Below are 115,343 nucleotides of genomic sequence, written 5' to 3'. Positions count from 1 at the left end.
CTGGGCGGACAGGGGCGCGTCGGCCGTGCGCAGCACCGACCGGACGCGGTCGGCGGTCGCCGTCGAGTGCCCCTTGGGCAGCTCCGCTTGGCCGGCGCCGGCGGACCCCAGGGCCCCGAAGATCCGGTCGACCTCGGACTGTTCGGCCTGGCCACCGCCCTCGAAGGCGCGGTGGAGCGCCGCGTAGGCCTCCAGCTTCGAGCGCAGTCCGGCGAACGTGAACGGCTTGACCAGGTACTGCAGCGCGCCCTGGCGCATGGCCGCCTGAACGGTCGCGATGTCGCGGGCCGCCGTCACCATGATCACGTCGGTCTGCATGCCGCGCTGCCGCAACCGGGATACGAGCTGGAGGCCGGTCTCGTCGGGGAGGTAGTGGTCCAGGAGCACGAGGTCGACGGGGAGCGTCTCCAGGGCGGCCAGCGCCTCGGCGGCGGAGTGGGCGAGGCGGCCGACCCGGAAGCCCGGGACCTTCGCGACGTACGCGGCGTTGATCTCGGCGACCCGGATGTCGTCGTCCACGACCAGTACGTCGATCATTGGCCGGCTCCTGTGTCTTGTGTGGCTCCGGTGGCTCCGGTGGCTCCCGCGTCTCCCAAGCCCCCGGTGGTTTTCGGAACGTCGGTGGCTTCCGGGACGTTGGACAGGGCGTCGGACAGCGCGTCCGGGAGAGTCACGGTGAACTCCGCGCCGCCTCCCGGGCGGTCGCCCACCTGGGCGGTGCCCCCGTACCGCTCGGCGAGGCGGCGGACGAGCGCGAGACCGATGCCACGCTGCCCGTGGGCCGGGGGCTCCTTGGTCGTCCAGCCCTCGGTGAAGATCTCCGCACGCCGGGGCCCGGGTACGCCAGGACCGTTGTCGCGGACCCGGACCACGGCGGTGCGCCCCTCGGCACGGATCTCCACCTCGACGCGCGCCTCTGGCCGGCCCGCGGTGGCGTCCAGGGCGTTGTCGACCAGATTGCCCAGGACGGTGACCAGGCCGTGCGGGTCGACCACGCGGTCCGGCAGGTGACTGTCGGGCGCGATGGCCAGCGAGACGCCGCGCTCGGTGGCCACCGTCACCTTGCCGACCAGGAGGGAGGCCAGCAGCGGGTCGTGCACCCGCTCGGTGACCTGCTCGGCGGTCGCCCGGTGCACACCCACGGCCTGGGTCACGAACTCCACGGCCTCCTCGTGCAGCCCCAGTTCCAGGAGTCCGAGCAGCGTGTGGAGGCGGTTGGCGTGCTCGTGGTCCTGGGCGCGGAGCGCGTCGATGAGGCCGCGGGTACCGTCCAGCTCGCGGCCCAGCCGTTCCAGCTCGGTGCGGTCGCGCAGCGTCACCACGGCGCCGCCGTCGTCGGTCGGCATCCGGTTGGCCACCAGCACCCGCTGGCCGCTGACGGTGAGCAGGTCGGCGCCGCTCACCCGGCCGGACAGGACCTCGGCGGTACGGCCGGGCGGCAGCGCTTCCGCCAGCGGCCGGCCGGTGTCCTCGGTACGCAGGTCGAGCAGACGCTGCGCCTCGTCGTTCAGGAGCCGGATGCGGCCGTGCCGGTCGAGCGCGACGAAGCCCTCCCGGATGCCGTGCAGCATCGCCTCGCGCTCGGCGAGCAGGGCGGAGATGTCGGAGAAGGCCAGGTCATGGGTACGGCGCTGGAGTCGCCGGGCGACCAGGTAGGCGGCCAGCGCGCCGACGGCGAGCGCCCCGCCCGCGTACGCGAGCAGCTGCGGCACGGTGGCCAGCAGCAGTTGCTGCACGTTCTCATAGGCGATGCCGACCGAGACGGCGCCGACGATGCGCCCTTGCTCGTCCCGCAGCGGGACCTTGCCGCGCGCGGAGCGGCCGAGCGTGCCCTCGTCGATCTCCATGACCTCGCGGCCCGCCAGGGCGCCGCTGGGGTCGGTGGAGACGTGCCGCCCGATCTCGTCCGGGTCGGTGTGGGACCAGCGCACTCCGCGTACGTCCATGATCACCACGTACTCCGCCCCGGTCGCCCGGCGGATCCGCTCCGCCTCGTTCTGCACGGGCCCGGCGCGCCCCGGGCGGGAGCTCTTCAGCGCGTCGTCGAGGCGGGACTCGGCGGCGGTGGTCTGGGCGATGGCCAGGGCGCGGCGCATCGCCTGGTCGTCGAGCTGCGCGCCGAGCGGAGCGAGGAAGAGACCGGTGGCGAGCGCGGTGACGCCGGTGGCGATGGCCAGCTGCATCAGCAGCACCTGCGCGAAGACACGGCGCGGCCAGCCCAGACGACGGCGCAGACGCGACAGCGCGCCCCGGACCCCGCCGTCGGCGGCCCGGTCCGCGCCCGGCTGCGCGTTGATCTCGCCCTTTGCGCCCATACGGACGAACAGTAGGCGAAGGCGGTGAGCGGTCAGGCGGCCAGCCTGGCCGGAGCTGGGTGAGTGCGGATGGGAGGCCTTGGCAAGGCCTGTGGATAAGTGGCGCGACGGTTTTCCACAGGGGTTTTGGGGGCTGTGCGTGGCTGGTTAGTCTCGGAGGGTGATGGCGAGGGTGTGGGCGGAAGGGGAATTTGAGAGAGGGTGGTCCAGGAGTGTTCTAGAGGGGCTGTTCGGGAGGGGGCGGTTGATGGGGGGTTGGACTGGTGGGCCGGTGGGCCCCGGTGGGGCAGTGGGTGGGCGGGGCGGTGGACCTGTCATACCCGGTGATGGCCGGTGGTCCGGGGTGCGAGGGCCGTGCCTAGGCTGTGGTCATGCTGTTGATCTACGGCGGGGAAGCCGTGGCCGAGGAACCCGTACTGCGTACCGGTGGAGTTCCGCTCGTACCGGAGGGATTCGTCTGGCCGGAGTGGCGCGAGTGTGAAGGAGCCATGCAGTTCCTGGCTCATCTTCCGCTTGAGTGCGGGGCGGTCGCGGTGTTCCTGTGTCAGAACGATCCCGGCATGTGCGGCGACTGGGACGCCGCTGGCGGCGCCAACCGGGCCTTCCTGTTCACCGGGAGGCTCGCGGCGGCGACGGTCCCGGCCGAGGGGGAAACGCTGCTCGGAGCGGTCACCGCGTTGCGTACCCACCCTGACGGCACTTCCACCGACGAGCCGGTCCTCGGGCGGCTGGGCGGTGAACCCGACTGGCTCCAGCACGACGAGACCCCTGACTGCCCGACCTGCGCCGCCCGTATGAGCTTCACGGCCGAGCTGGAAGAGGGATACGACTCCGCGACCGCGGCCAACTTCGGTGGAATGGGCCGGGGTTACGTGTTCCACTGTCGGCCCTGTGGCGAGGCTGCGTTCCTGTGGCAGTGCTGAGTGCTGGAGGCCGGCCTGTGTGACGGTCTGCTGTCGGCGGTGCGGTGCGGTGCCGTGCGCTCAGGACGGGATGGGACGGGATGGGCCGGGTTGGGGCAGGTCAGGGCGGGTCAGCGGGGGGGGGAGGGGAGGGGAGGGGGTGTACGGACAGGACGGTCATGCGGGCGGGGCGTCCCAGCCGGGATCCGCAGCTGGCCGGAGCGGGGGTGCCGTCGGCGCGTTGCTCGATCATGACCTGCCAGGATCGGCCGTCGCGGTGGACGACCGTGACGGTCCACGCCGGGGCGGGTGCGCTGTGGGGGCCGGACGCCGTGCTGTCTCGGCCCATGTCCTTGCGGTTCGGGCCCCTCGGTGTCGCGCTCGTCTCCGCTCCGTCGGTGTCGGGCGGCGGTACGGCTACGGTGTGCACGACGTCGAGCGCGTCCGCCCGGTCCTCGTGTATCAGTTCCCGTACGGCGAGGTCGGCGGCCTGCGCCGGGCGCTCCCAGGCGGAGCGGCCCCGGCAGTGGTCCAGCAGGATGCGGCCCGAACGCGCCGCCTCCACGGCGTCCTTGACCAGTGGCGCGGAGGCCCGACCATAGGAGTAGCCGTACGGGAGAACGAAGAGGGTGGGGGAGAAGCGGTGGCCGCCGATGTGGGTGACCTCCCATGCCTCGGTTCCGCTCACGGCCAGTTCGGCGGCCAGCGGACGGCCGAGGAGGGCGCAGCAGCGGTCGCGCTTGCCGTTGGTGCAGACGAAGACCAGGGGATCGCCGGTGTAGGGGGACCAGAGTCCGTCGTGCTCACCGGCTCCCAGGCGTGCGAAGTCGAGGTGCAGCAGCGCGTCCGGGTCGGTGATGGCGGCGGTGCGTATCCAGGAGCGGCCCGGTGCGGTGTGCGCGACGAAGACGCGGCGGGCGGTGGAGCCGTGGCAGTCCGCGTGACGGCCCGGTCGGCGGATCAGGGCGACGCGTACGCCTGTTCCGTGCGCGGCCGCTTCCAGGGCGCGCCCGGTGCGGGGATCGAGGTGGCTCTCGGTCAGCGCCTCGGTGCCCCACGGGCCGGTCTGCTCGACGAGCAGCCAGGTCCGGGCGGTTGCCGAAGTGCCCGCGACGGGCTCGGCGGCATCGCGGGAAGCGGTTGCGCACGTGCTCACGTAGGTAACCCTAACCTGTCGCGGAGCGACCGGAATCCAGGGCCGAAGCCGGTGCGATCCGGGCCTGGTTGCGTGGAGTTGCTCTCTCGCCGGTAGATCCCCGGGCTTCTGCGTCCGTCTCTCCCGGGCTTCCGCATCCGCCTCTCCCCGGGCCTGCCGCCTTCGCCGCTCCCGGACCCGCGCCCGCCCCTCTCCGGCCCGCGCGCCCGCCTCTCAAGCCTGATTCACGGCACCGCTTGAGGTGGCCGCTCACGGCACCGCCTGGGGTGGCCGTGGCCCCTGGTAGTGCCCGCTCGGGCGGATGCGTAGCGGGTACTCCTCGTACTCCTCCAGTGCGTGGGCGATCCAGCCGGCCGTGCGGGCCACCGCGAAGACCGTCTCGCCGGCTTCGGGGGGCATACCGTACGAGACGGTCAGTACGGCCAGAGCGAGATCGACGTTGGCGTGCAGGGCGGTGTGGCGGGCGGTGGTGGCGGCGATTTCGCGGGCCGCGCGGAGCGCCGGTTCGGCCTGTGGCATGTCCTCCAGGAGGCGGAACAGCGTGCGGGCGCGCGGGTCCTCCCCCTGGTAGAGGCGGTGACCGAGGCCGGGCACCCGGCGGCCGGCGCGCAGGTGGTCCGCGACCACGGCCGCCGCGCTGCCACGCTCCAGCACCTCCAGCAGCATGCGGTGCGCGAGGCCGCTGGCGGCGCCGTGCAAGGGCCCGTCCAGCGCGCCGAAACCGGCCGACACGACGGCGTACGGATGGGCTCGCGCTGAAGCGGCCACCCGGGCGGCCAGGGTGGAGGCGGCGAGGTCGTGGTCGATGAGGAGGACGAGGGCGGCGTCCAGGGCGCGGAGTGACGGTCCGTCAGGCGGTTCCGGGGTGAGGCGCGACCACAGGCGGCGGGGGAGCGGCGCTGAGGCGTGGTCGTCCGGGGTGCCCGAGAGGGGCAGGGAGTCCACGAGGACGGGGATCAGTGCGCGCGCCGTGCCCAGGACGGCGCCTTCGGACAGGTCGAAGCGCAGCGGATCGGCGGCAGCAGCCGCCACCACCGCGACGCGCAGCCGGTCCATCGGGCTGCTGTGCGCGGGCAGCGCGCCGACGGCCCGGCGCGCGGCGGCCAGCGCGTCCTCCGGCGAGGTGAAGCGGGCGCCTGGGCGCAGCACGCCTGTCCAGAGCCAGTCGGCGACCTCTTCGTAGCCGTAGTGGGCGGCCAGCTCGGACGTGTCCACGCCGCGGAAGTAGCAGCGGTCCCCGTCGATGAGGGTGATGCCGGTACGGATCGCCAGGTCGCCGCCTTGGGCGGGCGGTTCGCGCCGGGCGCTGCGCCGGGCGAGCGCCTCGACTTCCGCGGCGTCGAAGGTGCTGCCGCGTCCCCCGGGGGCTCGTCGGCTGGTCAGTTGGCCGCGGCTGACGTACGCGTAGACCGTCTCCGGCTTCACGCCGAGCCGTTCGGCCGTCTCCCGAGTGCTCAGCCGCCGCTCGCCGCCGTCGCTTCCGCCGTCCGTTTCGTGATCCGCCATGGGGCCCACCGTATCGATTCGCTCTAGCTATGTATTGATTCAATCAATATTGACAGTGAATGAGTACAGCATGGACAGTCGAATCAACATCGGAGGCCGCTGAAGGCCGCCGGAGACCACCGGATCCTGCGGCAGACCCGCCAGCCACCCCCGAAGCCTCCACCCATCCCCGAAACCCCCACCCACCACCCGCACCGGACCGCCACCCCCGACAGCCCGACCAGAAAGGCACCCCCACGATGTCGATCGCCAACTCAGAGACGACCGTCGACGTCCCCCGCGGACTCGCGGGCGTGATCGTCACCGAGACCGAACTGGGGGACGTCCGGGGCCAGGAGGGCTTCTACCACTACCGCCAGTACTCCGCCGTGGAGCTTGCGCAGAGCCGTACCTTCGAGGACGTCTGGCACCTGATGCTCCGCGGCTCCCTGCCGGACGCGTCGCAGCGCGCCGCCTTCGCCGCGGAGACCGCGGCCCTGCGCCGCCTGCCCGACGCCGTACGGGACGCGCTGCCCGGCATCGCCCGTGCGAGCGCCCGCGGCGGCCCGCTCGCCGGTCTGCGCACCGCGCTCTCCCTGCTCGGCGCCGCCGCGGGCTTCCGGCCCCTGTACGACATCGACCCCCGGCAGCGCGGCGCCGACGCGCTCACCGCGAGCGCCGCGGTGCCCACGATCCTCACCGCACTCCACCGCCTCGGCCGGGGCCTCGCGCCGGTCGAGCCGCGGGACGACCTTCCGTACGCCGCCAACTACCTCTACATGCTCACCGGTGAGGAGCCGGACCCCGCACGCGCCAGTGCCATCGAGCGCTATCTGATCTCCACTGTCGACCACGGCTTCAACGCGTCCACCTTCACCGCCCGTGTGATCGCCTCCACCGGGGCCGACCTCGCGGCCTGCCTGACCGGTGCGGTCGGCGCGCTCTCCGGGCCGCTGCACGGCGGCGCGCCCAGCAGGGCCCTGGACGCCCTCGACGCCATCGGCAGCCCGGACCGCATCGACGCCTGGATCCGGGAACGGGTCCGGTCGGGCGAGCGGATCATGGGCTTCGGGCATCCGGTCTACCGCACCGAGGACCCGCGCTCGCGGATGCTGCGGGACATCGCGCGGGGCTTCGGCGGGCCGCTCGTGGACTTCGCGGTGCAGGTGGAGGAGCGGGTCGAGGCGCTGCTCGCCGAACTGAAGCCCGGCCGTGAGCTGCACACCAACGTGGAGTTCTACGCGGGCGTGGTGATGGAGCTGTGCGGTCTGCCGCGGGAGATGTTCACCCCCACGTTCTGCGCGGCGCGGGTGATCGGGTGGAGCGCCAATATCCTGGAGCAGGCGGACGACTCCAAGATCATCCGTCCGGCGGCCCGCTATGTGGGTCCGCCCCCGCCGCAGCCGGTGCCCGCCGCGCTGACCTGACGGTGTGCCGGACCGACGGCGCGCCGCCGCACCGACGTACGACGATGGAGGCGCCCCCTTGGCCCCGCAGGCCCCGCGACAGATCCCGGTCATCGTGCTCGCCGGATTCCTCGGTTCCGGCAAGACCACCCTGCTCAACCACCTGCTGAGCCGCAGCGGCGGCAGCCGCGTCGGAGCGGTGGTCAACGACTTCGGCAGCATCGAGATCGACGCCATGACGCTGGCCGGGCAGGTCGACTCGATGGTCTCGCTGGGCAACGGCTGCCTGTGCTGCGCGGTGGACACCAGCGAACTGGACGAGTACCTGGAGCGCCTGGTCCGCCCGGCGGCCCGCATCGACGTCATCGTCATCGAGGCCAGCGGGCTGGCCGAGCCCCAGGAACTCATCCGCATGATCCTGGCCAGCGAGAACGACCGGATCGTCTACGGCGGGCTCACCGAGGTCGTCGACGCCGCCGAGTTCGCGGCCACCCGGGCCCGGCATCCGGAGATCGACCGGCACGTGGCCGTCGCCGATCTCGTGGTCCTGAACAAGGCCGACCGGATCGGAGCGGCGGAGCAGCGCGCCCTCCTGGCCACCCTCGCCGAGCTGAGCCCGGGAACGCCGGTCGTCCCGGCGGCGTACGGGCGGATCGACCCGGAGCTGTTCTTCGACCGCAAGCCGCGGGACGAGGCGGACGAGGCGGTCCGCCAGCTGTCCTTCGAGGACCTGGTCCGGGCGGAGGCGGACGCGGAGGCCGCGGCGGGCGGGGAGGCGTCGGGGGAGCACGTGTGCGACGGACCGGGGTGCCACGGCCACGGGCACGGCGGTCATCTCCACGCGGCCTACGAAAGCGTGGAGTTCGTCTCGGACGAGCCGATGAATCCGCGCCGGCTGATGGCGTTCCTGGACAGCCGGCCCGCCGGGCTCTACCGGATCAAGGGCTTCGTCCACTTCGACGTCCCGGAGAACCGGCAGAAGTTCGCCGTGCACGCGGTCGGCGACTTCCTGCGGTTCTACCCGTCGCCGTGGCAGCCGGACGAGGAGCGGCGCACCCAGCTCGTCATGATCGGCAGCGGGGTCGACGCGGCGGCGCTGCGCAAGGAACTGGCGGACTGCCGGGAGACGGGGCCGGAGCGCGCCGAGCCGGACAGCATGTGGGGCGTGCTGCGGTACGTACCGTCCATGGGCGAGCCCGGGGAGGCCGGTGAGCCCGGGGACTTCGCTCCGGGGGAGCCCGGCGAACCCGCGGCTTTCGCTCCCGGCGAGCCCGGGGACTTCGCTCCGGCAGAACCCGGCGAACCCACTCCCTTCGCCCCCGGCGAACCCGAGGACCCCACCGAGCCCTAGACCGAACGAGCCAGCGCCCGCCGGCCCAGCCCCCAAGGCCCAGCGCCCCCACCGCCCAGCCCCAAAGGCCCAGCGCCCCCACCGCCCAGCCCCCGGCCCAAGCCCCCGGTCCGGCCGCAGCCGCCCGGGGGCCTGCCCATGTCGGCGTGCCCGTTACACCGGCCCCGCCAGCGCCGTGACCGGCTTCTGCAGCGGTACGCCCGAGCCGTCGCGCCGCGGGTCCGGGTCCGGCAGGGGCACCGGCGAGCCCTTGGCGTCCGCGGCTCGTACCGGCGCGGCACCGGCCCAGGCCAGGGTCAGGCAGTCCTCGCCCTTCAGGAACCGCTGGCAGCGCACACCGCCGGTTGCCCGGCCCTTGCGCGGGTACTGGTCGAAGGGCGTGAGCTTGGCCGTCGAGACCGAGTCGTCGAGCGTGCCGTGCGAGCCGGAGGCGGTGAAGACCATGGCGTCGGTGGCCGGGTCGACCGCGGAGAAGAAGATGACCTTCGCGTCCGGGCCCAGCTTGATGCCGGTCATGCCGCCGGCCGGCCGGCCCTGCGGGCGCACCTGCCCCGCCGGGTAGCGCAGCAGCTGTGCCTCGTCGGTGATGAAGACCAGGTCCTCCTCACCCGTACGCAGCTCCGCCGCGCCCACGATGCGGTCGCCCTCCTTGAGGGTGATGACCTCCAGCTCTTCCTTGTTCGACGGATAGTCCGGCACCACCCGCTTGACGATGCCCTGCCGGGTGCCGAGCGCCAGCCCCGGGGAGGACTCGTCGAGCGTCATCAGGCAGATCAGCTCCTCGTCCTCCTGGAGGGAGAGGAACTCCGCCACCGGCGCGCCGCCGGACAGGTTCGGCGCCGCGGCCGTGTCCGGGAGCTGCGGCAGATCGACCACCTGGAGCCGCAGCAGCCGGCCGGCGGACGTCACCGCGCCCACCTCGCCGCGCGTGGTGGCCGGCACCGCCGAGACGATCACGTCGTGCTTGACGCGCTTGGCCTCCGCGTCGAAGCTCACCTCTCCGTTGGCCGTACGGGCCAGCAGACCGGTCGAGGACAGCAGCACCCGGCACGGGTCGTCGGCGACCTCCAGCGGCACCGCGGACACCGGGGCGCCCGCCGACTCCAGCAGGACCGTACGCCGGTCGGTGCCGTACTTCTTGGCCACCGCGGCCAGCTCGTTGGAGACGAGCTTGCGCAGCTCGGCGTCCGATTCCAGGATCGCGGTCAGCTTCTCGATCTCGGCCTTGAGGGTGTCGCGCTCGGACTCCAGCTCGATGCGGTCGAACTTGGTCAGCCGGCGCAGCGGGGTGTCGAGGATGTACTGCGTCTGGATGTCGCTGAGCGCGAAGCGGTCCATCAGCCGCTCCTTGGCCTGCGCGCTGTTCTCGCTGGAGCGGATCAGACGGATGACCTCGTCGATGTCGACCAGGGCCGTCAGCAGGCCCTCGACCAGGTGGAGGCGGTCCTGCTTCTTGCGGCGCCGGAACTCGCTGCGCCGGCGCACCACGTCGAAGCGGTGGTCGACGTAGACCTCCAGCAGCTCCTTGAGACCCAGCGTCAGCGGCTGGCCGTCGACCAGCGCGACGTTGTTGATCCCGAAGGACTCCTCCATGGCCGTGAGCTTGTACAGCTGCTCCAGGACGGCCTCCGGGTTGAAGCCGTTCTTGATCTCGATGACCAGGCGCAGGCCGTGCTCGCGGTCGGTGAGGTCCTTCACGTCCGCGATGCCCTGGAGCTTCTTCGCGCCCACCAGGTCCTTGATCTTGGAGATGACCTTCTCGGGACCGACGGCGAACGGGAGTTCGGTGACGACCAGGCCCTTGCGGCGGGCGGTCACGTTCTCGATCGAGACGGTGGCGCGGATCTTGAAGGTGCCGCGGCCGGTCTCGTACGCGTCCCGGATGCCGCCCAGGCCCACGATCCGGCCGCCGGTCGGCAGGTCGGGGCCCGGCACGAAACGCATCAGCGTTTCGAGGTCCGCGTTCGGGTGCTTGATCAGGTGGCGGGCGGCGGCGATCACCTCGCCGAGGTTGTGCGGCGGCATGTTCGTCGCCATGCCGACCGCGATCCCGGACGCGCCGTTGACGAGCAGGTTCGGGTAGGCGGCGGGCAGGGCGACCGGCTCCTGCTCCTGGCCGTCGTAGTTCGGGGTGAAGTCGACCGTGTCCTCGTCGATCGACTCCGTCATCAGGGACGTGGCCGAGGCCATCCGGCACTCGGTGTACCGCATGGCCGCGGGCGGGTCGTCGTTGCCGAGCGAGCCGAAGTTGCCGTGGCCGTCCACCAGGGGGACCCGCATGGAGAAGGACTGCGCCATCCGCACCAGGGCGTCGTAGATGGACGCGTCGCCGTGCGGGTGGAGCTTACCCATGACCTCGCCGACCACGCGGGCGCACTTGACGTACCCGCGCTCGGGGCGCAGCCCCATCTCGTTCATCTGGTAGAGGATGCGGCGGTGCACGGGCTTGAGGCCGTCGCGGGCGTCCGGGAGGGCGCGGGAGTAGATGACCGAGTACGCGTACTCAAGGAAGGAGCCCTGCATCTCGTCGACGACGTCGATGTCGAGGATCCTCTCCTCGAAGTCGTCCGGCGGCGGGGTCTTCGTGCTACGGCGGGCCATCGCGGCTGCGGCTCCTTCGCTTGCGTCCTGCTGCTTGCCGATGCTGGATCACGTTCGGGTCTTTCGCGGACCATTGTGGCCCGCCCCACTGACAACGCCGACCGCGACCCTCCCCGGGCCGCCGGACGGGCGGACGGCGAAGACCGCTCGTACGAGGCAGCCCGGACGGGAACTTCGCCATAGCCCGGCGCGCTTGCATACAGTGACAGAACTTCCTCGCAAGCGGATCGAAGGGACGTACATGCCCATGGGTCACACGGCCACAGAACAAGCCGGCTCCGGCGGCCTGACAGCGACCGAGCACCGGCTGGCCAACGGCCTGCGCGTGGTGCTCTCCGAAGATCACCTGACCCCGGTCGCCGCGGTCTGCCTCTGGTACGACGTCGGCTCGCGCCACGAGGTCAAGGGCCGTACCGGTCTGGCCCACCTCTTCGAGCACCTCATGTTCCAGGGATCCGCCCAGGTCACGGGCAACGGCCACTTCGAACTGGTACAGGGCGCCGGCGGCTCCCTGAACGGCACGACCAGCTTCGAGCGGACCAATTACTTCGAGACCATGCCCGCCCACCAGCTGGAGCTCGCGCTGTGGCTGGAGGCCGACCGCATGGGCTCCCTGCTCACGGCGCTGGACGAGGAGTCCCTGGAGAACCAGCGCGACGTCGTCAAGAACGAGCGCCGCCAGCGCTACGACAACGTCCCGTACGGCACGGCCTTCGAGAAGCTGACGGCCATGGCGTACCCCGAGGGCCACCCGTATCACCACACCCCCATCGGCTCGATGGCCGATCTGGACGCCGCCTCCCTGGAGGACGCGCGGGCCTTCTTCCGTACGTACTACGCGCCCAACAACGCGGTGCTGGCGGTCGTCGGCGACATCGACCCCGAGCAGACCCTCGCCTGGGTGGAGAAGTACTTCGGCTCCATCCCCGGCCACGGGGGCAAGCAGCCGCCGCGCGACGGCTCCCTCCCGGACATCATCGGCAAGGAGCTGCGCGAGGTCGTCGAGGAGGACGTGCCCTCCCGCGCCCTGATGGCCGCCTACCGCCTCCCGCAGGACGGCACCCGCGAGGCCGACGCCGCCGACCTGGCGCTGACGGTGCTCGGCGGCGGCGAGTCCTCGCGCCTGTACAACCGGCTGGTGCGCCGCGACCGTACGGCCGTGGCCGCGGGCTTCGGCCTGCTGCGGCTGGCCGGCGCGCCCTCGCTGGGCTGGCTGGACGTGAAGACCTCCGGCGGCGTCGAGGTGCCGGAGATCGAGAGCGCCGTCGACGAGGAGCTGGCCCGCTTCGCGGCCGAGGGGCCCACCCCCGAGGAGATGGAGCGCGCGCAGGCCCAGTTGGAGCGCGAGTGGCTGGACCGGCTCGCGACCGCCAGCGGCCGCGCCGACGAACTGTGCCGCTTCGCCGTGCTGTTCGGCGACCCGCAGCTCGCCCTGACCGCCGTGCAGCGCGTCCTGGACATCACCCCGCAGGAGGTGCAGGAGGTCGCCCAGGCCCGGCTGCGCCCCGACAACCGCGCGGTGCTCGTGTACGAGCCGACCGAGCCGACCGCCGCCGAGGACAACGACGAGGAGGCGGCCCAGTGAGCGACGCCGTCAGCACCACGATGACCTTCCACCCGCAGCCGGCCGGCGGCGAGCCCAAGCCGTGGGCTTTCCCCGCCCCCGAGCGCGGGCGGCTGCCCAACGGCCTGACGGTCCTGCGCAGCCACCGGCCCGGCCAGCAGGTCGTGGCCGTCGAGATCGACATCGTCGCGCCCCTGGAGACCGAGCCCGCGGGCCTGGACGGCGTCGCGACCATCATGGCGCGTGCCCTGTCCGAGGGCACCGACAAGCACGACGCCGAGCAGTTCGCCGCCGAGCTGGAGCGCTGCGGCGCCACCCTGGACGCGCACGCCGACCACCCCGGCGTCCGCGTCTCCCTGGAGGTCCCGGCCTCCCGCCTGGACAAGGCGCTCGGGCTGCTCGCCGACGCCCTGCGCGCCCCGGCCTTCCCGGACGGCGAGGTCGAGCGCCTGGTGCGCAACCGCCTCGACGAGATCCCGCACGAGCTCGCCAACCCGGCGCGCCGCGCCGCGATGGCCCTGTCCAAGGAGCTGTTCCCGGCCGACTCCCGGATGTCCCGGCCGCGCCAGGGCACCGAGGAGACCGTCTCGCGGATCGACGCGGCGGCCGTCCGCGCCTTCTACGAGGCCCATGTGCGCCCCGCCACGGCCACCGCCGTCATCGTCGGCGACTTCACCGGCGTCGATCTGGACACGGCCCTCGCGGAGACCCTCGGCGCCTGGACGGGGTCGCCCGCCGAACCGGTGAAGGCCAGCCCGATCACCGCCGACGACACCGGCCGGGTGGTGATCGTCGACCGCCCCGGCGCCGTACAGACCCAGCTGCTCATCGGCCGCATCGGCCCGGACCGGCACGACCGCGCCTGGCCCGCCCAGGTGCTCGGCACGTACTGCCTGGGCGGCACCCTCACCTCCCGCCTGGACCGGGTGCTGCGCGAGGAGAAGGGCTACACCTACGGGGTGCGCGCCTTCGGGCAGGTGCTGCGCTCCTCGGCCGACGGCGACGGCGCCGCGATGCTCGCCATCAGCGGCTCGGTGGACACCGCCTCCACCGGCCCGGCCCTGGCCGACCTGTGGCAGGTGCTGCGCACCCTCGCCGCGGAGGGCCTGACGGACGCCGAGCGGGACGTGGCCGTGCAGAACCTGGTCGGCGTCGCGCCCCTGAAGTACGAGACCGCGGCGGCCGTCGCGGGCACCCTCGCCGACCAGGTCGAGCAGCAGCTCCCGGACGACTACCAGGCGCAGCTGTACGTGCGGCTCGCGCAGACCGGCACGGTCGAGGCCACCGCGGCGGCCGTCAGCGCCTTCCCGGTGGACCGGCTGGTGACCGTCCTGGTGGGCGACGCCGCCGAGATCGAGGAGCCCGTCAAGGCGCTCGGCATCGGCGAGGTGACGGTGGTCAAGGGCTGACGGCACGTCACGGGTACGGCCCCGGCGGCCGACGGCCCGTCACCGGGCGGGCCGGGCCGTCCGCGGCGGACGGACCATGACCCGCCGGGGTGATGGGACGTCACGAAGAGGATCCAGTGGTGCGCCAGTGCCGCTGGATCTTCTTTATGTCCCAATTGATGGGGATGGTTGCCTGATGCCTGTGTGGCGTACGGCACAAAACCGGGGTTCTGTTTGCCGATCGAAAGTGGCCCCGTTTAGCGTCGATCCGGCTGTCCGCGGGATCACCGCCGCAACCGCGGCACGGACAGTCATCGCCGAGTCCCCGTACGGCGCGAGCCAGGGGAGCCGGGGACCCACGTCCCCTGGGGTGAATCGGGCGCCTTCCCGGAGGGGCCCGTAGGAGACCTTCCTGCTCCGAACCCGTCAGCTAACCCGGTAGGCGAGAGGGAAGGAAAGGACACAGCCACCCCATGGCGTTCACCCGTGGCACCGGGAAGCACCGTGGTCCGAGCCGCAGCGCGCGGACGACCCGCAACCTCGCCGGCATAGCCACGCTCGCCGCGTCCGGCGTCATCGCCTCCGTCGCCTCCCCGGCGCTGGCGGCCGGCAACACGGACGACGCGAGCACCCACGACACCGGCCTCCACCAGGCCGTCGTCCTCGGCGACGAGCTGGCCGAGCAGGTCGAGGCGCAGGCCGACGCGCAGCAGGAGGCCGCCGATGCCGCCGCCGCGCAGGCCAGGGCCGAGGCCGAGGCGCGTCAGCAGGCCGAGGAGGCCAAGCGCAAGGCCGACGCGGAGGCGAAGAAGAAGCGGGAGGCCGAGGAGCGCGCCGCCCGGGAGGCCGAGCGCAAGCGCCTCATGACGTACGTCGCCCCCGTCGACGGCTCCTACGTCTCCACGAGCTACAAGGCGTCCAGCGGCCTGTGGTCCTCCGGCAGCCACACCGGCGTCGACTTCCACGCGGCCTCCGGGACCACCGTGCACGCCGTGGGCTCGGGCACCGTCGTCGAGGCCGGCTGGGGCGGCGCGTACGGGAACAACGTCGTCATCAAGATGAACGACGGCACCTACACCCAGTACGGCCACCTGTCGTCCATCAGCGTCTCGGTGGGCCAGACCGTCACCCCGGGCCAGCAGATCGCCCTGTCGGGCAACACCGGCAACACCACCGGGCCGCACCTGCACTTCGAGGCCCGCACCTCCGCCGAGTACGGCTCCGACATCGACCCGGTCGCCTACCTGCGCTCGCACGGCGTCAACGTCTGACGCGCATCCCCGTCCCCACCCGGTGCCCCGGCCCCCGCGGCCGGGGCACCGGCGTATGCGTATGCGCCCGGCAGTGCTGGCCAAAAAATATCCATGAATGCGCCAGAGCCGTCGGAAATCCCGTTCCTGTCGAATAGAGTCACGTCGAATGCCGCCGCCCGGCGGCAATTGCGGACGTTTCCCGGGGATTACGGCGGAGGCACGGCAGATGCGAGGCCACATTTCCGCGCATGCGGTGTGCACGGCGATCCGCGACGACATCGTGTCCGGCGTCCTCCCGCCGGGCAGCCGGCTGATCGAGGAACTGCTGGCCGGCCGGTACGGGGTCTCCCGCGTCCCCGTGCGCGAGGCGCTGCGCACGCTCCAGTCCGAGGGTTTCGTCACCATCCGGCACCACGCGGGCGCCTGCGTGGCCGCGCCCACCGAGCGGGAGGCGGCCGACCTCCTGGACATCCGCGGCCTGCTGGAGCCGCTGGGCGCCGCCCGCGCCGCCGCCCGCCGCACCGCCGCGCACCTGAAGGTGCTGCGCGGCATCGTCCGGCTGGGCCGGGAGCGCGCCCGGCAGGGGCGGCGGGCCGAGCTGCGCCAACTGGACGGCTGGTTCCACGAGACGCTCGCCCAGGCGTCCGGCAGTGCCAGTCTGGCGGCGCTCCTCACCCAGCTCCGGCGCAAGATCGACTGGATGTACGCGGTCGAGGCCCCGGCCCGCGACGAGCGGTCCTGGGAGGAGCACGGGGCGGTGCTGGACGCGGTGAGCCGCGGTGACGCGGAGCGGGCGCGCGCCCTGATGGCGGCGCACGTCGAGCGGTCGCGCGGGGCGTACAGCCTGCGCGCCGGCGCTCCGGACCCGGCCGTGAGCACTCCGAAACAGCCCGTAAACACGGCGCGCGACCGGAATTAACAGAGCCGCCGTATACAAGCGGTACGCGGATTCTCCGAAAAGGTGCGGGCGGGGGAGTGGCGCCGGAATTGCGGCCCCGGGAAATCGGCGTACGGAATTCCTCGGCCCGGCCTGCCCGATTTCGTCTGCGCGGCGCGCGCGGTAAAGGTGGAGCGGGGCGGCCGCCGCCCCGTATCAAGGCGCACGGGAAGCGCCCCGTATCAGGGAGTACGGGAAGCACTCCGTATCAGGGCGTACGGGACGGCGGACGACAAGCGGCCCCGCCCGGCGCCGGGAGATTCCGGCCGCCGCGGCGGGGCCGCGTGCACAGTGATCCGCGAAGCGGTTCAGACGGTCTCCGGGAGCTCCTCAAGGCCCTCGGCGACCAGCTTCGCGAGACGGTCGAGCGCGGCGTCGGCGCCCTCGGCGTCCGAGGCCAGCACGATCTCCTCGCCACCCTGGGCGCCCAGGCCCAGCACGGCCAGCATGGAGGCCGCGTTGACCGGGTTGCCGTCGGCCTTGGCGATCGTCACCGGAACCCCGGAGGCGGTGGCAGCACGAACGAAGATCGAGGCGGGGCGGGCGTGCAGGCCCTCGGCCCAACCGACATTGACGCGGCGCTCAGCCATGGTGTTGCCCTTCAAGTCGTTGAGGTTGTCTAGACCAGTGTCTCATGGTGCCGGGGGTGCTCCGGCAGGCCGCGGCGGCGTACCCCGCGGGCCGTCGGCACGCTACCGGCAGGTCGCGGGCGCGCGGCCGGACCGTCCGCCATCCGGGACCCGCCGGTCCGTCCGCATCCGGGGACCCGCCGGTCCGTCCCAGCCTGCCCGGGCCCCGGCGGCCGCGCATGCCGAGCCGGTTGTCGGTGCCGGGCCGTACGCTGTCCCCCATGCAGAGCCCGTCGGACAGCGTCTACCCGGCCCACTGGGAGGCCGATGTCGTGCTGCGCGACGGCGGCACCGCGCGCATCCGCCCCATCACCCCCGACGACGCCCAGCGCCTGGTCTCCTTCTACGAACAGGTCTCGGACGAGTCGAAGTACTACCGCTTCTTCGCGCCCTACCCGCGCCTGTCCGACCGCGACGTGCACCGCTTCACCCACCACGACTACGTCGACCGGGTCGGCCTGGCGGCCACCGTCGGCGGCGAGTTCATCGCCACCGTCCGCTACGACCGCATCGACGAGCGCGGCCGGCCCGCCAAGGAGCCCGGCGCCGACCAGGCCGAGGTCGCCTTCCTGGTCCAGGACGCCCACCAGGGCCGCGGGGTGGCCTCCGCGCTCCTGGAGCACATCGCCGCGGTCGCCCGCGAGCGCGGCATCCGCCGGTTCGCCGCCGAGGTGCTGCCCGCCAACTCCAAGATGATCAAGGTCTTCACCGACGCCGGGTACACCCAGCAGCGCACCTTCGAGGACGGCGTCGTGCGGCTGGAGTTCGACCTGGAGCCCACCGAGCAGTCCATGGCCGTCATGCGCGGCCGGGAGCAGCGCGCCGAGGCCCGCTCCGTGCAGCGCCTGCTCGCCCCCGGCGCGGTCGCCGTCATCGGCACCGGCCGCGCCCCCGGCGGCGTCGGCCGCTCGGTCCTGCGCAACCTCCTCGGCTCCGGCTACCCGGGCCGGGTGTACGCGGTCAACCACGCCTTCCCCGAGGGCGGCACCCGCCTCGCCCCCGAGGGCGTGCCGGGACACCGTTCGGTGCCCGAGATCCCCGAGCCCGTCGACCTCGCGGTGATCGCGGTGCCCGCCGCCCAGGTCCCCGGCGTGGTCCGGGACTGCGGCGAGCACGGCGTGCGCGGCCTGGTGATCCTCTCCTCCGGATACGCCGAGTCCGGCCCCGAGGGCCGCGAGCGCCAGCGCGCCCTGCTCCACCAGGCCCGGTCGTACGGCATGCGCCTCATCGGCCCGAACGCCTTCGGCCTGATCAACACCGCCCCCGAGGCCCGGCTGAACGCCTCGCTCGCCCCCCAGATGCCCGGCGCCGGACGCATCGGCCTGTTCACCCAGTCCGGGGCGATCGGCATCGCCCTGCTCAGCGGCCTGCACCGGTACGGCCCCGGCGACGGCTCGATCGCCGGCATCTCCACCTTCCTGTCGGCCGGCAACCGCGCCGACCTCTCCGGCAACGACCTGCTCCAGTACTGGTACGACGACCCCGCCACCGACGTGGCGCTGCTCTACCTGGAGTCGATCGGCGACCCCCGCAAGTTCATGCGCCTCGCGCGCCGGACGTCCGCCGTCAAACCCGTGGTCGTGGCCAAGGGCGCCCGCCACACCGGCACCGCGCCGCTCGGCCACACCGTCCCCACGGTCCGCATCCCCGACAGCACGGTCTCCGCCCTGATGCGCCAGGCCGGCGTGATCCGCGTGGACACGGTCACGGAACTGATCGACGCCGGGCTGCTGCTGGCCTCCCAGCCGCTGCCGGGCGGCCCGCGCGTCGCCATCCTCGGCAATTCCGAGGCCCTCGCCCTGCTGACGTACGACGCCTGTCTCACCGAGGGGCTGCGCCCGCTGCGCCCCCATGTGCTCGCCGCCGCGGCCACCCCGGCGGACTTCTGTACGGCCCTGTCCGCCGCCCTGGCCAACGGGCTCTGCGACGCCGTCGTCGTCACCGCCATCCCGTGGGTGGGGGAGGAGGGTGCCGCCTCCCCGGGCGAGGGCGCCGACCTCGCCGCGGCGCTGCGCGAGGCCGCCTCGTCCGCCGCGCCCGCGAAGCCGGTCACGGTCGTCCACCTGGCCATGGACGCCCTCGCCGACGCCCTCGCGGCTCCGCCGCCGTCCGCCGGTCCCGCACCCGCCCCGGACGGCCCGGCGGCCCCCACGGACGCCGCACAAGCCCCGCGGACCCCTTCCGACACGCCCGGCCCCCCGCCCGCCCCGCTGATACCGGTCTACCCCGCCGCCGAGCGCGCCGTCCGGTCGCTCGCCCAGGCGGTGCGGTACGCGAAATGGCGCCGGGACGCCGCCGACCCCGGCCGCGTGCCCGAGTACGAGGACATCGAGGAGGCCGCCGCCGGCGCCGACATCGACCGGCTCCTCGACGGACTCGCCCGGCACGCCGACATCACCCGCTCCGTCCCGCTGCCCGCCGAGGACGCCCACGCCCTCCTGGCCCGCTACGGCATCCACGTCCGCCCCGCCCACCCGGCCCCCGACCCGGACACCGCCGTCCGCGCCGCCGCCCGCCTGGGCTACCCGGTCGCCCTGAAGACCACCGCCCCCCACCTGCGGCACCGCCCCGACCTCGGCGGCGTCCGCCTCGACCTGACCGGCGAGGCGGAGCTGCGCCGCGCCTACGCCGAGCTGACCGACTTCCTCGGCAAGCCCGAGGAGCTGCGCCCGGTCGTCCAGCCGATGGTGCCGCGCGGCGTGGACACGGTCATCCGCGCCGCCATCGACCCGGCCGCCGGCGCCGTCCTCTCCTTCGGCCTGGCCGGCGCCCCCTCGCAGCTGCTCGGCGACACGGCGCACCGCCTCATCCCGGCCACCGACCGCGACGTCGCCGAGCAGATCCGCTCCATCCGCACGGCCCCGCTGCTGTTCGGCTGGCGCGGCAGCCAGCCGGTGGACACCGCCGCCCTGGAGGACCTGCTGCTGCGGGTCTCCCGGCTGGTCGACGACCATCCCGAGGTCGTCGGCGTGGACCTGGAGCCCGTCGTCGTCGCCCCGCACGGCCTCGCCGTGCTGGACGCCACGGTCCGGCTGGCCCGCCCGCCGGCCACCACCGACCTCGGCCCCCGCCGCATGTCCGTCTACTGAGCGTGCGGTGCCCGGCCGGTGGCGGACAGCGGCTCGCGGACCCGCCCCGGCCGGTACGCCCCGTAAGATGGGCCGCATGGCTAAGACCGGTACGACGACCCAAGGGCTGCGCGCGGCGATCGAGCGCAGCGGCTATTACCCGGCCCTGGTGGCCGAGGCGGTGCAGGCCGCGGTCGGCGGCGAGCCGGTGGTCTCGTACTTGGTCCACCAGGAGACGACCTTCGACGCCAACGAGGTCCGCCGCCACGTCACGGTCCTGGTCCTGACGGGCACCCGCTTCATCGTCAGCCACACCGACGAGCAGTCCGCCGACGACACCTCCCCCTCGCCGTACGCGACCACCTCCACCGAGTCGGTCAAGCTCGGCCGGATCTCGTCCGTCGTGCTCAGCCGGGTGGTCGCCAACCCCGAGTCGTACACCCCGGGCCGGCTGCCCCGCGAGGTTGTGCTGACCATCGGCTGGGGCGCCGTCGCCCGGCTGGACCTGGAGCCCGCCACCTGCGGCGACCCCAACTGCGAGGCGGACCACGGCTACACCGGCTCCTCGACCGCCGACGACCTGTCGCTGCGGGTCAGCGAGGCCGGCGACGGCCCGGACACCGTCCGGCAGACGCTCGCCTTCGCCCAGGCCCTGTCCGAGGCCACCGCGGCCACCACCCGCTGATGGCGCACGCCGCCCCCGCCTGGCCGGAACCGGAACCGCTCGACCTGGCCGGCGCGCCGGTGCCCCGCTACGGCACCGGCTCGCTCGCCGACCTGCTGCCCACCATCACCGCCGGCCAGGGCCTGACCCTGCCCGGCATCCCGGAGGCGGGCGCGCCGGGCATGGACCTCGCCCCCGCCGACCGCGTCTGCGTCTTCCTCATCGACGGCCTCGGCTGGCAGCTGCTGCGGGACCACCCGGACGAGGCGCCGTTCCTGACGTCCCTTCTGGACAGTTCGTTCAACCGCACCGGCCGCCCGATCACCGCCGGCTTCCCGGCCACCACCGCCGCCTCGCTCGCCTCGGTCGGCACCGGCCTGCCGCCCGGCGCGCACGGCCTGGCCGGCTACACCTGTCTGAACCCGGACAGCGGCGAGCTGATGAACCAGCTGCGCTGGCAGCCGTGGACCGACCCGCACGCCTGGCAGCCGTACCCGACCGTCTTCCAGCAGGCGCACGCCGCCGGCATCCACACCTGCCAGGTCTCCTCGCCGAACTTCGCACGCACCCCGCTCACCGAGATCGCGCTCAGCGGCGGCACGTTCCACGGCCGGCTGGCCGGCGAGGAGCGGATGGACCTGGCGGCCGAACAGCTCGCCGCCGCCGACCGCTCGCTGGTCTACACGTACTACGCGGAGGTGGACGGCGCCGGGCACCGCTACGGCATCGACTCCGACGCCTGGCGCGGCCAGCTGATGTACGTCGACCGGCTCGCCCAGCGGCTGGCCGAACAACTGCCGCCGCGCTCCGCCCTGTACGTCACCGCCGACCACGGCATGATCGACATCCCGTTCGACCCGGAGTCCCGTATCGACTTCGACGAGGACTGGGAACTGCGTGCCGGTGTGCGGCTGCTGGGCGGCGAGGGGCGTGCGCGGCATGTGTACGCCCACCCCGGGGCGGCCGGTGACGTGCTCGCGGTGTGGCGCGAAGTGGTCGGGGAACATATGTGGGTGGCGGGCCGTGACGAGGCCATCGCCGCCGGCTGGTTCGGCCCCCGGGTCGACGACCGGGTCCGGGCCCGTATCGGCGACGTCGTCGCCGCCGCGCACGCCGACATGGTGATCGTGGCGCGCCGGACCGAGCCGCGCGAGTCCGAGATGGTCGGCATGCACGGCTCGATGACCCCGGCCGAACAACTCGTCCCGCTCCTCGAAGTCCGTACCTGAGCCCCACGCGCCCGCCCCGCCCCGCCGCACGGCGGGCGCACGTCCGCGTGCCCCGCCCGCCCCGCCCGATACGAGCCCGAAAGGCCCGCGTTCTCCCATGCCCGAGCTGGTGTTCTTCTCCGGAACGATGGACTGCGGAAAGAGCACCCTCGCTCTGCAGATCGAGCACAACCGCTCGGCCCGCGGCCTGCAAGGGATGATCTACGCGCGCGACGACCGGGCCGGCCGCGGCAAGCTCTCCTCCCGCCTCGGGCTGGTCACCGAGGCCGTCGAGGCCACCGACGAGATGGACTTCTACGCCCACATCGTCAGCACGCTCAGCTCCGGCGGCCGGGTCGACTACGTCATCGCCGACGAGGCGCAGTTCCTCACCCCGGACCAGGTCGACCAGCTCGCCCGCGTCGTCGACGACCTGGAGCTGGACGTCTTCGCCTTCGGCATCAGCACCGACTTCCGCAGCAAGCTCTTCCCCGGCTCCCAGCGCCTGGTGGAACTGGCCGACCGGATAGAGGTCCTCCAGGTGGAGGCCCTGTGCTGGTGCGGCGCGCGCGCCACGCACAACGCCCGTACCCTCGACGGCCAGATGGTCGTCGAGGGCGCGCAGGTCGTCATCGGCGACGTCCACAGCGCCCCCGCGGAGGTCGGCTACGAGGTGCTCTGCCGCCGCCACCACCGGCGCCGCCAGACCGCCGCCGCCGCCCACGCGGCGGCACTCTCCCCGGATGTGCTCCCGGTGGACACGGCAAAGTAGCGCGCGCCGCGGCTGTGGGGACGCGCCGAGGCACGCCCCCGCGCCCAGCCGCTCAGCCCTGCTGCTGGAGAAGGGCGAACACCGCGCCCTCCGGGTCGGCCACCATCGCCACCCGCCCGTACCCGGTGTCCCGGGCCGCCCGTACCTCCTGGCCGCCCAGTTCCACCACCCGCCGCACCGCGGCATCGGCGTCCGCGACGGCGAAGTACGTCACCCAGTGCGGCCCCGGCTCGCGCGGCAGCGCCTCGCCCGCGCCGTGGATGCCCGCCACCGCCCGGCCCTTCAGATGCAGCGTCAGGTAGCCGGGACCGGCCGCCGTCTCCGGGCGGGTCTCGTAGCCGAACACCGCCTCGTAGAAGGAGGCGACGTCCGTCTCCCGGGTCACCAGCTCGTTCCACACCGGCGCGCCGGGCACCCCGACCAGCGCCGCGCCCACCATCTCCTTGCCCTGCCACAGCCCGAAGACCGCGCCCTGCGGGTCGGAGGCGATGGCCATCCGCCCGGCCTCGTCGTCCGCGTCCAGCGGCCCGACCGCGACCGTGCCGCCGCAGCAGCGGATCTGCTCGGCCGCGGTGTCCGCGTCGTCACTCGCGAGATACGTGGTCCAGGCGACGCGAAGCTGACGTTCGGGCGCCAGTTCCCCGATCCCGGCCACCTCCCGCCCGTGGAGATACGCCCGGACGTACGGACCGAAGTGCTGCGGTCCCGGTTTGAACTCCCAGCCGAACAGCGCACCGTAGAACCGCTCGGTCGCGGCCAGGTCGTGCACCATGAGACTCACCCAGCAAGGCGCGCCGGGCGTCCGCCGAGTCGTTGCCTCGGTCGTCATCGTCACTCTCTCCTCGGACCATCGGGGTGGTGGCCGTGCGGGGACCGGGCGCGAGTGCGCCGTCCCGTGCAGATGCTCGCACCCCCTCATCCGGTGCGCGCCCCGGCCGCGCCGTCTTCGGCGCGTTCCCGTGGGAACATGCCCGATTTGATGTTTCGCATCCGTTTCCCGGGCGTTGCCGTACGGGAACGCCCGGGAAACGGCACGTACCGACCCGGCCGTGGCCGCGGCTGATCCGTACGCCGCCTTCAGCGCGGGGCCGTCCCTGCGCGAGGATGACCCCCATGAATCCCCTCATCACCGCGGCCGAGCTGGCGGACGAACTGGCCTCCGGGACACCGCCGGTCCTCCTCGACATCCGCTACCGGCTCGGCGGCCCGCCCGGCCGCCCCGAGTACGAGGCCGGGCACGTACCCGGCGCGGTCTACGTGGACATGGACACCGAGCTGGCGGGCCCGGCGGGCCCGGCCGGCCGCCACCCGCTCCCGGACCTCGACGCCTTCGCGGAGACCATGCGCCGCGCCGGGGTCTCCGTGGACCGCCCGGTCGTCGTCTACGACGGGGGGCTGGGGGCACCTCCCGGGCGAAGCTCTGGGGGAGGCTGGTCGGCGGCGCGCGCCTGGTGGATGCTGCGCTACACCGGGCACCCCTCGGTACGCGTCCTGGACGGCGGCCTGGCCGCCTGGACCGCGTCCGGCGGAGCGCTCAGCACCGACGTGCCGTCCCCGGAGACCGGCGACTTCGCCGCGGCGCCCGGCGCGCTGCCGCTGCTGACGGCGGACGAGGCGGCGGCCCTGGCCCGGCGCGGTGTCCTCCTGGACGCGCGGGCCGGAGAGCGCTACCGGGGCGAGGTGGAGCCCATCGACCGCGTCGCCGGGCACATCCCGGGCGCGCTGTCCGCGCCGACGACCGAGAACCTCACCGCCGACGGCACGTTCCTGCCGCCCGCCGAGCTGGCCGACCGCTTCGCCGTCCTCGGAGCCACCCGGGACGCCGAGGTCGGGGTCTACTGCGGTTCGGGCGTCTCCGCCGCGCAGGAGGTGCTGGCCCTCGCCGTCGCGGGCGTCCCGGCGGCGCTGTACGTGGGCTCGTGGAGCGAATGGTCCGCCGACCCGACGCGCCCGGTGGCCACGGGAGACCAGCCGGGCTGACGGCTGCTCGAGGCCGCTCGGGCGTCCGCGTGGTGGGGCGGGCGCCCGGGAGCGGGCCGGGCCATCCGGGGTGCCCTGGGGTGTCTTCGGGCCTGCCCGGCCGGGCAGGTATCGCCAGGCGTACGTGGCCCGTCGCGTCAGGTGTCAGCGGCCCGCGGCAGCCGGGCAGCGGTGGCCGCTCGGTGGCAGCGGCGGCCGGTCGGTGACGGCCGGTCCGCAGGGCGGTGCCCCCGACCGGCCCGTCCTCACTCCGGTTTCTTGCGCCGCGTCCCGAAGACGATCTCGTCCCAGCTCGGCACGGCGGCCCGCCGGCCCGGCCGGACACCGTCGGCCTCGGCCTGCCGGTCGGTGGTGCCCGTCAGACGGTCGCGGTGGCCGGCCACCGCCCGTGGCATGAGCACGTCGGCGTAGGCCGAGCCCGCGCCCGCGCTCGCCGCCGGGGCGGCCGGCTCCTCCAGCTCCTCGTCCTCGGCGGACTCCTCCTGCGGCACCTTCGCCGTCTCCGGGACGACCATGTCGCCGCGGAAGCTGGGCACCGCCTCCAGGAGGCTGGTGAGGGAGTCGCGCTCGCCGGAACCGTCCTCGGCGCGCGCCTGCTCGTCGTCCTCGCCGCCCGTACGGTCACGGTCGCGGTCCGGGGACGTCTGGCGGTCCAGGGCACGGTCCAGCGGCCGGTCGCGCGGCAGCCGGGCGATCCGCGGCACGAACGGGAAGCTGGGCTCCGGGGTGTCGTCGGTCTCGCCGATCAGCGCCCGCGCCTCGTCGTCCACGGCCTGCACGAGCCGCCGCGGCGGGTCGTACGTCCAGCTCGCCGAGTGCGGCTCGGCCGCGACGCGGTAGACCAGCAGGACTTCCCAGGTGCCGTCGTCGCGCCGCCAGGAGTCCCACTGCACGGAGTCCTTGTCGGCGCCGCGCAGCAGCAGCCGCTCCGCGACGGCCTCGCCGAGCTGTGGGCCGGTGTTCTCCCCGGGGCGGCGCACGGGCGTCTTACGGGCCCGCTCGGCCATGAAGGCGCGCTCGGCGAGCACCGGGCCCTCGAAGCGGCGCACCCGGTCGACCGGGATGCCGGCGAGCTGGGCGACCTCCTCGGCGGAGGCACCGGCCCGTATACGCGCCTGGATGTCCCGCGGGCGCAGGTGGCTCTCGACCTCGATCTCGATCTGGCCGAGCCGTGCGCGGTCGTTGCGGACCGCGGCGCGCAGCCGTTCGTCGATCGGAAGCGTGTACTCGGTGCTGTCCGCAGCTTTGAGCACCAGCCGTGTGCCGTCGTTGGAGACGGCCACGACACGCAGTTCGGGCATGGGGACCTCCCGGGTGGTGCCTGCCGACGTCACGTGCGTCGCTGCTTCCGCTAGTCGAGTGTGGCCTGCCCGGGTGCAGCCTGCCACAACATTGCCGAGTTACCCGGCGTGTCGAGGCTTGGCCCAGAAACGCCGTTATGACACGGTTACCTGTTCGCAACGCTCAGTGACCATGTCCTGTTCCTGCTTCCAGTCACCCGTGCCCGGTGGCGGCACCCGGGGGTGAGTGCCACCTGCCGGCCCCTTCCCGTGTATCCGGGCAGCCGGACGGGATTCCGGGGCCAGGGCTCGCCACAGTACTCCATTCGGGCCACTGAGGTGGACCGCCGCGCCGCCGAAGTTCACCGGCGCCAAGGGAGTTGGTCGCCTTGTCGATCTCTCTACACCGCGTGACGGGTGGCGAGGTTCACAGAATCCGCAGAATCGGAACTGCCGGCTTCGCCCATAGGTCACTTGTCCGTGCAAGATGGATCGAAGGGGCGATCAAAGGCTGGAGATGGACAACAAAAGCGATACCGACACGAAAAACAAGGAGAAACGGCTCGACCTGAGCGTCGCTCAGGTCGCGGGCAGTGCCCTCGCGGCAGCGGTCGCCGCGTTTCTCGCCGGGCAGCTCGGCGTGTACGGGACCATCATCGGCGCGGGTGTGGTGAGTGTCGTGGCCACCACCGGTGGCTCGATCTTCCAGCACCTCTTCCGGCGCACCGGCGAGCAGCTCAAGGAGGCCGCGACGGTCGGCACCCGGCCGAAACCGCGCCGCTCACCGCTGTCCCGCAGACCGCCGGGGGACAAGGCGGGCACCGGCCTGGTGCTGCCCACCTTCGACCGGCAGGGCGCGGAGGACGAGATCACCTCCGTCGCGGCCAAGGACACGCGCGGGGCCGACGGCACCGACCGTACGCAACTGCTGCCGCAGGCCGACGCGTCGCGGGCCGGCGGGCCGGACGCGGACGCCACCCAGGTCCTCGGGCAGGCCGGGACCGGTACGGGCGGGCGGCCCACCGACAAGACGCAGATGGTGCCGCGGCTGGACGACCGGACCGTGGCGCTGGGGCAGGCGCGCCCCGGCCACCGGCCGGCCGGCGCCACCGCGGTGCCGCGGTCCGGTGAGGTCAGCACCGCCACGTACGGCACCCGGCTGCGCGGCTGGAAGCGCCCGGCCCTGGCCGCGCTGGCGATCTTCGTGCTGTCGATGGGCGCCGTCACCGGCGTCGAGCTGCTCACCGGGCACGACGCGTCCGGTGGCCCGGGCACCTCCGTGGGCAACGTCTTCCGCGGCGGCGGGCAGAAGTCCGAGGACCACACGCCGTCCGTCCCGGACTCGCCGTCACCCGGCACCTCGCACGGGAACGACTCCACGGGCGGTACCGGCGGCACCCCGTCGCCCGGTCCCAGCGGTTCCACCGGAACCGGTACCGGCGACGGCGGCACCACCGGTGGCACGGGCAAGTCGTCGCCCTCCCCGAGCCCGGACGCGAGCCGGAGCGGCAAGCCCACGCCGCCGCCCAGCCCGCAGCCGTCGAAGCCCGGCGACACCGGTGGCGACACCGGCAAGGGCGGTGACGACTCCAAGGGTGATCCGGCCGACCGGAACAAGCAGGAGCCCGGCGGCGGGCAGGCACCGGACCCGAAATCCTCGTGAACGCGGTACGGAAATCCGTGCCCGCGCGGGACTAAATGCCGCCCTGCGGCGAGGCCCCAATCCTCTTCGGCGCCCTCTTGGGCGCGAGTGGGGCACGGGGACGGAATTCCGTACCCCGGCGGGACCGAATCCCTTTGGGCCCGAGAACGGAACCGGCCGCCCCGCACGGGCGGCGGCCGGCCGGCCCGGACCCGGCAGCGCGCCGGGTCCGGGCCGGTGTGCTGCCGGGCCGGGGAACGGCCGGGCCGTTCATCCGTCCAGGACATTAGGCCGGCTGGGCGTTTCAGCCGTCCGGGCTACCGCGCGGACCGGCCTCCGCGTCAGTCGCCCAGGACGCGCCGCAGGTAGGCGTTGGTGAACAGGCGCTGCGGGTCCAGCCGGTCGCGCAGCGCGGTGAACTCCGCGAATTGCGGATAGACGCCGGCCAGGTACGCGGCGTCGCGGCTGTGCAGCTTCCCCCAGTGCGGCCGGCCGCCGTGCGCCGTCATGATCCGCTCGGCCGCGCTGAAGTACGCCCGGTACGGCGTCCCCCGGTACATGTGTACGGCGAGGTAGGCGGTGTCCCGGCCGGAGGCGGTGGACAGCGGGATGTCGTCGGCCGGCGCGGTGCGCACCTCCACCGGGAAGCTCACCCGGAAGTCCGCGCGCTCCACCAGCGCCCGCAGCTCGCGCAGCGCCGCGACGGCGGCCTCCCGCGGCAGCGCGTACTCCATCTCCATGAAGCGCACCCGGCGGGGGCTGGTGAAGACCTTGTACGGGATGTCGGTGTACGTCCGCGCGGACAGCGCGCGGCTGGAGAGGCGGGCGATGCCCGGAACGGTGGCCGGCACCGCCCGGCCGACGGCGCACGCGGCGCGGAAGACCCCGTTGGAGAGCAGCTCGTCGTCGACCCAGCCGCTGATCCGGCCGAGCGGGGCGGCCGGGCCCAGGCTGCGGTTGTTGCGCTTGGTGTTGCAGTTGTCGGTGTGTGGGAACCAGTAGAACTCGAAGTGCTCGTTCTCGGCGACGAGCCGGTCGAACTCGGCCGTCACCCGCGCGAACGACATCGGCTCCTCGCGGGCCGTCAGCCAGAACTGCGGCTGTACGGCGAAGGTCACCGAGCTGATCACGCCCAGCGCGCCCAGGCCCACCCGGGCCGCCGCGAAGACCTCCGGGTTCTCGGTGGCGGAACAGGTGCGCACCGAGCCGTCGGCGGTGACCAGTTCCAGCGCGGTGATCTGCGCGGCGATGGACGCCGAGTCGCGGCCGGTGCCGTGCGTCCCGGTGCTCGCCGCGCCGGACACCGTCTGCTCCATGATGTCGCCCATGTTGGCCAGCGACAGGCCGTGCGAGGCGAGGGTCTGGTTGAGGTGCTTGAGGGTGGTGCCCGCCGCCACGGTCACCGTGCCGGCGGCGGGGTCCACCTTCTGTATGCCGGTCAGGCGCTCGGGCCGTATGAGAAGCCCGTCGGTGGCGGCGGCCGCGGTGAAGGAGTGGCCGGTGCCGGCCGCCTTGACCGGCAGTCCGTCGGCCGCCGCCGCGCGGACCGCGGCGGCCAGTTCGTCGGTGGAGGCCGGTGCGACGCTCCGCGCCGGCCGTACGGTGACGTTGCCCGCCCAGTTACGCCAGGCGGGCCGGGGCCTGTTCCCCCGTGCCGTCCGGGCCCGGCCCGTCCGTGGCCCCGTGCTGGTCCTGCCGGTCGTGCTGTGTGCCTCGGCCATCTGCGACCGTCCCCTCACGCTGCGGCGCCGGCCGCAGCCGTCGGTATCCGAGGAACGCCACCGCCGCCGCGAGCGCCCCCGCCACGGCCGGCACCAGGTAACCGCGGCCGGCCCCGGCCGCGTCCACCACCCAGCCGGCGGCCGACGAGCCGAGCGCCACCCCGACCGCGAGCCCGGTACTGGTCCAGGTCATGCCCTCGGTCAGGTTCGCGCGCGGTACGTGCTGCTCGACGAGGGCCATGGTGGTCACCATCGTCGGTGCGATGGCCAGCCCCGCGAAGAAGAGCGCCACGGCCAGGAACGGCAGGTTCCCGACCAGTTGGAGCGGGATCATACTCACGGCCATCGCACACACGCCCACCAGCCACCGGCGGGCGGCCGGACCCTTGAAGTGCAGCATGCCGAAGACCACGCCGGCGGTGCACGAGCCGAGCGCGTAGGTCGCCAGCACCAGGCTGGCGGCGCCCCGGTGGCCCTCCGCCTCGGCGAACGCCAGCGTCACCACGTCGATCGCCCCGAAGATCGCGCCGGTCGCCACGAACGTGATCACCAGCACCTGGAGGCCGCGCGAGCGCAACGCCGAGCCCGTGCTGTGCTGTTCGCGCGGGTGCGGCGGCGGCTCGGTCCCGCGCAGCGCCGTCAGCCAGAAGACCCCGGCCACCAGGAAGACCGTCGCGAGCAGCGGGCCCGCCTCGGGGAACCAGGAGGTGGACAGGCCGATCGAGAGGATCGGCCCGATGATGAAGCACGTCTCGTCGACGATCGACTCCCAGGAGTACGCGGCGTGCAGCATGCGCGGCGCGTCCTGGTGGACGGTCGCCCAGCGGGCCCGGACCATCGCGCCGACGCTCGGTACGCAGCCCGCGCAGGCGGTGAAGACGAACAGCGTCCAGTCCGGCCAGCCCTGCTGCGCGCTCACCAGCAGGCCCGCCATGGCGGCCGCCGAGATCAGGGTGACCGGGCGCAGCACCCGGCGCTGGCCGTGCCGGTCCACCAGGCGGGAGACCTGCGGGCTGAGCACCGCCGAGGCCATCGCGACGGTCGCCGCCAGCGCGCCCGCGAGGCCGTACCGGCCGGTGATCAGGGAGACCATCGTGACGATGCCGATGCTCGTCATCGACAGCGTCATGCGCCCCAGGAAGCCGGCCGCGGTGAACGACCTGGTGCCGGGGGTGCGGAAGAGCGCGCGGTAGGGGCTGGGCAAAAGGGAACTCCGCCGGGGTGAGGGCCGATGGCCGGTGCGTCCGGGTATCGGTAAGGCATGTCGGGGGCCGACACAGCTTACGCGTGCTGCCCGCGTGGCCGCCTCCGGTTTTCCGGCTGTCAGTGGCTGGTGGCAGGATCGAAGCCATGCCCGAACAGTGCGATGCGCCCCTTTCACCCGCCGTGGGGAGTCCCGCTCCCTACGACGCCCTGTTGCTGCTGTCCTTCGGAGGCCCCGAAGGCCCGGACGACGTCGTCCCCTTCCTGGAGAACGTCACCCGCGGCCGCGGCATCCCCCGCGAGCGCCTGAAGGAGGTGGGGCAGCACTACTTCCTGTTCGGCGGCGTCAGTCCGATCAACACGCAGAACCGCGAGCTGCTGGACGCCCTGCGCAAGGACTTCGCCGAACACGGCCTGGACCTGCCGGTCTACTGGGGCAACCGCAACTGGGCGCCCTACCTGGTCGACACGCTGCGCGAGATGGTCCGCGACGGCCGCCGCCGGATCGCCGTCCTCGCCACCAGCGCCTATGCCTCGTATTCGGGCTGCCGCCAGTACCGGGAGAACCTGGCCGACGCGCTGACCACTCTCCAGGCCGACGGCCTGCCCGTGCCGCAGGTCGACAAGCTGCGCCACTACTTCAACCACCCCGGCTTCGTACGCCCCATGGTCGACGGCGTGCTCGCCTCGCTCGCCGAACTGCCCGCGGACGTCCGCGACGGCGCGCACATCGCCTTCACCACCCACTCCATCCCCACCGCCGCGGCCGACACCTCCGGCACCCCGGCGGACCACACCGAGGACGGCGACGGCGGCGCGTACGTCGCCCAGCACCTGGACGTGGCCCGGGTGATCGCGGCGGCGGTCCGCGAGGAGACCGGTGTGGACCACCCGTGGCGGCTGGTCTACCAGTCCCGCAGCGGCGCCCCGCACATCCCCTGGCTGGAGCCGGACATCTGCGACCACCTCGAAGAGGTGCACCGCGCCGGCGTCCCCGCGGTCGTCATGGCCCCGATCGGCTTCGTCTCGGACCACATGGAGGTCAAGTACGACCTCGACACCGAAGCCACCGCCAAGGCCGCCGAACTGGGCCTGCCCGTCACCCGTTCCGCCACCGTCGGCGCCGACCCGCGCTTCGCCGCGGCCGTCCGCGACCTGGTGCTGGAGCGCGCCGCCGCCGAGCAGGGCGGCTCCCCGGCGCGCTGCGCCCTCGGCGAGCTGGGCCCGAGCCACGACGTGTGCCCGATCGGCTGCTGCCCGGCCCGCGCCCCGCGCCCGGCCGCCGCGGGCGCCGACTGGTCCGGGCCGGCCACGGAGGCGCGGGGGTAGCGGGCACGCGTACCGGGACCACAGACGACGGCGGCGGCGCGCCGCCGGACACGGCCGCCCGCCGCGGCCCGTACGAGCAAGGAGCACCGTGACCGATCCGCTGCACGCCGAACTTCTCGACCTGGCCCTGGAGGCCGCCCGCCGCGCGGGCGAGCTGCTGCGCGACGGCCGCCCCGCCGACCTGGGCGTGGCCGCCACGAAGAGCAGCCCCATCGACGTCGTCACCGAGATGGACATCGCCAGCGAGAAGCTGATCACCGGCTTCCTCGCCGAGCGGCGCCCCGCCGACGGCTTCCTGGGGGAGGAGGGCGCCAGCGTCACCGGCAGCAGCGGGGTGCGCTGGGTCATCGACCCCGTCGACGGCACGGTCAACTACCTGTACGGGCTGCCGTCCTGGGCGGTGTCCATCGCCGCCGAGCAGGACGGCGAGACCGTCGCCGGTGTCGTGGCGGCGCCGATGCGCGGCGAGACGTACCACGCGGTCCTGGACGGCGGCGCGTTCCGCAACGGCGAGCCGGTCCGCTGCCGCCCCGCGCCGCCGCTGTCCCAGGCCCTGATCGGTACGGGCTTCGCCTACGTCGGCGAGCGCCGCGCCGCCCAGGCCGAGGTGCTGCGCACCCTGCTGCCGCAGGTCAGGGACATCCGGCGGGGCGGCTCGGCCGCGATCGACCTGTGCGACGTGGCCTGCGGCCGGCTCGACGGCTACTACGAGCGCGGGCTGAACGCGTGGGACATGGCGGCCGGCGCCCTGATCGCGCGCGAGGCCGGCGCGCTGACCGGCGGCCGGCCCGGCGAGCCCGCCTCGAACGACCTGGCCGTGGCCGCCTCGCCGGAGGTGTTCGCCACGCTCCAGCCGCTGCTGGAGGAGCTGGGCGCCTGGCACGACTGAGCGGCGCCGCACCCCGGGCCGTGGGGTGCCGGCCGAGGCCCGCGCCCCGGAGCCCGGACGCGCCCGTGCCCCGGTGCCGGCCCAACGACAGCGCCCCGCTGCCCACGCATGACAGCGCCCCGGTCCCTTCGCGGGGCCGGGGCGCTGCCGTCGTGTGCGGCCGGGAGGTGCTCAGGCGGTGGCTGCGGTGACCTGCACGCCGTGCTCGCTGGCAAGGCGCTGCAGATCCTCCAGCTCGGCCTGCTCCACCTCGACGAGGAAGTCGTCGCCCGACTCGCGGGCCCGGTCCAGGTCGGCCTCGGTGTTCCGTATGCGCTGCAGAATGCCTGCGGTGAACGCGTCCATGGTGCGCCCCCTCGTCGTGGGTCGGTGGCACGGGGGTGTGCCGACGGGCGGGACGATCACGGCGTGGTCCCTGCGAATGGATCGAGCGCGGCATGGCGCCGAACAGGGCGTGATCGCGGGTGTGCAGTCGTCCTCCCCAAGGGCAACCTCACGGAAACCTCAAGCGGCACGGGAATTCCGGAAACGGCCCCAGGACGTCGTTCCGGGGCCGGAGTCCGGCGCTCCGGGCAGCGGGCGAGTGCCCCGTACCCCGCCACCCACCCCCCTTACTGCCGGTTTACAGCTGTTCGGGGCAGGATGGAGGGGCTCCGATTTTGCCGTGCCCCGGTACGCCCAGGGCTGTGAGGAAGGACTAGCGACGTGCGTGTTCTCGTCGTCGAGGACGAGCAGCTGCTCGCCGATGCGGTGGCCACCGGGCTGCGCCGGGAGGCCATGGCCGTCGACGTGGTGTACGACGGCGCGGCCGCCCAGGAACGCATCGAGATCAACGACTACGACGTGGTGGTGCTGGACCGGGACCTTCCGCTGGTGCACGGCGACGACGTCTGCCGCAAGATCGTCGAGCTGGGCCTGCCCACCCGGGTGCTGATGCTCACCGCCTCCGGTGACGTCAGCGACCGTGTCGAGGGGCTGGAGATCGGCGCGGACGACTACCTCCCCAAGCCGTTCGCCTTCACCGAGCTGACCGCCCGGGTGCGGGCCCTGGGCCGCCGTACGACGGTCGCCCTGCCGCCCGTGCTGGAGCGGGCCGGCATCAAGCTGGACCCGAACCGCCGCGAGGTCTTCCGCGACGGCAAGGAGGTCCAGCTCGCGCCGAAGGAGTTCGCGGTGCTGGAGGTGCTGATGCGCAGCGAGGGCACGGTCGTCTCGGCCGAGCAGCTGCTGGAGAAGGCGTGGGACGAGAACACCGACCCGTTCACGAACGTCGTCCGGGTCACGGTCATGACCCTGCGCCGCAAGCTGGGCGAACCCGCGGTCATCGTCACGGTGCCGGGCTCGGGCTACCGGATCTGACCGGCGATGCCGAGCTCCTCCAAGGCGTCCACCCCGCCGCCCACCGCCCCGCCCATGCCCACCTGGGACCCGAAGCCGGTCGGCGTCCGGCCCTTCCCCTGGCTCCGCCCGACCATCCGGATACGGCTCACGCTGCTGTACGGCGGCATGTTCCTGATGGCCGGCATCGTGCTGCTCACGATCATCTACATGCTGGCCGCCAACGCGCTGCAAGAGGGCAGCGAGCTGCCCGTCAAGATCCTCCGCGGCAACTTCGCGGCCACCAGCAACGTCTGCAACCTGCCCAACGAGAGCTCGGGTGAGATCTTCACCCAGGCGATCCAGAGCTGCCTCCAGCACCAGCGGGCGCAGGCCCTGAACACCCTGCTCAACCGTTCGCTGCTGGCGTTGCTGGGGCTGACCGTGGTCGCGTTCGCCTTCGGGTACGCGATGGCGGGCCGGGTGCTGTCGCCGTTGGGCCGGATCACCCGTACCGCGCAGCGGGTGGCGGGTTCGGATCTGCACCGCCGTATCGAGCTGGGCGGTCCGGACGATGAGCTCAAGGAGCTGGCGGACACCTTCGACGAGATGCTGGACCGGCTGGACCGGGCGTTCGAGTCGCAGCGCCGTTTCGTGGCCAATGCCTCGCATGAGCTGCGGACGCCGCTGGCGATCAACCGGACGCTGCTGGAGGTGCAGCTGGCCGATCCGGATGCGTCGCCGGAGCTGGCGCAGCTGGGCAAGACGCTGCTGGCGACCAATGAGCGCAGTGAGCAGCTGGTGGAGGGGTTGCTGCTGCTGGCCCGCAGCGAGAACAAGATCGTGGACAAGAAGCCGGTGGATCTGGCCGAGGTCGCTTCCCGGGCGCTGGATCAGGCGCGGGCCGAGGCGCAGGTCAAGGGGGTGGAGATCCGGGGGGTGCGTCAGCAGGCGTTCGTGCAGGGCAATGGGGTTCTGCTGGAGCGGATCGCGCTGAATCTGGTGCAGAACGCGGTGCGCTACAACGTGCCGCAGCGTGCGGTGTCCTCGGAGGAGGACGGCGGGGGCGAGGCGGGGTGGGTGGAGGTCACCACCGAGCCGCAGCCCGGCTGTGCGGTGCTGGTGGTCACCAATACCGGTCCGGCGGTGCCGGCCTATGAGGTGGAGAACCTCTTCGAGCCCTTCCGGCGCCTGCGGACCGAGCGCACCGGCAGCGACAAGGGCGTCGGTCTGGGCCTGTCCATCGTGCGGAGCGTGGTGCGCGCCCACGACGGCAGCATCACGGCGACGCCCCGCGAGGGCGGCGGCCTGGAGATGCGCGTCGTCCTGCCGCTGTGAGGGCGGGGCGCCGGGCCACCGGCGCCCCCGTCCGCGACCGCGACGGGCCGGCTGTCCGTTTTGACCCGGGACCCCACCTCTTGGCACCCTGGGTCGCCCTCCGTACGCCGACCACCCCGGCTTGACGGGACGGCGGGCGGCCATGGATCCTTCGCCGAGTTCGCTTTGCGCTGAATTCCTACGGTCCGCCCGACGGCCCGTCCGTGTGTGATCCCTCACAGACGCGAGATTCGGGCCATCCACTCTCCGTGATCGCCGTGACCGCCGGAAGGCCGGGAAAATCCGGGTTTCCCAGGCCCTTGATCACGGGAAGTACACGTGATGGCGTGCGCGAGGTGCGACATTCGGACCGTGTACGGTCCTGATCGCCATCCAAACCGATCACCTCTTCAGGGGTGCGGTTGGGTGTCGATTGAGTAACAGACCTTGATGTGAGGCAAAATCTCCGCCTCAGGTCGGGCACAAGTCCGGCCTCTCACGCGTTACGTGCGCTGGAGACACCGCAGACACCCAGAGGGGGAGAGCGACATGGCTACGGATTACGACACCCCACGCAAGACCGATGACGACCTCAACGAGGACAGCATCGAGGAACTGAAGTCGCGGCGGAACGACAAGTCCGCCTCGGCCGTCGACGTCGACGAGTTCGAGCAGGCCGAGGGCCTGGAACTGCCCGGCGCCGACCTGTCCAACGAGGAACTCGCCGTCCGGGTGCTGCCCAAGCAGCAGGACGAGTTCACGTGCATGAGCTGCTTCCTGGTCCACCACCGCAGCCAGCTGGCCGCGGAGGACAAGAACGGTCAGCCGATCTGCCGCGACTGCGCGGCCTGAGGACCGGACTACGCCGTGGCAGGCGTGAACCCGTTCCGTAAGGGACGCAAGGGCGACGAAGGCCCGGCGGCCGGCGCACGATCACGCGACGAAACAGCGCCCGTGCCCGCCGACCCGACCGCCCTCCCCGCGGACCGGACGACCGGTGCACTGGAGGAGCGAGGCCGTGCGGCCTCGCTCGCGGCGGCTGTGGGCCGCGGTGCCAGGAAGGGCCGCACGGGCGCCCGCAAGGGCCTGACGGCCGTTGCCGAGCGCATCATCGACAGCGCCCCGCGGATCCCGGTCCGCGACCTGGCGACGCTGCGCCGCCAGTTCCCCGGCCTGACCCCCGAGGAACTGGCCGACAAACTCGTCCTCGGAGCCACCCGGGGCACCGCCGCCGTCGGCGCCGGAGTGGGCGCGGCGGCGATGCTGCCGGTGCCGCCCGCGATGCCGGCCGAGCTGGCCGCCGAGATCGTTGGCGTGGCCTCCGTGGAGATCAAGCTCATCGCCGAGCTCCATGAGGTCTACGGCCTGCGCCCGCCCGGCAACCTGCGGCAGCGCTCCACCGCCTACCTGACGGCGTGGACCGAGGAGCGCGGCATCGACGTCACCAAGCCCACGACGGTCAACGCGGCGCTCGGCGGCCAGATGAAGCGCGAACTGCGCCAGCAGATCATGAAGCGCACGCTGCGCAACCTGCCGAACCTGACGCCGTTCATGGTCGGCGCCGCGGTCGGCGCGTTCATGAACCGGCGGGACACGAAGAAGCTCGCGGACAAGATCCGCGCCGACCTGCGTACTCAGCAGGTGCCCTGGGACGCCCTGCCGGACGCCGGGGCGACCTCGCTGCCGGACACCGGGACGACGGCCCTGCCGCCCCGCGAAACCGGCTGAGGCGGCCCGTGACCCCCGCGGGGAGCCACCCGCGGCTTTCACCGAGGCCCTCCCCGCGACGTCGCCGGCCCGACCGCCCTTCCCCGTCGGCTGACGGTTCCAACGGGCCCGCCGCAACCCCCTCCGGTGTGCCCGGAAAGGCCGCTGTGCCGCCCGTGGTGCCCCGCCCGCCGTGACCGGCTCCCCGGGGGCGGTTCAGGCCCGTACGGCCGCCAGTGCGGCCACCAGACGCTCCGGCTCGCGGGTCGAGAGGTAGACGTACGGAGTCGGGTCCGCCGGGTCGGTGACCTCGATCCGCACGGCGGTCCGCACATAGCTGCGCAGCAGCATGAAGGCGCGGGTGTCGGCCTTGTGCGTACGCCAGGCCATCGCCTCCTCCGCGTCCAGCGCCCGCGCCTCGCCCAGCGCCGAGACCGGGATCCGGGCGTCGCCCGCGATCAGCGAGTCGCCCACCACGCGGATCCGCACCGAGCCGTACGAGCTGACCGCCACCGCGGACAGCGCCGCACCGCCGATCAGCCCGCCGAGCATCGGCAGCGTCCCCAGGGGGAGCAGCATCAGGGCGCAGGCCACGCCGATCAGGCCGGCGATCACCCACCAGGAGCGGGGCGCGGTGAGGCGTTCTTCGTACGACTGCATGGCTCCAGCTTGGCACGGCGGCGCGGGCCGGTTACGCGCGCGGGTAGGGTCTGCACTCGTGAGTGGAACCGACAAGGCCCCGACGCGGCTGACGCCACCGGCCGACGCCGTCGCCCCGGTGCGGCACCCCGACGCCCCCGCGCCCGGGGAGCTCCTCGGCGCGCACTACGGCCACTGCTTCGGATGCGGTGCGGCGCAGCCCCACGGGCTGCAGCTCCAGGCCCGCGCCGAGGACGGCGTACGGGTGACCGCCGAGTTCACGGTCAAGGAGGCCCACCAGGGAGCGCCGGGTCTGGCGCACGGCGGCGTACTGGCCACCGCCCTGGACGAGACGCTGGGCTCGCTGAACTGGCTGCTGCGGGTGATCGCGGTGACCGGCCGTCTGGAGACCGACTTCCGGCGGCCCGTACCGGTCGGTACGGTGCTGCACCTGGACGCGGAGATAACCGCCGTCCACGGCCGGAAGATCTACTCCACGGCGGTGGGCCGCATCGGCGGGCCGGACGGCCCGGTCGCGGTGCGCGCGGACGCCGTGTTCATCGAGGTGAAGGTCGACCACTTCATCGACAACGGACGGCCGGCCGAGATCCAGGCCGCGATGGCCGATCCGGACCAGGTCAGGCGAGCTCGTGCTTTTGAGGTGAACCCGTGAGTCAGGTACGCAATCCGGTGGATGTGCTGATCCGTCGTCTGGACCCGGACGTACCCCTGCCCGCCTACGGGCACCCCGGTGACGCGGGTGCCGACCTGGTGACCACCGAGGCGGCGGAACTCGCGCCGGGCGAGCGGGCGGTGCTCCCCACCGGAGTGTCCATCGCCCTCCCCGACGGGTACGCGGCGTTCGTGCACCCCCGCTCGGGCCTGGCCGCCCGCTGCGGAGTGGCGCTCGTGAATGCCCCCGGGACGGTGGATGCCGGGTACCGTGGGGAAATCAAGGTGATCGTGGTCAATCTGGACCCGCGCGACAGTGTGCGGTTCGAGAGGTTCGACCGGATCGCCCAACTGGTCGTCCAGCAGGTCGAGAAGGTGCGCTTCCACGAGGTGGCGGAACTTCCCGGCTCGGCGCGGGCCGAGGGGGGATTCGGTTCCACCGGTGGTCATGCGGCGGTGGACGGCTCCACGGGTGGGAATGGATACGCATCGGTCGGTGCCGACCGGGAAGGACAGTGACGTGTTCGGACGTCGCAAGAAGAACGAGGCTCCCGCAGAGTCGGCCCGCGCGGCGGAAACCGACGAGACGGCCTCGGCCTCCGAGGATGAGGCAGCCGGGACCGCCGAGGAGGAGCGGCGGGTGAACCTGCCGCCCGCCCCGCGGCCCGACGGGCCGTGGGACCTCTCCGAGGTCTCCGACCCCGCCGAGGGACGGGTCGACCTGGGCGGCCTGTTCGTGCCCGGCGTGGAAGGCATGGAACTGCGCGTGGAGGTCGCGGGCGACGCGATCGTCGCCGCGACCGTGGTGCTCCAGGACAGCGCCGTACAGCTCCAGGCGTTCGCCGCGCCCAAGAAGGAGGGCATCTGGGGCGAGGTCCGCGAGGAGATCGGCGCCGGCATCACCCAGCAGGGTGGCGTCGTCGACGAGGTCGAGGGCCCGCTGGGCTGGGAACTGCGCGCCCAGGTCCCCGTCCAGCTCCCGGACGGCACCAACGGCGTCCAGGTCGTGCGCTTCGTCGGCGTCGACGGCCCGCGCTGGTTCCTGCGCGGCGTCATCTCCGGCCAGGGCGCGGTCCAGCCCGAGGCCGCCGGCATTCTGGAGCACATCTTCAAGGACACCGTCGTCGTCCGCGGCGAGGCCCCCATGGCCCCCCGCGACCCCATCGTCCTCAAGCTCCCCGAGGACGCCCAGATGGTCCCCGACGGCGTCCAGCAGGACCCCTCCGAAACCTCCCGCTTCGGCGGCGGCGTCGAACGCCTGGAACGGGGCCCGGAGATCACCGAGATCCGCTGACGCGCGGCGCCCGCCCGGGCGTCCCGTGTGGCTCGAAACGTGCGTCGCCGGTGGGCCGTACTCCCTTGTGGGGGGTGCGGCCCATCGGTGTTTTTGCAGGTCAGGGCAGGAAGCGTATGGGAATCGTCAATGCAATGCTCATGGCCGTAAGGGAGGCGTCAACGGTGGTCGGAAAGGGTCAGGTTGGGGGTTTGCTCTAGGGGTCAGTTCCACCGATCCCACTAGGAGCACACGATGGCCGACGTGGCCTTCGTCGTCACCACGCTCGCGGTCTTCGCGCTGGTGGCCCTCGTCGCCAAGGGGGTGACGAAGCTGTGACCATCGAGAACGTCGTCGGCCTGATCGTCGCCGTCGCCCTGCTCGGCTACCTGGTCCTCGCCCTCGTCTTCCCGGAGAGGTTCTGAGCGTCCTTATGAGCCCCATCCTGGCCGGCGTGCTCCAGCTCATCGCGCTCGTGGCCGCGCTCGCCCTGGCGTACCGCCCGCTCGGCGACTACATGGCCGCCGTGTACAGCTCCCGCAAGCACCTGCGCGTCGAGAAGATCATCTACCGTTGCATCGGCGCCCACCCGGACACGCAGATGCGCTGGCCCGCGTACCTGCGCGGCGTCCTCGCGTTCTCCTTGGCCGGCGTGCTCTTCCTCTACCTGCTCCAGCGCGTCCAGGGCGCCCTGCCGCTGTCGTACGGCTTCACGTCCATCAGCCCGGACCAGGCGTTCAACACCGCCGCGTCGTTCGTGGCCAACACCAACTGGCAGTCGTACAGCGGTGAACAGGCCATGGGCCACGTCGTGCAGACGGCCGGCCTGGCGGTGCAGAACTTCGTCTCGGCCGCGACCGGCATGGCCGTCGCCATCGCCCTCGTACGCGGCTTCTCCCGCACCCGTACCGGCGACCTGGGCAACTTCTGGACGGACCTGGTGCGCGGCACCGTACGGGTGCTCATACCGATCGCGGTCATCGGTGCGCTCGTGCTGGTCGCGTGCGGTGCGATCCAGAACTTCTCCGGCATCCACGAGGTCGGGCAGTTCATGGGCGGCACCCAGCAGACCGGCGGCGGCGCGGTCGCGTCCCAGGAGGTCATCAAGGAGCTGGGCACCAACGGCGGCGGCTACTTCAACGCCAACTCCGCCCACCCCTTCGAGAACCCCGACGGCTTCACCAACCTCTTCGAGGTCTTCCTCATCCTGGTCATCCCGTTCTCGCTGACCCGTACCTTCGGCCGGCTGGTCGGCAACGTACGGCAGGGGTACGCGGTCCTGGCCACGATGGGCGTCATCTGGCTCGGCTTCACCGCCCTGATGATGTGGACCGAGTTCGCGCACGGCGGCCCGGCGCTCCAGGCGGCCGGCGCCGCGATGGAGGGCAAGGAGAACCGCTTCGGCATCGGCGGTTCGTCGATCTTCTCGGTCGCCACCACCCTCACCTCGACCGGCGCGGTGGACTCCTTCCACGACTCCTTCACGGCCTTCGGCGGCGGCATCCAGCTGCTGGGCATGATGCTCGGCGAGATCGCGCCCGGCGGCGTCGGCTCCGGCCTGTACGGCATGCTCGTGATGGCCGTGATCGCGGTGTTCATCGCCGGTCTGATGGTGGGCCGTACCCCCGAATACCTGGGCAAGAAGATCGGCACCCGCGAGATCAAGCTCGCGGCCTGCTACATCCTCATCACCCCGACGCTGGTGCTCGGCTTCACCGCCGCCTCGATGGTGCTGCCGGACGCGCTCGGCTCGATGCTCAACACCAAGGCGCTGGGCGCCGGTCCGCACGGCTTCTCCGAGGTGCTCTACGCGTTCACCTCCGGCGCCAACAACAACGGCTCGGCCTTCGGCGGCCTGAACGCCAACACGCCCTGGTACAACACCACGATCGGGCTGGCGATGCTGCTCGGCCGCTTCCTGCCGATGGTGTTCGTGCTGGCCCTGGCCGGCTCGCTGGCCGGGCAGAAGCCGGTCCCGGAGACCGCCGGCACGCTGCGTACCGAGAAGCCGCTCTTCGCCGGGCTGCTGGTCGGCACGATCCTCATCATCACCGGTCTGACGTACTTCCCGGCGCTGGCCCTCGGCCCGATCGCGGAGGGGTTGTCATGACCACCGACGTAAACGACGTACAGCAAGAGGAGCACCGCTCCATGACCACCGCAACACCGACCCGCGCGCCCCACCAGGACGTGCCCGGCGGACACCAGCCGGACGGCGACGGCCGTGTCGGCGGCGGTCTCTTCGACCCGAAGCAACTGGTCAGGTCGCTGCCGGACGCGGTGCGCAAGCTGGACCCCCGGGTGCTGGTCAAGTCCCCGGTGATGTTCGTGGTCGAGGTCGGCTCGGTGCTGACCACGGTCTTCGCGCTGATGTCGCCGGGGGACTGGTTCGGCTGGGCCATCGCCGCCTGGCTCTGGCTCACGGTGCTCTTCGCCAACCTCGCGGAGGCGGTGGCCGAGGGCCGCGGCAAGGCGCAGGCGGACACGCTGCGCAAGGCCAAGACGGACACCGTGGCCCGCCGGCTGAACGGCGGCACCGAGGAGCTGGTGCCCGGCACCGACCTGCGCATCGGCGACCTCGTCGTCTGCGAGGCCGGCGACATCATCCCCGGTGACGGCGATGTCGTCGAAGGCGTCGCGTCGGTCGACGAGTCGGCCATCACGGGCGAGTCGGCGCCGGTCATCCGCGAGTCCGGCGGCGACCGGTCCGCGGTCACCGGCGGTACGAAGGTGCTCTCCGACCGCATCGTCGTCAAGATCACCACCAAGCCCGGCGAGACCTTCATCGACCGGATGATCAACCTCGTCGAGGGCGCCGCCCGGCAGAAGACGCCGAACGAGATCGCGCTGAACATCCTGCTCGCCTCGCTCACCGTCGTCTTCCTGCTGGCCGTCGTCACGCTCCAGCCGTTCGCGGTCTACGCGGGCGCCGAGCAGCCCATGATCGTCCTGCTGGCGCTGCTGGTCTGCCTGATCCCCACCACGATCGGCGCGCTGCTGTCGGCCATCGGCATCGCGGGCATGGACCGCCTGGTCCAGCGCAATGTGCTGGCGATGTCCGGGCGCGCGGTCGAGGCCGCCGGCGACGTCTCCACGCTGCTGCTCGACAAGACCGGCACCATCACCCTCGGCAACCGCCAGGCAGCCGAGTTCGTGCCGGTCAAGGGCGTCACGGAGGCCGAGGTCGCGGACGCGGCCCAGCTCTCCTCGCTCGCCGACGAGACGCCCGAGGGCCGCTCCATCGTCGTCCTGGCCAAGGAGAAGTACGGGCTGCGCGAGCGCCACCAGGGCGAGCTGGTCGACGCCACGTGGGTGCCCTTCACCGCCCAGACCCGCATGTCGGGCGTGGACGTCACCGAGCACGGCGCCGTACGCCGGGTCCGCAAGGGCGCGAGCGGATCGGTCATCGCGTGGGTGCGCGAGCGGGGCGGCACCGTCGCCGACGACGCCGACCGGCTGGCGAACGGCATCTCCGAGGCGGGCGGCACGCCGCTGCTGGTCGCCCTGGAGGACGAGCGGGGCGCCCGCGTCCTGGGCGTCATCCACCTCAAGGACGTCGTCAAGGACGGCATGCGCGAACGCTTCGCCGAGCTGCGCAAGATGGGCATCAAGACCGTCATGATCACGGGCGACAACCCGCTGACGGCCAAGGCCATCGCCGACGAGGCGGGCGTGGACGACTTCCTCGCCGAGGCCACGCCCGAGGACAAGATGGCGCTCATCAAGCGCGAGCAGTCCGGCGGCAAGCTGGTCGCGATGACCGGCGACGGCACCAACGACGCGCCGGCCCTGGCCCAGGCGGACGTGGGGGTCGCCATGAACACCGGCACCTCGGCCGCCAAGGAGGCCGGGAACATGGTGGACCTGGACTCCAACCCGACCAAGCTCATCGAGATCGTCGAGATCGGCAAGCAGCTGCTGATCACCCGGGGCGCGCTGACCACCTTCTCGATCGCCAACGACGTCGCGAAGTACTTCGCGATCATCCCGGCGATGTTCGCGGTGGCCTACCCGGGCCTGGACACCCTCAACATCATGCGGCTGCACAGCTCGCAGACCGCGATCCTGTCCGCGATCATCTTCAATGCGCTGATCATCGTGGCGCTGGTCCCGCTGGCCCTCAAGGGCGTGCGCTACCGCCCGGTGAGCGCGGACCGGATGCTCCGCCGCAACCTCGGCATCTACGGACTGGGCGGCCTGATCGCCCCGTTCGTCGGCATCAAACTCATCGACCTGCTCATCTCGCTGATCCCCGGGATCGGGTGACTCCCTCATGAACAACGCGGTACGCAACAGCGGCCGGCTCCTCGGCGCCGGCCTGCGCGCCCTGCTCGTCCTCACCGTGGTCTGCGGCGTGCTCTACCCGCTGGTCGTCACCGGCATCGCCCAGGCCGCCTTCAACAGCAAGGCCAACGGCTCCGAGGTGACGCAGAACGGCAAGGCCGTCGGCTCCGAACTCCTCGGCCAGCGCTACGACAAGGGCCGGGACGGCAAGGGCGACCCGATCCCGGACCTGCGCTACTTCCAGCCGCGCCCGTCCGCGGGACTCGGCAGCAACAAGACCAACGGCGTCAACACCCAGTACGACCTCCAGGTCTCCGGCGCCACCAACCAGGGCGCGACCAACACCGACCTGATAGCCGCCGTCAAGGAACGCAAGAAGTGGGTCGCCGGCACCTACGGCGTCCCCCAGTCCGAGGTCCCGGCCGACGCCGTCACCTCCTCCGGCTCCGGCCTCGACCCCGACATCTCCCCGGCCTACGCGAAACTCCAGGTCAACCGGGTGGCAAAGGAGAACCACCTGGACCGCACCAAGGTGGAACGCCTGGTCGAGGACACCACCGAGGGCCGGGTACTGGGCTTCATGGGGGAGCCGAGGGTGAATGTGCTGAAGCTGAACGTGGGGCTCAGGGAGCTGACCGGGACCAAGTAGCCGTAAGGCGCTCCCGTACGGCCGGCGGACACCACCGGCCCGCCCCAGGTCCGCAGGCCCGACCGTGCACGCACGGACGGGCCTGCCGCCGGTCCGACCGCCTCACCACACGTCCCCACTCCGCCAGTCGCAGGCCAGGTCGCCCGCCAGATCCAAGGGCACCGCCCCCGGCAGAACGTGGATGCCGTCGTCCTCCTCCTCGGTGCGCTTCAGGCCGGACGGGGAGAGGACGTACGAGGCCCCCTGCCAGGGCCGCCAACCGCGGGCCGCGTATAAGGTGGCGGCTCCGTCGGAGGCACTGAGGGCCCCGAAATCGTACGCATCCCGCACGACCCGCTCCAGAGCCGACATCATCGCCGCCCCGTGCCCCCGCCCGCGCCGGTCCGCGCGCACGCCGACCCCTTCCACGTACCCGCAGCGCAGGGACCGCCCATCATGCAGCATCTGACGCTGCACAACGGAGGCATGCCCGATCAACTCGCCCCCCTCCCACACGAGAGCATGCACCCCGCCCAGCGCGTGATCCCAGTCCTCCTCGGTCATATCGCCCTCGAAGACGTCATGGAGAAGAGCTCTCGCCGCGGCGCGAGTACGCGCGTCGAGTTCCGCGGTGCGTGCGAGATGGGTGTGTACGTCGGTCATGGCTGCCATGGTCGCGGAGTCGGTGAGCGACAAGCACGCAGGCGCGGGGATCTACCGCCACCATGAGGACGGGGCGGCCCACAACCGGCCACAGGAGCATGCCCAGGCGCGGCGGTCCCCTGGGCGGTGCGCCTCAGCGGCGTGACCAAGTCGCACGGCAGTGGGAAAGCCGCTGTCGTGGTGCTCGACGACGTCACGGCGGAGTTGCCCTACGGAACGTTCGCCGCTGTCATGGGCCCGTCCGGATCGGGCAAGAGCACGTTCTTGCACTGTGCCTCCGGACTTGAACGTGCGGGCCGGGGAACGGGGAGATCGCGGGCCAGGACCTGGCTTCCGTATCAGAGTCCCGTAAAGACCCACTCCCCATCCCCCACCTGCGCCTTTTGTGGCGTTCTGTGGTCGGTAGGGTCGGCTCAGGGTCAGCCCGGTGGGGGCGGCTTCGACGTAAGACAATGGGGCCATGGCACGCGGCAAGCTTCGGATCTACCTCGGCGCGGCACCGGGCGTCGGCAAGACGTACTCGATGCTGTCCGAGGCGCACCGGCGGGTGGAGCGCGGGACGGACGCCGTGGTGGCGTTCGTCGAGCACCACGACCGGCCCCGTACGGAGGTCATGCTGCACGGGCTGGAGCAGATCGAGCGCGTGGAGCTGGAGTACCGCGGTTCCGCCTTCACCGAGATGGACGTGGACGCGGTGCTGCGGCGCAAGCCGGCCGTCGCGCTCGTGGACGAGCTCGCGCACACGAACGTGCCCGGCTCCCGTAACGCCAAGCGCTGGCAGGACGTCGAGGAGCTGCTGGAGGCCGGGATCGACGTGATCTCGACGGTCAACATCCAGCACCTCGAATCGCTGGGCGACGTGGTCGAGTCGATAACGGGTGTGCGGCAGCGCGAGACCGTGCCGGACGAGATCGTCCGGCGGGCCGACCAGATCGAGCTGGTCGACATGTCGCCCGAGGCGATCCGGCGCCGGATGGCGCACGGCAACATCTACAAGCCCGACAAGGTGGACGCCGCCCTGTCGAACTACTTCCGGCCGGGCAATCTGACCGCTCTGCGGGAGCTCGCGCTGCTGTGGGTGGCCGACCGGGTCGACGAATATCTCCAGCAGTACCGTTCCGAGCACAGTGTGTCCAAGATCTGGGCGGGGCGCGAGCGCATCGTCGTCGGCCTCACCGGCGGCCCGGAAGGGCGTACGCTCATCCGCCGCGCGTCCCGGATGGCGGCCAAGGGCTCGGGCAGCGAGGTGCTCGCCGTCTACATAGCGCGCAGCGACGGGCTGACCTCCGCCTCGCCCAAGGAACTCGCCGTGCAGCGCACTCTCGTCGAGGACCTCGGCGGGACGTTCCACCATGTCATAGGGGACGACATACCGAACGCGTTGCTGGAGTTCGCGCGCGGGGTCAACGCCACGCAGATCGTGCTGGGCTCCAGCCGCCGCAAGACGTGGCAGTACGTCTTCGGGCCGGGCGTCGGCGCCACCGTCGCCCGGGATTCCGGCCCCGACCTGGACGTCCACATCGTCACCCACGACGAGGTCGCCAAGGGGCGCGGCCTGCCCGTCGCGCGCGGCGCCCGGCTGGGCCGGGCCCGGATCATCGCCGGCTGGCTGCTCGGCGTGGTGGCACCGGTCCTGCTCTCACTGGTGCTCACCGCCATCGACAACGGCCCCGGGCTGGCCAACGACGTCCTGCTCTTCCTGTTCCTGACCGTCGCCGCCGCGCTGGTCGGCGGGCTGCTGCCGGCGCTGGCGGCTGCCGCCGTCGGCTCGCTGCTGCTGAACTTCTACTTCACCCCGCCCACCCACTCGGTCACCATCGCCGACCCCAAGAACATCGTCGCGATCGTGATCTTCTTCGCGGTCGGCGTCTCGGTCGCCTCCGTGGTCGACCTGGCCGCCCGCCGCACCCACCAGGCGGCCCGGTTGCGCGCCGAGTCGGAGATCCTCTCCTTCCTGGCGGGCAGCGTGCTGCGCGGCGAGACGACGCTGGACGCGCTCCTGGAACGGGTGCGGGAGACCTTCGGCATGGAGTCGGTCGCGCTGCTGGAGCGGGCCGGGGACGTCGAACCGTGGACCTGCGCGGGCCGGGTGGGCGGTGCTCCGGACGGCGACCGGGAGGCCAAGCCGCTGCTGCGCCCCGAGGACGCCGACGTGGACATGCCGGTCGGCGACCACATGGCGCTGGCGCTCACCGGCCGGGTGCTGCCCGCCGAGGACCGCCGGGTGCTGGCCGCGTTCGCCGCCCAGGCCGCCGTCGTCCTGGACCGCCAGCGGCTGGTCGGCGAGGCGGAGCGGGCCCGCGAGCTGGCCGAGGGCAACCGCATCCGTACGGCGCTGCTGGCCGCCGTCAGCCACGATCTGCGCACCCCGCTGGCCAGCATCAAGGCATCGGTGACCTCGCTGCGCTCCGATGACGTGGCCTGGTCCGAGGACGACGAGGCGGAGCTGCTGGCGGGCATCGAGGCGGGCGCCGACCGGCTGGACCACCTGGTGGGCAACCTGCTGGACATGTCCCGCCTGCAGACCGGCACCGTCACCCCGCTGATCCGCGAGATCGACCTCGACGAGGTGGTGCCGATGGCCCTCGGCGGCGTCCCCGAGGGCAGCGTCACCCTCGACATCCCCGAGGAACTGCCGATCGTCGCCGTCGACCCGGGCCTGCTGGAGCGCTCCGTGGCCAATCTCGTGGAGAACGGCGTCAAGTACAGCCCGGACGGCGAGCGGGTGCTGGTCTCCGCGAGCGCCCTCGGCGACCGCGTCGAGCTGCGTATCGCCGACCGCGGCCCCGGCGTGCCGGACAGCGCCAAGGACCGGATCTTCGAGCCGTTCCAGCGGTACGGGGACGCGCCGCGCGGCGCGGGCGTGGGTCTGGGCCTGGCCGTCGCCCGCGGTTTCGCGGAGGCGATGGGCGGCACGCTCGCCGCCGAGGACACCCCCGGCGGCGGTATGACCATGGTCCTCACCCTGCGTGCCGCGCCCGGCCGTCCGCCGGTGCGGCCCGACCTCCCGGCCCAGGCGACGACGTGAGCGCGCGCCCGGCCCGCCATGGAGCGGCCCCGCACGAGACGCCTCCCGGCCCCCTGGAGCCGCCTTCCAGCCGACACCCCGCGGGCACGGCCCGGCGGGTTTCCCCACCACGAGGAGAACGACAGTGAACCGGGTGCTTGTGGTCGATGACGAGCCGCAGATCGTACGGGCCCTCGTGATCAACCTGAAGGCGCGCAAGTACGAGGTCGACGCCGCCCCCGACGGGGCCACCGCCCTCAAGCTGGCCGCCGCCCGCCACCCCGACGTCATCGTCCTGGACCTGGGCCTGCCCGACATGGACGGCGTGGAGGTGATCAAGGGGCTGCGGGGCTGGACCCGGGTACCGATCCTGGTGCTCTCCGCCCGGCAGACCTCCGACGAGAAGGTCGAGGCGCTGGACGCCGGGGCGGACGACTACGTCACCAAGCCGTTCGGGATGGACGAGCTGCTGGCCCGGCTGCGGGCCGCGGTGCGCCGGGCCGAGCCGACCGGGCCGGCCGAGGACGCGGTGATCGTGGAGACCGACGGGTTCACCGTCGATCTCGCCGCCAAGAAGGTCAACCGCGGCGGCCGGGACGTCCGCCTTACGCCGACCGAGTGGCATCTCCTGGAGGTCCTGGTCCGCAATACGGGACGTCTCGTCAGCCAGAAGCAGCTCCTCCAGGAGGTCTGGGGGCCCTCGTACGGCACCGAGACCAACTACCTGCGGGTCTACATGGCCCAGCTGCGCCGGAAGCTGGAGAGCGATCCCTCGCACCCGCGGCACTTCGTCACCGAGCCGGGCATGGGCTACCGCTTCGAGCAGTGACCGGGCGCGGGCGCCGGGAGTGTACGGCGGGCCGCAGGGGCGCGCACGCCCGGACCGCGCGCCGCGCTCCGCAGCCGTGATCCCGGGGCCCGCGCACCGGTACGCTGGCCTCATGAGTGCTGGGACCCGATCCGAGAAGCCGGCAGGCCGGTTCCGCCGGATGCTCGACAGGCTCTCCTCCTCCGAGGAGGAGCTGGAGTCCGCCGAGCTCCAGCAGGACGCCGAGAACACCGGCTGCACGCGCATCTGCGACTGCGACGACCGGCAGATCGTCAAGGTCACCGGCACCCTGCGGCATGTGACCCTGCGGCCGCGCGCCGGTGTGCCCGCCCTGGAGGCGGAGCTGTTCGACGGCTCCGCCGCGCTGGACGTGGTGTGGCTGGGCCGGCGTGCCATCACCGGCATAGAGCCCGGCCGCAAGCTCATCGCCTCGGGCCGGATCTCCATGAGCCACGGACGCCGGGTGCTGTTCAATCCGAAGTACGAACTCCGACCACTCGGACAGGAGTAGCCGGTGACGTCTGACGACCGATCCACGCGAACCACCGGACCGGCCGACGGGCCGGCCCGGGAGCCGGACGGCGCCCCCGACGGCAGAGCCGTCACCGAGGCGGCCCTCTTCGAAGCCTTCGGCGGCGTACGCGGCATGGTGGAGACCGTCCTGCCCGGCCTGCTGTTCGTCACGATCTACACGGTCAACAAGGACCTGCACCTCTCCGCGATCGCCGCGCTGGCCGTCTCGCTGGTGCTGGCCGCCGCCCGCCTGGTCCGCAAGGACACCGTCAAGCACGCCTTCAGCGGCGTCTTCGGGGTGGCCTTCGGCGTGGTCTTCGCGATGATGACCGGCAACGCCAAGGACTTCTACCTGCCCGGCATGCTCTACACGCTGGGCCTGGGCGTCGCCTACATCGTCACCACGCTGGCCGGGGCGCCGCTGATCGGCCTGATCCTGGGGCCGGTGTTCAAGGAGAACCTCTCCTGGCGCACCCGCAACCCGGGCCGCAAGAAGGCGTACGCCAAGGCCAGCTGGGCCTGGGGCCTGATCCTGCTGGCCAAGTGCGCGATCCTCTTCCCGCTGTACTGGTGGGCGGACACCACCCACCTCGGCTGGGTGCTGATCGCGCTGAAGATCCCGCCGTTCCTGCTGGCGGTCTGGCTGACCTGGCTGTTCCTGGCCAAGGCACCGGCGCCGATCGACGTCTTCGCCGAGATGGAGGCCAAGGAGAAGGCCGAGGAGGAGGCGAAGGCGGCGCGCGAGCGCGCGACGCTGGAGGACCGCATCCTGGACGGGGTGGCCGACGACCTCGCCAAGGACATCACGCCGCAGGCGCTGGCCGCGGAGCAGCCGGGCCGGACGCCCCGGCACCGCCGCTGACGCCGGGCCGCACGGACGCGGCAGGGCCGGGAACCACACGGTTCCCGGCCCTGTTGCGTCCGCCGCTCGGCGGCCCGCCCGCGATCACGCCTCGCGGCGTACCGACAGCAGGTCCTCCAGCTGCTCCTCGCGCGACTGGGCCGCGACGAACAGCAGCTCGTCGCCCGCCTCCAGCGCGTCCTCCTTGTTCGGCGTGAGCACCCGGTTGCCGCGGATGATCGTGACCAGGGAGGTGTCCTCGGGCCACTCGACGTCGCCGACCCGGGTGCCGGCCAGCGCCGCCTCCGGCGGCAGGGTCAGCTCCACGAGGTTGGCGTCGCCGTGGCTGAAGCGCAGCAGCCGTACGAGATCGCCGACGCTCACCGCCTCCTCGACCAGCGCCGACATCAGGCGCGGCGTGGAGACGGCGACGTCCACGCCCCACGCCTCGTTGAACAGCCACTCGTTCTTGGGGTTGTTCACCCGGGCCACCACCCGCGGCACGCCGTACTCGGTCTTGGCGAGCAGCGAGACGACCAGGTTGACCTTGTCGTCGCCGGTCGCCGCGATGACGACGTTGCAGCGCTGCAGCGCGGCCTCGTCCAGCGAGGTGATCTCGCAGGCGTCGGCCAGCAGCCACTCCGCCAGCGGCACCCGCTCGACCGAGATCGCCGTCGGCGCCTTGTCGATGAGCAGGATCTCGTGGCCGTTCTCCAGGAGCTCGCCCGCGATGGACCGTCCCACCGCGCCCGCGCCCGCAATCGCGACTCTCATGCGTGCGCCTCCTCGGGCCCTTCGGCGAACACCGCTTCCACCTTCTCGACCTCGTCGGTGCGCATCATCACGTGCACCAGGTCGCCTTCCTGGAGGACGGTCTGCGAGGTCGGCAGCATCGCCTCACCCAGACGGGTGAGGAAGGCCACGCGCACCCCGGTCTCCTCCTGCAGCCTGCTGATCTTGTGGCCCACCCAGGCCGGCGAGGTGTGCACCTCGGCGAGCTGGACGCCGCCGCTCGGGTCGCGCCACAGCGGCTCGGCCCCCGAGGGCAGCAGCCGGCGCAGCATCTGGTCGGCGGTCCAGCGCACGGTGGCCACCGTCGGGATGCCCAGGCGCTGGTAGACCTCGGCACGGCGCGGGTCGTAGATCCGCGCCGCGACGTTCGCCACGCCGAACATCTCGCGGGCCACCCGGGCCGCGATGATGTTGGAGTTGTCGCCGCTGCTGACGGCGGCGAAGGCACCCGCCTCCTCGATCCCGGCTTCGCGCAGCGTGTCCTGGTCGAAGCCGACTCCGGTCACCCGGCGGCCGCCGAAGGCGGAGCCCAGACGGCGGAAGGCGGTGGGGTCCTGGTCGACCACCGCGATCGTATGACCCTGGCTCTCCAGGGTCTGTGCGAGCGCGGAACCCACCCGCCCGCACCCCATGATGACGATGTGCATCGGCCCCTACCTCGCACCTTTCCTGTGCTGTGACGCCGGCTGCTTTCGTACCTGGCGTGTTCGGCGACCACGCTACCTGGCATGGCGGCCGGTGCGGCCACGCGGTTCGCCCGCACGGCCGTCCCGGGCGTTAAGAACGCGACAAGAGAACATAAGCTTCGGGTAAGTTTCCTTGCGGTACGGACCGGAATCTGATCGGTGATCATGCGGGCGGAGTCCGTACGGGAGCGCCCGGCGTGTCCGGACCGGTCCCCTTCGCCCAGGTCCGGGCCCCGCGCCCGGTCGTGATCAGGTGCGTACGGACGGCTCCGTACGGCACGCTGAGCGTCGTGTCCACCGTGCCCCAGCAGCCCCAATACAGCGCAGCCGCCCCACATATGGTCGTCTGCGGCGACGACGCCCTCGCGCGCCGCCTCGCCGCCGAGCTCAAGGACGTCTACCGGGAGCGGGTCACGCTCGTCGTCCCCTCCGCCAGGGAACCGCACCGGCCCCGCATCCCGCCGCCGCCCGGACCGCTGGGCCGGGCCCAGGCGCTGCTGGGCCGCGTCTCCGCCGCCATGGTCCGCACACCGTCCGGCCCGCCCGACGGCGCGCCCGGGAACGCGCCGGCCTCGGGCGGCGCCGTCGGCGGCGCCGAAGAACCGCCCGACGAACCCATACGGGTCCTGGAGGCGCCGGAGGCCGACGACGCCGCGCTGACCGAGGCCGGCATCGGCACGGCGGGCGCGCTCGCGCTGGTCTACGACGATGACGAGACCAACATCCACGCCGCGCTGCGCGCCCGGCGGCTCAACCCCCGGCTGCGGCTGGTGATCCGGCTCTACAACCGCAAACTCGGCCAGTACCTGGAGCAGTTGCTCGACCAGGCCGCGGCCGTCGGCGCCCTGGACACCGAGGGCGCCGACGCGTCCACCACGGTGCTCTCCGACGCCGACACCGTGGCGCCCGCGCTGGCGGCCACCGCCGTGGCCGGCACCAGCAAGGTCATCGAGGCCGACGGCCTGCTGCTGCGCGCCGTGGAACGCGGCCCCGCCCGCACCGCCGCCCCCGGGCTGTGCCCGCTCGCCGTCCTGTCCGCGACGGCCGACCTCCCCGCCGACACGCCCGGGAGCGGCACCGGCCGGGCGGACGAGGGCCCGGCCGCCGACGAAGGCCCCGTACTCCTCCCCGACGAGGCCACCGCCGCCGCGGCCACGGGCCGCGGCTCCGTCGTCCTGGAAACCGTCACCTACCGGGGCCGCCAGCAGCGCCCTGGCGGCCGGGGCGGCCCCGAAAACCCGGTACGGCGCAGCGGTGTGGGCCGCCTGTGGGGCCTGGTCAGCCTGCGCGGCCGGGGTGTGCCGCTGGGCACGTTCTTCTCCCGGCGGCTGCGCTGGTCGCTGGCCGGCGTCGTCGGCGCGGTCCTCGCCCTGGCCGTCGCCTCCTCCCTGACCACCGGCGACTCCCCGCTGCACGCCGCCTACCTTTCGCTCCTCGACCTCTTCGCCATCAACGAACCGGCCATCGGCGAGCCGGTCTCCCGCAAGGTGCTGCAACTCCTGTCCGGCCTCACCGGTTTGCTGCTGCTGCCGGTCCTGGTGGCCGCCGCGCTGGAAGGACTCGGCACCTTCCGCAACGCCTCCGCGCTACGCCGGCCGCCCCGCGGGCTGTCCGGGCACGTCGTATTGCTCGGTCTCGGCAAGGTCGGTACGCGGGTGCTGGCCCGGCTGCATGAGCTGGGCACCCCCGTGGTGTGTGTGGAGGCCGACCCGGAGGCGCGCGGCATCGCGCTGGCGCGTCGGCTGCGGGTGCCGACCGTCGTCGGGGACGTCACGCACGAAGGCGTACTGGAAGCCGCAAAAATCCAGCGTGCCCATGCCCTGCTCGCCCTGACCAGCGATGACACCACCAACCTGGAGGCGGCGCTGTATGCCCGCTCGGTCAAGCCCCGGCTCCGGGTGACGCTGCGCCTGTTCGACGACCGCTTCGCCACCGCCGTCTACCGCACACTGCGCGCCGCCCATCCCCAGGCCCGTACCCGTAGCCGCAGCGTCAGCTTCCTGGCCGCACCCGCCTTCGCCGGCGCGATGATGGGCCGCCAGATCCTCGGCGCCATCCCCGTCGAGCGGCGGGTGCTGCTGGTCGCCCGGGTCGAGGCGCGCGGCCACGCCGCCCTGGAGGGCCGCAGGATCGCCGACGTCTTCCGGCCCGGCCTGCTGCGCGTTCTGGCCGTGGACACCTCGGCGCCCGACGGCCCGCCGGACACCGCGCCCGCCGCCGCCCCGGAAGCCCCGGAACGTGGCCGGGCCCGGCTGGTACGGGAACTGGGTGACGACTATGAGCTGCGTCCCCAGGACCGGGTCCTGCTCGTCGTCACCCGCCAGGGACTCGGCGAACTGGTCGCCCGGCACCCGCACACCGCCGGCCCGGCACCGCAGGAGGTGTAGGAGGGGCCCGCCGTCACGGGCCGTACGGCAGCGTTCGCCCCGTTACGGGCGTACCGCTACGGCTGTCCCACTCCGGCCGTACCGCACCGGACCGTACCGATTCCGGCGCTCCCGGCGCCGTCCGGCAGGATGGACCCGCCCCGAAGGCCGGGGCGGAGAAACGGCGCGGCGGCGAGGAGAGCGGACGGTGCAGCACGGCGGGATGTCCCCGGAATTCCTGGAGGGGTACACCACGCTCCTCGCCGAGGTGTCCGACACCGGGCGGCTGCCCCGGCGTACGGAGCTGGACGCGCTGCGGGAACTGGGGGAGCGGGCCGCCGAGTCGGGGCACGGGCTGCGCGAAGCGGTCGGGCTCTTCCTGGGGGAGACCCGGCGGGTGTGGGGCACGCTGCCGGGAGTGGCGCGGGCGGCGGGCGCCGCGGAGCGGGCCCGCACCGGCGACGCCGTGCTGGGCGCGGTGGACGCCGCGATCGCCGCGTTCGGCGAGGGGCACGAGCGGGCGCAGCGGCTCGCCGTACGGCAGGAGGAGGCCGAGCGCCGCGAGTTCGTCGACGACCTCCTGTACGGGCGCAGCGACCTGGGGCGGCTGGCCGAGCGCGCCGAGCGGTTCGGGCTGCGGCTGGCCCACGAGCACGCGGTCGCGGTGGCCGAGGGCGACGAGCCCTTCGACGACATCCACCCGGTCGCCCGCCGGGTCGAACGCGAACTGCTCGGCCGGTTCGGCGACCGCGACGTACTGATCACCACCAAGGAGGGCCGGCTGATCTGCGTCGGCGCGAGCCGCGAGCGCACCGTGCTGGACGCCTTCGCCACCTACGCCCGCTGGCCCGACGTGGGCCGGCCCGGCGCGCGGCGGGTGGCCCTGGGCCGGGCGCACTCCGGCGCCGGCGGCGTGGTGCGCTCGTACGAGGAAGCCCTCGGCGCGCTGGAGCTGGCCGAGCAGCTGGAGCTGGACGAACCGGTGCTGCGCGCCGCCGACCTGCTGGTCTTTCCCGTGCTGCTGCGTGACCGGGCGGCCATGGCCGACCTCGTGCGGACGGTCCTCGGCCCGCTGACGCAGTCGCGCGGCGGCGCCGGGCCACTGCTGGAGACGATCGGCGCGTGCGCGGCGGCCGGGTACGTGAACGCCGAGGCGGCCCGCCGCCTGAAGGTCAGCGTGCGCACCCTGTCGTACCGCCTGGAGCGCATCAAGTTCCTCACCGGCTACGACCCGGCCGACGCCCTCCAGCGCTTCACCCTGGAAACGGCGGCGATGGGCGCGCGGCTGCTCGGCTGGCCGGACAAGCCCCTGTAGGCCGCGCTGCGGGGCGGAAACCGGCCGCTATTCGTACCCTCCGGCCACCCGCGGCGGCAAGACCACTGCCCGTTAACAGGACATCAGGAACGTATAAAGATTGCCGGGATCCGGCAATGTGCGGCCCCCTGTTCCCTTGCCACCATCAAGGAACCGGCAGGAACACCGCGAACGGGGGGACGGACGGCCATGGGCGACTTCGGGGCATTCACACGGGCCGCGCTCGCCTTCCCGGCCGTGCTCTTCACCTTCGCGCTGCTCGTGGTGGCCGTCTACTGGCTGCTGGTGCTGATCGGCGGGGCAGGCGTCGACATCCTCGACGGGGGTGAGGGTGTCGACGGCGGCTCCGCCGGCCCCGCCGGACTGCCCGTGACGGTCGCCCTCTCGCTCGGCGTGCTGATCGCCTGGGCCGTGTCCCTGGCCGGTGCCGCGCTGACCGACAGCCTGCCGATGCGCGCCGCCGCGCTGGTGCTCGCGCTGTGCGCGGCCTGGATCGGCATCCGCGCCGCGGCCGGCCTGGCCCGCCGCCTGCTGCCTCCTGAACGGGTCGCCTCCCGGGGCGACTTCGTCGGCCGGGTGTGCGTCATCCGCACCGGCCGGGTCTCGTCCGACTTCGGCCAGGCCGAGGTGCGCGCCGACGACGGCTCGACGGCCGTCATCCAGGTCCGTACGGAGAAGACCGGCCTCACCGCCGGCAGCAGCGCGCTGATCTTCGACTACGACGCCGACGGCGAGTTCTTCCGGGTCGCGCCCTTCGACGCCGCCCTGGATCCGTACGGCCCGGCCGCCTGAGCGCCGACCGGACCCGACCGGAACCGACCGGACCCATACGGCCGCTGACCGGATTCGACCGGACTCGTACGGACACCGACCGGACCCGTACGGCGGCCGCCCGGGCGCCGACCGACCACCGACCGGAGCGCGCCGCGCCGCCGCAGGCACCGCCGCGCCCGTCGAACCTCCCGACACACCGCAGGGATTGATGTTCCGATGGATGCCATCACCGTAGGAATCGGCGTGACCGTCGCCGTGGCCGTACTGATCGTGCTCGTCATGGTCCTCGCCCTCACCCGCCTCTACCGCAAGGTCCACCAGGGCCAGGCCCTGATCGTCTCCAAGTACCGCAAGGTCGATGTGACCTTCACCGGCTCGGTGGTGCTGCCGGTGCTGCACCGGGCCGAGGTGATGGACATCTCGGTGAAGACCATCGAGATCGGCCGCACCGGCCACGAAGGCCTGATCTGCCGGGACAACATCCGCGCCGACATCCGCATCGCGTTCTTCGTCCGGGTCAACAAGACCCGGGAGGACGTGGTCAAGGTCGCCCAGGCCATCGGCACCGAGCGGGCCAGCGACGTGGGCACGCTCCAGGAACTGTTCAACGCCAAGTTCTCCGAGGCGCTCAAGACCGTCGGCAAGCAGCTGGACTTCCAGGACCTCTACACCAAGCGCGACGAGTTCCGGGACCGGATCATCGCCGTCATCGGCACCGACCTCAACGGCTACAGCCTGGAGGACGCGGCCATCGACTACCTGGAGCAGACCCCGCTGGACCAGCTCGACACCGCCAACATCCTCGACGCGCAGGGCATCCGCAAGATCACCGAGCTGACCGCGATCGAGCATGTGCGCACCAACGAGTACCGGCGCAACGAGGAGAAGGAGATCACCCGGCAGAACGTGGACGCCCGGGAGGCCGTCCTGGAGCTGGAGCGCCGCCAGGCCGACGCGGAGATCCGCCAGCAGCGCGAGATCGCTACCGTACGCGCCAAGGAGGAGGCCGAGACGGCCCGGGTCCAGGCCGAGGAGCGGCTGCGCTCGCAGTCCGCGCACCTCAAAACGGAAGAGGCGCTCGGCATCCAGAACGAGAACCGCGAACGCGAGATCGCGGTGGCGCAGAAGAACCGCGAACGCGTCATCGCCATCGAGAACGAGCGCATCGAGAAGGACCGCCTCCTGGAGGTCATCGCCCGCGAGCGGGAGACCCAGCTGACCCGGATCGCCGCCGACAAGGAGGTCGAGGCCGAGAAGCGGGAGATCGCCGACGTCGTACGGGAGCGGATCGCGGTCGAGAAGACCGTCGCCGCCCAGGAAGAAGAGATCAAGAAGCTGCGTACGGTCGAGGAGGCGGAGCGCGAGCGGCAGTCGCTGGTCATCCGCGCCGAGGCCGAGGCACAGCAGCGGCTGGTCAAGGACATCAAGGCGGCCGAGGCCGCCGAACAGGCCGCCGCGCACCGCGCCGCCGAGGAACTGACGCTGGCCGAGGGCCGGCGCAAGGCCGCCGACCTGGACGCCCAGGCCAGGATCCGGCTCGCCGAGGGCACCCGGGCCGAGGCGGCGGCCGCCGGACTGGCCGAGGCGGAGGTACGGGAGCGGGACGCGGCGGCCGTCGAGAAGGCGGGCCGGGCCGAGGCGGCGGCGGCCGAGGCGCTGCTCAGGGCCGAGGCGGCCGGGCTCACCGAGAAGGCCGCGGCGATGGCCGCGCTGGACGCCGCGAGCCGGGAGCACGAGGAGTACCGGCTGCGGGTGGCCGCCGACAAGGAGGTCCGGCTGGCGGGCCTGGCGGCCCAGCGGGAGATCGCCGAGGTCCAGGCGAAGGTGCTGGCCACCGGCCTGGAGAACGCGAAGATCGACATCGTCGGCGGGGAGAGCGTCTTCTTCGACCGGCTGGCCGGCTCGATCGGCGCCGCCAAGGGGCTGGACGCACTGGTGGAGCGCTCCGAGACGGTCCGTACGGCCGCCGGCCCCTGGCTGGACGAGAACGGGTCCACCTTCACCAAGGACCTGACCACGATGCTCGGCGGACTCGGCGCGGCCGGGCTGCGCGACCTGACCCTGGCCGGGGCCCTGACCAAGCTCATCGACCGGGGCGGCCCGCAGGCCGGACAGCTCCGGAGCCTGCTGGACGCCGCCCACGTCAACGGCCTCGCGGACACCCGGATCGCCGACGCGGTCGCGGCACCGTCCCCGGCCAACGGCGCGGCGGTGGCGGCGAAGTAGCCGCCGGGAGTACGGCCGCGCGCGGGAACGGGCGGGCGCCCGTGCGCGGCCACCACACAACAGCGGAGACGGGGAGCCGGTGAGCGCGCGCTGAGTGGGCGCGGACCGGAGGAACAGTCCGCGTGCAGGGAGGAGAAGGAACTCGTGCAGGACCTCATGACGGAGACGGACGCCCGGGACGCGGGCCGGGGCCCGCAGCGTCCCGACGGCACACCGCCCCAGGACACCGGCCGCGGAGGCGACCTCGCCGACGGCACGTACGAGGTGCTGCGCGACCGTCTCGCGGGCGCCGCCGCCGATCTCGCCGAGCGGGCCCGCGCCCTCAACGCCCGCCGCGTCGAGACCTTCGGCGGCACCGACCTCGCGCTGCTCGGCACCGGCCACGTCCACACCGCCGGCGCGGCCGTCCTCCGGGACGCGGTGGCGGTCGGCGGCCTGCTGCTGACCGGCCGCAACGGGCTGCCGGAGCCCGGCGCGCCGACGACCGCCGTCCCGGACGTCTTCGCCCTGCACCGCCTCCACGTCAGTGACGACGACGTACGCCTCGAACCGGCGGACACCGACGCGCTGCCCGGCCTCCTGGACGACCCGCGCTTCCAGCGGGACTTCGACGAGCTGTACCGCTACTACCGGCAGGCCCGGCTGCTCCGGCTCCGCCGCACCGGCGCCCTGCTGCTCGCCGTCTTCCAGACCGGCGAACGGCTCGACGACCTCCGTGTACTGCGCTGGAAGCTTCCCGCCACCGGGGAAACGGAGCGCGCCGCACCCGTCTACCTGGACGCCAAGGGCGACCGTGACCACACCGCCGCGCCCGCCCACGACTTCCCGTGGACGCCCGCCACCCGAGAGGACCACGTACCCGGCCGCTACCCGCAACTCTCCGTGCAGGGCGAGGTCTTCCTCTCGACCGTCGGCGGTGCGCTCACCCTGAAGGCCGAGCCGGACACGGAGACGGCCGAGGGCCTCTACTCCGAGCCGGTGGACGAACCGCTCCAGTCCCTCGCCGACGCCGAGGTCGCGCACGCGCGCGTCGGGCCGCTGATTCTGGTGCGGGTCCGTCCGTACAAGGAGTCCGCACACCGCCATCTCGTCTTCAACACCCGCACGCAGGACGTACGCCGGATCGACGCGATCGGGCAGGCGTGCCGCGCGCTGCCCGAGGACCAGGGCATCGTCTTTCCCGGCGGCCACTACCTCACCACCGGAACCACCAAAACCTTCGACACCGACACCACCGGTCTCGCCTTCGACCGCGAACACCGCTCCCCGAACGGCGAGGACGTCCTCTACGCCTTCCACGACCGGGCCGACGGCCGCACCCTGCTCCTCCCGTACAACCTCGTCCGCGAGGAGGCCGCCACCCCGCTGACCGCGTACGGCCACGCGCTGTTCGACGACGGCACCCTGGCGGTCCTGCGCGGCACCCCGGAGCCGGGCCGGGTCCACCCGGTCCAGATCTGGCGCACCCCGTTCACCTCCGACGCCCACGCCGCGGCGCAGCCGGCCGGCGGCGGCCCGCTGGCCCGCATCGGCAACGCCGAGCTGGTCCGCGGGGTGTCCGACGCGCTCTCGGTCGCCCGGATGGCCACCGACATGGCCCCGGCGGGCCCGGTGTTCGAGGCCATCGCCGCGGCGGCGGCCCGGGTCGCCGACCGGCACCACTGGCTGGACGAGGCCGCGCTCGGCGCGCTGGGCGAGCCGCTGGAAGCCGTACGGGCCGCCGCCGCCCAGGTGGTCGAGGAGTTCACACGCGTCACCGAACTGCGGCAACAGGCCGCGACCGCGCTGGCGGAGGCCGCCGAACACACCACCGCCCTGGTCCGGCGCATCCGCGGCGAGCAGCCCACCACCGCCGAGGCGTGGATCCGCGGCCTCACCGAACTGCGCCAGGCACAGGGCCGGCTGGAGACCCTGCGGGAAACCCGCCACATCGACCTGGACCGGCTCGCGGAACTGGCCGACGGGCTCGCCGACGACCTGGCCACCGCCGGGCGCCGGGCCATCGCCTTCCTCAGCGGCGAGGACGCCTTCGCCGCCGCTCACCGCGCCGTCGCCGAGCTGACCGGGGAAGCCGCCGCGGTGGCCACCGCCGCCGACGCCGGACCGCTGGCCGCGCGCATCGACGAACAGGCCGCGGGGCTGCGCGTCGTCACCGAGGTCGTGGGCACCCTCGACATCGCGGACACCACCGTACGGACCGCCGTCCTGACCCGCGCGGGCGACGCGCTCGGCGCCGTCAACCGCGCCCGCGCCACCCTGGATGCCCGGCGGCGGGACCTGCTCGACGCGGAAGGGCGCGAGGAGTTCGCGGCCCAGCTCGCGCTGCTCGGGCAGTCCGTGGCGGGCGCGCTGGCCGCGGCCGGCACCCCCGAGGAGTGCGACGACGAACTCGGCCGACTGCTCCTGCAACTGGAGAACCTCGAAGCGCGCTTCGGCGCGTCCGACGAGCACCTGGAGCGGATCGCCGCCCAGCGCGAGGAGATCCAGGAGGCGTTCGCCGCCCGCAAGCAGGCCCGGCTCGACGAGCGCGCCCGGCACACCGACCGGCTCGCCGGGTCCGCCGGCCGCGTCCTGGCCACCGTCACCCGCCGCGTCGCCGCCCTCACCTCCCTCGACGACGTCAACGCCTTCTTCGCCGCCGACCCGCTCGTCGCGAAGGTCCGGGCCACCGCCGCGGAACTGCGCGACCTCGGCGACGGCGTCCGCGCCGGCGAGCTGGACGGGCGCCTGGCCGCCGCGCGCCAGGAAGCGGCCCGCGCGCTGCGCGACCGCACCGACCTCTACGACGGCACCGGCACCATCCGGCTGGGCCGGCACCGCTTCGCCGTCAACACCCAGCCCGTCGACCTGACGCTGGTCCCGCACGGTGACCGGCTGGCGTACGCCGTCACCGGAACCGACTTCCGGGCGCCCGTCCACGACGCGCGCCTGTCCGCCCACCGCGCCTTCTGGGACCAGCCGCTGGTCTCCGAATCACCGCAGGTCTACCGGGCCGAACACCTGGCCGCGCTGATCCTCGCGAGCGCCGAGGCGGGGGCGGAGGCAGGCGCGTACCGGGGTACGGACGGGGACGCGGTGATTCCGGATCTTGCCGCGCTGCGGGAGGCGGCGGCTGCCGACGCGCTGCTGCCGCTGGTCCGCCGGGTGGCCGAGACCCGCTACGACGAGGGGTACGACCGGGGCGTCCACGACCACGACGCCACCGCGATCCTCGCCGCCCTCCTCCGCCTGCACACCGCTGCCGGGCCTCTGCGCTACCCGCCGCATCTGCGCGCGGCGGCCCAGCTCTTCTGGGCATACGGCACCGACGACCGCACCCGCGCGCTGTGGACCACGCGCGCCCACTCCCTGGCGCGCGCCCGGTCCGTCTTCGGACCGCCGACGGGGTGGGGCACGCTGTCCGCCGAGATCGAGGAGGAGGCGGAGGGCTTCCTGCGGGAGGCGGGGCTGCCGGTCCCCGCGGGTGACTCCGCCACGTCCACCCCGGCCGCCACCTCCGACGCCGTCACCGTCCCCGCGCCCCTCTCCGGCCTCGGCGACTACCTCATGGCCGAGCTGGCCGGGCCGGCCGACGCGGGGGAGCGGGGCGCGGCGGGGGAGCCGGGCGCGGCGGGCCGGCCGTCCGGCCCGGCCGTCGGCCGCCCCCGTTTCGCCACCAGTGCCGCCGCCCGCGACCTGCTGGCCGGGTTCCGGCAGGCACTCGGCGGGCCGGACGCGCCCGCCGTCAAGGAGTTCGCCGAGGACCTGCGCGCCCTCGACGGGGACCTGGCCGCCCGCCACCAGCTCGTCACCGCCTGGCTCGGCGCGTACACCGAGGCGCGCGGCACCGCGCCCGACGCGCTGCCCGAGGCCGCCGCGATCGAGGTCTGCGGCCCGGCCCTGGCCCGGCGTGAGCTGACCGCGTCCCTCCACGCCGACGTGCCCGGCCTGCTCGGCAGCCACCCGCGGATCGCCGCCGGCGGCACCCTCTCCGTACGGCTGGACGAGCTGCTCGCCCGGACCGAAACGTTCCGCCGCACCCGCGTACCTGCGCACCGTGCCTACACCCGGCGCCGCACCGAACTCCTCGCCGCCGAACGCGACCGGCTCCGCCTGGACACCTACCGCCCCGAGGTCATGTCCGGCTTCGTCCGCAACCGCCTCATCGACGAGGTCTACCTGCCGCTGATCGGCGACAACTTCGCCAAGCAGCTGGGCGCCGCGGGGGAGGGGCGCCGCACCGACAGCCAGGGCCTGCTCCTGCTGCTGTCGCCGCCCGGCTACGGCAAGACCACGCTCCTGGAATACGTGGCGGCCCGCCTCGGCCTCCTCCTGGTCAAGGTGGACGGCCCGGCCCTCGGCCACCGCACCACCTCCCTCGACCCGGCCGCGGCCCCCGACGCCGCCGCCCGCCGGGAGGTCGAGAAGATCTCCTTCGCCCTGGAGGCCGGCAGCAACGTCCTCCTCCACCTCGACGACATCCAGCACACCTCCCCGGAGCTGCTCCAGAAGTTCATCCCGCTGTGCGACGCGCAGCGGCGGATGGACGGCGTCAGGGACGGCGAAGCCCGTACGTACGACCTGCGGGGCAAGCGCTTCGCCGTGTGCATGGCAGGCAACCCGTACACCGAGTCCGGACGGCGCTTCCGGCTGCCGGACATGCTCGCCAACCGCGCGGACGTGTGGAACCTCGGCGACGTCCTCAGCGGCAAGGAAGCGCTCTTCGCCCACTCGCACATCGAGAACGCGCTCCCGGCCAACCCCGTCCTCGCCCCGCTCGCCGCCCGCGACCGCGCCGACCTCGGCCTGCTGATCCGGATGGCCGAGGGCGACGACTCCGTACGCGCCGACCGGCTCACCCACCCCTACGGCACGGCCGAGCTGCGCGAGATCGTCTCCGTACTGCGCGGGCTGCTCCAGGTGCGCGCGGTCGCGCTCACCGTCAACCGGGCCTACATCGCCTCCGCGGCCCAGGCGGACGCGACCCGCACCGAGCCGCCGTTCCTCCTCCAGGGGTCGTACCGCAACACCAACAAGATGGCGGCGCGCCTCGTGCCCGTGATGAACGACACGGAGCTGGCCGCCCTCATCGACGACCACTACCGGGGCGAGGCACAGACCCTCACCAGCGGCGCCGAGGCCAACCTTCTGAAGCTGGCCGAGCTGCGCGGGCGCCTCGGTCCGGAGGCGGCGCGGCGCTGGGCCGAGGTGAAAGAGATGTGGAGATCCCGGGTGATCGCGAAGGCATAGACCGACCGGCCGTTAAGAAGGCGTAGAGATCCCGGAGGGCCGGTCAGCGGTCTTCAACGGGGTGAGGAAAAGGCGCGGCGTTAAGAAGTCGTACAGAAGAAGAAGGGGTCGAAGGGCGGCAGCCCGTTCTGTGCAGGCATGATGAAAGCGCTGGTGGCCGTGGCCGCCGCGGAGAACGGCCCCGGCATACGGACCCATCGCCGCCGCCCGCACGGGTGGCGGGTGGGCGCCTGCCTTGACGAAGGCTTAGCATCCTCTGCGTGTCCAAACTGACCGACGTGCCCAAACGGATCCTTATCGGGCGCGCACTGCGCAGCGACAAGCTCGGCGAGACCCTTCTGCCCAAGCGCATCGCGCTCCCCGTGTTCGCCTCCGACCCGCTCTCCTCCGTGGCCTACGCCCCGGGCGAGGTGCTGCTCGTCCTGTCCGTCGCGGGTGTGTCGGCGTACCACTTCAGCCCCTGGATCGCGCTCGCGGTCGTGGTGCTGATGTTCACGGTGGTGGCGTCCTACCGGCAGAACGTGCACGCCTACCCGAGCGGCGGCGGCGACTACGAGGTCGCCAACACCAACCTCGGTCCCAAGGCCGGACTGACCGTCGCCAGCGCCCTGCTGGTCGACTACGTCCTGACCGTCGCCGTCTCCATCTCCTCCGGGGTGGAGAACCTGGGCTCCGCGATCCCGTTCGTCACCGAACACAAGACGCTCTGCGCCATCGGCATGATCGTGCTGCTGACACTGATGAACCTGCGCGGCGTCAAGGAGTCGGGCAAGCTCTTCGCGATCCCGACCTACATCTTCGTCGCCGGCGTCTTCATAATGATCATCTGGGGCGTGGTGCGCGGGGTGATCATGGGCGACACCATGAAGGCGCCCACCGCCGACTTCACCATCCACGCCGAACAGGGCGGCCTCGCCGGCTTCGCCCTGGTCTTCCTCCTGCTGCGCGCGTTCTCCTCCGGCTGTGCGGCGCTCACCGGCGTCGAGGCGATCTCCAACGGCGTCCCCGCCTTCCGCAAGCCCAAGTCGAAGAACGCCGCCACCACCCTCGCGCTCATGGGCGGCCTGGCCGTCACCATGTTCTGCGGCATCATCGGCCTGGCCATGGCCACCGACGTCAAGATGGCGGAGACCCCGGCCACCGACCTGCTGCACAACGGCGTCCCGGTCGGCTCCGGCTACACCCAGAACCCGGTCATCTCCCAGGTCGCCGCCGCGGTCTTCGGCGACGGCACGTTCTTCTTCGTCGTGCTCGCCGCCGCCACCGCCCTGGTCCTCTTCCTCGCGGCCAACACCGCGTACAACGGCTTCCCGCTGCTCGGCTCGATCCTCGCCCAGGACCGCTACCTGCCGCGCCAGCTGCACACCCGCGGTGACCGGCTGGCCTTCTCCAACGGCATTGTGCTGCTGGCCGGCGCGGCCATCGTCCTCGTCTACATCTACGGCGCGGACTCCACCCGCCTGATCCAGCTCTACATCGTCGGCGTCTTCGTCTCCTTCACGCTCAGCCAGGTCGGCATGGTCCGCCACTGGAACCGCCACCTGCGGACCGAGAAGGACCCGGCCAAGCGCCGCCGGATGCACCGCTCCCGGGCCATCAACGCCTTCGGCGCCACCCTCACCGGCCTGGTGCTCGTCGTCGTCCTGCTGACCAAGTTCAGCCACGGCGCCTGGGTCGCCGTCCTCGGCATGGTCATCTTCTACGCCACCATGACCGCGATCCGCCGGCACTACGACCGGGTCGCCGAGGAGATCGCCGCCGAGGACGTCCCCGGCGACGAGGCCGTACGCCCGTCCCGCGTCCACTCGATCGTCCTGGTCTCCAAGGTCCACAAGCCCACCCTGCGCGCCCTCAGCTACGCCAAGCTGATGCGCTCGGGCACCCTGGAGGCGGTCAGCGTCGACGTGGACCCCGCCGAGACCAAGGCCCTCAAGGAGGAGTGGGAGCGCCGCAACATCGACGTGCCCCTGAAGGTGCTCGCCTCCCCCTACCGCGAGATCACCCGGCCCATCATCGACTACGTCAAGTCCCTGCGCCGCGAGAGCCCGCGCGACGCCGTCTCCGTCTACATCCCGGAGTACGTCGTGGGCCACTGGTACGAACACCTCCTCCACAACCAGAGCGCCCTGCGCCTCAAGGGCCGCCTGCTCTTCTCCCCCGGCGTGATGGTCACCTCCGTCCCCTGGCAGCTCGACTCCTCCGAGGCCGCCAAGCGCCGCGCCCGCAAGCGCGCCGAGTGGAACGCGCCCGGCGCGGTACGCCGGGGCCCGGTCGCCCAGCCGAAGAAGGAGAAGGCGGCGGTACGGAAGTAGGGGCGCATCCGTCCGTACGGCTCGGGGCCCGGACCTGCCACCCGGCGGGTCCGGGCCTGTGTGCTGCTGGGCGGGTCGGGTCCGGGCGGCCCTGTGCGCTGCCGCTCCCCTCCTCTCCTCCTGTCCGGTTCGGACTCCACCCGGCCGCCCCGTAGACTTGCAGGTCGGCATCCGCCTCTCCCGCCTCCCTGCACCCCACCCCCAGGAGCTCCCCCACCATGCAGACCGAACCCAAGAAGTCGCTGGTAGGCGAGGAGTACGAGGTCGAGGTCGGCCCCGTCGCGCACGGCGGCCACTGCATCGCCCGTACGGACGAGGGCCAGGTCCTGTTCGTACGGCACGCCCTGCCCGGCGAACGCGTCATCGCCCGCGTCACCGACGGTGAGGAAGGCGCCCGCTTCCTGCGCACCGACGCCGTGGAGATCCTGACCCCCTCCAAGGACCGCGTCGAGGCCCCCTGCCCCTTCTCCGGCCCCGGCAAGTGCGGCGGCTGCGACTGGCAGCACGTCGCCCCCGGCGCCCAGCGCCGCCTGAAGGCCGAGGTGATCACCGAGCAGCTGTCCCGGCTGGCCGGCCTCACCCCCGAGGAAGCCCGCTGGGACGGCACCGTCGAACCGGCCCCCGGCGACAAGGTGCCCAAGGGCGAGGTCCCGGCCTGGCGCACCCGCGTCCAGTACGCCACCGACGCCGAAGGCCGCGTGGGCCTCCGCAAGCACCGCTCCCACGACATCCAGCCCATCGACCACTGCCTGATCGCGGCGCAGGGCGTCTCGGAACTCGGCATCGAGAAGCGCGACTGGCCCCAGATCGCCACTGTCGAGGCCATCGCCGCCACCGGCTCGAACGACCGCCAGGTCGTCCTCACCCCCCGCCCCGGCGGCCGCCTCCCCATCGTCGAACTCGACAAGCCCGTCTCCGTCCTCCGCGTCAACGAGAAGGACGGCGGCGTCCACCGCGTCCACGGCCGCCCCTTCGTCCGCGAACGCGCCGCCGACCGCACCTGGCGCGTGGGCAACGGCGGCTTCTGGCAGATCCACCCCAAGGCCGCCGACCTCCTGGTCGAGGCCGTCATGCAGGGCCTGATGCCGAAGAAGGGCGACATGGCCCTGGACCTCTACTGCGGCGTCGGCCTCTTCGCGGGGGCGCTGGCCGACCGGGTCGGCGAAAAGGGCGCGGTTCTCGGCATCGAGAGCAGCAAGCGCGCGGTGGAGGACGCCCGCCACAACCTCCAGGACCTGGACCGCGTGCGAATCGAGCACGGAAAGGTCGAACAGATCCTCCCGCGCACGGGCATCGACTCGGTCGACCTCATCGTCCTCGACCCGCCGCGAGCGGGGGCGGGTCGGGCAACGGTCGCCCACCTTGCTTCACTCGGGGCTCGACGCATCGCGTACGTGGCCTGCGACCCGGCGGCCCTGGCCCGCGACTTGAAGTACTTCGCGGGGGAGGGGTACGTGCCGCGGAGGATGCGGGCGTTCGATCTTTTTCCGGTTACGGGGCATGTGGAGTGTGTGGTGATTTTGGAGAGGGCTGCTAAGGGGGCCTGACCTGCGGTTTTGTGTGTGCGCATGATGTGCGGTGTGGGCGCTACGGGCGATGTCTCGACGCTGAAATGACGCTCGTTTGACGCTTGTCCTGATGGGCCGTCAGGCGTGTTGCCTTCATCAGTACTGCGGGCTTTCTCAGCGAGACCGGTTTCCGAGGGATGAGGAAGTACCTACTGAGACTTGCTCGGAGGGCTGGGGCGTCGGCCTCAGTCCTGCTACGCCGTCGGCATCACTGCCCGGCCGGGCAGCACCGTGGCTAGCGACGGCGCACATGGTGCGGTCGCTTGCGGTCTCTCTTCCTAGGAAGATCCTTCGCGTACAGGTGGGGATTCAAGGAGGGGAACACATGACGGACAGCCGCGCGGACGGGCCCTCGGCAGTTGAGTTCCGGCGGATGCGTCAGGAATGGATGGAAGGCAGGATTCAGGATCTCGCCGACGTGTTGATGACCGCCGGCCCGGTTCTGTACGAACTGCTCCCGGAAGATCTGGGCGACCGCCGCCTGGCGGCGGCGGTCGTCGTGGCCAGGGTGGCCGGGGACGAGGCGCGTACCCAGTCCGTGTCGGAGACCGTCCGATGGCTCGGGCGCCTGATTCCTGGTGGGCACCGCCACGACTTGCATGGAGCGGTCCGAGTGCTCCGGTCGCGGCTGGCGGCCCGGGGAGAACCGGCTGTGTGGTCGTGGAACGCCACGACATGGGAGGAGCTGACGCTGTGGTGGTGGAGGCGGCAACAGACGCGTACCGGTGATCCGGAGCGGGACTTCGCCGAGTGCTGCTCGCGCTGGTCGGCGGAGATCTCCTGGCACGGGGACATCGACGAGCCCGAGCAGGCACCGCGACGGCACGGTCGTGCACTCGTCACGCTCGCCGAGTTCTTCGCCGCGGAAGCCGAACCGCTGCGGCTCCTGGCTCTGGCAGTGCTCAGGTCGCCCCGAATGGTCGTTGCCGTCGAGGATGCTGTTCTGCTGGGCGAAGAGCATCTCCAGGGCGCCGGACACCTGAGGTGGCTGGCCGAACAGCAAGGCTGTGCCGATCAACTCGAAGCGTGGCGCAGAGATCAACAGGAGACCGGGTCCGAGGCCACACGAGCCTTCCTGGCGGAGCTGTCCGAGACTGTCAAGCGCTACGCCACGCTGGTTCTGAAGCCCGTCGTCGATGCCCTGTCCACCGGTGAGCGTGCGCTCCTGGACCGCAGTCGGCCCGGTGCGCACCGCAATGCCGCCGACCACCTGGACATGTTCCTCGACTGGCAGGTGCAGCCGGGCGAGGATGCCTGGCGGGACGACGCACCGAGCGCGGGCGTGGCCCAGCAGGCCCGGGAGCGCCGCGAGCGAGGAGAGACGACCTGGCAGGGCATGCGGGGTTCCGTGCCCGTCTGGTATCACATCGTCGGCTCCCCGCAGGAGAAGGCCGCCGCTCTCGCCTACTCGGGACGGCCGTCGGCCTCCGTCGTCCGTGTCCGGACCGGCGACGACATGGCGGTCCCGGGGTTCTCTCTGTTCGAGGGATTGTTTGACGAGACCGATGAGTCGGTGGACTGGTACCCCGCCCCGGGCATCGACGTTCCGTACGAGCCGGACAGCGCCTTGGACCTGTGCGCTCTCCTCGCGCTGGCCCAACTCGGTCATGCCAGGCTGGAGTTTCTGACGGTCCACTCGGACGGGTCGGTGCGTACCCTGCGCTCGGTCCGTGCCGCGGTGCGCGAGGACGACGCCAGTGCCTACCGGCGCTGGGCCCTGGCTGCGTTGGCGGAGCTGGCTCCCGATCCGGAGGATCTCGCTGATCTCATCGCTCGGGAAGAGGAGGCGAGCGCGGACGCATCGAGCGAGACGGATGACGGTGCGGAGGGCACTGGTCGGGGAACCGCTCCCGGCGGGACTCCTTCACCTGGGCCGGAAGCCGCGTCCTCCGGCCACCGCACCACGGGAGGCAGCCTTCCGCCCGAACTGCTCGGCAAGGTGAGGGCCCTGCTCCGCAAGGCGGAGGACCAGGCTGCCACGGAGGAGGAGTCCCGTGCCTTTCTCGCCAAGGCCACGGAACTCATGGCCAAGTACGGCATCGAACAGGCCATGCTCGAAGCCCTGGACCGGCCTGCGGGACCCGTGGACAAGGTCGTCGAGGTCCACCCGCCCTACGCCAAGGAGGCGCGACGGTTGCTCAGTTGGATTGCCGGAGCCATGCGCTGCCGCTCGGTCTACCCCGGAGGCAAGGCGAACTGCCACCGGGTTCACCTTTTCGGCTTCGAGAGCGACATTCAGGCCGGCGAGGTTCTGTTCACCAGCCTGCGGCTGCAGATGCTGGACGGAGCGGACCGCGCCGACCGCCTGCACCGGCCACCGGGGGAGGACGCGCGCGCCTACAAGCGTTCCTGGATGCTCGGGTTCATCCGTGAGGTGACCGACCGGGTCAAAGCTGCTCAGGAGGCGGCGCGGGCAGCCGCCGAGCACGAGCAGGAGGCGGCGGAGGGTGGGGACAGGACGGGGCGCACCGTGGCCCTGGTCCTTGCCGACCGGTCGACGATGGTGGATGCCCGCCTGAACGACAGCTACCCCAAGCTGAGCAAGGCTCGGCCCACAAAGTTCAAGGGGACGGGCTACCGACAGGGGCGTGTGGACGGTCAGCGAGCTGACATCGGCGGACCAACCATCGTTACCGGCACACGTACCGAGCAATTCGTCGGCTGAACGCGCGGCACCGGACGGCGAGGGGCCCTGCCACCACCGACGCGTCGGGCAGTGACCGTAGCGCTTCGGAACCGGCTCACGATGTCAGTGCCGCCCCCTACCGTAGAGACCGGATGCCGCCGACACGGTGGGAAATGAGGCTGACAGGCGTGCACAGGGTTCCACCGGAAATGTTCCGGTTTACCACGGTGGAGAGGGCCGATCTGTACGGGGCGGTGCTCAACGCCTTCGGCGCGGCCGGCGAACACCTGGAGACGGCGCTGGGGCTCGACGCCGTGCGCGAGCGGTTGCGCGCGGTGGGCTGGGCAGCCGCGGTCGAGGACGACGAGCTGCACGAGGTGCTCAAGAAACTCGTGCAGTGGGAGCTGTTGGATGTGGTACACAACCACGCGGAGAACTACCGCACGGCTGAGGATTATGAGCGGCGCAACCTCCAGTACTCACTGACCCGACGGGGTGAGGCCGCTCTCGCCGGTGTCCGGCACGCGTTGGAGGTGTTGGCCTCCACCGGGGCGCTTCAGACGGCCGTGCTGGAGGCGATCGCCGATCGGCTGGACGAGCTGAGCCTGCTGTCCGCCGAGCCTGCCTCGGCCGATCGGCGGATCTTCAGCACGCTGCGGGAGCTGGAGGGGCATTTGGACGCCCTGGTGGAGAACACCAAGGCGTTCAACGGCGAACTCCAGCGGCTCCTGCGCGCCGAGGGCGCCGACCTGGAGGTGTTCCACGAGGTCAAGGCCGCCACCGTCGCGTATCTCCAGGAGTTCCTGGTCAATCTCGATCGGCGCGGGCAGACGGTCGCCGCTGCCGTCGCCCGGGTCGAGGAGCGGGGAACCGCTGTGCTGCGCGAGCGAGCCCTGCGCGGGGCCGAGCTGCCGCCGACGGCCGGTACGGATCCCGCGGCCGGCTGGCTGGAGGGCAGGCGGGCGCGCTGGGCGGGCCTGCGGGCGTGGTTCCTGCCGGACGACGGTGCACGGCCCCGGATCGAGCAACTGCATGACATCGCCCGTCGGGCCATTGTCTCGCTGCTCCAGGTCCTGGAGCGGATCAACGAATCACGACGCCGATCCACCAGCGCGGTACAGGACTTCCGGGAGCTGGCGCGCTGGTTCGCGGTGGCCCCCGCGGAAGAGGATCTGCACCGGCTCTGGTCGGCGGCCTTCGGCCTCGGGCCGACGCGTCACGCCCATCTCGCGCATCCCGACCCGGAGTTGATTCCGCCGTCTCACTCCTGGTCCGAGGCCCCGCCGGTGGAGGTGTCGGCGCTGCTGCGGACCAGCGGGCGGACGGAGCGTTTCACGCGCACGGGCAAGGTACGGGACGTTACGGCGGTCAGGGCGGAGCGCGCGGAACGGGCCCGTGCGGAGCGAGCAGAACTTGTGCGTGCCTGGGAAGCGCTCAAGACCGATGGGCCCGTGCGGCTGTCCTCCTTCGGCACGCTGGATCCCGCTGTCTTCGACAGGCTGCTCGACCTGTTGGGCCGGGCTCTGTCCGCCAGACCGGATAAGGGTGGCCTGCGGCGTGCCACGACGGGGGACGGCCGGGTGGAGATCGCGCTGTCGCCGCCTCCCGATGAGCGTGTCACCGTACTGCGCACTGCGAAGGGTTCCCTGGCCGGACCGGACTACGTCGTTCACATCGCGGCTGCGGGCGGAGCGAGCCCCTTGCCTGCTCCGCGCACCGTGCAGCAGGAGGCGGCCGGATGAGTACCCTCGCCAACCAACTGGCCGCCGCGGAACGTGAGGAGGTCGCGCGCGCCATCCGTCTCCTGCTGGCCCGCCCATTGCTGACCACAATCGCCGACCCGACCGGTTTCGAACTGGTGCGGCGCCGACGTGAGCCGCTGGCCCAGTGGTTCGACTACACGTGCGGTTGGAGCCTGATGGTGGAACCCCGCCGCGGTTACGCCCGCCTCACCAAGGTCCGCACCGACCCCGACGGCTCCCGTCCGGCCCGCAGGACGCGCTCTGGCCGGGCTCCGTTCGACCGCCGGCGCTACGTGCTGCTGTGCGTGACCGCGGCCGAGTTGCTGTCGATGCCGATGACGACCATCGGCATGCTCGCCGACCGCGTCGTCCAGGCCACGGCGGCCGACCGTGCCCTGGCCCCGTTCGACCCGGTCCACCGGCCGGAGCGGATGGCGTTCGTCGACGTCCTGAAGCTGTTGGAATCGTATGACGTGCTGCGCACGGTGGACGGGACGACCGAGACGTACGTCGAGTCCGCGGAGGCAAAAGTGCTCTACCGCGTGGACGCCACACTGCTGATGCGGCTGCCCGCCGCGCCTGTCGGTGCCTCCCGGCTCGCCGTGCCTCCGGATGAGGTGCCCGCGCGGTTCAAGGAACTCCTCACGGGTCTTGTGCGGGAGCGCCGCTACGGCGGCGTGGCCGGTGACGGCACGGTGGACGATGCGTACCACGAGACCGCCGCCACGGATGCACAACGCAACCTGAGGCTGCGTCACTCGGTGCTGCGTCGCCTCTTCGACGACCCCGTGCTGTACCGGTCGGACCTCGCCGAGGACGAGCTTGCGTACGTCACCTCCCTGACCGGACGGCAGATCCTGCGTCGGTCGGTCGAGCAGGCCGGCTTTCTCCTGGAGGAACGGGCAGAGGGCTTTCTGCTCGTGGACCCGGACGGGATTGCCACCGATGTCCGGTTCCCCGACGACACGTCCACCGCCCGGGTCGCTGCCCTGCTCTTGCTGGAGCCACTGTGCGCCGCGCCTGCCGGAATGCTCTCCGAACAACTTGCCGAGGCGGGAGCGGATCTGTTGCGCCGCTTCCCGAGCTGGGCGAAGGCGTATCGGTCGGAGGACGGTGCGCCCCGGCTGGCGGAGGAAGCCGTACGCGTACTGCGCGATGCCGGGCTCGCCCGCGAGGTCGCAGGCCGGGTTGTCGTATGCCCGGCTGCGTACCGCTACCGGCTGACGGAGACGACAAGTAGGGGTCCCACCGCCGCAAAAGGAGATCAGCAGTGAGTGTGACTGAGTTTCCCGTCCCGCGGCAGCAGGAACCCACCGAGCGGGCGGCCGGAACACCGGCAGAAGGGGAGGGCGCCGCCCGCAACCGCTGGCAACCCCACCGCGCGGGCATTTTCAACGTCTGGCGCTACTACGACGAGACATTCACCTTCCACCAGGGTCGCCTGCTGCTGCGCGGGCAGAACGGGTCGGGCAAATCCAAGGCCTTGGAGCTCTTGCTGCCCTTCCTCTTCGACGCCAGCCTCCGCCCCAACCGCTTGTCCACGTTCGGCGGGTCTGAGCGCACCATGCACTGGAACCTGTTGGGCGAGGGCGCGTCCGGCAAGACCCGCGTCGGGTATGTGTGGATGGAGTTCCGCCGCGTCGGTAGCGACGACACCGAGCGGTGGTTCGGCTGCGGGGCGCGCCTGCAGGCGAGCGTCCACACCAGCGGGGTGCACGCCGACTACTTCACCACCGGCTCCAGAATCGCCCACCCGGACGGTGTACGCCTGGTCAACGATGCAGGGCAGCCACTGACCCGTGCCGCCCTTGCCGACGTCCTCCGCGACCGCGGTGATGTGCACGCCTCGGCCACCGACTACCGCGCGGCCGTACGACGTGAACTCTTCACCGGCATGGCCGAGCAGCGTTACGAGTCGTTGCTGTCCGCCCTGCTGCAGCTGCGCCAGCCCAAACTGTCCGAGCGGCTCGACCCGTCCCTGCTCTCCACTCTGCTGTCCCGCGCCCTGCCCCCGCTGGGTGAAGGGGAGATCGCCGAACTCGCTGAGGGCTTCGAGCGCCTGGACCGCCAGCGCGAACATCTCAAGCGGCTCGACGACGAAGTGACGGATGCCGAAACCGTCGCAGCACGGCAGCGCGCCTACGCGCGACGGGTCCTGCGTGCCGGGGCCGCCGCGCTGATCTCGGCGACCACGGAGATGGACAACCTCACCCGCGTCGCCCGCCACAGCGCCGAGGAACTACAACAGGCACTGGCGCGTCGTGAGGCGGCTCGAGCCCAGCACAAGGAGTGCGAGCTACGCGCGCACGGCCTGGAGGAGGCCATCGATGGCCTGCGCGAGAGTGACGCCTACAAGCAGGGCGAGGAACTCGACCGGCTCCGCCGCCGCACCGACGACGCGGCAGCCGCTGCTGGGCGGCAGCGCGCCACCGCTCAGGCCGCTCAGGCCGGAGCAGAAAAGGAGCAGGGGTACGCGGACGAGGCCGCAGGGCAAGCCCGTAGCCTCGGCGAACACGCGCGGGAAATCGCCGAGGAAGCATGCCGGTCGGCCCGTACAGCGGGCATGGAGTCCATTCATCACGAGGTCAGAACCATCCTCGACGCCGATCTGATGGTGACTCTTCCAGGTGGCCCGGAGGGTGAGCCGGGCGGCGGTTGGTCCGGAGGCTCCGGCGTCGCACGCACGGCGGGCGAAAACGCGGCCCGACAGGCTCGTCGGCTGCTCCGTGGCGCGGTCACCACCCGGCGGCATCAGGTCACCCTCATCACCGAGGCGATCGAGGAGCACGATCGTGCGGTACGTGACCGGAGCGCCGCCGAGGACCTGCTGGACGGGGCACGTACCCGACTCGCTGAGGCGATCGCCCTGCGGGACGAGGCGTCCGGTGCCTGGGACGATGCTCTTGCCGCACAGGTGGAACGCCTGCTGGCCTGGGCCGAAGGCTGCACGGAACTGCGCATCGCCGACCTGGGGGAGCTGGCGGCCAGAGCTGCGACCGAGGCTGAGGTGACGGCCCTGGTCGAAGCCGCCGCGCGCCCGCTGGAACAGGAGATCGGCACGGCGGAGGCCATCGCCCGGGCCGCACGCCAGGGCCTGCTGGAGGAGCGGAGGCGACTTGAGGAGGAAGTACGACGGCTCAGCGGCGAGACCGATCTCCCGCCTCCGCCTCCGCCCACCCGCACCGCCGTCCGCACGGCGACGGCGGGAGCACCACTGTGGCGGCTGGTCGCCTTCCGCGAAGGTGTCCCGCTCCCCGTTCAGGCCGCCGTGGAAGCGGCACTGGAGGCGTCGGGCCTCCTGGACGCCTGGGTCGGCCCCTACGACGGGATCACGCTGCCGGGTCACGACACCCGTGCCGAGGCGGCCCTGGCCGTGGCCGCCCCTGGACCCAGCCTGCTGGAGGTGCTGAAGCCCGAGGAAGACATCCCCGTCCCGGCCGACACCGTTAACCGCATTCTCGCCGGTGTCGCATATGGCACGACGCTGACCGGCGATCACCCCGCGGCCGTCTCCGCCGACGGCGCCTGGCGCCTTGCGCTGGCCACCGGGACGTGGAGCAAGTCGGAACCGGCCCACATCGGCGCCCTCGCGCGACAGCGGGCCCGGCAGCGCAGGATCGGCGAACTGACCGACCTCATCCACGAAAAGAACACTTCCCTTGCGGTCCTTGACGACCAGCTGCGCGACCTCGACGCGCGCCGCGTCCGGCTGGCCTCCGACCGCGCCGCCCGCCCCGATCCCCGGGACCTTGGCGCCCGTCGGCGTGACTGGGACCGAGCCGAGGAGAAGGTGGCGGCCCGAGACGACGTCGTGCGCGACGCCACCGGTCGTCTGGAGCGATGTGAGAACGAGGTGGCGAGCGCGCTGCGCACGCTGAGCCGCCGGGCCGCGGAGCACGGATTGCCCACCGACCGCGACCGGTTGCGTGAACTCTCCGTCGACATGGACAGGTTTCGGGACACCGCTGACGGTTGGGTGGACGCACGCCTCACCGCGAGCGTCGCTGCCGACAGGGCTCAGGAGACGGCCACACGGGCGCGGGCCTCGCGCCGGGCCGCCGAGGAACAGGCCGAGCTAGCGGTCGCCGCCGAGTCAGAGGCGGCGGGCCTGAAGGCGCGCCTGGAAGCGGTGGAGGCCACCATCGGCGAGGACTATCGCCATATCGTCGCACGCGTCGCCGAGGCGCGTACCGAATTGCACCGTTGCCGCGAGGACGCCGGCCGTGCGGCCGGCCTCCTGTTGAGTCTGGAAGGGCATATCGGACGGTTGCGGGCCACCAGTGGTCAGGATGCCGAGCGACGGGAGCAGGCCGCCACGACCCGGGACTCCGCGGCGCACCGGTTCCGGCACCTGTGCCTGGTCGGGCTGGCCGAAGACGCCGGTACCACAACGGAACTCGACACCGGGGACGGCACCAAGGCCACTCTGGAGGCCGCCCGCGCCACAGCGGCGAAGTGGCCCGGCATCCCGCACGCCCCCCGCAACCTGGGTGATGCTGCGACCCGCCTGTCCGAAGCTGTCCACGAGGCCCGCCAGCGCCTCGGCACCCGTGCCGACCTGGACCTGGAGCCCGACGACGACATACAGCTCTTCACCGCCACCTTGGACGGCGTACGCGTAGGGGCGGTGGGCCTGCTCACCGCACTCACCCAAGAGCGCGACCGCAGCCGTGACGACATCACCGCCGCCGAGCGGCGCCTCTTCGACCAGATACTCACCGGCGACATCCGCCGCCATCTCGCAGCCCGCATTCGTCAGGCCGGCGAACTTGTGGACCGTATGAACGGGCACCTGGAGGGAGTCCGTACCGCCTCCAAAGTCGCCGTCCAACTCGTCTGGGACGTCCGTCCTGAACTACCGGACACCACCCGCACCGCCCGTCAGCTGCTCCTGAAGGACCCCGGACGGGTCACCGAGAGCGACCGGGAGGCTCTGCATGCCTTCTTCCGCACCCGAGTCGAGGAGGCTAAGAGCAGCGACACGGCCGCGAGCTGGGAGGAGCAGCTCGGCGAGGTACTCGACTACACCGCTTGGCACCGCTTCACCGTCCGCCTCGACCGGGCGAACGGCACCGGTTGGCAGCCACTGACCAAGAAGCTGCACGGCGCACTCTCCGGCGGAGAAAAGGCCATTGCCCTGCACCTGCCGCTGTTCGCCGCAGTCGCCGCCCACTACGAAGCCGTGCCCCTGGCACCCAGGCCGATCCTGCTGGACGAGGTCTTCGTCGGCGTCGACACCGTGAACCGCGGCCAGGTTTTCGCCTTGCTCACCGCACTCGACCTGGATCTCATGGTCACCTCCGACCATGAGTGGTGCACCTATGGCGAGCTGCCCGGCATCGCCGTCCACCAACTCCTCACCGACGGGAACGACGACGCGGTCACCAGCGCCCGCTTCGTGTGGAACGGCACCGACCTGGAGACGGGATGAGCCACGCCGAACCGGTCCCGGGCGAAAGCACTCTGCGACGCCCCGAACTTCGCCCGCTCTGGCAAGCGGTCCATAGCCGCCTTTCCTCCGGCCGTCCCGTTACACGGGTACGCCTCGGGCCACTCGACGACGCCCAGCGAGAGGCCCTCGCCGACCTCCTCGGCCTTGACCGTTTGCCGGCTTGCCTTCCGTCCATCGCTCTGGCCCGCTTGGAAGAGGCCGTGGAAGAGCTATCCGGCCATACGGTACGTGCAATCGTCACCGAACTCGTCGGCCCCCTGGGTGACCGGGCGGGCGATCGGCGCCGCCAGGAAGACGAACGCGCCGGGCTGTGGAGCTGGCTGGCCGATCACGACACCGTACGGGCCCAGCCGGTACTCGCCGACTGGGTCGCTTCCTGCCGAGCCACCGGGCTGGTCGGTGGCTCGGCGGAACGCACTCGAGCCCTGCTCACAGACGCGCTCAAGGTGCTCGCGGAGCTGCCCGCCCAAGCCGAGCCATTGCCCGTCTTCGCTGCCCGAACCCTCGACGGCCATGCGCACGCACTCGACGACGGCACACCGCTGTCCAACCTCATCCTGCGCGCCCTGGTGACCCTGTACGACACCGCCTCGCCGCAGTCCGCGGCGGACCGGCGTGCCCTGTGGACTCGCGCAGGTGTCGCCGACGACGACCTGTCGGCCACCGTTCTCGTTGGTGGATTGCGCCCGACAGGGGACGGTCCGCTCGCCCGGGTGGCCCGCGTCTGCGCCGAGGCCGGACAGGCCGCCAGCCTGACCCTCGCACAACTGCGTTCCCCTGGCCAGTTCGCCCTCGCCGACGGCCCCCCACCCGTTGTACACGTCGTGGAGAACCCCAGCATCCTGGCTCTCGCCGTACGCCGTTTCGGCCCGGACTGTCCGCCGCTCGTGTGCACATCCGGCTGGCCCAACAGCGCGGTGATCCAGCTCCTGCGCATGCTCGCGGACCACGGCGCCACTCTTCGCTATCACGGAGACTTCGACGGCGAGGGCGTCCGCATCGCCGCGTATGTCCTGGACAAGACGTCGGCCCGCCCCTGGCGAATGGCGGCAGTTGACTATCGCACGGCGGTTGCCCGCAACCCGCTCGGTCCGCAGGCCGGGCGCATTACGGAAGCGCCTTGGGATGCCGAATTGGCCCAAGCCATGGCAGAGCATGGTTCCGCAGTGGTCGAGGAACTGGTCGTCGATGTGCTGTTGAAAGATCTCGCCGACAGCGCTGCGCAGAATCCACCCTCGGACTGGACGTGACGCTCCGGGTGGCTGGGGGACCGGTCAGAATGGCCGTGGACCTCCGCTGAGCTGCTATGCCAGCTGCCGTTTCGTATGACGCCTTCCCGGTTACGGGGTGTGTGGAGAGCGTGGTGATCCTCGAAAGGGCTGCCAAGGGGGCCTGAGCCTTCGGCCGGACCGGGGCCGGGCGCATGGTGGCGCCACTTGACTGACACCGGCTGTGTTGGTGGTGTGGCCCCGCAACAGGACGGCACCGGATTCCGTGGCATTGGCGTGTGACGTGCCGTTCGCGCTCACGCGGCACGCGGTGGCTGCCATGGACAAGGCAAGAAGCCAAGAGGAATTGGCGCGAGCACGGCCGGTACTTCGCGTGGCGCGCCGTCATCTCGCGAGAAGGTGCCCCACGATACCCATCAAGGTGGCCGAAGCAACGGTCACCATTGGGCGCCACTTCGCGTACTCATATGTGTCCCTCGTGATGCCGCGGCGTCTTTCTTCTGTATATTCGAGGTACGGCTTCCTGAAAGGAAGCAGGCCGATCGCGAGGCCGATCCATCCGAAGGAGTAGAGGATCAGCATATGTTCGGCGCTCCACTTCTGGTACTGGAGTCCGCCCACTATGATCATGCCGACGCAGCATCCGATGGAAATCGCCGCGCAGGTAACTGTCGCCTTCCGTAGTTTTATGATCCTGTCCACGGCAAGGCAGAGGGTGAAAGTGGCGAATGTGGCCATGAGTAGCAGATACGGGAGGGGGAGGCGCGCCAGCACTCTGATCCTTTCGACGGTACGCAAGGGCCGGCGGCGGAAAGCCGCCGGCCCGGGCGTTCTCCTGCAGGGTTTCTGCCAGGGATAAGAGCCGGTGACTAGCTCAGCAGGCCGGTGATCGGTGAGATGAGGTCGTGGCCGAACTGCGTGATCTTCGTGCCGATCTGGGTGGCCTTCGAGACGCCCTCGAAGTCGCCGAGCTTCTTGATCAAATCGGACTGACCGAAGGTGATCAGCCCCAGAAGGGTGCTTCCGGCGGACTTTCTGAACTCAGCACTGTCCCATCCCCATCCGTAAGCGGTGAAAAGAGTATTGAACGCGCTCAAACCGAGGGAAGCCCAACCTGAGTACCTTGCGACGACTCCGAAGAACGCCGCAACGGGCTCGGCGCCGACCAGGGCGGCCCCACCGGCGGCGAGACCGGAGCCGGCAGCGATGAACCCGGTAAGGATGCTGGCGGCGCCGGTGATGTCAGCCAGATCCCGCGCCAGCTTGACATCCCATTCAAGCCCGTCGGTCTTGTCGTTCTCCGGAGCGTCAGCGGGATGCTTTCCGGACTCCTTGGCCTTCTGCGCTTCCTCGGTCGCCTTCTTGGCCGCTTCCGCTATTTCGGCCGTGCGCTTGGCCACGGTGATCTGATGCGCTTGGGCGGCGGCTGCTGCCGCTGTCCTGGCGTCCTTGCCGGCCTGAATGGCGGAGGCGCGGGCGGACACAGCCGATGACTGAGCCGAGTTGGCGGAAGCCACGGCGCGGCGAGCGGCATCCACGGCGACGTTGGCGGAGTAGTTGGCCATACGTGCGGCCGTGCGGGCACTGGTGGCTGCCTGCTTCGCCTTGTCGGCCGAGGCCTGGGCGTCCTTGGCCGATTGCTCGGCGGCGTCCGCGTTCGCGTCCGCCTGTTTCCGGCAATCATCGGCCTTGAGGGCCGACTTCTTGGCCGCGTCGGCCCACTCCAACGCTTTGGCGGCGTCGTTGCGTGCGTTCGCCGCCGCCTCCTGCGCACGGTCGGCGGCTTCCTGCGCCTTGTGCGCAATCTTTGCGGCGGCGGCTATCGCTCCCTGCATGGCAGCGATGTGGGTGGCGGAATCGTAGTCGAGCTGTGCAGTCTTGTACTGGGTGGAAGCGAGGAAATTGCGGCGCATCCAAGCCGGGCCTTCCATCGCGACCTGAGCGTGGGCCTTGGTGTAGGGACCCCCCTTGGCGATGAGCGTGGCGGTGGCGACCGAATCATCCTCCGACAGCGCTGTTTCCAACGCACCGTTGAGGAAGGCGTACACGGCCCGAGCAGTTCCCGCGTCCAGGGCATCGCTCGCTGCCTTCTTCACCGCCTTGCCGGGGGTGGAGGCCAGAATGCGGCCGATCGCCGCCCAGTTGTCGTCCGCGGAGGCCTCGATGATGCCAGTGGTGAGGAACGATGTGGCAGCGTCGGGGGCGTCGCTCTGCAGCGCCTTGGTCGCGGCTTCGGCGACATCCGGGGTGGACGTTCGGGCGATGTAGAGAACGGTCTCCCGGTCGTCCTGCCGCTGCGCGATCAGACGGTCGGTGTCGACCCAGGTGTGAATGTCGGCGTCAGTGCCGGACAGGGCGAACCGTGCGGCCTCACGCGACCAGGCCCCGTGCGCGTTCATCAGGGCGATGGCCGCCTTGCGGCCGAGGGCGGTGGCACGTCCGGTGTCACCGGACTTCAGCGCCGACTCCGCCTGTGAGATGAGGTCCTTCGTCTCCTGACGCGTCCGTTCGGCCTGCGAGCGCTTGTCGGCGAGTTCCGACTTCTCCTGGTCGTCGAGCTGTGCGAGCAGACGGGCTTCTTCCATCGCCTGCTTCTTGTCCTCGTCCAGACGCTGCCACTCGGCCTCCCGCGCCTGCTTCTCCACCTCGACAGCCTTGTTCACGGCCTCGACGGCGGTGTTCGCGGCCTTCGTGGCCTCATTGGCGTACGCGGTGGACTTGTTCGCGTAGTCGACGGCCTGGCCCGCGTACTTGGCGGCCGACTCGGCGGCCTCGGCGGACTTCTCCGCGTGGTCGGCTGCGCTGTTCGCGGCGTCGCGTGCGGTACGGGCAGCCGTTGCTGCAGCGTTCGCCAGCGTCTGTGCAGTGCCGGCGGCGTTGGTGGCGATCGCGGCGTTGGCGCTCGCGATGCGTGCCTGCCGCTTGGCCTCCGCCGCCTGCGCCTGTGCCGCACCCGCGGCGGAGGCGGCCGCGGCGGAAGCGCTCGCGGCGGCCGATGCGTTGCGGGCTGCCGAGGCGGCAGCTGACCCGGCGCTCGCCGCCTGGGCCGAGGCGGTGGCCGCGAAGTCGGCGGCCTTCGCCGCGCTGCGGGCCTTGGCCGCGCCGTCGCGGGCGGCGACGGCGGCGGTCTTGGCGGTCGATGCCTGGGAGGCATCCTTCGAGGCGGCGATGGCAGCCCGGTAGGCCGTGGAGGCGGCGGATCCGGCGATGGCCGCGGCGTGGCTCGCCGCGGTGGCCGCGTAGGCGGCGCGGCGGGACGCCTGTACGGCGGCGTGCGAGGCGCGGATGGCGACCCGGGCCGCGTTGGCCGCGCCCTGCGCGGCCCCGGCTGCCTTCCGGGCCGCCTTGCCGGACTTGGCCACATCGTTCTCGGCCGCCTTGGCCTGCGCCGCAGCCTCGTCCGCTGCCTTCTTGGCATTGTCGGCGGCGGTCTTGGCGCGGGCGGCGGCCTCCTCGGCCAGCTTCGTCTTCGCGTCGGCCTTCTTGCCCTCGCGTTCGACGACCGCGACGAGCTCTCCGATGGTCGCGGCTTCCTGGTCACGGGCGCGAGCGATGTGCTGGCCGGTGTCGAGAAACCATTCGATGTCACTGGCCGTGCCGTCCAGGGCCCGGGAGGCGTACTTCTTCATCTCCGGGCCCGCCCCCACGAGAAGGCTGGACACTTCGACGGTCATGTCCTCCAGACGGGCGGTGTACTGGCCCTCGGCGAGATACTTTTCGTACGCCTCCTGGGTGTCCGCATCCAGGGCCGCACCGCCTTCCCGGCGTACGGCCTTGCCGCCGGTGGCCATCACGGTCGACGTGGCCACACTCAGGTCTTCCAGGATTCCGGCCCGGAAACCGCCCTTGAGGTAAGCGGCGATGGCGGCGTCACCGTGGTCGAGGGCCTCGCCGGCGTCGCGTCGGGTGCCCTTGCCGGCTCCGACGAGGGCGGATGAGATGGCGACACTGTTGTCCTCCGCCGTGACCTGGGGAAGTTCGACCGTCAGGAAGCTCTGGACATCGGCGTCCGAGCCCGTCAGCGCGAGTTCCGCGGCGGCGCGGGTGGCTCTGCCGCCTACCAGCCATGCCTTGACGGCCTTCGCCCGGTCGGTGTCGGGGAGGTTGAGAGGGTCACCGCCGACCGACGGGGCGTCGGCCCAGGCGGTAACAGGGTTCAGGACCATGCTTGAGGCAGCGACGGCCGCGGTGGCAGCGAGGGCGCCGACAACGCGCCGTCTGCTCCAAAAAATGGTGTCCAAAACGGTCCTTCGGAATCGATGCGTGGGGGCGACCCACCGATGGCGGCACCTCAGGCGAAGAGGTGCGCCCGGTGCCGTCATGTCCTGGACCGGCTCATGGGCACCACAGGAACACGACAGGTGCCGCGACTCTATGCATGCGAAGTGAATCTTTTCTGCCGGTAGATGCCTAAGTAAGAAATGAGAAAAGACACAAAGTGTTTTTAGTATGCTTCAGTACCTCATGCCCGATTTGTCGCTCTGGTCGCGGGTGAGGGTGTGTGCTTGGATCTGGCATCTCCTAGATCGAAGTGCCTCTTGCGCGCCTGGACGCCGTCTCGTTCCCGGGTGGGCGCATGGCACCGGTCGACTCGCCTTTCCCACAAGGGATCTCGCATGAAGTTCGCACGACGGATCATCACCACTGGTGTGGCTGTCGCGGTTTGCGCCGCGGCGGTCGTCGCCTCTACGGCCTTCTTCCATGCCGACAAGTCCGGCGTGTCGGCGACGGTGGTCGACGCCCGCCCCGGCTACGCGGTGGAGGGCTTCGGCTACCCGGGCTCCGACAAGATCAAGGAGGAGACCGGCATCGTCCTCAAGCGGGGCGACGGCCACATCATGCTTGCCGATTGCTCCTCCGACGCCGGGCTGATGCAGGTGAAGCCGCGGAAGGGCAAGCCGGTTTGCTTCCGTATCACTGGCCCCTCCGGCTACCTCACCCTGGAGTTTCCCTCCGTCCACACCATCAAGGGATCGGCCGATCATTCCGCTGACGTCACCCTGACCGCGCCCAAGGCCAAGCCCCAGCAGATCGAGGTCCCCAAGGGCGAGTGGACGCCGGTCGGGGAGTCCGTTGATCCGGACAGCCAGTACACCCTGGTCGAGATCCGTACGAGCAAGTAGGCACAGTCCGCGCGACTAGTGCAAGTCCAGCGCGGACGCCTCCGTACTCGCCGCCCCTTCTGTTTCACCGCTGCTGTCGTAGGCGGGCCCGCCATGTGGCGTGCCGGGCCGGCGGTATTTGTTCGCTCACTCCGAAACACCCCAAGGACCACCATGTCTGCAAAGCGTTCACGCCCCGCGTGGACCGCGGGCCTCCTCGCCGCCGCGACGGCTGCGACCGGCCTGTTCACCGCATCGCCGGCCACCGCCCTTTCGGGCTCCGTCCTCCAGGACTCCGCCTACGCGTTCACTGCGAAGATCAACGTCGCGGAGAAGCAGGCGTGTTCGGGTGTGCTGGTCGACCCTCAGTGGGTACTCACCGCGGCCAGCTGCTTCGCCGACGGCGGCAAGCCCGCATCGGCCGGCAAGCCCACGTCCCGCACCACTGTGACGGTGGGTCGCACCAACCTGGCACAGACCGGCGGGAAGACCGTGGACGCGGTCGAACTTGTTCCGCACGCCGACCGTGATGTGGTGATGGTCAAGCTGGCCCGCCGCGTCCTGGGGGTTGCCCCGGCCAAGGTAGCCACCAGTGGTCCGGCCGCAGGTGAAGAGCTGACGGTGGCGGGCTTCGGCCGCACCAGAACGGAATGGGTGCCCGACGCACTGCACTCCGCCGTCTTCACCGTCGCCTCCGCCGACAACGGTGACGTCACCCTCAACGGCTCCGGCGATGCCGTGATCTGCCAGGGCGACGCCGGTGGTCCCGCCCTGCGCAACAGCAACGGCACACCGGAGCTGGTCGCCGTCAACAGCCGGTCCTGGCAGGGCGGCTGCCTGGGCATGGACCCGAAGGAATCCCGTACCGGCGCCGTCGATGTACGCGTCGACGACCTTGCGGGATGGATCCGCCGGACCGCTTTCCGGGTTCAGGACGACGTGACCGGTGACGGGATCGCGGATCTCGCAGCCGTCTGGGAGGACGGGACGCTGCATCTGTACCCGGGTGACACGGCCAACGGGCTGAGCGGTCAGGCCATCGCGCAGCTGGGCGGGACCACCACCTGGAAGACCATGAAGCAGCTTACCAAGGGCGACTTCACCAACGACGGCATCGCCGACCTCATGGCCGTCTGGGACGACGGCACCCTTCATCTCTACAAGGGGGACGGCAAGGGCAACTTCGGCCTGAGCACTGCCGTTACCGAGGGCGGTAACACCTGGGCCACGACGAAGCAGCTGACCGCCGGCGACTACGACGGCGACGGGATCGCCGACCTGATGGCGGTCTGGTACGACGGCACCCTGCACCTGTACCCGGGCAGAGGGGACGGGCAGTTGGAGCGACAGACGCCGGTCAAGGCGGGCGGTGACACTTGGGGCACGGTGAAGCTGCTGCCGGGCGGTGACTTCAACGGCGACGGGATCGCCGACCTGATGGCGGTCTGGTACGACGGCACCCTGCACTACTACCCGGGGGACGGCACCGGCCAGGTCGGTGCACAGGTACCGATCCCGTTCTGGGGTACTACGTGGGCCACGACCCGCCGGCTGACCGCCGGCGACTTCACAGGGGACGGCATCGCCGACCTCATGGCCGTCTGGGCTGACGGCACCCTGCACCTCTACAAGGGGGACGGGCAGGGCGGTGTCGGTGCTGCCTCGGACGACCTTTACGGCGGCGTCACCTGGAAGACGGTGCTGCAGTTCGCCTGAGCTCATCGCCAGGGCGGATTTTTCCGGCCGGGTCCGGTGCCGAAGGGCGCCGGGTCCGGCCACACGCGGGTCGCCGGCCAGAGGCTCGTGATCCCGGAGGTGGTGACGCCGACTCCGCGCAGGACCACTGCTCTCCTGCCCGTCATGCCGGAGCGGCGTACCACCCACCTACTCGCAGGGCTTGTCCAGCCTGTGGATCCTTCGAACCAGAAGCGTTCCTGACCAGGGCGCTTGGGGGAACAACATGAGCGAGCGCCGCTCGGGAAACAGACTTGCCGCACTCGACGGACTGCGACTGCTGGCCGCGCTGATGGTGGTCTTCTACCACTACATCGCCCTCGCCCGGCCTTGGGGCCACGCAACGGGGACGATCTTCCCGACCGCTCACAAGGCGGCCCAGTACGGGTGGCTCGGGGTGGAGGTCTTCTTCCTGATCAGCGGCTTCGTCATCTGCATGAGCGTGTGGGGCCGTACAGTGGGCGAATTCGCCGTCTCCCGGCTGACCCGCCTGTTCCCCGCCTACTGGGCCGCCATCCTGCTCACCGCGGTGGTGGTGAAGGCATGGCCGGAGGTCGCCTCCCTGCGGGGCTGGGACCACGTGATCACCAACCTGACCATGCTGCAGGGTGGCAACAACACTCCCGACATCGATCCGGTGTACTGGACGCTCTTCGTGGAGCTCAAGTTCTACCTGATCGTGGTCGTGGTCATGCTGTTCGGCGTCACCTACCGCAACTGTCTGATCCTGTGCGGGGTGTGGACGGCCGCCGCCGCCCTGGCACCGGTTCTGGGGACGCCTCTGCTCACCGCGTTCGCGATGCCGCAGTACGCGCCGTTCTTCATCGCGGGCATCGCCTTCTATCTGATGCGCCGCTACCGGACCAACGCGATCCTGTGGGCGATCGTGGTGCTGCAACTGCTGCTCGCCCAGCGTTATATCGACTACCGCCTGGCCATCAACCTCGGCAAGGCCGCCGCCGAGGCGCTGCCTTCCTGGCCCGCACGCCTCATCATCGTCGTCGGCTTCGCCCTCGTCGGTGCCATCGCGCTCGGTCATTTCGACCGTATCCAGTGGAAGTGGCTCACCACCGCTGGGGCGCTTACGTACCCGCTCTACCTCATCCACATGAACATCGGGATGACGCTCATCCATCACTTCCGCAACCGGTTCCCCGCCCCGGTCCTGGTGGCTTCGGTGACCGTGCTGATGCTGGTCGCCGCCTGGCTCATCCACCGCATCATCGAACGGCCCGTCGGGAAGTGGCTCCGCACCACCATGCGGCGCGGCATCGCCGACGTGCGCCGAAACGTCACACCCCGACGCCGCCACGCCCGGCGCCTCGTGCCGCAGTCACTCGTCGTACCCCCCGCGCCGCAGGAGGGCGAGGCCCTGCTCGTCGGCAGCTCCTGCCTGACCGGCACCAGCGACGCCCGCCCGGTCACGCCGTCGAGCGGGCGCCTTCGGGGAGGGGGAACGGCGCATCCAAATGGGGAATTGCTGTGAGGGCTGTGGTGAGGTGGGTGAGGAGGTGGGTGGTGGTTTGGGGGGTGAAGAGGTGGGTGGGGTGGATTAGGTGGCCGGTTATGCCGGCGGGCTTGTTGTTGGGGGTGCGGTGTTCGTGGAGTTCCAGGAGGAGGTCCAGTTCGGTGTGGGGGCGGTGGATCGGGGCCAGTTGGACGGTCAGGGGGGTCGGCCAGTGGGGGGTTTCGGTGCTGGGCGGGTGGTGGAGGTAGGTCAGGGCTGCTTGGAAGAGGGGGTGGTGGGAGGAGCGGGGTGGGTTGAGGAGGGTGACGAGGTGGTCGAAGGGGAGGGATTGGTGTGCGTGGGCGGCCAGTAGGCGGTCGCGTACTTGGGTGATGAGGTCGCGGGGGGTGGGGTTGCCGGAGGTGCGGGTGCGGAGGACGACGGTGTTGATCAGGCAGCCGATGAGGTTGTCGAGGCCGGGTGTGTCCCGGCCGCTGAGGGGGACGCCGACCGGGATGTCGTGGCCTGCGCCCGCGGCGGTGAGGGCGGCTGCGAAGGCTGCGTGTACGGCCATGTAGGTGGTGGCCGCGCACTGTCTGGCCACGGTCTCCAGGGCGGTGTGCAGGTGGGGGGCGATGGTTATGGGGAGTGTGGTGGGGGGAGTGGAGCCGTTCGGTGTGGGGTGGGGTTGGGGGTGGGCCCGGGGGAGGGGTAGGGGGGTTGGGAGATTTGCCAGTTCCTTGGTCCAGTAGTGGGCTGCTGGGGTGTCGGGGGTGATGGAGGGTGCCGGGAGGGTGAGGGTGTAGTCGGCGTATTGGGGGGCGGGGGCGGGCCAGGTGGGTGGGTGGCCTGCGGCGCGGGCCGTGTAGGCGGTGGCCAGGTCGCGGTGGAGGGGGGCGGCCGAGTGGCCGTCGAAGGCGACGTGGTGGATGGCCAGGAGGAGCGTGTGCCGCTGCACGCCGTGGCGGTACAGGCGGGCTCGGAGGGGGAGGTGGCGTTGGAGGTCGAAAGGGGTGGCCAGTTCGGCGGAGACCGCCGAGTCCAGGTCTGCGCCCGCAGCGAGATCGGTGGTGCGGAAGTCCGGAGGGGCGGACTCGGCGGGGAGGATGCGTTGTTCCGGGCCGTTGTCGCCGTAGGGCAGGACGGTGCGGAGGATTTCGTGGCGGGTGGTGAGGTCGGCGAGAGCCGCTTGGAGTGCGTCGGTGTCGAGCGGGCCTTCGATGGTGAAACGGAGGGCGCTGATGTAGTCGGGGCGGCCGTCGCCGAGGTAGTTGACGGTCCAGAGGCGGGCTTGGGGTGGGGCGAGGGGGATGGGGGTGGGGCGGGGGGACGAGGACGCGGCGGCCGCTCTGGGGAGTGTGGGGGCTGGGGCTCCGGGTGTGGTTCGGGTGAGGAGTTCTTCGAGGGCGAGGACCGTGGGGGCCTCGAAGAGGTCGCGCAGGGAGAGCGGGTGGTGGAGGGCGGCGCGGATACGGCCGGTGAGCTGGACGGCGGAGAGTGAGTTTCCGCCCAGGGTGAAGAAGTTGTCCGTGACACCGACCGCCGTGTCCGGGTTCAGGACTTCGCGGAAGAGGGAGGTGAGGACTTCCTGGCGGGGGGTGCGTGGTTCGGCGGGTGGCGCGGTACGGGGCGCGGGGAGCGCGGCCAGGTCGATCTTGCCGTTGGTGCCGAGGGGCAGGGCCGGGAGGGGGACGACGGCCGCGGGCACGAGGTGGCCGGGGAGCCGGGCGGCCAGACGGGAGCGCAGGGCGGTGGTGTCGAGACGGTCGGTGTCAAGGTGGCCGGTGCCGAGGTGGTCGGTGGCGGGGCCGTCGGTGCCGGGGCGGCCGGTGAGGGTGACGTAGGCGATCAGGGCGCGGCCCGTCGCGCCGGTGCCGCGGACGGTCACCACGGCGCCGGTCACCTCAGGGTCGCGGCGCAGTGCCGCCTCGACCTCGCCGGGTTCGATCCGGAACCCGTTGATCTTGACCTGGCGGTCCTGGCGGCCCAGGAAGCACAGCCGGCCCGCGGTGTCCCACCGTCCCAGGTCGCCGGTGCGGTACATCCGGCTGCCGGGCGGGCCGTACGGGTCCGCGACGAAGCGTTCCGCGGTACGTGCCGGGGCGCGGTGGTAACCGTTGGCGAGGCCCGCGCCGGCCAGGTAGATCTCGCCCGGTACGCCGGTGGGTACGGGGCGCAGGGCGGTGTCGAGCAGGCGGACCCGGGTGCCGGTCAGGGGGTGGCCGATGGGCAGGGGCGTGAGGCCGGCCGAGCCTGGGTCCTGTTGGGGGATGTCGTACCCGAGGGAGAACGTGGTGTTTTCCACCGGGCCGTAGAGGTTCGCCACGTGCAGGTGCGGGGCGGCTCGGCGGGCGCGGCGGACGGCGTCCGGCGGGACGACGTCACCGCCGGTGGAGACCCGGCGCAGGCCGCGCAGCGCCCCGGGGTCCTGGTCGGTGAGGACGTCGAAGAGGCCCGCGGTCAGCCAGGCCGCGGTGACACCGCCCGCCGCGATCACCCGCTGGTAGTCCCCGGGTTCCAGGTCGCCCGGCGGTGCCACCACCACCCGGCGCCCGGTGAGCAGCGGCATCCACAGCTCGTAGACGGTGGTGTCCCAGGAGTAGGGGGAGTGGAAGAGCACCCGGTCGTGTTCGGGGCCCTGCCACGCCGGGTCGCCCGCGCGCGCCAGGATGTTGCGGTGGGTGACCTCGACGCCCTTCGGCACGCCCGAGGAGCCGGAAGTGAACATCACGCAGGCGGTCAGGTCCGGGGGCAAGTCCCGGGAGGCCGTGGGGGCGGGGGCGCGGAGGTTGGCCGGGCTCTCCGCGCGTGCTCGGGCTTCTCGGGTTGCGAGACCGTCGTCGTCCAGGACGAGCGTGGTGCCGGTGTGGTCGAGGATCCAGCGGACGCGTTCGGCGGGGAAGCTGCTGTGCAGCGGTACGCAGACGGCGCCCAGTTTGGCCAGGGCCAGGAAGACGACGGCCACTTCGGGTGAGCGGCGGAGTGCGACGCCCACGGGAGTGCCGGGGCCGACGGCTTCGCGGGCGAGGTGCCGGGCCAGCCGGTCGGCCCGGCGGTCGAGGGTGCCATAGCTGATCTGCCGGCCCTCGTACCAGAGCGCCACCCGGTCCGGATGCGCCGCGGCCACGGCTTCGAAGGCGGTGGCGAGGGATGCGTTGTCCGGCGCGGGGGCCATCCCTTCGCTGTACCGCGGCTGTTGGGCGGGGGCTCCGGTACCGAGGCGGAGGGCGTCCGACTCCAGGGCCGGGGGCAGCAGCCGGACGCGGCCGACGGGGCGGTCGTCGCCCTGTCCGGCCAGCGCCGCGCAGGCGGCCAACAACGTTTCCCGGAGTGTGTCGGCGCCGCCGCACCAGGCGAGCGCGGCGGGGCGGACGGTGAGCCGGAAGGTGAGCCGGCTGTCGCGGGGGAGCGCCACGAGGGCCAGCGGGTAGTGCGTACCGTCGTGTACGTCGATGGCGCCGACCCGGATGCCGGCGGCGGGTGCGGCCAGTTCGTCCGCGTCGAGGGGGTAGTTCTCGAAGGCCACGGCCGTGTCGAAGAGGGAGCCGGTGCCCGCCGCTTCCTCGATGGCCGCGAGTCCCAGGTGGTCGTGGTCCCACAGGGCCGCGCGGTCCTGCTGGACGCGCCGGGCGAGGTCGGGCAGCGGGATGCCGGGGCGCAGCCGTACCCGTAGCGGAACGGTGTTCAGGAGCAGTCCGACCAGCCGCTCCGCGTCCGGCAGGGTGGCCGGGCGGTCGGCGACGGTGATGCCGAAGACGATGTCGTCCCGCCCGGTCAGGTGGGCGAGCAGCAGGGCCCAGGCGGTCTGGACGACGGTGTTGAGGGTGACGCGCCACTCGGCCGCCCGCGCCGTCAGGGCTGTGGTCATCGCCTCGGGCAGGACGAACGTGTGGCATTCGGCGGGCTCGGCCCAGCTGTCCCGGTCGTTCCGGCCGGTCCGGTCGTTCCGGCCGGTCCGGTCGGCCGGCCCGGTTTGCCCCACGTGGGTCGGGGTGCTGTCCGTGAGCGCCGTGCGCCAGGCCGCACGGGCGGCTTCGGTGTCCCGTTGGGCCAGCAGGCGCAGGTACGCGCTGTACGGGGGAGCCGGCGGGAGCGCGGTGCCGTCGTACAGGGCGAAGAGTTCCTTCAGGACGAGGGGCACCGACCAGCCGTCGAGCAGTACGTGGTGGTGGGTGAAGACGAGCCGCCAGTGGTCCTCGGCCAGCCGCAGCAGGCTGAAGCGCAGGAGCGGTGGGACGTCCGGGGCGAAGGGGCGGCGGTCCTCGCGGATCAGCTCCGTGGCCCGCTCTTCCCGCCGCGATTCGGGGGCGGGTGTGAGGTCGAGGGTGCGCCACGGCACCTCGACGGTGGACGGTACGGCCAGCATGGGCTGGTGTGCCCCGGCGTCGGTCAGGAAGGCGCCGCCGAGGTGGGGGTGCCGCCGTAGCAGGGCCTCGGCGGCGGTGCGCAGTCGGTCGGGGACGAGGGGGCCGGTCAGGTCGAGGGTGAGTTGGACGAGGTAGGGGTCGGGGTGGGAGCCCGGGGAGTCGGGGGACGGGGAGCCGGTGGCTTCCGCGCTGGGCGCCGCTTCCGTGCCGTACAGCGTGTGGAACAGCAGCCCCGTCTGGAGCGGGGAGAGCGGCAGCAGGTCGGCGAGTCCGCCGTGGATGGCTTCCAGGGCGGCCAGCCGGGCGGTGTCCACGCGGACCAGCGGGAAGTCCGACGGCGTCCGCGGGACCGCACCGGCCGGTGCGCCGCGGTGGCGTACGAAGTGGCGTACGAACGCGGCCAGGACGGTGTGCCAGGAGTCGGCCAGCGTGCCGACCGCGTCGGCGTCCAGCACGCCGTCCGGCCAGGTCCACACCGCGCGCATCCGCGGGCCGTCCGGGCTCTGTTCGACGAAGATGTCGACGGAGAGCGCGTGCGCGACCGGCAGCGCGGGGTCCGCCTCGCCGCGGAAGCTGCCCGGCTCCAGCTCCCAGTCGCCCGGCTCCTGGGTGTCGAAGCGGCCCAGGTAGTTGAAGGCGATGGCGGCGGGGGTGATGCCGTCGAGCCGTCCTCCGGGTCGGCGGAGCAGGCCGTGGCCCGCGCCGCGGTGGGGCACGGCGCGCAGCTGCTCGGTGACGTGCCGGGCGGCGTGGGCGAGCCCGGCGCCGTCCGTGCGCATCGCGTCCCAGTCCTCGACACGGGCGTCCAGTAGCACCGGATACAGCACGGTGAACCAGCCGACCGTCCGCGAGACGTCCAGGCCGGACGGTACGTCCAGGGCGGCCGACCCGTCCGGGACGGTCACCCCGTCCCGGGTGAACGCCCCACCCCCTCCCGACAGTTCGCCCAGATCGACGTCCCGGCCGTGGCCCTCGATGTCGACCAGCACCGGGCCGCCCGAGGCGTTGCCCGGCCACCGGTGCAGCGCCACGGACAGCGCGGCCAGCAGCACGTCGCGGGTCGTGGTGCGGAAGGCGTCCGGCACCTCGGCGAGCAGCGGTGCGGTCTCGTCGGGGCCGAGCGTCGTGCTGAGCGTCTCGGTGGCGGCGACGGTGTCCCGAGCCGGGTCGAGCGGACGGCTGCCGACCGGACCGCCTGCGCGGGCGGCCAGAGCCCGCCACCACTCCGCCTCGGCCTGGAGGCTCGGCGCCTCGGCCGCCGCCCGCAGGGCCAGTGCCCAGGTCCGGAACGGCACGGGCACAGGCGGCAGTTCGGCCCGCCCGCCGCGTACGGCCGCGGTGTGCGCCGCCGCCAGGTCGGGCAGCAGGATGCGCCAGGAGACGCCGTCCACCGCGAAGTGGTGCACGACCAGCAGCAGCCGCCCCTGATCCGGTGTGTCCGCGTCGAACCAGACGGCCCGCAGCAGCACGCCGGATGCCGGGGCCAGGCGCCTGCGCGCCTCGCGGCGCTGCTCGTCGATCAGCCGGTCCAGGCCGGCCCGGTCGGTAATGCCCTCGCGGGCGAGGGAGACGCGGTGCAGGACGGCGTCCGCGCGTACGGTACCCGGCGGCGGGACCGTGAAGCGCCACGGTGTCTCCGCCGGGCCGCTCCACCGCATCCGCAACGCGTCGTGGTGGTCCAGCAGTTGTTGCAGCGCGGCTCGCAGAGTGTCGATCGTGGCCGTACGGGGCAGTCGGCACACCACGGACTGCGCGAAGCCGTCCACCGGGCCGCCGAGCGAGGCGAGCCAGTCCATGATCGGGGTGGCCGGCAGTTCGCCGAGGGCCTGGTGCGCGGTGCCGTCCGGTACGGCGGCGGGAACGGATCGGCCGGCCGCCGTGGCGAGGGCGCGCACGCTCTGGTGGGTGAACACGTCCCTGGGACTGATCAGTACGCCGCCGGCGCGGGCCCGGGTGACCAGCTGGACGGCGAGGATGCTGTCGCCGCCGAGCTGGAAGAAGCCGACGTCGGGATCGATCTCCGCCCTGCCCAGGACCGAGCGGAAGAGGGACGTGAGCAGGTCCTCGACGGCCGACGACGCGTCCGGCGACGCCACCGGCGACGCGGGCGCCACCGGAGCGCCCGGAACCGGAGCGCCCGGCGCCAGGGCCGGGGCAGAGGCCCGGCTCGGCAGCCCCAACCGCCCTTCCTCCTCCGGCTCCAGCACGCGGATCGCCTCGTACGGCCGTTCCGGCGCGTCCAGGACACCCCGCACCAGCCGGTGCAGCGCGCCCACGATCAGCTCGGCCGTCTCCCGGCGGAAGGCGTCGGCGGCGTATTCGAGGACGCCCTCGATACGGCCGTCACCGCACTCCGTGAACTCGAAGAGCAGCGCGAACTTCGCCATCGCCCGGTCCAGGGGGAGCGGCGAGCAGTCGAGGCCGGGCAGCCGCAGCGCGGTCCGCTGCCGCCCGTGCATCGTGATCATGACCTGGAAGAGCGGGTGCCGGCCCAGGGCGCGGGGCGGGTTGACCGCCTCCACCACCCGGTCGAACGGCGCCTGGTGCGCGAACGCCCGGATGTCGGTGTCCCGGACGCGGTCGAGGACGGCGGCGAAGCCGGGGCCGCCGGACAGGTCGGTACGCAGGACCAGGGTCTGCGCGAAGAAGCCGACCAGGTCGTCGAGCACCGGCTCGGTACGGCCGGCCGTGACCGTGCCGACGGGGATGTCCGTCCCCGCGCCCAGCCTGCCGAGCAGGCACGCCACGGCCGCGTGCAGGGCCATGAACGTCGTGGCCCCGCGGTCCGCGGCGAGCCGGGCCAGACGGGTGCCGAGTGCGGCGTCCAGCGTGAAGCTCACCGTGTCGCCGGGGTGGGCGGGCACCGGGGGCAGAGGGTGGTCCGCCGGGAGTGGGAGGTGCACCGGTGAGTCGTGCAACGCCGTTCGCCAGTGCGCCAGTTCGGCCGACAGGGTGCTGTCCGGGTCGTCCTCGCCGCCCAGTGCGTCGCGCTGCCACAGTGTGAAGTCGGCGTACTGCAAGGGCAGGGGCGGCAGTGCCGGGGCGCGCCCGGCCGAGCGTGCCTGATAGGCGGCGGCCAGATCGCGGAGCAGGGGGCGCAGCGCGTGTTCGTCGGCGGCTATGTGGTGGACGACGAGGAGCAGGACGTGGGCGTCGGGGGCCAGGGTGAACAGCGTTGCCCGCCATGGAACGTGACGCTCCAGGTCGAAGGGCGCGCGGGCCTGCGCCGACAGGGCGGCGGGCAGACCCTCCTCCGTCGTCGGCAGGACGGTGAAGGGAGCGTCGGGGGCTTCCAGAACGTGCTGGCAGGGCTCGCCGTCGGTGTCCGGGAAGACGGTGCGCAGACTCTCGTGGCGGTTCTGCACATCGGTGACGGCGGCTCGGAGCGCCGCGGTGTCCAGCGGTCCGGAGAGCCGGGTGGCGAGCGGGATGTGGTACGTCGACTCCTGGCCGCCCAGCCGGTGCAGGAACCACAGGCTGCGCTGGGCGTACGAGGCGGGAATCCGCGCCGGGCGCGGGCCGGCGGCCGGGCGGGCCGGTGCCGCCTCCCGGGAACCGCCCGGTGCGCCGCCGATCAGCGCCGCCACCCCCGCGACCGTCGGATGCCGGAAGAGGTCGCGTACCGAGAGCGTGGCGGGCAGTTCCGCGCACAGCCGCATGACGAGCCGGTTGGCCAGCAGCGAGTCGCCGCCGAGCGTGAAGAAGTTCGCGTCGACACCGAAGGACGGCAAGGACGGCAAGGACGGCGGGGCGACGGGCCGGGGTGCGGACTCCGCCGGCGCGTCGTCCGCGCTGGTGTCCGCGCCGGCCGCGGTGTCCGGCACCGCGCCCAGCACCTCGCCGAACAGCCGGTGCACGGCCGTCTCCAGCTCACCCGACGGCGCCCGGCCGGAACCCGTACCCGGGCCCGCGCCCGGTCCCGTCCCCTTGGCGCCCCTCCCGTCCGATGCCGGGTGCAGGGCGCGCAGCGCACGCTCGTCCAGCTTGCCGTTGACGGACAGCGGGAACGCGTCCACCACGACGAACGCGGACGGCACCATATGGCCGGGCAGCACCCGCGCCGCCCGCTTCGCCACCTCGTCCGGGTCCGGCGGGGCGCCGTCCGCCACCAGGTAGGCGACGAGGCGGCGGTCGCCCGGACCGTACGCCGTGGCGAGGACGGCGGCGTCCGCGACGCCGGGCAGCTCCGCCAGCCGGGCCTCGATCTCGCCCGGCTCGATGCGGAACCCGCGGATCTTCACCTGCCGGTCGGCGCGCCCGAGGTGTTCCAGGCTCCCGTCGGCCCGGCGGCGCGCCAGGTCACCGCTGCGGTACATCCGGCTGCCGGGCGGGCCGGACGGGTCGGCGACGAACCGCTGGGCGGTGAGCCCGGGGCGGTGCAGATAGCCGAGGGCGACACCGGGCCCGGCGACGTACATCTCGGCCGGGACGCCCGGCGGGACCGGCCGCAGCGCGGCGTCCAGCAGGTGTACGCGCAGGTCGGGCAGCGGCCTGCCGATGCCGGCGAGGGTGCCGGTGGCCGCCGGGGAGTCCAGCGGCCCGTCGGTGACGTGGACGGTGGTCTCGGTGATGCCGTACATGTTGACCAGGCGGGGCGCGTCGTCCGCGTGCCGGGTGTACCAGCCGGCCAGCCGCCAGGGCTCCAGCGGCTCACCGCCGAAGACGACGTGGCGCAGCCGCAGCCGGGCGCCCACCTCCGGGCGCGCCGCGTCGGCCTCGGCGAGCTGGGTGAACGCCGACGGCGTCTGGTTGAGCACGGTCACCCGCTCGGCCACCAGCAGGTCCAGGAACTCGGCGGGCGAGCGGGTGACGTCCTCGGGCACCACCACCAGCCGGGCGCCGTGCGCCAGGGCGCCCCAGATCTCCCAGACCGAGAAGTCGAAGGCGTAGGAGTGGAAGAGCGTCCAGGTGTCCGTGTGGTCGAAGCCGAACCGGGCGGTGCTGTGGGTGAGGAGGCGGACCACGTTGTGGTGGGTGACCAGCACGCCCTTGGGGCGGCCGGTCGAGCCGGAGGTGTAGATGACGTAGGCGGGGTCGGCCGGGCGGGGCAGCTGCCGGGCGCCGGAGTCCCCGCCGTCCGCCGGGGCTTCGGCGTCCGGCCGGACCACCGGCACGCCGTGCGTGTCCGGCGCGCCCGGGTGCGGCTCGGCGATCAGCAGGGCCGGCGCCGCGTCGGCCAGCGTCGCGGTCAGCCGGTCCGGCGGGGACGCGGGGTCGAGGGGAAGGTAGGCGGCGCCGGTCCGCAGGACGGCCAGGAGGGCCACCACCAGGTCCGTCGAGCGGGGCAGCGCCACCGCCACCAGCCGGCCGGGCCCCGCGCCCCGGGCGCTCAGGGCGCGGGCCAGCCGCTCCGCGCGGGCGTCGAGCGCGGCGTAGGTCAGCCGCCGCTCCCCGCAGACCACCGCCGTCGCGCCGGGCCTGGCGGCGATCTGCCGGGCCACGAGACCGACGAGGGTGCCGGAGGCGGTGGCCGGGCGCGGGGCGGCGGATACCTCCCCGGCGCCCGGAGGGCCGGTGCGCAGCGCGCCGACCCTGGTGCCGTCCGGGCACTCCGCCACCGCCGCCGCCAGTTCCAGCAGCCGCCCCAGCTGGGCCTGCGCGTCGTCCGGGCCGTAGCGGCGCCCGCCCGCGTCCACGTCCACGCGCAGGTCCGGTTCGCCGTTGTGGTAGACGCCCACGGTGAAACCGTCGGTCAGGCCCGGCGAGATCTCGTGCACGGTGGCCGGGATCCCGCCGAAGTCCAGGTCCCGGTCCATCGACATCATGTTGAGCCGGGGCCCGATGACCCGGTGCTCGTCGAGGAGGGCGTCGGCGTCGCGGAGCATGTCCTCCAGGCGGTAGCGCTGGTGGCGCAGGATCTCCCGGGTCTCCGCGGCGACGGCCCGTACCAGGCTTTCCACGGACGCCGCCGGATCGACGTGCACGCGCAGCGGCAGCACGTTGGAGACCGTGCCCAGGGTCTCCCGGCGCAGGCGGCCGTTGCGGGCCGGCACCGCCAGGCCGAGCACGATGTCGCGGTGCCCGGTGTCGGCGTGCAGTGCCAGGGCGACCGCCGCCGAGAAGACCGACGGCCAGCGCTCCCCCCACTCCTCGGCCCGCTCCCGTACCCGCGCCCAGCGCCCGCGCTCCAGCCGCGCGCTGCACCGCAGGTGCTCCGCCGCGTCCGGGGAGACCGGACCGGCGGAGAACTGCGGCGCCTCGCCGGCGCCGGCCAGCCGCTCCGCCCAGAACGCGGCGTCCTCGCGGAACCGCGCCGACCGGCGGTACGCGCGGTCCTCGTCGACGAGCGTGTCCAGCGAATCGAACCGGCCGCCGGGCAGCGGCTCACCGGCGCGCAGCGCCGTGTAGGCGGTGGCGACGCGGCGGATCAGGGCCGCGATGGACACGCCGTCGATCAGCAGGTGGTGCATCTTGACGCACCACAGGTACTCCGCCGTGCCCGTCCTGATCAGGTGGTGGTCGAAGGGCGGGGCGGCGGTGAGGTCGTACGGGACCTCGTAGGCGGCGGCGATGTACTGCTGGGCCGCGGCGGCCGGGTCGGGATGGCCGCTGACGTCCGTCCGGTGCGGCGGCCGGCCGGCGGCCGGGTCGGCGAGCTGGACGATGCCCTCCGGCGTCCGCTCGAAGCGCACTCGCAGCGACTCGCTGGCGGCCATGACCGAGCGCAGCGCCCGTTCGAAGAGGTCCTCGTCGAGCGGACCGTGCAGCCGGACGTACTGCCCCACGTTGTAGCGCCGCCCGGTGGGGTCGAGTTCATGGCCGAACCAGATGCCGGACTGGGCCGCGGTCAGCGGCCACCGCCCGACTGCCGCGCCGCGCGGGCGGGTTGCCGCACCGTCCGCGCGGTCCGTGGCGCCGTCCGTCCCGTCGGTCATGGTGTGCGGTTCCTCTCGTGCGGGGGCCGCGCGTCGAGCGTGCGCAGCTCGGCGGCCAGCACCCGGCCGATCTCGGCGAGCGCGGCGGGACTGCCCAGGTCGGGGTGGGCGAAGTCGCTGTGGTGCACCGTGACGCGGCCTTCGGTGACGTACGGGGCCCACAGGTCGGGGGAGAGCGCGGGGGCGGGGTCCGGCACCTCCCGGCGGGCGGCGACGAACAGCAGGTCGCCGGCGAACTTCCCGGGGCGGAAGGCCGCGGCGAGGGCGATGTTGTTGCGGTAGACCGCCCCCATGGCGAGCAGCTGTTCCGGGCGGATGCCGGAGAGCGGGTTGTCGGTGGTCCGGACGATCTCCAGGAACCGTTCCGGGGTCAGCTCGCCGGAATCCGACCACGCGCCGGGGCCCTCCGTACCGGCGGGCAGCCCGGCGTAGTCCAGCAGCGCGCCGTACAGCGCGCGTTCGCCGCCGAACGCCTCGGCCGGCGGCAGCCCGGGGACATCGGCCGGCACATACGCGTCGAGCAGCGCCAGCAGGCGGACCGTCTCGCCCTGTTCCTGAAGGGCGGTCGCCATGGCGTGGGCGACCATCCCGCCGTACGACCAGCCGAGCAGGTCGTACGGCCCGGTGGGGGCCACCGTGCGGATCTCGGCGAGGTAGTCGGCGGCCATCTCCTCGACGGAGCGCGGGAGTTGCGCCTCGCCGTCCAGGCCGCGGCACTGCAACGCGTACAGCGGGCGCTCGGAGCCCAGGTGCCGCAGCAGGGCGGCGTACATCCAGCCGACGCCACCCGCCGGGTGCACGCAGAACAGCGGCGGCGGGCCGTCGCCGGTGCCGCCCGGCGCACGGACCGGGCGCAGCGGAAGCAGGGTGTCGAAGGCCAACGGCCGCTGTTCGTCCGTACCGAGGCGTTCGGCGAGCGCGGCCACGGTCGGCGCGGCGTACACCACCGAGGTGTCCACCCGACCGGCGCCGGCCGTCTCCAGCCGCCGGGCCAGCCGGGTGGCGAGCAGCGAATGCCCGCCCAGCTCGAAGAAGTTGTCGTCGATGCCGACCGACGGCAGGCCGAGGGTTTCTGCGAACACCGCACACAGCCGGCGTTCCCGCGCGGTGCGCGGCTCCCGCCCGGCGGTGCCGGCGGAGAGGTCCGGGTCGGGCAGCGCCGCGTGGTCGGTCTTGCCGTTGGGGGTACGGGGCAGCGCGGGCAGTACGACGACGGTGGCGGGCACGGCGTACTCCGGCAGTGTGCCGCGCAGGGCGTCCAGCAGGGTGCCCGGCAGCCGGGCGAGACCGGCCGCGGCGGCCGGGTCGTGGACGGTGTCCTGGCCGGTGTCCTGGCCGGGGAGGTGGACGTCGCGGAACCGTTCGGCGTCGCCCGGCACCAGCACCACGTCGAACTCGCCCGCGACGGCGGACGGTGTCGCCAGCACGCGGCGGCCGAGTTCCGGGCCCAGGCCGGCCAGGTACTCCGGGTGGACGCCGGGCGCGGCCGGCGGATCGCCGAGCGCGTCGGACCGGCTGCCGAGCGCGCCGACCCGGCTGCCCGGCGGCGCGGCCAGCAGGGCGTTCCGGAGCGCCGTGTCGGCGGCGAGCCGGGCGTCCGGGATGCCGCACACCCGTACGGGCACCGGGGCCGCCGCGCGCAGCAGCGCCGCCAGCTCTTCCGGGGTGCGTACGTCGGTGCCCCACCGCAGCCGGGTGGCATCGCCGACCGGCACCACCCGGGCGTCGGCGTCCTTGTGGAGCGTCACGTCGTAGCGGTAGCGGGTCAGTTCGTTGTCGCGGCGGCCCGGCTTGAGACGGATGTCGGCTCCGCCGAAACCGTCCAGGGTGCTGAAGAACTCCGGCGCCACGGCCAGCTCTTCATCGAGGAGCGTGCGCCGCCCGGCGGCGAGCAGCACCGCGGAGACCGGGGCGGCGGGCGCCGCGGCGCGGTGTTCCGCGGCGGTGAACAGCCGCTCGCGCAGCCGGGCGTCGCGGACGTCGCCGAGGAACAGCGCCCCGCCCGGCGCCAGCAGCTCCCGGGCGCCGTCGACGACCCGCAGCAGGTAGTCCCGCGAGGGGAAGTACTGGATCACCGAGTTGAGCACCACGACGTCGAACGCGCCCGGCTCCAGGCCGGAGAAGTCGTGGGCCGCCTGGTGCCGCACCTCGGTGCGCTCCGCCAGCTCCGGGCTGCGGGCGAGGTCGGCCCGCAGTCCCTCGACCGCCGGGCGGGAGAAGTCGGTGGCCACGTACCGGTCGCAGTGCGGAGCCAGGCCGGACAGGATCAGGCCGTTGCCGGCGCCGATCTCCAGGACCCGGGACGGCCGCAGCGCCCGGATGCGCCGTATCGTCGCCGCCCGCCACTCCAGCATGTCCTCGACGGGGATGGGCGAGCCGTCGTACGTGCTCCGCCAGCCCGAGAAGTCCGCCTCGAAGGGCTCGCGCCGTTCCGCCGCGCGGTCGTCGGTGCGCAGGTCCGCGTAGAGGGATTCCCACTCCCGGAGGAGTTCGGCCTCGGTGGCGGTGCGGGAGCCGGCCTCGCCGTGGTGCCGTGCGGGGACGACGTAGGCGACGAGCCGGGTGTCCCCCGGGGCGCCGGTCCACGGCCGGACCGCCGCGCCCGCGACGGCGGGGTGGGCGGTCAGCGCGGCCTCGGTCTCGCCCGGTTCGACGCGGAAGCCGCGTATCTTGACCTGCCGGTCGGTGCGGCCGAGGAACTCCAGCTGCCCGTCGGCGTTCCACCGGGCCACGTCGCCGGTGCGGTACATCCGGCCGCCGGACGCGAACGGATCGGCGACGAACCGCTCGGCGGTCAGCGCCGCCTGCCCGAGGTACCCCCGGGCCAGTGCGGACCCGCCCAGGTACACCTCGCCCGGCCGGCCGGGGCCGACGGGGCGCAGCGCGGTGTCGAGCAGGTGGACCACGGTGCCGTCGACCGGGCGGCCGACGGGTGCCCCGCCGTCGGGCGGGAGGGCCGCGGTGGTCGTCGCCACGACCGTGGCCTCGGTCGGGCCGTACGCGTTGACCAGCGGATGGTGCGCCGCCCAGCGCGCGGCCAGGGCGGCGGGCAGCACCTCGCCGCCGCACCGGATCACGGTGCCCGGGGGCAGGCTCTCCCCGGGGGTCAGGACGGCCAGGACGGAGGGCGGCAGGCACACGCCGGTGATCCGCTCCCGGTGGACCAGGTCCGTCAGCGCGCGGCCCGGACGCAGCCGGTCCCCGGGCGCCAGCACCAGGGTCGCGCCGCTGGTGAACGCCTCGAAGAAGTCCATCAGTCCGGCGTCGAAGCCGGGCGAGGCGAATTGCAGGACGCGGTGTCCCGGCCCGGCGCCGATGGCCGGGACGGTGCTGTGCAGCACCCCGGGCAGCCCGCCGTGCGGCACCACGACCCCCTTGGGGCGGCCGCTGGTTCCCGAGGTGTGGATGAGGTAGGCGGGGTGGCCGGGGAGCAGCGGGGCGGTCCGCGCGGCGTCGTCCAGTGGCCCGGCGGACCGTCCGGCGATCGCCCCGGCGGCCTCGGCGTCGTCGAGGACCAGCCGCGCGATGCCGTCGAGCGGGGCCGCCGCGGCGTGCTCCCGGTCGGTGACCACGAGGACCGGGCGTGCGTCGTCCAGCAACAGCCGCAGCCGCTCGTCGGGGTGGCCCGGGTCGAGGGGTACGGCGGCGGCGCCCGCCTTGAGCACCGCCAGCAGGGCCACGGCCAGTTCGGGCGACCGGGGCAGCAGCAGCCCGACGCGGCTCTCGGGCCCGGCGCCGCGCGCGACCAGTTCCCGGGCGGTCCGGTTGGCGCGGGCGTGCAGGCCGGCGTAGCTCAGCTCGGTCCCGGGGCCGTCCTCCCCGCCCGCCCACCGTACGGCCGGTGCGTCCGGCGTACGGGCCGCCTGGGCTTCCAGCAGTGCGGTGAGGGTGGTCCGGGGCACGGTGGCGGCGCCGCCCCGGTGGGCGGCCACCGTGGCGTGCTCGTCCGCGTCGAGCAGGTCGAGGGCGGCGAGCGGGGTGTCCGGCGCCGTGCTGAAGGCGGTGACCAGCCGCAGCAGCCGGGCCAGCATCCGGTCGACGGCCTCGCGGGTGAAGACGTCTGGCCGGTAGAGGAAGTTGAACTCCAGCCGGCCGTCGCGCGGGATCGCCATCAGCGACAGCGGGTAGTGCCCGGCGGTCTCGCTCGCGGCCGCCGTGATCTCCACCCCCGGCAGGGCCGCGCGCAGGTCACCGGCGGGCGGGAAGTTCTCGTAGACGAAGGCCGTGTCGAACAGCTCGTCGGCGCCGACCGCGCGCTGGATCTCGGTCAGGCCCACGTGGTGGTGCGCCAGCAGCCGGGACTGCTCCTGCTGGACACGCCGCAGCAGGGCGCCCAGCGTCTCGCCCGGCGCGGTCCGGATGCGGACCGGCAGGGTGTTGATGAGGAACCCGACCATCGTCTCCACTCCGGGCACTTCCGGCGACCGCCCGGAGACGATCGTCCCGAAGAGCACGTCCGGGCGTCCGGTCCACTCCGCGAGCAGCAGCCCCCAGCAGCACTGGAGGAGCGTGTTGACGGTGACGCCGTGCCGCCCGGCGAACTCCGTGACCGCGTCGGACCGCTCCCGCGTCATCGTGTGCACGAGCCGGGTGGGCCACACCGACGTACGGTGCACCCCCGGCGGGGCCAGCAGCGTCGGCCGTGGCACCCCGTCGCCCCCGGCGCCCAGCGCCTCGCACCACGTACGGAGCGAAGCCTGCCGGTCCTGGCGGTGCAGCCAGCCGAGGTAGTCGCGGTACGGGGTGGGGGCGGGGAGCCCTTCCGGGGTGCTGTAGAGGGCGAACAGCTCCGGCAGGAACAGCTGGTTGGACCAGCCGTCGAGCAGGATGTGGTGGGCGGTGGTGAGCAGCCGGTAGCGGTCCGCGCCCAGCCGCAGCAGGGTGAAGCGGATCAGCGGCGGGTCGGCGGGGTCGAAGCGGGTGCGCCGCCCGGCCTCGGCGATCCGGCCCGCCTCGGCCCGCTGCTCCGGCTCGGGCAGCCCGGCGAGGTCCACCTCCGCGAAGTCCGGGCCGCGTTCGGGGACGATCTGGACCGCGCGGCCGGACGGCAGCTGCACGAAGCCCGCCCGCAGGTTGGGGTGGCGCCGGCACAGCAGGTCACAGGCCCGGCGCAGCGCCGCCACATCGAGGTCCCCGGTCATGTCCAGCGTCATCTGCATGACGTAGGCGTCCTCGCCGTCCCGGTCGTACCGGCCGTGGAAGAGCAGCCCTTCCTGGAGCGGGGTGACCGGCAGCACCTCCGTGGCGGTGGGGAACCGCCGTGCCAGCCAGTCGCGTTCCGGGGCGTCGAGGCGGACCAGCGGTTCCCGCGGCGGTTCCGGGACGGCGGGGGAGCCGGGCGCCGCCACGGCGGTCTCCTGGGGCGGGGGCGCGTACGGGACGGCCACCTCGGCCAGTCCCGCCGGGGTCTTGTGCTCGAAGACGTCCTCGGGCGAGATCACCCACCCCGCTTCGCGCGCCCGCCGGACCAGTTTGATCGACCGGATGCTGTCCCCGCCGACGGCGAAGAAGCTGTCCCGCGCGCCGATGTCGGACCGGCCCAGCACCTGGGCGAAGACCTGCCGCAGGGTGTCCACGGCGGTGGCGGGGGCCGCGGGACCGCCGGTGCCGCCGGTTGCGGGCAGCGCCGCCGCGCGGGCCTGGAGGGCCGGCCGGTCGGTCTTGCCGTTCGGGTTCAGCGGCAGCGCGTCCACGAGGACGAGCCGGTCCGGAACCAGGGGAGCGGGCAGCTCGGCGGCGAGCCGTTCGCGCACCGCCTCCGGACCGGGCCGGTGCCCCTCGGCCGCGACCGCGAACGCGGTCAGCCGCCGGTCGCCCTCGCCGTCGTCGGTCGCCACCACCGCGGCGGCGGCCACCTGGGGCAGCGCCGCCAGCCGGGCCTCGATCTCGCCCAGTTCGACGCGGTGGCCGCGGACCTTGACCTGGTGGTCGGTGCGGCCGAGGAACTCCAGCTGCCCGTCGGCGTTCCACCGGGCCAGGTCGCCCGTACGGTACATCCGCCCGCCCGGCGGCCCGAAGGGGTCCGCGAGGAACCGTTCCGCGGTCGGTCCCGGCCGGCCCGCGTAGCCGCGTGCCAGGTAGTCGCCGGCCAGGTACAGCTCGCCGGTGTGCCCCACCGGCACCGGCCGCAGCGCCGCGTCCAGCACATGGCAGCGGAGGTTGGCGACCGGCCTCCCGATGGGCGGCGGCGTGGTGTCACCGGGCTGCTGGGGCGGGCAGCGCCAGGAGGTGGCGTAGACGGTGACCTCGGTCGGGCCGTAGATGTTGTGGACCGTCGCCCCGGGGGAGCGCCGCTGCACTTCGCGGACCAGCTCGGCGCTCAGCGGCTCGCCGCAGAAGACGTAGTGGCCGGCGCGTTCGCGCACCCACGCGGCCGCGATGACCTTCCGGTAGACCGACGGCACGGTGTTGATCAGACTCCCCGACCAGTCCGGCATGTCGAGCAGGGACAGCAGGCTGCCGGCCAGCTCCACGCTGCCGCCGGTCATCAGCGGGACGAGGATCTCGAACACCGACATGTCGAAGCTGAGCGAGGTCGCGCCGAGCACCCGCGTGAAGGCGTCCGGCCCCAGCGCGTCGGCGGACCAGCGGGCGAAGTGGTGCACGGCGCGGTGGGTGACGGCCACGCCCTTGGGCCGTCCGGTGGAGCCGGACGTGTAGATGACGTAGGCGGCGTTGCCGGGCCGTACGGAGGGGGCCGGGAGCGGGTCGTCGGAGGCGGCGGCCATGGGAGCTTCGAGGAACACGGCCGGCGGGGCGCCGTCGGGCAGGTGTTCCGCCTGTTCCCCGGTGGTCAGGACGGCCCGGGGCCGCGCGTCGTCGAGCAGGAAGGCGATCCGGCCCGCCGGGTACGCGGGATCGACGGGCAGGTACGCCGCACCGGCCAGCAGCACGCCGAACACGGCGACGACCATGTCCGGCGTACGGGGCAGCAGGACGGCCACCAGGTCCTCGGGGCCGACGCCCTGCCGCCGGAGCCGTCCGGCGAGCCGGGTGGCGCGCGTGTGCAGGCCGGCGTAGGTGAGCGTCCCGTCCCGGCCGCGTACCGCCACCGCGTCGGGAGCACGGCGTACGGCCGCCGCGAACGCCGCGGTCACCGTCGAGTCCGGCACGGTCCGGGCGGTGGCGTTGCACTCCGTTTCGAGGAAGCGCAGTTCGTCCGGGGTGGCGAGGTCGAACCGGCCGACCGGGACGTCCGGCGCGGCCAGCAGCCGCGCCAGCAGCCGGGGCAGCCGGTGCCCGGCTCCGCGGTCCTCCGGCGCGGCGCCCTCCCGTACCTCCAACCGCCAGTCGCCGTCGGCTGTTTCCCGGGCGCGGACCGACAGCCCTTCGCCGGGCGCGCCCCACGTGCGCACGACCGTGCCCGCGGTCCCGGTGGCCGGCTCGAAGGCGGCGACCGCGCCGTAGCCTGCCGGGGCGCTCCACGGCAGGTCGGTGTCGGCGAGGAACCGGTGCCGCCGGGCGCGGCGCAGCGCGGCACCGGCCCGCTGGGCGACCTGGCCGAAGCAGAGGTCCGGGGTGACGGTGAGCCGTACCGGGACCAGGGCCGCGCCGCCGGGGCCCGCGGGCGCCGTCCAGTGGCCGAGCACCAGGTCGCGGGCGCCCGTACGGCGGTGGACGTGCACCGCCAGCGCGGCCAGCAGGACGGCCGCCGGGCCGCCGCCGCTGCGCCGGGCGGCCCGCGCGAGGTCGCCGGGCGCGGCGCCGAGCGGTACCAGGTGGCCGGCCCGGTCCGCGGCGGGTGACGGCGTGCTGTCCGGGACGGGCCGCACCGCCGGCACCGGGCCGGGCACGCCCGCCAGCAGTCCGCGCCAGTACCGGTGGTCGGCCGCGCGGCCGGGCGAGCGCCGGTACGCGTCCTCCTCGGCGATCCGGGCGGCCGGACCGGCCGCGGGGAGCGGCGGCGCCGTCCCGCCCGCGGCCACGGCGGCGCAGTGCTCGCCCACCCGCGCGGCGAACGCGGCCGTCCCCGCCTCGTCGAGGACCAGCCGGTGGAAGCGCTGGAACCAGCCGAGCCGGCCGCCGGGCAGCAGGAACAGGGCTACGCGGTGGGCCGCGCCGGTGAAGGGGTCCAGGGGGCGGGCGAGTTCGGCCTCGGCCCATGCCGTGACCGCGGCTTCCCCGTCTTCCGGTTCCGTACGGAAGTCGATCTCGGGAATCTCCGCCGCCGCGTCCGGGTCCGAGTCCGGGACGGGACACTGCACCGGACCGTCCGCCTCCCACCGGAAGACCACCCGCAGGGCCGCGCACTCGGCCACGGTGCGGCGCAGGGCCTCGCGCAGCGCATCCGGCCGTACCGCCTCCCCGGCAACGAGGTACTGCGCCAGGCAGTCGGCCGTCCGGTCCCGGCCGTCCAGCAGAACGGCGTGCTGGGCCGCGGTCAGCGGCAGCGGAACTGACGTGGTCATGGGGTCCTCGTTCCGGTGGCCGATGGGGCGGACTGGGCGGACGGGGCGGTACCGGAGGCCGGGTTCTCGTCCTCGTCCAGGCACTCGGGTGCCACGTCGTGGACCGGGAGGTCCGGTGCGGCCAGCAGGCCGGTGAGCAGCCGCCGGAGGCCGGCGGCCAGTGCCGCGGCGGTGGCGGTGTCGAACAGTCCGGGCGCGAAGGCCAGCACCAGGACCGTGCCGGTGCCGCTGTCGTCGGCGCGCCAGGAGAGGGCCAGTTCGGCGGCTCCGGCAGGAGTGGTGCCGGCGGCCGGGCGGAGGCCGTCGCAGCGCACCAGCGGGCCCGGCCCGCCAGCGGCCGGGGACGGCGCCGCGCCCCCGACCCTGGCCAGCAGTGTGGCGAACCCCGGCTCGTCTCCCAGACCGACCAGCAGCGGACCGCCGGGCGTCCCCAGCGACACCTCGTCCTGCCCGCTCACCCAGGCCAGCAGGACGATCCAGCCCGTGAGCAGCGCGAGGTGCAGACCGCCCTCGGGGACCGCGCCGCCGCTCCCGCGGCGCACCGCGAACGCGGCCAGCCCGTCGGCCAGTTCGGCGTCCAAGGGTTCCTCGACCGTGGCGCTCGGCGTGGGTGGCGGGCCGCCCGGCTGCCGCGGCCGGTCCGTGGGCACCGGCAACGCGTGAACCGGCGCCGGTACGGCCGCCAGGGGCACCTCCGGGGCCAGCAGCGCGGACAGCCGGCAGCCGCCCGCGTCCGGCACCGCCAGCCGGCGCAGCAGCGCCGTGTACTCCTCGACGAGGCCGGCCGCCGTCCCGGCGGTGAACAGCTGGGTGCTGTACTCCAGGCAGGCGTCCATCGCCGCGTCGCCCACGCGGTCCGAGGTCACCAGCGTCAGGTCGAACTTCGCGGTGCCCTCCGGCATCCCGCCGAAGCGGTTGACGGGGGTGTGGTCCACGTCGAAGTACCCGACCGAGGCGCCCTCCATCTGCTGGACCGGCGGCAGGTCCTGGTGCACGTAGAACACGTCGAACAGCGGGGCGCGGCCGAGGTCGCGCTCCCCGCCCAGCGCGTGCACCACCCGGTCGAACGGGATCTCCTGGTGCTCCATGGCCTCCGCGACGACGGCCCGTACGCCGTGCAGCACGTCGCGCAGCGCCGGGTCGCCGGACAGGTCGGCGCGCAGGGCGACCGTACTGTTGAAGAAGCCGATCAGGTCCCGGAGCTCGCTCCGGTTGCGGCCCGTGGTGGGGGTGCCGACGACCAGGTCGCGCTGCCCGCTGCGGCGGGCCAGCAGCAGGTACAGGGCGGACAGCAGCACCACGAACAGGGTCACCGACTCGCGGGCCGCCAGGTCCCGCAGGGCGCGCATGTCCGCGGCCGGGACGGTGAACGTGTGCAGCGCGCCCGCGAAGTCCTTGCGCGCCGGGCGCGGATGGTCCGTCGGCAGTTCCAGCGCGGGCGCGTCGTCCAGCACCCGCTTCCAGTAGTCGAGTTCGCCGTCGAGGGCGGCGGACCGCAGCAGTTCGCGCTGCCAGTGGGCGTAGTCGCGGTACTGGACGGGGAGCGGCGCGAGGCGTGGCGGGCGGCCCTCCCGGCACGCCGCGTACAGCTCCGGCAGCTCCCGCGCGAAGACCTTCGGCGACCCGCCGTCGTTGACGGAGTGGTGCATGGTCACCTGGATGACGTGCTCCTCCGCGGCCAGCCGGACGACCAGGACCCGGACCAGCGGGTCCGCGGCGAGGTCGAAGCGGTGTTCCGCCGCCTCGCGCACCAGCTCCCGGGCCGCGGCGGCCGGGTCGGGCGCGGCCCGCACGTCGGCGTACCGGAAGAAGTCCCCGAGCCGTTCACGGACGCGCAGCACGGGCGCCCCGTCCACCTCGGCGAAGTTGGACCGCAGCACTTCGTGGCGGGCGGCCAGGCCCTCCCACATGCCGCGCACCGCGGCCACGTCGAGCGGGCCGCGGACGTGGCTGACCATCGGCAGGTTGTAGAGCGTGGTGTCCGCGTCGAGCTGGTGGTGGAACCACATCCGCTCCTGGCCGAAGGACATCACCAGGGCGTTCTGGGGCACCACCGGGGGCAGTGGCGCGCCGGGCGGGCCCGCCGGTGCGGCGGTCGCCCCGGTGAGCAGGCCCGCGAAGCCGGCGACCGTGGGGTGCTCGTACACGTCCAGCAGCTTCGGGCGGAACCCGTAGCGCTCCTCGACCCGTTCGACGAGCTGGAGGGCGATGATCGAGTTGCCGCCCAGCGCGAAGTAGTCGGCGTCGGCGGCGATCTCGTCCTCGGCGCCCAGCAGCTCGGCGAAGACGGTACGCAGCCAGTCCGCCGCGTCACCGGGCGGCGCCCCGTGCGCCGGGGCGCCGGACGCCCCGCGGTCCGGGAGGCGTGGTGCCGGAGCCGGGGGCGGCGCTTCCGGGGCCCGCGCCGGGCTCGTCCAGCACCGGGTGGGGATCATCGGGTGCCCCGGCAGCCGCAGCCGCCGCGCGGGCGGGGCCGTCGCGCCGTGCGCCTGTACGGAAAGCGCCGGTACCGCGGACCAGTCGAGGTCCAGCCCGCGTTCGTAGAGGCCGCCGAGCACCCCCAGCAGGCCGCTGTCCGCGTCGGCCACCAGCACCTCGGCGTCCGCCCGCCCGGCCAGATGCGGGGCGAGCAGGGCGCCGAGCCCGCCGCCGGGGGCGGGCTCCACGAAGACCACCGGTCCGTCCGACAGCAGCCGGTCGGCCACCGCGCGCAGCTTCCCGGCATCGACCGGCGGTACGGCCGTCCCGGCGTCCGGCGGCAGTTGCCCGGGGTGGGTCAGCTCGCCGCGCAGCTGCCGTGCAAGGTAGCGCGATATCCCGCCGCTGAGTACGGCGTCGATCCGCACCCCGCAACGCGCCAGCGCCCGGTGCGCCGCCAACTGCCCGGCGAGATAGCCGTGGTCCGGCGCCAGCGGCGCCAACTCGTCGGGCAGCGCCTCGGGTTCCACTCCCGCGGGCCGGGCGCCGGGCGACAGCAGCAGCGCGACCCGGGGTGCCGCGGGCCCGGCGACGCCCGCTGCCCGGCCCCCGGCGGACGGCGTCGCCGCCTGCCGCTCCGCCCGCTCGGCGAGCCGCCGGGCCAGCTCCTCGGTGTCCCGGGCCGGTACGGCGATGCGGTGCTCGTAGTGGGTGCGCCCGCTGTTGAGGGTCAGGGTCACGTCGGCCAGGCGCGGACGGCGCTCGTGCAGTGCGCTCACCATGCGGTCGCACAGCGTGGCCAGCGCCTCCCGGCTCCGGGCGGAGACCGCGACCAGTGTGGGCGTGCCGCGGTCGGCCGCCCCCGGCTCCGCGTCCCGCTCACCCCAGGACGGCGGCTGCTGCACCACGCAGTGGGCGTTGACGCCGACCAGGCTGAACGAGCTGACCCCGGCGAGCCGGTCCCGTCCCCGGTCCGGCCACGGGCGCGTTTCGGTGACCACCTCCAGACCGGCGGCTTCGAGATCGACGCCGCCGGTGGCGCGGGTGAAGTGCAGCGACGGGTACAGCTCGCCGTGCCGGACGCTGAGCACCGCCTTCACCAGGCCCGCGATACCGGCTGCGTGATCCAGGTGACCGATGTTCGTCTTCACCGAGCCGATCGGGAGCCGGGGGAGCCGGGCGACGGCGCCGTCGTCCCCGTCGCCCCCGTCGCCGCCGCCCCCGCCCGCGCGGCGCGGCGCGAACGCGGCGGTCATCCCCTCCAGTTCGACCGCGTCGCCCAGCCGGGTGCCCGACCCGTGTGCCTCCAGGAAGCCGGCGTCGGCCGGATCGGCACCGGCCGCGCGCCAGGCCCGTGCGATCACCCGGGCCTGTGCCGCCGCGCTCGGGGTGCTGAGGGTGGCGGCGGCCCGCCCGTTGTGCAGGACGGCGCTGCCGCGGAGCACCGCGTGTACGGGCGCGCCGTCCGCGCGGGCGCGCCCCAGTGTGGTGAGCAGCAGCACCGCGCCGCCCTCGCCGGACACCGTGCCGTCGGCGTCCGCGTCGAAGGCACGGCAGCGCCCGGTCGGGGACACCAGCTCGTCCAGCCCCGCGGCGTCCCGCGCGGGCAGCGCGCCGCAGCGGACGCTGACGCCGCCCGCGAGGGCGTACTCGGCGTCCCCGGCGGCCAGTTCGCGGCTCGCGTGGTGGACGGCGATCAGCGAGCTGTTGCAGCCGGTGTCGATCGCGTAGCACGGCCCGGCCAGTCCCAGGACGTGGGCGATGCGCGCGGGCAGCCCGAAGGAAACGTTGCCCAGAGAGCTGAGCGCGCCCGGTTCGGCGGCGGGCGCGCCGTAACTGGAGACGGCCGAGCTGAGGACGACGGCCACCGCGTGCTCCCGCAGGCCCGCCGGGGCGTACCCGGCGTCCTCCACCGCCTCCTGCGCGAGCACCAGGGCCAGGCGCTGCTGCGGGTCCATCAGGGTCGCCTCGCGGCGGGAGAAGCCGAAGAAGGCGTGGTCGAAGCCGGTGATGTCCGTGAGGTGGCCCATGGGCAGGTGGTCCGCGGCGGGGTCCAGCCCGGTCGCCGCCGCGCGGGCCGCGGGCGGCGGGCCCACGGAGTCCCGGCCGGCGCGGAGGTTGGCGCGGAACTCCGCCAGGTCGTCCGCGTCGGGGAAGCGCAGACCGATGCCGACGACGGCGATGTCGTCGTCCCGGGCCGGGCGGCTCGTCATGTGCTCTCCCCCTGTGCGGCTGGTGCTCGGTCCTGGCCTGCTCATACTTCGAACGCCGCGGGCGCGCCGGCCGGCCCGTCGCCCCCGGCGGCGAGCGCCCGGCCGACGGCCTCCGCCTGGTCCCGTACGGTGACCAGGTCGAAGAGCTGCCCCACCCGGACCGCGCCCGGCCACCGTCTCTCCAGGCCCATGTGCAGCTCCACGACCCGCCGCGAGTTGCCGCCCGCGGAGAAGAAGCTGTCGCCGGGCCCGAAGCCGTCGTGCCGCAGCACCTCGGCCCATAGCGCGGCGATCTGCTGCTCCACCCCGGTGCCGGACCGGTCCGCGGTGCCGTCGCCGGGACCGGCGGGCCCGGAGCGTGCGAACAGCGCGCGCAGGGCGGTCTCGTCGGTCTTGCCCTGGGGTGTCAGCGGGATGTCCGCGACCTGGACGAAATGTTCGGGGACGGCGTGCGCGGCGAGCCTGGACGCGCAGTGCGCCAACAGCTCCCGCACCGTCGGCGCGTCCGTATCCGGGGCGGCGGTCCAGAACGCCACGAGGATGTCGCCGGTGCGCTCGTCGGGCACCGCCAGGACGCACGCCCGCCCGACGCCGGGACGGCTCTCCACCGCGGCCTCCACGGCGTGCCGCTCGATCCGCGTCCCGCGAACCTTGACCTGTCCGTCCTCGCGCCCCGCGAAGCCGATCGCGCCCGAGGCGGTGACCCGCGCCAGGTCCCCGGTGCGGTACATCCGGGCGCCGGGGACGGCGGCGTACGGGTCCGCCACGAACCGGCTCGCGGTCTCGCCCGGCCGGCCCGCGTAGCCCAGGGCGACCTGCGGGCCGCCGATGTACAGCTCGCCCAGCGCCCCGTCGGCGACCGGCCGGAGGTCGCGGCCGAGGACGTAGACCCGGGTGACCGGTCCGATGGGGCGGCCGATCGGTACGGCGGTGTCCGGTACGGCGGTGTCGGTCACGGCGGCACCCGGGGCGTCCGGCACGGTGTGGGCGAGGACGCCGACGGTCGTCTCCGTCGGGCCGTACTCGTTCGTCAGCCGGGTGCCGGGCAGCGTCCTGCGGTGCGCCTCGACCAGCGTGGCGGGGACCGGCTCCCCGCCGAGGATCACCGCCCGCAGATGGCGGGCGGCCCCGGCCAGGTGCGGCAGCATCAGCCGGTAGAAGGACGGCGGCGCGGCGGCCAGCCGGACCTGCCAGGTGCCGATGAGCGCCGCGCTCCGCGCCGCGTCGGGCAGCTCCCGCGCGTCCGGCAGCACGGCCGTACCGCCGGTGCACAGGGCGTGGAAGAGCAGCAGCAGGGCGCCGTCCCAGGCCAGCCGGCACGGCGAGAAGGCGGTCACGCCGGGCTCTTCGCCGCGGGCGGCCATCAACTGGGCGAAGGCGTCCCGGCTGACCACGACGGCTTTGGGGGCGCCGGTCGAACCGGCCGTGCCGATGACGTACGCCGGAGCGGCGCCGGGCACCCGGGCCGGTACCCCGGCTCCGGACGCCACCGTGGCGTCCGGCCGGGACAGGTCGAGCCGGGGCGCCCCGGGTGCCACCGCCGCCACCGCGTCCGGAGCGGTGGCGGGGTCGGCGCCGTCGAAGACGACGGCCGCGCAGCCGGTGCCGGCGAGCAGGGTCCGGACCCGTTCCGCGTCCGGACCGGCGGCGTGCGCATCCGGCTCGACCACGTACCAGGCCGCGCCCAGGCGGAGGGCGGCCAGCATGCCGACGACCGTTCCGGCGCTCTGCCGCAGGTGGAGGGCCACGACCTGGCCGGCGCCCGGCCGGATGTCCGCGGCGGACGCGATGCGCCGCGCCAACGCCGAGCTCCTCGCGTGCAGTTGGCCATACGTGAGGACCTCTCCGCCGATGGCCAGTGCGGTGCGCTCCGGCGCCGTACGCACCTGCTGCTCGAACCGTGTCAGCACGTCCACGACGGGCGCGGTGCGGGACGGGGGCGCGCCCGCCCGGCCGGACTCCCGCGGGACCGGCTTCACCGGCGCGGCTCCGCGCCGATGTCCACCAGCAGCACGCTCCACGCCGCCACCGGACTCACATTGATCAGCACCGCACGGTCTCCTTCGGCCAATTCCTTGCGTTCGAGCGCCGTGTACAGATTGAAGAACACGTCGTTCGGGCCCAGGTGCCCGAATTCCCGGAGATTGTCGCGGCAGGCCGGCAGCACGGTGATGCCGAGGGATTCCTCGGTGAATCCGAAACTGCCGAGGGAGAGGTTCTGCGTGATGTATCCGGCGACCTCTCCACGTGTCATCCCGTGCCGGGCGAGAAGCTTGTCCAGCAGTGTCGACAGCCGGTTCCGGGTCTGTACCGCCAATTGGAAGGAATAGACGGCCGGGTCCTTGCAGCGCTCCCGCCACCGCTCGCTGGGCACGTCGCGGAAGGCGACCTCGAACAGGTCCCAGTAGCGGCCGTCGGTCTCCTGGACGCAGTCCAGCACCCGCACCGGACCGGTCCGGGAGAGCACCAGCGCGCCGCCGCCGTCCCCGTTGACGGTCACCGGATGGCGGTAGCGGTCCGGGGTCGCCGGGGTGCTGCCGTGGACCACCAGCACCTGGCCGAGGTCCGGGTCGGCGGCGAGCAGGCCACGGGCCGTGAGCAGGGCCGGGGCGATCGAGACGCAGCCCAGCCCGCCCACCGCGAAGGTGACCGCGTCCCGGGCGCCGAGCAGTTCCTGCACCCGGGTCGCCTCCGAGCTGAGCAGGGTCCGCGGGGCGCGGGACTCGACGACGACCAGCGCCCGGACCTCCTCGGCGGTCAGCCCGGCCGCGGCCAGCGCGCGGCGCGCCGCCCCGGTGGCCAGACTGACCCCGTCCGGTACGTCGTCCGCCCTGATGCGGTCGATGCCCAGCCCCGCGAGGACGCCGCGCTCGGCCGGTGTGCGGTCCGCCGGTTCCGGCAGCGCGGCGGTCTCCCGGGAGGTTTCCGGGAAATGCCAGCCCGCGGCCCGCACGGCCAGCGGAGCCGGACCTTCAGGAATGCGCGGCACGGTCACCTGCCTTCATCACCCGGTCCTCGCCGGCACGGAGCGGAGAAAACGCTCGTGGCATCCGTCCGCACCGTGACGCCTCGCCTCGTGAGCGGAATTCTCCGGGGCGGGATACGCCCGGAAAGGAATATCGGCCAGGGCTCCCGGCCGGGTCAACGATCCGCGGATTGGTCCGTATCCGCGCACCGGAAGTGGTCTGCCGGGGTCAGCCGCGCAGCATCTCCGCCGCGCGGAAGGCCAGATCGATGGACTGGCCGTGGTTGAGCCGGGGATCGCAGGCGCTCTCGTAACGCCGCGGCAGGTCCGCCACGCCGACCGTGCTGCCGCCGCCCACGCACTCGGTCACATCGCTGCCGGTCAGCTCCACGTGCAGACCGCCGGCGTGCGTCCCCAGCGCCCGGTGCACCTCGAAGAAGCCCTGCACCTCGTCCAGGATCACGTCGAAGCGCCGGGTCTTGTGCCCGCTGGGTGTCACATAGGTGTTGCCGTGCATCGGGTCGCACACCCAGGCCGCCCGGGAACCGTCCGCGACCGCCTTCTCCACCAGCTGCGGCAGCCGGTCGCGCACCCGCTCCGCCCCCATGCGCACCACGAAGGTCAGCCGGCCGGGCTCCCGGTCCGGGTCGATCCGGTCCACGTAGCGCAGCAGGTCGTCGGGGCGCGCGTCCGGGCCGATCTTCACCGCGACCGGGTTGCGGATCCGGCTCAGGAAGTCGATGTGCGCGCCGTCCGGGTGCCGGGTGCGCTCGCCCACCCAGATCAGGTGCCCGCTGGCTGCGTAGGGCGCGCCGGTCCGCTCGTCGGTGCGGATCAGCGCGTTCTCGTAGTCCAGCAGCAGGCCCTCGTGGCTGACGAAGAACTCGGCGGCGTGCACCTCGTTGGGCGCCACCCCGCACGCGTGCATGAACAGCAGCGACCGCTCGATCTCGTCGGCCAGTTCCTCGTAGCGCCGGCCCGAGGGGGAGTCGCTGACGAAGCCCCGGTTCCAGGCGTGCACCTGGTGCAGGTCCGCGAAACCGCCCTGGGTCAGCGCCCGTACG

At 72.9% G+C, this 115,343-nt stretch carries 68 protein-coding genes and 1 riboswitch (2 of these 69 cut by a window edge); of the genes, 45 read left to right on the top strand and 23 right to left on the bottom strand.

What is annotated here, in order from left to right; genetic code table 11:
- Positions 1 to 537, bottom strand: the 5' portion of a protein-coding gene (locus ACH4FX_RS21250; RefSeq protein ID WP_398481113.1) for a response regulator. The gene continues 138 nt to the left of window position 1, outside the view; only the first 537 of its 675 coding nucleotides appear in the window; its start codon is at positions 535 to 537; the stop codon falls past the left edge of the window.
- Positions 534 to 2,183 carry an ATP-binding protein gene (locus tag ACH4FX_RS21245; protein WP_398481260.1) on the bottom strand — a complete coding sequence of 550 codons (1,650 nt, stop codon included), beginning with the start codon at positions 2,181 to 2,183 and terminating at the stop codon, positions 534 to 536. The genes ACH4FX_RS21250 and ACH4FX_RS21245 overlap by 4 nt, the downstream gene beginning before the upstream one ends.
- Positions 2,184 to 2,686: 503 nt before the next feature.
- Between ACH4FX_RS21245 and ACH4FX_RS21240 the strand changes: the two genes are divergently transcribed.
- Positions 2,687 to 3,238, top strand: a complete 552-nt coding sequence (locus ACH4FX_RS21240) for a hypothetical protein (RefSeq protein ID WP_398481111.1) — start codon at positions 2,687 to 2,689, stop codon at positions 3,236 to 3,238.
- Between the two features lie 100 nt (positions 3,239 to 3,338).
- On the opposite strand, the gene ACH4FX_RS21235 is transcribed toward ACH4FX_RS21240, so the two are convergent.
- The gene (locus tag ACH4FX_RS21235) at positions 3,339 to 4,373 is read right to left on the bottom strand and encodes a sucrase ferredoxin (RefSeq protein WP_398481110.1); all 1,035 of its coding nucleotides are present in this window, start codon (positions 4,371 to 4,373) and stop codon (positions 3,339 to 3,341) included.
- Positions 4,374 to 4,622: 249 nt separating this feature from the next.
- Positions 4,623 to 5,879 (bottom strand): citrate/2-methylcitrate synthase, encoded by a 1,257-nt coding sequence (locus ACH4FX_RS21230; protein ID WP_398481108.1) that lies wholly within the window; start codon positions 5,877 to 5,879, stop codon positions 4,623 to 4,625.
- Positions 5,880 to 6,118: 239 nt separating this feature from the next.
- On the opposite strand from ACH4FX_RS21230, the gene ACH4FX_RS21225 reads away from it, so the two are divergent.
- Both ACH4FX_RS21225 and ACH4FX_RS21220 read left to right on the top strand, forming a co-directional pair.
- Positions 6,119 to 7,285 (top strand): citrate synthase/methylcitrate synthase, encoded by a 1,167-nt coding sequence (locus tag ACH4FX_RS21225; protein ID WP_398481106.1) that lies wholly within the window; start codon positions 6,119 to 6,121, stop codon positions 7,283 to 7,285.
- A 58-nt stretch (positions 7,286 to 7,343) separates the two neighbouring features.
- The gene (locus tag ACH4FX_RS21220; protein WP_398481104.1) at positions 7,344 to 8,615 is read left to right on the top strand and encodes a GTP-binding protein; all 1,272 of its coding nucleotides are present in this window, start codon (positions 7,344 to 7,346) and stop codon (positions 8,613 to 8,615) included.
- A gap of 153 nt (positions 8,616 to 8,768) precedes the next feature.
- On the opposite strand, the gene ACH4FX_RS21215 is transcribed toward ACH4FX_RS21220, so the two are convergent.
- Positions 8,769 to 11,216 carry a DNA topoisomerase (ATP-hydrolyzing) subunit A gene (locus ACH4FX_RS21215; protein ID WP_398481102.1) on the bottom strand — a complete coding sequence of 816 codons (2,448 nt, stop codon included), beginning with the start codon at positions 11,214 to 11,216 and terminating at the stop codon, positions 8,769 to 8,771.
- A 247-nt stretch (positions 11,217 to 11,463) separates the two neighbouring features.
- On the opposite strand from ACH4FX_RS21215, the gene ACH4FX_RS21210 reads away from it, so the two are divergent.
- The 4 genes from ACH4FX_RS21210 to ACH4FX_RS21195 all read left to right on the top strand — a co-directional run bounded on the left by ACH4FX_RS21210 (position 11,464) and on the right by ACH4FX_RS21195 (position 16,340).
- A complete protein-coding gene (locus tag ACH4FX_RS21210; RefSeq protein ID WP_398481258.1) occupies positions 11,464 to 12,801 on the top strand; it encodes a M16 family metallopeptidase in 1,338 nt (445 codons plus the stop codon).
- A 20-nt stretch (positions 12,802 to 12,821) separates the two neighbouring features.
- Positions 12,822 to 14,189: a M16 family metallopeptidase gene (locus ACH4FX_RS21205; RefSeq protein WP_398481257.1), complete on the top strand. Its 1,368-nt coding sequence runs from the start codon at positions 12,822 to 12,824 to the stop codon at positions 14,187 to 14,189.
- A gap of 284 nt (positions 14,190 to 14,473) precedes the next feature.
- A riboswitch (cyclic di-AMP (ydaO/yuaA leader) is annotated at positions 14,474 to 14,628 on the top strand.
- A gap of 13 nt (positions 14,629 to 14,641) precedes the next feature.
- On the top strand, positions 14,642 to 15,439 hold the full coding sequence (locus tag ACH4FX_RS21200) for a M23 family metallopeptidase (protein WP_398481100.1): 798 nt from the start codon (positions 14,642 to 14,644) through the stop codon (positions 15,437 to 15,439).
- Positions 15,440 to 15,647: 208 nt separating this feature from the next.
- Entirely contained in the window at positions 15,648 to 16,340 is a 693-nt protein-coding gene (locus ACH4FX_RS21195; RefSeq protein ID WP_398481098.1) for a GntR family transcriptional regulator, read from the top strand.
- A 326-nt stretch (positions 16,341 to 16,666) separates the two neighbouring features.
- On the opposite strand, the gene ACH4FX_RS21190 is transcribed toward ACH4FX_RS21195, so the two are convergent.
- Positions 16,667 to 16,948, bottom strand: coding sequence for an HPr family phosphocarrier protein (locus tag ACH4FX_RS21190; RefSeq protein ID WP_003981826.1), 282 nt, complete (start codon positions 16,946 to 16,948; stop codon positions 16,667 to 16,669).
- Between the two features lie 260 nt (positions 16,949 to 17,208).
- On the opposite strand from ACH4FX_RS21190, the gene ACH4FX_RS21185 reads away from it, so the two are divergent.
- The 4 genes from ACH4FX_RS21185 to ACH4FX_RS21170 all read left to right on the top strand — a co-directional run bounded on the left by ACH4FX_RS21185 (position 17,209) and on the right by ACH4FX_RS21170 (position 22,699).
- Positions 17,209 to 20,076: a GNAT family N-acetyltransferase gene (locus ACH4FX_RS21185; RefSeq protein ID WP_398481096.1), complete on the top strand. Its 2,868-nt coding sequence runs from the start codon at positions 17,209 to 17,211 to the stop codon at positions 20,074 to 20,076.
- Positions 20,077 to 20,152: 76 nt separating this feature from the next.
- Positions 20,153 to 20,740, top strand: coding sequence for a DUF5998 family protein (locus ACH4FX_RS21180; protein WP_003981824.1), 588 nt, complete (start codon positions 20,153 to 20,155; stop codon positions 20,738 to 20,740).
- Complete coding sequence (locus tag ACH4FX_RS21175; RefSeq protein ID WP_398481094.1) at positions 20,740 to 21,948, top strand: alkaline phosphatase family protein; 1,209 nt, start codon at positions 20,740 to 20,742, stop codon at positions 21,946 to 21,948. The genes ACH4FX_RS21180 and ACH4FX_RS21175 overlap by 1 nt, the downstream gene beginning before the upstream one ends.
- Positions 21,949 to 22,045: 97 nt before the next feature.
- The gene (locus tag ACH4FX_RS21170; protein ID WP_398481092.1) at positions 22,046 to 22,699 is read left to right on the top strand and encodes a thymidine kinase; all 654 of its coding nucleotides are present in this window, start codon (positions 22,046 to 22,048) and stop codon (positions 22,697 to 22,699) included.
- A gap of 52 nt (positions 22,700 to 22,751) precedes the next feature.
- Here ACH4FX_RS21170 and ACH4FX_RS21165 read toward each other — a convergent pair whose 3' ends face one another.
- Positions 22,752 to 23,528, bottom strand: coding sequence for a VOC family protein (locus tag ACH4FX_RS21165; protein WP_398481090.1), 777 nt, complete (start codon positions 23,526 to 23,528; stop codon positions 22,752 to 22,754).
- A 284-nt stretch (positions 23,529 to 23,812) separates the two neighbouring features.
- Here ACH4FX_RS21165 and ACH4FX_RS21160 point away from each other — a divergent pair, with 284 nt between their 5' ends.
- The gene (locus ACH4FX_RS21160) at positions 23,813 to 24,679 is read left to right on the top strand and encodes a sulfurtransferase (protein ID WP_398481088.1); all 867 of its coding nucleotides are present in this window, start codon (positions 23,813 to 23,815) and stop codon (positions 24,677 to 24,679) included.
- Between the two features lie 245 nt (positions 24,680 to 24,924).
- Here ACH4FX_RS21160 and sepH read toward each other — a convergent pair whose 3' ends face one another.
- Positions 24,925 to 25,980, bottom strand: coding sequence for a septation protein SepH (gene sepH / locus ACH4FX_RS21155; protein ID WP_398481087.1), 1,056 nt, complete (start codon positions 25,978 to 25,980; stop codon positions 24,925 to 24,927).
- 496 nt (positions 25,981 to 26,476) lie between these two features.
- Here sepH and ACH4FX_RS21150 point away from each other — a divergent pair, with 496 nt between their 5' ends.
- Positions 26,477 to 27,622, top strand: a complete 1,146-nt coding sequence (locus ACH4FX_RS21150; protein WP_398481085.1) for a hypothetical protein — start codon at positions 26,477 to 26,479, stop codon at positions 27,620 to 27,622.
- Positions 27,623 to 27,942: 320 nt separating this feature from the next.
- Here the strand turns inward: ACH4FX_RS21150 and ACH4FX_RS21145 are convergent, their stop codons facing one another.
- Both ACH4FX_RS21145 and ACH4FX_RS21140 read right to left on the bottom strand, forming a co-directional pair.
- Positions 27,943 to 29,322 carry a D-arabinono-1,4-lactone oxidase gene (locus ACH4FX_RS21145; RefSeq protein WP_398481083.1) on the bottom strand — a complete coding sequence of 460 codons (1,380 nt, stop codon included), beginning with the start codon at positions 29,320 to 29,322 and terminating at the stop codon, positions 27,943 to 27,945.
- Positions 29,222 to 30,526 (bottom strand): MFS transporter, encoded by a 1,305-nt coding sequence (locus tag ACH4FX_RS21140; protein WP_398481081.1) that lies wholly within the window; start codon positions 30,524 to 30,526, stop codon positions 29,222 to 29,224. The genes ACH4FX_RS21145 and ACH4FX_RS21140 overlap by 101 nt, the downstream gene beginning before the upstream one ends.
- 146 nt (positions 30,527 to 30,672) lie before the next feature.
- Here ACH4FX_RS21140 and ACH4FX_RS21135 point away from each other — a divergent pair, with 146 nt between their 5' ends.
- Both ACH4FX_RS21135 and ACH4FX_RS21130 read left to right on the top strand, forming a co-directional pair.
- A complete protein-coding gene (locus ACH4FX_RS21135; protein ID WP_398481079.1) occupies positions 30,673 to 31,854 on the top strand; it encodes a ferrochelatase in 1,182 nt (393 codons plus the stop codon).
- An 88-nt stretch (positions 31,855 to 31,942) separates the two neighbouring features.
- A complete protein-coding gene (locus tag ACH4FX_RS21130; protein WP_398481077.1) occupies positions 31,943 to 32,743 on the top strand; it encodes an inositol monophosphatase family protein in 801 nt (266 codons plus the stop codon).
- A 171-nt stretch (positions 32,744 to 32,914) separates the two neighbouring features.
- Here the strand turns inward: ACH4FX_RS21130 and ACH4FX_RS21125 are convergent, their stop codons facing one another.
- Complete coding sequence (locus ACH4FX_RS21125; RefSeq protein ID WP_398481076.1) at positions 32,915 to 33,088, bottom strand: hypothetical protein; 174 nt, start codon at positions 33,086 to 33,088, stop codon at positions 32,915 to 32,917.
- A 360-nt stretch (positions 33,089 to 33,448) separates the two neighbouring features.
- On the opposite strand from ACH4FX_RS21125, the gene ACH4FX_RS21120 reads away from it, so the two are divergent.
- The 4 genes from ACH4FX_RS21120 to ACH4FX_RS21105 all read left to right on the top strand — a co-directional run bounded on the left by ACH4FX_RS21120 (position 33,449) and on the right by ACH4FX_RS21105 (position 37,105).
- A complete protein-coding gene (locus tag ACH4FX_RS21120; protein ID WP_385241594.1) occupies positions 33,449 to 34,102 on the top strand; it encodes a response regulator transcription factor in 654 nt (217 codons plus the stop codon).
- 6 nt (positions 34,103 to 34,108) lie between these two features.
- A complete protein-coding gene (locus tag ACH4FX_RS21115) occupies positions 34,109 to 35,398 on the top strand; it encodes a sensor histidine kinase (protein WP_398481074.1) in 1,290 nt (429 codons plus the stop codon).
- Positions 35,399 to 35,926: 528 nt separating this feature from the next.
- Entirely contained in the window at positions 35,927 to 36,229 is a 303-nt protein-coding gene (locus tag ACH4FX_RS21110; RefSeq protein WP_003982531.1) for a DUF4193 domain-containing protein, read from the top strand.
- Between the two features lie 15 nt (positions 36,230 to 36,244).
- Positions 36,245 to 37,105 (top strand): hypothetical protein, encoded by an 861-nt coding sequence (locus ACH4FX_RS21105; protein WP_398481072.1) that lies wholly within the window; start codon positions 36,245 to 36,247, stop codon positions 37,103 to 37,105.
- A 195-nt stretch (positions 37,106 to 37,300) separates the two neighbouring features.
- Here ACH4FX_RS21105 and ACH4FX_RS21100 read toward each other — a convergent pair whose 3' ends face one another.
- Positions 37,301 to 37,744: a DUF3093 domain-containing protein gene (locus tag ACH4FX_RS21100; RefSeq protein WP_398481070.1), complete on the bottom strand. Its 444-nt coding sequence runs from the start codon at positions 37,742 to 37,744 to the stop codon at positions 37,301 to 37,303.
- A gap of 58 nt (positions 37,745 to 37,802) precedes the next feature.
- On the opposite strand from ACH4FX_RS21100, the gene ACH4FX_RS21095 reads away from it, so the two are divergent.
- The 7 genes from ACH4FX_RS21095 to kdpC all read left to right on the top strand — a co-directional run bounded on the left by ACH4FX_RS21095 (position 37,803) and on the right by kdpC (position 44,601).
- The gene (locus tag ACH4FX_RS21095) at positions 37,803 to 38,396 is read left to right on the top strand and encodes a PaaI family thioesterase (protein WP_398481068.1); all 594 of its coding nucleotides are present in this window, start codon (positions 37,803 to 37,805) and stop codon (positions 38,394 to 38,396) included.
- Positions 38,393 to 38,914, top strand: coding sequence for a dUTP diphosphatase (dut, locus tag ACH4FX_RS21090; RefSeq protein WP_030678101.1), 522 nt, complete (start codon positions 38,393 to 38,395; stop codon positions 38,912 to 38,914). The genes ACH4FX_RS21095 and dut overlap by 4 nt, the downstream gene beginning before the upstream one ends.
- A 1-nt stretch (position 38,915) precedes the next feature.
- Complete coding sequence (locus ACH4FX_RS21085) at positions 38,916 to 39,689, top strand: DUF3710 domain-containing protein (RefSeq protein WP_398481066.1); 774 nt, start codon at positions 38,916 to 38,918, stop codon at positions 39,687 to 39,689.
- 314 nt (positions 39,690 to 40,003) lie between these two features.
- Positions 40,004 to 40,093 (top strand): K(+)-transporting ATPase subunit F, encoded by a 90-nt coding sequence (gene kdpF, locus ACH4FX_RS21080; RefSeq protein WP_003982525.1) that lies wholly within the window; start codon positions 40,004 to 40,006, stop codon positions 40,091 to 40,093.
- Positions 40,094 to 40,101: 8 nt separating this feature from the next.
- On the top strand, positions 40,102 to 41,778 hold the full coding sequence (gene kdpA / locus ACH4FX_RS21075) for a potassium-transporting ATPase subunit KdpA (RefSeq protein WP_398481064.1): 1,677 nt from the start codon (positions 40,102 to 40,104) through the stop codon (positions 41,776 to 41,778).
- 41 nt (positions 41,779 to 41,819) lie between these two features.
- A complete protein-coding gene (gene kdpB / locus ACH4FX_RS21070) occupies positions 41,820 to 43,934 on the top strand; it encodes a potassium-transporting ATPase subunit KdpB (RefSeq protein WP_398481255.1) in 2,115 nt (704 codons plus the stop codon).
- Between the two features lie 7 nt (positions 43,935 to 43,941).
- Positions 43,942 to 44,601: a potassium-transporting ATPase subunit KdpC gene (kdpC, locus tag ACH4FX_RS21065; protein WP_398481062.1), complete on the top strand. Its 660-nt coding sequence runs from the start codon at positions 43,942 to 43,944 to the stop codon at positions 44,599 to 44,601.
- A gap of 102 nt (positions 44,602 to 44,703) precedes the next feature.
- Here the strand turns inward: kdpC and ACH4FX_RS21060 are convergent, their stop codons facing one another.
- Positions 44,704 to 45,243 (bottom strand): GNAT family N-acetyltransferase, encoded by a 540-nt coding sequence (locus ACH4FX_RS21060; RefSeq protein ID WP_398481061.1) that lies wholly within the window; start codon positions 45,241 to 45,243, stop codon positions 44,704 to 44,706.
- Between the two features lie 460 nt (positions 45,244 to 45,703).
- Between ACH4FX_RS21060 and ACH4FX_RS21055 the strand changes: the two genes are divergently transcribed.
- The 4 genes from ACH4FX_RS21055 to ACH4FX_RS21040 all read left to right on the top strand — a co-directional run bounded on the left by ACH4FX_RS21055 (position 45,704) and on the right by ACH4FX_RS21040 (position 50,454).
- Complete coding sequence (locus ACH4FX_RS21055) at positions 45,704 to 48,271, top strand: ATP-binding protein (protein ID WP_398481059.1); 2,568 nt, start codon at positions 45,704 to 45,706, stop codon at positions 48,269 to 48,271.
- Positions 48,272 to 48,395: 124 nt separating this feature from the next.
- A complete protein-coding gene (locus ACH4FX_RS21050; RefSeq protein WP_398481057.1) occupies positions 48,396 to 49,079 on the top strand; it encodes a response regulator in 684 nt (227 codons plus the stop codon).
- 112 nt (positions 49,080 to 49,191) lie between these two features.
- Positions 49,192 to 49,590, top strand: coding sequence for an OB-fold nucleic acid binding domain-containing protein (locus ACH4FX_RS21045; protein WP_398481055.1), 399 nt, complete (start codon positions 49,192 to 49,194; stop codon positions 49,588 to 49,590).
- 3 nt (positions 49,591 to 49,593) lie between these two features.
- Positions 49,594 to 50,454: a DUF3159 domain-containing protein gene (locus tag ACH4FX_RS21040; RefSeq protein ID WP_398481053.1), complete on the top strand. Its 861-nt coding sequence runs from the start codon at positions 49,594 to 49,596 to the stop codon at positions 50,452 to 50,454.
- A gap of 84 nt (positions 50,455 to 50,538) precedes the next feature.
- Here the strand turns inward: ACH4FX_RS21040 and ACH4FX_RS21035 are convergent, their stop codons facing one another.
- Both ACH4FX_RS21035 and ACH4FX_RS21030 read right to left on the bottom strand, forming a co-directional pair.
- Complete coding sequence (locus ACH4FX_RS21035) at positions 50,539 to 51,207, bottom strand: TrkA family potassium uptake protein (RefSeq protein ID WP_030021240.1); 669 nt, start codon at positions 51,205 to 51,207, stop codon at positions 50,539 to 50,541.
- Positions 51,204 to 51,872 carry a potassium channel family protein gene (locus ACH4FX_RS21030; protein WP_398481051.1) on the bottom strand — a complete coding sequence of 223 codons (669 nt, stop codon included), beginning with the start codon at positions 51,870 to 51,872 and terminating at the stop codon, positions 51,204 to 51,206. Before ACH4FX_RS21030 ends, ACH4FX_RS21035 begins: the two co-directional genes overlap by 4 nt.
- Positions 51,873 to 52,249: 377 nt before the next feature.
- Here ACH4FX_RS21030 and ACH4FX_RS21025 point away from each other — a divergent pair, with 377 nt between their 5' ends.
- From ACH4FX_RS21025 to ACH4FX_RS20970, 12 genes are all read left to right on the top strand, one after another.
- On the top strand, positions 52,250 to 54,298 hold the full coding sequence (locus ACH4FX_RS21025; protein WP_398481253.1) for an NAD-binding protein: 2,049 nt from the start codon (positions 52,250 to 52,252) through the stop codon (positions 54,296 to 54,298).
- Between the two features lie 202 nt (positions 54,299 to 54,500).
- Positions 54,501 to 55,592: a PucR family transcriptional regulator gene (locus ACH4FX_RS21020; protein ID WP_398481251.1), complete on the top strand. Its 1,092-nt coding sequence runs from the start codon at positions 54,501 to 54,503 to the stop codon at positions 55,590 to 55,592.
- A 189-nt stretch (positions 55,593 to 55,781) separates the two neighbouring features.
- Positions 55,782 to 56,384, top strand: a complete 603-nt coding sequence (locus ACH4FX_RS21015; RefSeq protein ID WP_398481050.1) for a hypothetical protein — start codon at positions 55,782 to 55,784, stop codon at positions 56,382 to 56,384.
- Positions 56,385 to 56,582: 198 nt separating this feature from the next.
- Entirely contained in the window at positions 56,583 to 58,592 is a 2,010-nt protein-coding gene (locus tag ACH4FX_RS21010; protein WP_398481048.1) for a flotillin family protein, read from the top strand.
- A gap of 156 nt (positions 58,593 to 58,748) precedes the next feature.
- Positions 58,749 to 63,821, top strand: coding sequence for a DNA repair ATPase (locus ACH4FX_RS21005; protein ID WP_398481250.1), 5,073 nt, complete (start codon positions 58,749 to 58,751; stop codon positions 63,819 to 63,821).
- Positions 63,822 to 64,081: 260 nt separating this feature from the next.
- Complete coding sequence (locus ACH4FX_RS21000; RefSeq protein ID WP_398481047.1) at positions 64,082 to 66,133, top strand: APC family permease; 2,052 nt, start codon at positions 64,082 to 64,084, stop codon at positions 66,131 to 66,133.
- Between the two features lie 218 nt (positions 66,134 to 66,351).
- Positions 66,352 to 67,680, top strand: a complete 1,329-nt coding sequence (locus ACH4FX_RS20995; protein WP_398481045.1) for a class I SAM-dependent RNA methyltransferase — start codon at positions 66,352 to 66,354, stop codon at positions 67,678 to 67,680.
- A gap of 274 nt (positions 67,681 to 67,954) precedes the next feature.
- Complete coding sequence (locus tag ACH4FX_RS20990) at positions 67,955 to 70,366, top strand: DUF2786 domain-containing protein (protein WP_398481043.1); 2,412 nt, start codon at positions 67,955 to 67,957, stop codon at positions 70,364 to 70,366.
- A gap of 170 nt (positions 70,367 to 70,536) precedes the next feature.
- Positions 70,537 to 72,069, top strand: coding sequence for a TIGR02677 family protein (locus ACH4FX_RS20985; protein ID WP_398481041.1), 1,533 nt, complete (start codon positions 70,537 to 70,539; stop codon positions 72,067 to 72,069).
- Entirely contained in the window at positions 72,066 to 73,343 is a 1,278-nt protein-coding gene (locus tag ACH4FX_RS20980; RefSeq protein ID WP_398481039.1) for a TIGR02678 family protein, read from the top strand. Before ACH4FX_RS20985 ends, ACH4FX_RS20980 begins: the two co-directional genes overlap by 4 nt.
- Positions 73,340 to 77,500, top strand: a complete 4,161-nt coding sequence (locus ACH4FX_RS20975; RefSeq protein WP_398481037.1) for a TIGR02680 family protein — start codon at positions 73,340 to 73,342, stop codon at positions 77,498 to 77,500. Before ACH4FX_RS20980 ends, ACH4FX_RS20975 begins: the two co-directional genes overlap by 4 nt.
- The gene (locus ACH4FX_RS20970; protein ID WP_398481035.1) at positions 77,497 to 78,771 is read left to right on the top strand and encodes a TIGR02679 family protein; all 1,275 of its coding nucleotides are present in this window, start codon (positions 77,497 to 77,499) and stop codon (positions 78,769 to 78,771) included. Before ACH4FX_RS20975 ends, ACH4FX_RS20970 begins: the two co-directional genes overlap by 4 nt.
- Before the next feature lie 363 nt (positions 78,772 to 79,134).
- Here ACH4FX_RS20970 and ACH4FX_RS20965 read toward each other — a convergent pair whose 3' ends face one another.
- Together ACH4FX_RS20965 and ACH4FX_RS20960 are read right to left on the bottom strand one after the other, a co-directional pair.
- A complete protein-coding gene (locus ACH4FX_RS20965; RefSeq protein ID WP_398481033.1) occupies positions 79,135 to 79,488 on the bottom strand; it encodes a hypothetical protein in 354 nt (117 codons plus the stop codon).
- 131 nt (positions 79,489 to 79,619) lie between these two features.
- Positions 79,620 to 82,916 carry a hypothetical protein gene (locus tag ACH4FX_RS20960; protein WP_398481032.1) on the bottom strand — a complete coding sequence of 1,099 codons (3,297 nt, stop codon included), beginning with the start codon at positions 82,914 to 82,916 and terminating at the stop codon, positions 79,620 to 79,622.
- Between the two features lie 450 nt (positions 82,917 to 83,366).
- On the opposite strand from ACH4FX_RS20960, the gene ACH4FX_RS20955 reads away from it, so the two are divergent.
- From ACH4FX_RS20955 to ACH4FX_RS20945, 3 genes are all read left to right on the top strand, one after another.
- Positions 83,367 to 83,873 (top strand): hypothetical protein, encoded by a 507-nt coding sequence (locus ACH4FX_RS20955; RefSeq protein ID WP_398481030.1) that lies wholly within the window; start codon positions 83,367 to 83,369, stop codon positions 83,871 to 83,873.
- 153 nt (positions 83,874 to 84,026) lie between these two features.
- On the top strand, positions 84,027 to 85,568 hold the full coding sequence (locus ACH4FX_RS20950) for an FG-GAP-like repeat-containing protein (protein ID WP_398481028.1): 1,542 nt from the start codon (positions 84,027 to 84,029) through the stop codon (positions 85,566 to 85,568).
- A gap of 244 nt (positions 85,569 to 85,812) precedes the next feature.
- Positions 85,813 to 87,072, top strand: coding sequence for an acyltransferase family protein (locus ACH4FX_RS20945; protein WP_398481026.1), 1,260 nt, complete (start codon positions 85,813 to 85,815; stop codon positions 87,070 to 87,072).
- Here the strand turns inward: ACH4FX_RS20945 and ACH4FX_RS20940 are convergent.
- The 6 genes from ACH4FX_RS20940 to ACH4FX_RS20915 form a co-directional block, all read right to left on the bottom strand.
- The gene (locus ACH4FX_RS20940) at positions 87,008 to 98,275 is read right to left on the bottom strand and encodes an amino acid adenylation domain-containing protein (RefSeq protein ID WP_398481024.1); all 11,268 of its coding nucleotides are present in this window, start codon (positions 98,273 to 98,275) and stop codon (positions 87,008 to 87,010) included. The two genes, ACH4FX_RS20945 and ACH4FX_RS20940, sit on opposite strands and share 65 nt — an antisense overlap.
- Positions 98,272 to 106,683 carry an amino acid adenylation domain-containing protein gene (locus ACH4FX_RS20935; protein WP_398481022.1) on the bottom strand — a complete coding sequence of 2,804 codons (8,412 nt, stop codon included), beginning with the start codon at positions 106,681 to 106,683 and terminating at the stop codon, positions 98,272 to 98,274. Before ACH4FX_RS20935 ends, ACH4FX_RS20940 begins: the two co-directional genes overlap by 4 nt.
- Positions 106,680 to 111,314, bottom strand: coding sequence for a condensation domain-containing protein (locus ACH4FX_RS20930; RefSeq protein ID WP_398481020.1), 4,635 nt, complete (start codon positions 111,312 to 111,314; stop codon positions 106,680 to 106,682). The genes ACH4FX_RS20935 and ACH4FX_RS20930 overlap by 4 nt, the downstream gene beginning before the upstream one ends.
- A 41-nt stretch (positions 111,315 to 111,355) precedes the next feature.
- Entirely contained in the window at positions 111,356 to 113,293 is a 1,938-nt protein-coding gene (locus ACH4FX_RS20925) for an AMP-binding protein (RefSeq protein ID WP_398481018.1), read from the bottom strand.
- Entirely contained in the window at positions 113,290 to 114,303 is a 1,014-nt protein-coding gene (locus ACH4FX_RS20920; protein ID WP_398481016.1) for a 3-oxoacyl-ACP synthase, read from the bottom strand. The genes ACH4FX_RS20925 and ACH4FX_RS20920 overlap by 4 nt, the downstream gene beginning before the upstream one ends.
- A 205-nt stretch (positions 114,304 to 114,508) precedes the next feature.
- Positions 114,509 to 115,343, bottom strand: the 3' portion of a protein-coding gene (locus ACH4FX_RS20915) for a class II 3-deoxy-7-phosphoheptulonate synthase (RefSeq protein WP_398481014.1). It continues 509 nt past the right edge of the window; the window shows 835 of its 1,344 coding nt (coding positions 510-1,344); its start codon lies off the right edge, out of view; its stop codon occupies positions 114,509 to 114,511.

Source organism: Streptomyces sp. NPDC018019, assembly GCF_044327805.1.
Taxonomy (GTDB): Bacteria; Actinomycetota; Actinomycetes; order Streptomycetales; family Streptomycetaceae; genus Streptomyces.
The sequence above is the reverse complement of the archived record's forward strand: the minus strand, read 5'-3'. Positions and strand labels throughout refer to the sequence as shown.

Excerpts from the sequence above, each read along its gene's own strand:
- ACH4FX_RS21245 (WP_398481260.1), bottom strand. The coding sequence starts at position 2,183 with ATGCAGCTGGCCATCGCCACCGGCGTCACCGCGCTCGCCACCGGTCTC.
- ACH4FX_RS21240 (WP_398481111.1), top strand. The coding sequence starts at position 2,687 with ATGCTGTTGATCTACGGCGGGGAAGCCGTGGCCGAGGAACCCGTACTG.
- ACH4FX_RS21230 (WP_398481108.1), bottom strand. The coding sequence starts at position 5,879 with ATGGCGGATCACGAAACGGACGGCGGAAGCGACGGCGGCGAGCGGCGG.
- ACH4FX_RS21225 (WP_398481106.1), top strand. The coding sequence starts at position 6,119 with ATGTCGATCGCCAACTCAGAGACGACCGTCGACGTCCCCCGCGGACTC.
- ACH4FX_RS21215 (WP_398481102.1), bottom strand. The coding sequence starts at position 11,216 with ATGGCCCGCCGTAGCACGAAGACCCCGCCGCCGGACGACTTCGAGGAG.
- ACH4FX_RS21210 (WP_398481258.1), top strand. The coding sequence starts at position 11,464 with ATGGGTCACACGGCCACAGAACAAGCCGGCTCCGGCGGCCTGACAGCG.
- ACH4FX_RS21205 (WP_398481257.1), top strand. The coding sequence starts at position 12,822 with ATGACCTTCCACCCGCAGCCGGCCGGCGGCGAGCCCAAGCCGTGGGCT.
- ACH4FX_RS21200 (WP_398481100.1), top strand. The coding sequence starts at position 14,642 with ATGGCGTTCACCCGTGGCACCGGGAAGCACCGTGGTCCGAGCCGCAGC.
- ACH4FX_RS21195 (WP_398481098.1), top strand. The coding sequence starts at position 15,648 with ATGCGAGGCCACATTTCCGCGCATGCGGTGTGCACGGCGATCCGCGAC.
- ACH4FX_RS21190 (WP_003981826.1), bottom strand. The coding sequence starts at position 16,948 with ATGGCTGAGCGCCGCGTCAATGTCGGTTGGGCCGAGGGCCTGCACGCC.
- ACH4FX_RS21185 (WP_398481096.1), top strand. The coding sequence starts at position 17,209 with ATGCAGAGCCCGTCGGACAGCGTCTACCCGGCCCACTGGGAGGCCGAT.
- ACH4FX_RS21180 (WP_003981824.1), top strand. The coding sequence starts at position 20,153 with ATGGCTAAGACCGGTACGACGACCCAAGGGCTGCGCGCGGCGATCGAG.
- ACH4FX_RS21175 (WP_398481094.1), top strand. The coding sequence starts at position 20,740 with ATGGCGCACGCCGCCCCCGCCTGGCCGGAACCGGAACCGCTCGACCTG.
- ACH4FX_RS21170 (WP_398481092.1), top strand. The coding sequence starts at position 22,046 with ATGCCCGAGCTGGTGTTCTTCTCCGGAACGATGGACTGCGGAAAGAGC.
- ACH4FX_RS21165 (WP_398481090.1), bottom strand. The coding sequence starts at position 23,528 with ATGACGACCGAGGCAACGACTCGGCGGACGCCCGGCGCGCCTTGCTGG.
- ACH4FX_RS21160 (WP_398481088.1), top strand. The coding sequence starts at position 23,813 with ATGAATCCCCTCATCACCGCGGCCGAGCTGGCGGACGAACTGGCCTCC.
- sepH (WP_398481087.1), bottom strand. The coding sequence starts at position 25,980 with ATGCCCGAACTGCGTGTCGTGGCCGTCTCCAACGACGGCACACGGCTG.
- ACH4FX_RS21150 (WP_398481085.1), top strand. The coding sequence starts at position 26,477 with ATGGACAACAAAAGCGATACCGACACGAAAAACAAGGAGAAACGGCTC.
- ACH4FX_RS21145 (WP_398481083.1), bottom strand. The coding sequence starts at position 29,322 with ATGGCCGAGGCACACAGCACGACCGGCAGGACCAGCACGGGGCCACGG.
- ACH4FX_RS21135 (WP_398481079.1), top strand. The coding sequence starts at position 30,673 with ATGCCCGAACAGTGCGATGCGCCCCTTTCACCCGCCGTGGGGAGTCCC.
- ACH4FX_RS21125 (WP_398481076.1), bottom strand. The coding sequence starts at position 33,088 with ATGGACGCGTTCACCGCAGGCATTCTGCAGCGCATACGGAACACCGAG.
- ACH4FX_RS21115 (WP_398481074.1), top strand. The coding sequence starts at position 34,109 with ATGCCGAGCTCCTCCAAGGCGTCCACCCCGCCGCCCACCGCCCCGCCC.
- ACH4FX_RS21110 (WP_003982531.1), top strand. The coding sequence starts at position 35,927 with ATGGCTACGGATTACGACACCCCACGCAAGACCGATGACGACCTCAAC.
- ACH4FX_RS21100 (WP_398481070.1), bottom strand. The coding sequence starts at position 37,744 with ATGCAGTCGTACGAAGAACGCCTCACCGCGCCCCGCTCCTGGTGGGTG.
- kdpA (WP_398481064.1), top strand. The coding sequence starts at position 40,102 with ATGAGCCCCATCCTGGCCGGCGTGCTCCAGCTCATCGCGCTCGTGGCC.
- kdpB (WP_398481255.1), top strand. The coding sequence starts at position 41,820 with ATGACCACCGCAACACCGACCCGCGCGCCCCACCAGGACGTGCCCGGC.
- kdpC (WP_398481062.1), top strand. The coding sequence starts at position 43,942 with ATGAACAACGCGGTACGCAACAGCGGCCGGCTCCTCGGCGCCGGCCTG.
- ACH4FX_RS21060 (WP_398481061.1), bottom strand. The coding sequence starts at position 45,243 with ATGACCGACGTACACACCCATCTCGCACGCACCGCGGAACTCGACGCG.
- ACH4FX_RS21055 (WP_398481059.1), top strand. The coding sequence starts at position 45,704 with ATGGCACGCGGCAAGCTTCGGATCTACCTCGGCGCGGCACCGGGCGTC.
- ACH4FX_RS21045 (WP_398481055.1), top strand. The coding sequence starts at position 49,192 with ATGAGTGCTGGGACCCGATCCGAGAAGCCGGCAGGCCGGTTCCGCCGG.
- ACH4FX_RS21035 (WP_030021240.1), bottom strand. The coding sequence starts at position 51,207 with ATGAGAGTCGCGATTGCGGGCGCGGGCGCGGTGGGACGGTCCATCGCG.
- ACH4FX_RS21030 (WP_398481051.1), bottom strand. The coding sequence starts at position 51,872 with ATGCACATCGTCATCATGGGGTGCGGGCGGGTGGGTTCCGCGCTCGCA.
- ACH4FX_RS21025 (WP_398481253.1), top strand. The coding sequence starts at position 52,250 with ATGGTCGTCTGCGGCGACGACGCCCTCGCGCGCCGCCTCGCCGCCGAG.
- ACH4FX_RS21020 (WP_398481251.1), top strand. The coding sequence starts at position 54,501 with ATGTCCCCGGAATTCCTGGAGGGGTACACCACGCTCCTCGCCGAGGTG.
- ACH4FX_RS21015 (WP_398481050.1), top strand. The coding sequence starts at position 55,782 with ATGGGCGACTTCGGGGCATTCACACGGGCCGCGCTCGCCTTCCCGGCC.
- ACH4FX_RS21010 (WP_398481048.1), top strand. The coding sequence starts at position 56,583 with ATGGATGCCATCACCGTAGGAATCGGCGTGACCGTCGCCGTGGCCGTA.
- ACH4FX_RS21005 (WP_398481250.1), top strand. The coding sequence starts at position 58,749 with ATGACGGAGACGGACGCCCGGGACGCGGGCCGGGGCCCGCAGCGTCCC.
- ACH4FX_RS20995 (WP_398481045.1), top strand. The coding sequence starts at position 66,352 with ATGCAGACCGAACCCAAGAAGTCGCTGGTAGGCGAGGAGTACGAGGTC.
- ACH4FX_RS20985 (WP_398481041.1), top strand. The coding sequence starts at position 70,537 with ATGTTCCGGTTTACCACGGTGGAGAGGGCCGATCTGTACGGGGCGGTG.
- ACH4FX_RS20980 (WP_398481039.1), top strand. The coding sequence starts at position 72,066 with ATGAGTACCCTCGCCAACCAACTGGCCGCCGCGGAACGTGAGGAGGTC.
- ACH4FX_RS20970 (WP_398481035.1), top strand. The coding sequence starts at position 77,497 with ATGAGCCACGCCGAACCGGTCCCGGGCGAAAGCACTCTGCGACGCCCC.
- ACH4FX_RS20965 (WP_398481033.1), bottom strand. The coding sequence starts at position 79,488 with ATGGCCACATTCGCCACTTTCACCCTCTGCCTTGCCGTGGACAGGATC.
- ACH4FX_RS20960 (WP_398481032.1), bottom strand. The coding sequence starts at position 82,916 with ATGGTCCTGAACCCTGTTACCGCCTGGGCCGACGCCCCGTCGGTCGGC.
- ACH4FX_RS20955 (WP_398481030.1), top strand. The coding sequence starts at position 83,367 with ATGAAGTTCGCACGACGGATCATCACCACTGGTGTGGCTGTCGCGGTT.
- ACH4FX_RS20950 (WP_398481028.1), top strand. The coding sequence starts at position 84,027 with ATGTCTGCAAAGCGTTCACGCCCCGCGTGGACCGCGGGCCTCCTCGCC.
- ACH4FX_RS20945 (WP_398481026.1), top strand. The coding sequence starts at position 85,813 with ATGAGCGAGCGCCGCTCGGGAAACAGACTTGCCGCACTCGACGGACTG.
- ACH4FX_RS20940 (WP_398481024.1), bottom strand. The coding sequence starts at position 98,275 with ATGACCGACGGGACGGACGGCGCCACGGACCGCGCGGACGGTGCGGCA.
- ACH4FX_RS20935 (WP_398481022.1), bottom strand. The coding sequence starts at position 106,683 with ATGACCACGTCAGTTCCGCTGCCGCTGACCGCGGCCCAGCACGCCGTT.
- ACH4FX_RS20930 (WP_398481020.1), bottom strand. The coding sequence starts at position 111,314 with ATGACGAGCCGCCCGGCCCGGGACGACGACATCGCCGTCGTCGGCATC.